72 protein-coding genes, 5 tRNA genes and 1 pseudogene (1 of these 78 running past the window's edge) are annotated in these 83,375 nt (G+C 68.1%); 63 read left to right on the forward strand and 15 right to left on the reverse strand.

What is annotated here, in order from left to right; genetic code table 11:
• From KGA65_RS05975 to KGA65_RS06030, 12 genes are all read left to right on the forward strand, one after another.
• Window positions 1-1,292, forward strand: partial view of a hydantoinase B/oxoprolinase family protein gene (locus KGA65_RS05975; protein ID WP_225862242.1) — the 3' portion only. The gene continues 1,033 nt to the left of window position 1, outside the view; only the last 1,292 of its 2,325 coding nucleotides appear in the window; the start codon falls outside the window, past its left edge; it ends in the stop codon at window positions 1,290-1,292.
• Between the two features lie 42 nt (window positions 1,293-1,334).
• Complete coding sequence (locus KGA65_RS05980; RefSeq protein ID WP_225862243.1) at window positions 1,335-1,841, forward strand: acetone carboxylase subunit gamma; 507 nt, start codon at window positions 1,335-1,337, stop codon at window positions 1,839-1,841.
• Window positions 1,842-1,997: 156 nt separating this feature from the next.
• Window positions 1,998-3,035, forward strand: coding sequence for a zinc-dependent alcohol dehydrogenase family protein (locus tag KGA65_RS05985; RefSeq protein WP_225862244.1), 1,038 nt, complete (start codon window positions 1,998-2,000; stop codon window positions 3,033-3,035).
• Window position 3,036: 1 nt separating this feature from the next.
• The gene (locus tag KGA65_RS05990) at window positions 3,037-4,545 is read left to right on the forward strand and encodes an AMP-binding protein (RefSeq protein WP_225862245.1); all 1,509 of its coding nucleotides are present in this window, start codon (window positions 3,037-3,039) and stop codon (window positions 4,543-4,545) included.
• A gap of 158 nt (window positions 4,546-4,703) precedes the next feature.
• Complete coding sequence (locus tag KGA65_RS05995) at window positions 4,704-6,668, forward strand: sigma-54-dependent Fis family transcriptional regulator (protein WP_225862246.1); 1,965 nt, start codon at window positions 4,704-4,706, stop codon at window positions 6,666-6,668.
• 94 nt (window positions 6,669-6,762) lie between these two features.
• Entirely contained in the window at window positions 6,763-7,653 is an 891-nt protein-coding gene (locus tag KGA65_RS06000; protein WP_225862247.1) for a UDP-2,3-diacylglucosamine diphosphatase, read from the forward strand.
• Between the two features lie 90 nt (window positions 7,654-7,743).
• Entirely contained in the window at window positions 7,744-9,852 is a 2,109-nt protein-coding gene (gene ppk1, locus KGA65_RS06005) for a polyphosphate kinase 1 (protein WP_225862248.1), read from the forward strand.
• A 4-nt stretch (window positions 9,853-9,856) separates the two neighbouring features.
• The gene (locus tag KGA65_RS06010) at window positions 9,857-10,342 is read left to right on the forward strand and encodes a SixA phosphatase family protein (RefSeq protein ID WP_225862249.1); all 486 of its coding nucleotides are present in this window, start codon (window positions 9,857-9,859) and stop codon (window positions 10,340-10,342) included.
• Between the two features lie 76 nt (window positions 10,343-10,418).
• A complete protein-coding gene (gene pstS / locus KGA65_RS06015) occupies window positions 10,419-11,495 on the forward strand; it encodes a phosphate ABC transporter substrate-binding protein PstS (RefSeq protein ID WP_225862250.1) in 1,077 nt (358 codons plus the stop codon).
• A gap of 40 nt (window positions 11,496-11,535) precedes the next feature.
• Window positions 11,536-13,305, forward strand: a complete 1,770-nt coding sequence (locus KGA65_RS06020) for a phosphatase PAP2 family protein (protein ID WP_225862251.1) — start codon at window positions 11,536-11,538, stop codon at window positions 13,303-13,305.
• Window positions 13,302-14,327, forward strand: coding sequence for a glycosyltransferase family 2 protein (locus KGA65_RS06025; RefSeq protein WP_225862252.1), 1,026 nt, complete (start codon window positions 13,302-13,304; stop codon window positions 14,325-14,327). The genes KGA65_RS06020 and KGA65_RS06025 overlap by 4 nt, the downstream gene beginning before the upstream one ends.
• The gene (locus KGA65_RS06030; protein WP_225862645.1) at window positions 14,324-15,988 is read left to right on the forward strand and encodes an ArnT family glycosyltransferase; all 1,665 of its coding nucleotides are present in this window, start codon (window positions 14,324-14,326) and stop codon (window positions 15,986-15,988) included. The genes KGA65_RS06025 and KGA65_RS06030 overlap by 4 nt, the downstream gene beginning before the upstream one ends.
• A 52-nt stretch (window positions 15,989-16,040) precedes the next feature.
• On the opposite strand, the gene KGA65_RS06035 is transcribed toward KGA65_RS06030, so the two are convergent.
• Window positions 16,041-16,685, reverse strand: a complete 645-nt coding sequence (locus KGA65_RS06035; RefSeq protein ID WP_225862253.1) for an acyloxyacyl hydrolase — start codon at window positions 16,683-16,685, stop codon at window positions 16,041-16,043.
• Window positions 16,686-16,904: 219 nt separating this feature from the next.
• Here KGA65_RS06035 and KGA65_RS06040 point away from each other — a divergent pair, with 219 nt between their 5' ends.
• From KGA65_RS06040 to KGA65_RS06055, 4 genes are all read left to right on the forward strand, one after another.
• Window positions 16,905-17,903 (forward strand): CE1 family esterase, encoded by a 999-nt coding sequence (locus KGA65_RS06040; protein WP_225862254.1) that lies wholly within the window; start codon window positions 16,905-16,907, stop codon window positions 17,901-17,903.
• 89 nt (window positions 17,904-17,992) lie between these two features.
• The gene (locus KGA65_RS06045; RefSeq protein ID WP_225862255.1) at window positions 17,993-18,700 is read left to right on the forward strand and encodes a riboflavin synthase subunit alpha; all 708 of its coding nucleotides are present in this window, start codon (window positions 17,993-17,995) and stop codon (window positions 18,698-18,700) included.
• 273 nt (window positions 18,701-18,973) lie between these two features.
• A complete protein-coding gene (exaC, locus tag KGA65_RS06050; RefSeq protein ID WP_225862256.1) occupies window positions 18,974-20,494 on the forward strand; it encodes an acetaldehyde dehydrogenase ExaC in 1,521 nt (506 codons plus the stop codon).
• Between the two features lie 70 nt (window positions 20,495-20,564).
• Window positions 20,565-20,957, forward strand: coding sequence for a DUF779 domain-containing protein (locus KGA65_RS06055; protein WP_225862257.1), 393 nt, complete (start codon window positions 20,565-20,567; stop codon window positions 20,955-20,957).
• A gap of 13 nt (window positions 20,958-20,970) precedes the next feature.
• Here KGA65_RS06055 and KGA65_RS06060 read toward each other — a convergent pair whose 3' ends face one another.
• A complete protein-coding gene (locus KGA65_RS06060; RefSeq protein WP_225862258.1) occupies window positions 20,971-22,500 on the reverse strand; it encodes a methyl-accepting chemotaxis protein in 1,530 nt (509 codons plus the stop codon).
• A gap of 214 nt (window positions 22,501-22,714) precedes the next feature.
• Between KGA65_RS06060 and KGA65_RS06065 the strand changes: the two genes are divergently transcribed.
• From KGA65_RS06065 to KGA65_RS06090, 6 genes are all read left to right on the forward strand, one after another.
• Entirely contained in the window at window positions 22,715-23,584 is an 870-nt protein-coding gene (locus KGA65_RS06065; protein WP_225862259.1) for a DNA ligase, read from the forward strand.
• A gap of 37 nt (window positions 23,585-23,621) precedes the next feature.
• The gene (sbcB, locus tag KGA65_RS06070) at window positions 23,622-25,067 is read left to right on the forward strand and encodes an exodeoxyribonuclease I (protein ID WP_225862260.1); all 1,446 of its coding nucleotides are present in this window, start codon (window positions 23,622-23,624) and stop codon (window positions 25,065-25,067) included.
• Between the two features lie 105 nt (window positions 25,068-25,172).
• Window positions 25,173-26,294, forward strand: coding sequence for a beta-ketoacyl-ACP synthase III (locus tag KGA65_RS06075; RefSeq protein WP_225862261.1), 1,122 nt, complete (start codon window positions 25,173-25,175; stop codon window positions 26,292-26,294).
• A 98-nt stretch (window positions 26,295-26,392) separates the two neighbouring features.
• Window positions 26,393-27,076, forward strand: a complete 684-nt coding sequence (locus KGA65_RS06080) for a hypothetical protein (protein ID WP_225862262.1) — start codon at window positions 26,393-26,395, stop codon at window positions 27,074-27,076.
• 102 nt (window positions 27,077-27,178) lie between these two features.
• Window positions 27,179-28,498 carry a prephenate-dependent tRNA uridine(34) hydroxylase TrhP gene (gene trhP / locus KGA65_RS06085; RefSeq protein ID WP_375142613.1) on the forward strand — a complete coding sequence of 440 codons (1,320 nt, stop codon included), beginning with the start codon at window positions 27,179-27,181 and terminating at the stop codon, window positions 28,496-28,498.
• 163 nt (window positions 28,499-28,661) lie between these two features.
• Window positions 28,662-29,066, forward strand: a complete 405-nt coding sequence (locus KGA65_RS06090; RefSeq protein ID WP_225862264.1) for a VOC family protein — start codon at window positions 28,662-28,664, stop codon at window positions 29,064-29,066.
• A 93-nt stretch (window positions 29,067-29,159) separates the two neighbouring features.
• Here the strand turns inward: KGA65_RS06090 and acnB are convergent, their stop codons facing one another.
• From acnB to KGA65_RS06120, 6 genes are all read right to left on the reverse strand, one after another.
• Window positions 29,160-31,745 (reverse strand): bifunctional aconitate hydratase 2/2-methylisocitrate dehydratase, encoded by a 2,586-nt coding sequence (gene acnB / locus KGA65_RS06095; protein WP_225862265.1) that lies wholly within the window; start codon window positions 31,743-31,745, stop codon window positions 29,160-29,162.
• A gap of 35 nt (window positions 31,746-31,780) precedes the next feature.
• Entirely contained in the window at window positions 31,781-32,185 is a 405-nt protein-coding gene (locus KGA65_RS06100) for a type II toxin-antitoxin system VapC family toxin (protein WP_225862266.1), read from the reverse strand.
• A gap of 6 nt (window positions 32,186-32,191) precedes the next feature.
• Window positions 32,192-32,437, reverse strand: a complete 246-nt coding sequence (locus KGA65_RS06105) for an AbrB/MazE/SpoVT family DNA-binding domain-containing protein (RefSeq protein WP_225862267.1) — start codon at window positions 32,435-32,437, stop codon at window positions 32,192-32,194.
• A gap of 160 nt (window positions 32,438-32,597) precedes the next feature.
• Window positions 32,598-33,134, reverse strand: coding sequence for a hypothetical protein (locus KGA65_RS06110; protein WP_225862268.1), 537 nt, complete (start codon window positions 33,132-33,134; stop codon window positions 32,598-32,600).
• A gap of 84 nt (window positions 33,135-33,218) precedes the next feature.
• Window positions 33,219-34,259 (reverse strand): HpcH/HpaI aldolase/citrate lyase family protein, encoded by a 1,041-nt coding sequence (locus KGA65_RS06115; protein ID WP_225862269.1) that lies wholly within the window; start codon window positions 34,257-34,259, stop codon window positions 33,219-33,221.
• Between the two features lie 104 nt (window positions 34,260-34,363).
• The gene (locus tag KGA65_RS06120) at window positions 34,364-35,350 is read right to left on the reverse strand and encodes a malate dehydrogenase (protein ID WP_225862270.1); all 987 of its coding nucleotides are present in this window, start codon (window positions 35,348-35,350) and stop codon (window positions 34,364-34,366) included.
• 244 nt (window positions 35,351-35,594) lie between these two features.
• Here KGA65_RS06120 and KGA65_RS06125 point away from each other — a divergent pair, with 244 nt between their 5' ends.
• The 7 genes from KGA65_RS06125 (at window position 35,595) to gltA (ending at window position 41,535) form a co-directional block, all read left to right on the forward strand.
• Complete coding sequence (locus KGA65_RS06125; protein WP_225862271.1) at window positions 35,595-36,368, forward strand: GntR family transcriptional regulator; 774 nt, start codon at window positions 35,595-35,597, stop codon at window positions 36,366-36,368.
• A 173-nt stretch (window positions 36,369-36,541) separates the two neighbouring features.
• Window positions 36,542-36,970, forward strand: coding sequence for a succinate dehydrogenase, cytochrome b556 subunit (sdhC, locus tag KGA65_RS06130; RefSeq protein WP_225862272.1), 429 nt, complete (start codon window positions 36,542-36,544; stop codon window positions 36,968-36,970).
• A gap of 16 nt (window positions 36,971-36,986) precedes the next feature.
• Window positions 36,987-37,349: a succinate dehydrogenase, hydrophobic membrane anchor protein gene (gene sdhD / locus KGA65_RS06135; protein WP_225862273.1), complete on the forward strand. Its 363-nt coding sequence runs from the start codon at window positions 36,987-36,989 to the stop codon at window positions 37,347-37,349.
• Window positions 37,350-37,352: 3 nt separating this feature from the next.
• Window positions 37,353-39,164: a succinate dehydrogenase flavoprotein subunit gene (gene sdhA, locus KGA65_RS06140; protein WP_225862274.1), complete on the forward strand. Its 1,812-nt coding sequence runs from the start codon at window positions 37,353-37,355 to the stop codon at window positions 39,162-39,164.
• 22 nt (window positions 39,165-39,186) lie between these two features.
• Window positions 39,187-39,891 (forward strand): succinate dehydrogenase iron-sulfur subunit, encoded by a 705-nt coding sequence (locus KGA65_RS06145; protein WP_225862275.1) that lies wholly within the window; start codon window positions 39,187-39,189, stop codon window positions 39,889-39,891.
• Window positions 39,892-39,924: 33 nt separating this feature from the next.
• Entirely contained in the window at window positions 39,925-40,197 is a 273-nt protein-coding gene (locus KGA65_RS06150) for an FAD assembly factor SdhE (RefSeq protein WP_225862276.1), read from the forward strand.
• Between the two features lie 27 nt (window positions 40,198-40,224).
• On the forward strand, window positions 40,225-41,535 hold the full coding sequence (gltA, locus tag KGA65_RS06155; protein ID WP_225862277.1) for a citrate synthase: 1,311 nt from the start codon (window positions 40,225-40,227) through the stop codon (window positions 41,533-41,535).
• An 85-nt stretch (window positions 41,536-41,620) separates the two neighbouring features.
• On the opposite strand, the gene bla is transcribed toward gltA, so the two are convergent.
• Window positions 41,621-42,514, reverse strand: coding sequence for a class A beta-lactamase (gene bla / locus KGA65_RS06160; protein WP_225862278.1), 894 nt, complete (start codon window positions 42,512-42,514; stop codon window positions 41,621-41,623).
• Window positions 42,515-42,614: 100 nt separating this feature from the next.
• Between bla and KGA65_RS06165 the strand changes: the two are divergent.
• Window positions 42,615-43,160: pseudogene (locus KGA65_RS06165) on the forward strand (LysR family transcriptional regulator); the annotation flags it as partial.
• 64 nt (window positions 43,161-43,224) lie between these two features.
• On the opposite strand, the gene KGA65_RS06170 reads toward KGA65_RS06165, so the two are convergent.
• On the reverse strand, window positions 43,225-43,872 hold the full coding sequence (locus KGA65_RS06170) for a GntR family transcriptional regulator (RefSeq protein WP_225862279.1): 648 nt from the start codon (window positions 43,870-43,872) through the stop codon (window positions 43,225-43,227).
• Window positions 43,873-44,000: 128 nt separating this feature from the next.
• Between KGA65_RS06170 and scpA the strand changes: the two genes are divergently transcribed.
• The 10 genes from scpA (at window position 44,001) to bufB (ending at window position 58,184) form a co-directional block, all read left to right on the forward strand.
• Window positions 44,001-46,154 carry a methylmalonyl-CoA mutase gene (gene scpA / locus KGA65_RS06175; RefSeq protein ID WP_225862280.1) on the forward strand — a complete coding sequence of 718 codons (2,154 nt, stop codon included), beginning with the start codon at window positions 44,001-44,003 and terminating at the stop codon, window positions 46,152-46,154.
• Between the two features lie 26 nt (window positions 46,155-46,180).
• A complete protein-coding gene (locus KGA65_RS06180) occupies window positions 46,181-46,663 on the forward strand; it encodes a GNAT family N-acetyltransferase (protein ID WP_225862281.1) in 483 nt (160 codons plus the stop codon).
• Window positions 46,664-46,670: 7 nt separating this feature from the next.
• Entirely contained in the window at window positions 46,671-47,732 is a 1,062-nt protein-coding gene (gene meaB, locus KGA65_RS06185) for a methylmalonyl Co-A mutase-associated GTPase MeaB (RefSeq protein ID WP_225862282.1), read from the forward strand.
• A 40-nt stretch (window positions 47,733-47,772) separates the two neighbouring features.
• The gene (locus tag KGA65_RS06190) at window positions 47,773-49,305 is read left to right on the forward strand and encodes an acyl-CoA carboxylase subunit beta (RefSeq protein ID WP_225862283.1); all 1,533 of its coding nucleotides are present in this window, start codon (window positions 47,773-47,775) and stop codon (window positions 49,303-49,305) included.
• A 24-nt stretch (window positions 49,306-49,329) separates the two neighbouring features.
• Window positions 49,330-51,405 (forward strand): acetyl-CoA carboxylase biotin carboxylase subunit, encoded by a 2,076-nt coding sequence (locus tag KGA65_RS06195; protein WP_225862284.1) that lies wholly within the window; start codon window positions 49,330-49,332, stop codon window positions 51,403-51,405.
• A gap of 9 nt (window positions 51,406-51,414) precedes the next feature.
• Entirely contained in the window at window positions 51,415-51,879 is a 465-nt protein-coding gene (locus KGA65_RS06200; protein ID WP_225862285.1) for a VOC family protein, read from the forward strand.
• Between the two features lie 164 nt (window positions 51,880-52,043).
• Window positions 52,044-53,972, forward strand: a complete 1,929-nt coding sequence (locus KGA65_RS06205) for a DUF1631 family protein (RefSeq protein WP_225862286.1) — start codon at window positions 52,044-52,046, stop codon at window positions 53,970-53,972.
• Between the two features lie 117 nt (window positions 53,973-54,089).
• Window positions 54,090-56,000, forward strand: coding sequence for a propionate--CoA ligase (locus KGA65_RS06210; RefSeq protein WP_225862287.1), 1,911 nt, complete (start codon window positions 54,090-54,092; stop codon window positions 55,998-56,000).
• A gap of 166 nt (window positions 56,001-56,166) precedes the next feature.
• Complete coding sequence (gene bufA2, locus KGA65_RS06215) at window positions 56,167-56,451, forward strand: BufA2 family periplasmic bufferin-type metallophore (RefSeq protein WP_225862288.1); 285 nt, start codon at window positions 56,167-56,169, stop codon at window positions 56,449-56,451.
• A gap of 44 nt (window positions 56,452-56,495) precedes the next feature.
• A complete protein-coding gene (gene bufB / locus KGA65_RS06220; protein WP_225862289.1) occupies window positions 56,496-58,184 on the forward strand; it encodes an MNIO family bufferin maturase in 1,689 nt (562 codons plus the stop codon).
• On the opposite strand, the gene KGA65_RS06225 is transcribed toward bufB, so the two are convergent.
• The 5 genes from KGA65_RS06225 to KGA65_RS06245 all read right to left on the reverse strand — a co-directional run bounded on the left by KGA65_RS06225 (window position 58,181) and on the right by KGA65_RS06245 (window position 62,395).
• A complete protein-coding gene (locus KGA65_RS06225; protein ID WP_225862290.1) occupies window positions 58,181-58,771 on the reverse strand; it encodes a CBS domain-containing protein in 591 nt (196 codons plus the stop codon). The two genes, bufB and KGA65_RS06225, sit on opposite strands and share 4 nt — an antisense overlap.
• A gap of 87 nt (window positions 58,772-58,858) precedes the next feature.
• Window positions 58,859-59,470 (reverse strand): PqiC family protein, encoded by a 612-nt coding sequence (locus KGA65_RS06230; RefSeq protein ID WP_225862291.1) that lies wholly within the window; start codon window positions 59,468-59,470, stop codon window positions 58,859-58,861.
• Window positions 59,471-59,493: 23 nt separating this feature from the next.
• Window positions 59,494-60,501 (reverse strand): MlaD family protein, encoded by a 1,008-nt coding sequence (locus KGA65_RS06235; RefSeq protein ID WP_225862292.1) that lies wholly within the window; start codon window positions 60,499-60,501, stop codon window positions 59,494-59,496.
• Window positions 60,498-61,271 (reverse strand): ABC transporter ATP-binding protein, encoded by a 774-nt coding sequence (locus tag KGA65_RS06240; protein ID WP_225862293.1) that lies wholly within the window; start codon window positions 61,269-61,271, stop codon window positions 60,498-60,500. Before KGA65_RS06240 ends, KGA65_RS06235 begins: the two co-directional genes overlap by 4 nt.
• Before the next feature lie 5 nt (window positions 61,272-61,276).
• Window positions 61,277-62,395 (reverse strand): ABC transporter permease, encoded by a 1,119-nt coding sequence (locus tag KGA65_RS06245; protein ID WP_225862294.1) that lies wholly within the window; start codon window positions 62,393-62,395, stop codon window positions 61,277-61,279.
• Window positions 62,396-62,590: 195 nt separating this feature from the next.
• Here KGA65_RS06245 and KGA65_RS06250 point away from each other — a divergent pair, with 195 nt between their 5' ends.
• From KGA65_RS06250 to KGA65_RS06360, 23 genes are all read left to right on the forward strand, one after another.
• Window positions 62,591-63,490: a LysR family transcriptional regulator gene (locus KGA65_RS06250; protein WP_225862295.1), complete on the forward strand. Its 900-nt coding sequence runs from the start codon at window positions 62,591-62,593 to the stop codon at window positions 63,488-63,490.
• A gap of 61 nt (window positions 63,491-63,551) precedes the next feature.
• Window positions 63,552-64,964, forward strand: coding sequence for a 3-isopropylmalate dehydratase large subunit (leuC, locus tag KGA65_RS06255; protein WP_225862296.1), 1,413 nt, complete (start codon window positions 63,552-63,554; stop codon window positions 64,962-64,964).
• A gap of 11 nt (window positions 64,965-64,975) precedes the next feature.
• Window positions 64,976-65,119: a hypothetical protein gene (locus KGA65_RS21220; protein WP_445666953.1), complete on the forward strand. Its 144-nt coding sequence runs from the start codon at window positions 64,976-64,978 to the stop codon at window positions 65,117-65,119.
• A gap of 1 nt (window position 65,120) precedes the next feature.
• Window positions 65,121-65,771, forward strand: a complete 651-nt coding sequence (gene leuD / locus KGA65_RS06265) for a 3-isopropylmalate dehydratase small subunit (RefSeq protein WP_225862297.1) — start codon at window positions 65,121-65,123, stop codon at window positions 65,769-65,771.
• Window positions 65,772-65,811: 40 nt separating this feature from the next.
• Complete coding sequence (leuB, locus tag KGA65_RS06270) at window positions 65,812-66,903, forward strand: 3-isopropylmalate dehydrogenase (RefSeq protein WP_225862647.1); 1,092 nt, start codon at window positions 65,812-65,814, stop codon at window positions 66,901-66,903.
• Between the two features lie 96 nt (window positions 66,904-66,999).
• On the forward strand, window positions 67,000-68,127 hold the full coding sequence (asd, locus tag KGA65_RS06275; RefSeq protein WP_225862298.1) for an aspartate-semialdehyde dehydrogenase: 1,128 nt from the start codon (window positions 67,000-67,002) through the stop codon (window positions 68,125-68,127).
• 404 nt (window positions 68,128-68,531) lie between these two features.
• Window positions 68,532-71,123, forward strand: a complete 2,592-nt coding sequence (locus KGA65_RS06280; protein WP_225862299.1) for a FimV/HubP family polar landmark protein — start codon at window positions 68,532-68,534, stop codon at window positions 71,121-71,123.
• Window positions 71,110-71,949 carry a tRNA pseudouridine(38-40) synthase TruA gene (truA, locus tag KGA65_RS06285; RefSeq protein WP_225862300.1) on the forward strand — a complete coding sequence of 280 codons (840 nt, stop codon included), beginning with the start codon at window positions 71,110-71,112 and terminating at the stop codon, window positions 71,947-71,949. The genes KGA65_RS06280 and truA overlap by 14 nt, the downstream gene beginning before the upstream one ends.
• A gap of 18 nt (window positions 71,950-71,967) precedes the next feature.
• Window positions 71,968-72,627 carry a phosphoribosylanthranilate isomerase gene (locus KGA65_RS06290; RefSeq protein WP_225862301.1) on the forward strand — a complete coding sequence of 220 codons (660 nt, stop codon included), beginning with the start codon at window positions 71,968-71,970 and terminating at the stop codon, window positions 72,625-72,627.
• A 20-nt stretch (window positions 72,628-72,647) separates the two neighbouring features.
• A complete protein-coding gene (gene trpB / locus KGA65_RS06295; protein ID WP_225862302.1) occupies window positions 72,648-73,859 on the forward strand; it encodes a tryptophan synthase subunit beta in 1,212 nt (403 codons plus the stop codon).
• Entirely contained in the window at window positions 73,856-74,668 is an 813-nt protein-coding gene (gene trpA, locus KGA65_RS06300) for a tryptophan synthase subunit alpha (RefSeq protein ID WP_225862303.1), read from the forward strand. The genes trpB and trpA overlap by 4 nt, the downstream gene beginning before the upstream one ends.
• 31 nt (window positions 74,669-74,699) lie before the next feature.
• Window positions 74,700-75,572 (forward strand): acetyl-CoA carboxylase, carboxyltransferase subunit beta, encoded by an 873-nt coding sequence (accD, locus tag KGA65_RS06305; RefSeq protein ID WP_225862304.1) that lies wholly within the window; start codon window positions 74,700-74,702, stop codon window positions 75,570-75,572.
• A gap of 74 nt (window positions 75,573-75,646) precedes the next feature.
• Window positions 75,647-76,939 (forward strand): bifunctional tetrahydrofolate synthase/dihydrofolate synthase, encoded by a 1,293-nt coding sequence (folC, locus tag KGA65_RS06310; protein ID WP_225862305.1) that lies wholly within the window; start codon window positions 75,647-75,649, stop codon window positions 76,937-76,939.
• A gap of 75 nt (window positions 76,940-77,014) precedes the next feature.
• On the forward strand, window positions 77,015-77,986 hold the full coding sequence (locus tag KGA65_RS06315) for an SPOR domain-containing protein (protein ID WP_225862306.1): 972 nt from the start codon (window positions 77,015-77,017) through the stop codon (window positions 77,984-77,986).
• 7 nt (window positions 77,987-77,993) lie between these two features.
• Window positions 77,994-78,527 (forward strand): CvpA family protein, encoded by a 534-nt coding sequence (locus tag KGA65_RS06320; protein WP_225862307.1) that lies wholly within the window; start codon window positions 77,994-77,996, stop codon window positions 78,525-78,527.
• 13 nt (window positions 78,528-78,540) lie between these two features.
• On the forward strand, window positions 78,541-80,064 hold the full coding sequence (gene purF, locus KGA65_RS06325) for an amidophosphoribosyltransferase (protein ID WP_225862308.1): 1,524 nt from the start codon (window positions 78,541-78,543) through the stop codon (window positions 80,062-80,064).
• Entirely contained in the window at window positions 80,061-81,290 is a 1,230-nt protein-coding gene (locus tag KGA65_RS06330; protein WP_225862309.1) for an O-succinylhomoserine sulfhydrylase, read from the forward strand. Before purF ends, KGA65_RS06330 begins: the two co-directional genes overlap by 4 nt.
• A gap of 8 nt (window positions 81,291-81,298) precedes the next feature.
• Window positions 81,299-82,693: a glutamate--tRNA ligase gene (gene gltX, locus KGA65_RS06335; RefSeq protein ID WP_225862310.1), complete on the forward strand. Its 1,395-nt coding sequence runs from the start codon at window positions 81,299-81,301 to the stop codon at window positions 82,691-82,693.
• Window positions 82,694-82,778: 85 nt separating this feature from the next.
• A tRNA-Ala gene (locus KGA65_RS06340) sits at window positions 82,779-82,854 on the forward strand.
• Window positions 82,855-82,885: 31 nt separating this feature from the next.
• Window positions 82,886-82,961 (forward strand) — tRNA-Glu (locus KGA65_RS06345).
• A 67-nt stretch (window positions 82,962-83,028) separates the two neighbouring features.
• Window positions 83,029-83,105 (forward strand) — tRNA-Asp (locus KGA65_RS06350).
• 69 nt (window positions 83,106-83,174) lie between these two features.
• Window positions 83,175-83,250: transfer RNA gene (locus KGA65_RS06355), tRNA-Ala, on the forward strand.
• 25 nt (window positions 83,251-83,275) lie between these two features.
• Window positions 83,276-83,351, forward strand: a tRNA-Glu gene (locus KGA65_RS06360).
• Window positions 83,352-83,375: the final 24 nt, after the last annotated feature.

Raw genomic sequence — 83,375 nt, forward strand, 5'->3', positions numbered from 1 at the left:
ACCAGGTGGCCTTCACCAGCGGCATCTGGGTGATGATGACCCAGACCCTGGTGCCCACCCAGCGCATCAACGACGGCGCCTACTACGGCACCGAGTTCCACATGCCCAAGGGCGGCTGGAACAACCCGGATGACCGACGCACCGGCCATGCCTATGCCTGGCACTTCCTGGTCAGCGCCTGGACGACGATGTGGCGCGGTCTGTCGCAGGCCTACTTCAGCCGCGGCTACCTGGAGGAGGTCAACGCGGGCAATGCCAACACCAGCAACTGGCTGCAGGGCGGCGGCATCAACCAGGACGGCGAGGTGCACGCGGTCAACAGCTTCGAGGCCAGCTCCTGCGGCACCGGCGCGGGCGCCATCAAGGACGGTTTGAACCACGCCGCCGCGATCTGGAACCCCGAAGGCGACATGGGCGACATCGAGATCTGGGAGATGGCCGAGCCGCTGCTCTACCTGGGTCGCAACGTCAAGGCCAACTCGGGCGGCTACGGCCAGTACCGCGGCGGCAACGGCTTCGAGACCCTGCGCATGGTCTGGAAGGCCCAGGACTGGACCATGTTCTTCATGGGCAACGGCTACATGAACAGCGACTGGGGCCTGATGGGCGGCTACCCCTCGGCCACCGGCTACCGCTTCGAGGCCCACCACACCGGGCTGATGGAGCGCATCGCCCGCGGCGAAAGCCTGCCGCTGGGCGGCGACGCCAACCCGGACGTGCCCGACTACGAGAACCACCTGGGCCCGCAGGCCACGGTCAAGCGCGACCACCAGTGCATGACCACCGAGGACTGCTACGCCAACGGCGACCTGTACCTGAACTACCTGCGCGGCGGCCCGGGCTTCGGCGACCCGCTGGACCGCGAGGTCAAGGCCATCATCGACGACCTGGACAACGGCTTCCTGCTGCCCGAGTACGCCCGTCGCGTTCACGGCGTGGTGGCCACCCGCAACCCCGATGGCCAGTGGCAGGTCGACGAGAAGGCCACGGCGCTGGAGCGGCTCAACATCCGCCAGCAACGCAAGGCCCGCTCCGTCCCCACCCAGGAATGGATGAAGCGCGAGCGCGAGCGCATCCTGGCCAAGCAGGCCTCGCCGCAGGTGCAGCACATGTTCGCCACCAGCTTCGGCCTGTCCCCCAAATTCACGCAGCAGTTCCGTGAATTCTGGGACCTGCCGGCCAGTTGGACGCTGACGGAAGACGAGCTCAGCGTGCCGTCCTATGGCGCCAACTGCCGCATGGACCTCTCGGCCATGCCCGACGTGCGCGTCGTCACCCTGGTGCAGGAGTGAGCCCGGCTCACCCTTCGATCCGAACCACAGGAGAAATCACCCATGTCCACCTACACCCCGGAACAGGTCCGCAAGCTGGTCGACGGCAAGCTCGACTGGGACACCGTGCTGCGCATGTTGTCCATGCCCAAGGACGGCGAGCGCTTCGAGCTCTACCTGAAAGCCCTGCAGGACAAGCTCGGCTGGAGCGACCGCATCGTGCTGCCGCTGGGCCCACATCTGCACGTCGTGCAGCGGGCCCAGGACCAGCGCTGGCTCATCCAGTGCGACTGCGGCCATGCCTTCTGCGACTGGAACCAGAACTGGAAGCTGCATGCCAATCTCTATGTGCGTGACACCGAGGCCGCCATGACCGAGGTCTACCCCCAGCTGATGGCACCGGACACCGCCTGGCAGGTCTACCGTGAGTACACCTGCCCGCAGTGCGGTACGCTGCACGATGTGGAGGCACCGACGCCGTGGTACCCGGTGATCCACGATTTCGAGCCCGACATTGATGCGTTCTATCAGGAGTGGGTCAAGCTGCCCCTGCCAGCACGCTCCAACTGAGCGTGAGTGCCCGCCGCGGCCCGGCCAGACACGGCCGGACCGCGGCGGTCCACCACACGGTGCCACCGGATCACAGAGGTCCCCATGTGCAAGGTGTGCGAATCAGGGGTTTGGATGGGCTTCTTCCCACGCCGTGAAGGGGACATGGAGAACACGATGAAAGCATTGGTCTATGGCGGTCCCGGCCAGAAGGCGCTCACCGAAGTGCCCAAGCCGACGCTGCAACAGCCGGGCGATGCGCTGGTGCGCATCACCCACACGACGATCTGCGGCACCGACCTGCACATCCTCAAGGGCGACGTGCCCACCTGCCTGCCTGGCACCACGTTGGGCCACGAGGGTGTGGGCGTGATCGAGGCGGTGGGCAGTGCGGTGAGCAATTTCCACGTGGGCGACCACGTGCTCATCTCCTGCATCAGCAGCTGCGGCAAGTGCGCGTTCTGCCGCAAGGGCATGTACTCGCACTGCACCACCGGTGGCTGGATCCTGGGCAACACCATCAACGGTACCCAGGCCGAGTACGTGCGCATCCCGCACGCCGACACCAGCCTGTACGCCATCCCGCCGGAGGCCAGCGAGGAGGCGCTGGTGATGCTCAGCGACATCCTGCCCACCGGCTTCGAGTGCGGTGTGCTCAATGGCAAGGTGGCGCCGGGCGGCACGGTGGCCATCGTCGGCGCCGGGCCGATCGGCCTGGCGGCGCTGCTGACCGCGCAGTTCTACTCGCCCTCGCGCATCATCATGATCGACCTGGACGACAACCGACTCCAGGTGGCGCTGGGCTTCGGTGCGACCGATGCTGTCAACAGTGGCAAGGGCTCGGCGGTGGACGCCGTGATGGCGCTGACGGACGGCCTGGGCGTGGACACCGCCATCGAGGCGGTGGGCATCGCCCCGACCTTCGAGCTCTGCCAGGGCATCGTGGCTGCGGGCGGGACGATCGCCAACGTCGGCGTGCACGGCCACAAGGTGGATCTGCACCTGGAGACGCTGTGGGCGCGCAACATCGCCATCACCACCCGGCTGGTGGATACCGCCAGCACCGACATGCTGCTCAAGACCGTGGTGTCCAAGAAGCTCGACCCGGCCCGGCTCATCACCCACCGCTTCACGCTGGACGACGTGATGGCCGCTTACGAGACCTTCGGTCAGGCGGCGCAGTCCAAGGCGCTGAAGGTCATCATTTCGCCCTGAGATGAACCTCGCTCTGCTGCTCCAACGCGCTGCGGCGCAAACCCCCGAGGCGCCTGCCGTGCTGCTGGGGCCGACCGTGCGCTGGCGCTATGGCGAATGGGCCGAGCGCTGCGCCCGCTTGGCCGGCGGCCTGCGCGCGCAGGGCCTGCAGCCGGGCGACCGGTTGGCCGTCTGGATGCACAACCACCCGGACGGGTTGAGCCTGATGTGGGCCGCCTGGTGGGCCGGCCTGGTGCTGGTCCCCCTCAATCCCAAGCTGCATCCGCGCGAGGCCGAGTGGATCCTGCAGCACAGCGGGGCCCGTCTGGTGGTGACGGATGCCGAGAACGGCGCGGATCTGCGGGCCCCCTGCGCGCACTGGACGCTGGAGGGGCCGGCCTGGCAGCAGGCCCTGCAGGCGCCTGCGCTGCCGCTGGCGGCGCGCGATGGCGACGATCTGGCCTGGCTGTTCTACACCAGCGGCACCACCGGCCGGCCCAAGGGGGCGATGCTGGGCCACCGGCAGCTGCGCAGCATGGCGCTGGGCTACACCGCGGACGTGGACGGCATCGACCCGCAGGACGCCTGCGTCTATGCCGCCCCCTTGTCGCACGGGGCCGGGCTGTACGCGGTGCCGCAGGTGATGGCCGGGGCGCGCCATGTGCTGCCGGCCAGCGGCGGCTTCGACGAGGCCGAGCTGTTCGACCTGGCCCGCAGCGTGGGCCGGCTCAGCCTGTTCGCCGCGCCGACCATGGTGCGGCGGCTGGTGGAGCATGCGCGGGCGAACGGCCTGGATGGCACGGGCTTCAAGACCATCGTCTACGGTGGCGCGCCCATGTACGCGGCCGACATCGAGCGGGCGCTGGCCCAGCTCGGGCCGCGCTTCGTGCAGATCTACGGCCAGGGCGAGAGCCCGATGACCATCACCGTGCTGGGGCGGGGGCCGCTGGGCGACACCGCGCACCCCCGCCGGGCCGAGCGTCTGGCCTCGGTGGGCGTGGCCAATGTGGCGGCGCAGGTGCGGGTGGTCGACGCGCAAGGCCAGGCTTGCCCGGTGGGGCAGGCCGGCGAGGTGCAGGTGCGCGGCGACACGGTGATGCAAGGCTACTGGCAGGACCCCGACGCCACGGCGCGCGCCCTGCGCGATGGCTGGCTGAGCACCGGCGACATCGGGGCCTTCGACGCCGACGGCTTCCTGACCCTGCTCGACCGCAGCAAGGACGTGATCATCAGCGGAGGCTCCAACATCTATCCGCGCGAGGTGGAGGAGGTGCTGCTGCGGGACCCGGGCGTGGCCGAGGTCTCGGTGATCGGCGTGCCCGACGAGGAATGGGGCGAGGCCGTGGCCGCCTTCGTGGCGCCCCGGCCGGGGGCCCGCCTCGACCCGCAGACCCTGGATGCGCTGTGCCTGTCCCAGCTGGCACGCTTCAAGCGGCCGCGGCATTACCGCGTGCTGGAGAGCCTGCCCAAGAACGCTTACGGCAAGGTGTTGAAGACGGCGCTGCGGGCGGCCTGGTCGGGCGCTGCCTGAGCGGCGCCGTTTGGCCGGCCCCGGGGTTGCCGCGCCGGACACTGCGGGTACTCCTGGGGACCACGGACGCCGGCGGGGGCCTAGCATCACGTGCGCGCGTTGGCCGGGGCCTCTCCGCTCTGGCCAGCATTCCTGTCGTTGCCCCGGATCCGGTGTCCATGTTCTCCAACCCTCGCAACGAACTCGTGGTGTCCCAGGCTTGGCAGACCTTGCTGGAGGGGGGCGAGCTGCCCAGCGGCGCGGTGCGGGCCTTGGTCAACCAGTCTTGGCAGCGGTGTGCCCAGGCCCATGTCGATCCGCTGCGGCGGCGCGGCCTGCGCCCGGTGTCCGAGCAGGATCTCTACCTGCTGCAGGAGCGCCAGAAGGACCTGCTGGACGCGGCTTCCCCGGTGATGGCCTGTGCGCGCGACTACCTGGCCGAGACCGGCACGCTGATGGCCCTGAGCGATGCGCACGGCACCATCCTCGTCACCGAGGGGGACCACCCGGCGCTGGACGCGGCCGAGGCGATTGCGCTGGTGCCAGGCGTGAGCTGGAGCGAGCTGGACTGCGGCACCAATGCCATCGGCACCGCGCTGGCGGCGGAGCGGCCGGCCCAGATCCATGCCACGGAGCATTTCTGCGCCGGTATCCAGGGCTGGACCTGTTCGGCCGCGGTGATCCGCCATCCGCTGGATGGCGAGTTGCTGGGCACGCTTGACGTCTCCGGCCTCTCGGGCACCTACCACCGGCAAAGCCTGGCCTTCGTCGTCAACACCGCCAGTCGCATCGAGGCCCGGCTGGCCATGGTGGAGATGGAGCGCCGCTACCGCCTGCTTGAGCATGCCCTGGAGCGCTGGTCGGCCGAGGGGCAGGACGCGATGGTGTTGTTCGACCGGCGGGGCTGCCCGGTCAAGGCCAGCGCCCAGGCCCAGCGGGCGATCGACGCCGCGGGTGGCCTGCTGGACCTGAGTGGGCGGCAGCCCGTGCCGGGGCTGCGGGCGGGCCGTTGGCGGCGCGGCGGCCAGCCGGGGCCTTTGCCCGACTGGCTGCGCGGCGAATGGCTGGAGCCTCTGGTGGTGCGCGGCGAGTACCTGGGCACGTTGCTGGTGCTGCCGGCCGGCGGGCGGCGGCCGGTGCCTCGGCCCAAGGACGTGACCACGGTGGAGCCCAAGGCGCCGGCCGGCTTCGAGCGGGTGCTGACCCGCGATGCCGGCATGCGCGCCCTGATGGACAAGGCCCGGGTGCTGGCCGCCTCGCAGGCCCCGGTGCTGCTGCAGGGCGAAACCGGCGCCGGCAAGGAGGAGTTCGCCCGTGGTCTGCATGGGGACCGCCGCGGCGCCTTCATCGCCCTCAACTGCGGCGGGCTGTCGCGCGAGTTGCTGGCCAGTGAGCTGTTCGGCTACGCCGAGGGCGCCTTCACCGGGGCGCGCAAAGGCGGCATGGTCGGCAAGATCGAGGCCGCCGAAGGCGGCACGCTGTTCCTGGACGAACTGGGCGAGCTGCCGCTGGACATGCAGCCGCAGCTGCTGCGGGTGCTGGAGCAGGGCATGGTCCACCGCCTGGGCGAAACCCAGCCCCGGCAGGTGCGTTTCCGCCTGGTGGCCGCCACCCACCGGGACCTGCGCCAGGAGGTGGCGGCCGGGCGCTTCCGCATGGACCTGTACTACCGCATCGCGGTCACGCGGCTGCACCTGCCGCCGCTGCGCGAGCGGCCGGACGACATTCCATTGTTGGCGGCCCATTTCCTGCAGCGCTTCCGGGCCGAACAAGGGCAGGTGGCCGAAGCCCTGAGCGGCGAGGTGCTGGCGGCCCTGACCGGGTACGCCTGGCCGGGCAATGTGCGCGAGCTGCGCAACGTCATGGAGGCCGCGGTGCTGATGCGGCCGGAGGGCCCGTTGCGGCCTGGCGACCTGGGGTGCGAGACCTGGGACGCGGATGGCGAGGCGGCGGAGGCCGCCGGGGGCCTGGCCCTGGGCGACAGCCTGGCCGAAGGCGAGGAGGCGCAGATCGGCCGTGCCATCGCGGGCTGTGGTGGCAACCTGACACTGGCCGCGCGACGGCTGGGCATCGCCAAGAGCACGCTCTACGCCAAGATGCGGCGCTACGGCCTGAGCCGGGACCGCGGCGGCTCGGCACATTGAGCCCATCTCACGGGCCGAGCGGCCCAAGGGTCGTCATCCGGCCGTCATCCGGCCGTCACCGCGGGGTCACCGCCGGGCTGCAGCATGAGGACTCATGCAGCCCAACGCCTCGCCCCTCCCGCCCGCCGGAACGGCCGATGTCGACCCCGAACCCCAGCGCTACCGGGCGATCTGGATTTCGGACATCCACCTGGGCACCCCCGGCTGCCAGGCCGAGGCGCTGCTGGATTTCCTCAAGCGCACCGAGAGCGACACGCTCTACCTGGTGGGCGACATCATCGACGGCTGGCAGCTGCGCCGCAGCTGGTACTGGCCGCAGGCCCACAACGACGTGGTGCAGAAGATCCTGCGCAAGGTGCGCAAGGGCACGCGGGTGATCTACGTGCCGGGCAACCACGACGAGTTCGCCCGCAAGTACCTGGAACACAGCTTTGGCGGGGTGGAAGTGGCGCACGACTGGGTGCACACCACCGCCGATGGCAAGCGCCTGTGGATCACCCACGGCGACCTGTTCGATGGCGTGATCCAGTGCGCCAAGTGGCTGGCCTATGTCGGGGACTGGGCCTATGAGTTCACGCTCAAGCTCAATGCCTGGCTGAACCGGCTGCGCGGCCGCCTGGGCCTGCCGTACTGGAGCCTGTCCAAGTACCTCAAGCTCAAGGTCAAGCGGGCGGTCAGCTTCATCGGAGACTACGAGGCGGCGGTGGCCCGCGAGGCCCGCAAGCGCGAGGTGCAGGGCGTGGTCTGCGGCCACATCCACCATGCCGAGCTGCGCGAGATCGACGGCCTGCTGTACGCCAACGATGGCGACTGGGTGGAGAGCCTGACGGCCCTGGTCGAGCACCTTGACGGTCGCCTGGCCTTGCTGGACTGGTCCGACCTGGCGCGGCCCTATGGCGCGGCGGCCCCGCTGCCGGGGCGTGCCGAGCTGCCCGACGATGTCGCCACGCCGCTGCCCCTGCCGGTGGCCGCGCGCCGGCTCTGATCCCCAGCAGGAGGGATCGGCCCCGGTTGCTTCTGCGCATCAAGGCCCCGGGGTCATGGTCCTGTCACGAAATTTTCATAGACTGGGCGCATGACAGAAGTCCCCGAGCCCCAGACGGCCGCTGTTGCGATGCCGCCGCTGCTCAACCGCGAATTGGCCATTCTGGCGTTCAACCGCCGGGTGCTGGCCCAGGCCCGGCGCGCCGATGTGCCGCTGTTGGAGCGGCTGCGCTACATCACCATCGTGGCGTCCAACATGGACGAGTTTTTCGAGGTGCGTTTTGCCGATGCGCTGGGGGCCGCCCGGGCCGCCGACAGCGATGCCGCCTGGAAGGACATGGCCACCACCGCCGCGCGGGCCCATGCGCTGCTCGACGAGCAGTACCGCATGTTCAACACCGAGGTCATGCCGGCCTTGCGCCGGCTGGGCATCGAGATCATCAACCACGCCGAGCGCACGCCGGCCCAGAAGGCCTGGGTCGCGCGCTTCTTCGAGCGCGAGGTGCGGCCGCTGCTGATGCCCGTCGGGCTGGACCCGGCGCACCCGTTCCCGCAGGTGCCCAACAAGTCGCTGAACTTCATCGTCCGCCTGGGCGGGCGCGATGTGTTCGGCCGCGAGAGCACGGTGGCCATCGTCAAGGTGCCGCGCGTGCTGCCGCGCGTCATGCGCCTGCCCGACGAGGTCTGTGAGCCGGGGCAGCAGGGCTTCGTGCTGCTCTCCAGCGTCATCCGGGCCCATCTGCAGGCGCTGTTCCCCGGCCGCACCGTCGAGGCCTTCTCGCAGTTCCGCGTCACCCGCGACTCCGACCTGGAGGTGGACGAGGAGGACGTCACCAACCTGCGCCAGGCCCTGCGCCGTGGCCTGACCACGCGCCAGTTCGGCAAGGCCATCCGGCTGGAGGTGGTGGCCAGCTGCCCCGAGGAGCTGTGGTCGCTGCTGCTGGAGCAGTTCGACCTGCCGGCCGCCGCGCTCTACCGCGTGGACGGCCCGGTCAACCTGGCCCGCCTGACCCAGCTGATCGACCGGGTCAGCCCGGTGGACGGCGTGGCGCTGACCTTCCCGCCGTACGAGCCCAGCTGGCCCGAAGACCAACTGCCGCGCGGCCACAACGTGTTCGAGATCCTGCGCGGACGCGACGTGCTGCTGCACCACCCGTTCCAGAGCTTCGACCCGGTGGTCGAGTTCCTGCGCCAGGCGGTGGAGGACCCGGACGTGCTGGCGATCCGCCAGACCATCTACCGCACTGGCGCCAAGTCGGTGCTGATGGACCTGCTGATCGAGGCGGCCCGGCGCGGCAAGGAAGTGATGGCCGTGGTGGAGCTCAAGGCCCGCTTCGACGAAGAGGCCAACATCAACTGGGCCGAGCGGCTGGAGGCCGTCGGGGCACAGGTGGTCTACGGCATCGTCGGCCTGAAGACCCACGCCAAGCTGCTGCTGGTGACCCGGCGCGAGGGCGGCGGCAAGATGGGGCCCAGGCTGCGCCGCTATGTGCACCTGTCCACCGGCAACTACAACCCGCGCACCGCACGGCTCTACACCGACATCGGCTACCTGACGGCCGACCCCGGCATCACCACCGATGCCGAGGCCGTGTTCCAGCAGATCGCCAGCCTGAACCGGGTGCGCCCGCCGCGCCACCTGCTGACGGCGCCCTTCGTGCTGCACCGCCGGCTGGTCCGGCACCTGGCCCAGGTGGCCGAGGCGGCCCGCGCCGGCCAGCCCGCCCGCATCGTGGCCAAGTTCAATGCGCTGACCGACCCCGGGCTGATCAACGCGCTGATCGCCGCCGGCCAGGCCGGGGCCCAGATCGACCTGGTGGTGCGGGGCGCCTGCATGCTGCCGCCGGGCCTGCCGGGGCAGACCGAGAACATCCGGGTGCGTTCGGTGGTCGGGCGCTTCCTGGAACATTCGCGCGTGCTGTACTTCCGCTGGGGCCCGTCGGACGACGACGAGGTGCTGTACCTCTCCAGCGCGGACTGGATGAGCCGCAACATGTTCCGCCGGGTCGAGCTGGCCTGGCCGGTGAACGACCCGGGCCTGCGCCAGCGCGTGATCGACGAGTGCCTGGTGCCCTACCTGTACGACGCCTGCGATGCCTGGCAGCAGCAGCCCGATGGGCGCTACCAGCGCGTGGGCGAGGAGGGCCCGAGTGCGCAGCATGCCCTGATGGCGCGTTTTGCCGATACCGAACGGGACTGAACCCATGGACCTGATCCTGTGGCGACATGCCGAAGCCGAGCAGACCGACGATGGGGTGGACGATCCGGCCCGCGGGCTGACCCCCAAGGGCGAGCGCCAGGCCCGTCGCGTGGCCGAATGGCTCAACCGCTTTCTGCCGGAGACCACCAAGGTGCTGGCCAGCCCGGCCCTGCGGGCCCAGCAGACGGCCGAGGCCCTGGGCCGGCGCATCAAGACCGTCGATGCGCTGAGCCCGGAGGGCACCGTGGAGGGCCTGCTGGCCGCGGCCCGCTGGCCGGATGCGCGTGAGCCGGTGCTGGTGGTGGGGCACCAGCCGACCCTGGGCCTGGCCGCGGCCTACCTGATGACCGGGCCGCGCCTGGCCACCTCGCAGGACGGGCTGCTGCCCTGGACCATCAAGAAGGGCAGCGTCTGGTGGCTGCGCCACCGCCCCCGCCAGGACCGGGGCGAGGTGGTGCTGGTGGCCGTGCGCAGCCCCGAGCAGATCTGAGTCATCATTCCCGCCTTTCCTCGAAGGCCAGCCTCCAGGCTTGGACGCTGGCCGCTTTCTTTTTCAGGCAGTACCGATGACCAACGAGATGCGTGGAGACGCCAGCCGGCGTCATTGGCTGGGGCAGGCCCTGGCCTGTGGAGTGGGGGGGCTCTGGGGCGTCACGGCCCGGGCGGCGGTGACGGTGCAGGGGGCGGGAGCCAGCTTCCCGTCCAAGGTCTATGCCCGCTGGGCGGCCGACTATGGGCGGCAGACCGGGGTGGAGATCCGCTACCGCCCCAGCGGCTCGGGCGACGGCATCGAGCAGGCCACGCGCCGCAGCGTCGATTTCGCGGGCAGCGACGTGCCGCTGGCGCCCGAGGCGCTGGCCCAGAAGAAGCTGGTGCAGATCCCGACCTGCGTCGGCGGCGTGGTGCCGGTGGTCAACGGGTTCGAGGCCGAGAAGCTGCGCCTGACCGGCGAGGTGCTGGCGGCCATCTTCACCGGAGACATTGCGCGCTGGGACGACGCCCGCATCGCGGCGCTCAACCCCGGGCTGAGCCTGCCGGCCCGGCGCATCACGCGGGTGGTGCGGGGCGACAAGTCGGGCAGCACCGAGGGCTTCACCCGCTACCTGGCCGGACGCTCGCCGGCGTTCGCCCAGCAGGTGGGCACCGGCACGCTGCCGGCCTGGCCGGGGCAGCCGCTGCGCGCCGAGGGCAACGACGGCATGTCGACCCTGGTCCGCGCCACGCCCGGGGCGATCGGCTATGTCAGCTACGACCGCGTCGTGGCCGATGGTCTGGCGGGCGTGCGCCTGCGCAACCGCGAGGGGCGCTGGGTGGCCCCGGGCGAGGCCGGTTTCCGCGCCGCCATCCTGCACAGCGCGCTCTACCGTGAAGGCAACGACACCGCCAGCCTGCTGGACGAGCCCGGCACCGACAGCTGGCCGCTGACGATGACGACCTATGTGCTGCTGGACGCGGCGCCGGCCAGCCCGGCCAGCGTCGAGCCGGCGATGCGCTTCCTCTACTGGTGCTTCCAGCGCGGCGACGCGCTGACCCAGGGCACCGGTTTTGCGCCGTTGCCGACGGCGGTGCAGGCCCGGCTGGCCGCCCGCTTCGGTGCGGTGCGGCCGCGCAACGGTCAGCTGCCGCGCTACCTGAGCCTCTGAGCCGAGGCTCCTCCGGGGCTCTGGCATCATGCCGGCCACCATGTCCGATCAGTCTCCTTCGCGGCCCTCGGCCTCCGGGGTCGCGCCGCACGGGTGGGCGCTGACGCTGGCGGTGGCCGCGCTGCTCATCCTGGCCGGTGTCTGGCTGCACGCCCGGCCGGCCTTGAACCAATCCCTGTTCCTGGGGCTCAACCATGCGGCCGGCGGGCCCGAGCGTGCCACCGCCGGGCTGTGGGCCGGCCTGAGCGTGGCCGGGCTGGGGCTGTCGGCGACGATGATGGTGCTGGCGGCCGACCGCACCCGCCGGCTGGCGGTGTCGGCCCTGCTGTGGGGTGTGCCGCTGACCTGGCTGGCCAGCAGCCTGCCCAAGGCCCTGATCCATTCACCACGCCCGGCCGCGGTGCTGGCGTCCGGCACGTTCGAGGTGATCGGCCAGCCGTTGCTCAACGCCGCCTCCATGCCCTCGGGCCATTCCCTGACCGCCTTCGTGGCCGCCACCGTGCTGGCCGGGGCCTTGGGGGGCGCGGCGTGGCGGCGCGGTCTGTTGTTCGTCCTGGCGGCGGCCGTGGCGTTCTCGCGCATCGCGATCGGTGCCCATTGGCCGGCCGACGTCCTGGCGGGCAGCGGGCTGGGCCTGCTGGTTGGGCGGCTGACCCTGGCCCTGGCGCGGCGCTGGCCGGCCCGTTGGCTGAACCGGCCGGCGGCGCAGCGCGGCCTGGCGGTGGTGGAGTTGGGGCTGTCGGTCGCCTTGCTGCTGCAGTCCACCGGCCTGCCGGTGGCGGCACCGGTGCAATGGGCGCTGGCCTTCATGGGGCTGGGCAGCGGGCTGTCTCGCTGGCGCCATGCGAGCGCCGAGCCCGGGGCGGACCAGGCCGTGGCTAAGCTGGTGCTGCCCAGCCTGGGCGCGGGGCTGCTGCTGGCCATGCTGCTGCGCGAGGGCCTGGGCGAGCGCCTGCTGGCGGCGCTGGCGCAGGTGCCGGGCTGGGCCTGGCCGCTGGCCGTGGCCGGGCTGTGGGGCAGCTACGGCCTGCGGGCCGAGCGGCTGCGGCGGGAGTGGGGCACCTGGGGCCGGCAGCACCGGCCACAGGACCGCATGCCCAGCCTGGCCGACAGTGTCGACCTGTTCCTGACCCACAACGCGGCGCTGCTGCTGCTGCCGATGCGGGCCGGGGAGGCCGGCTACCCCTGGCTGCTGCACCGTCGCTTTGGCATCCCGGTGGCCGAGTCGGTGCGCAGCCTGGTCTGGTTGCGCCTGCAGGATGCGCTGGTGCTGGGCCTGCTGGGGCTGCTCGGCCTGGCGCCGGGGCCGTTCGTGCTGCGTCTGGCGGCGGTGGCCGGCATCGTCTTCGCGCTGTGGGCGGTGTTGCCACGCCTGTCGCGCCAGCTGGGACAATGGTGGCCGCGCTGGCAGGCGCTGCAGGGCACGCTGGTCGCGCACCGCGGCGATCTGTCGGGCTGGCTGCTGTGTGTGGGCAACTGGTTGCTCAAGCTGGCCGTGCTGGGCGGCGTGCTGGCGCTGCTGGCCGGGTTGCCGGTCTGGCAGGGCTGGAGCGCGGCGTTGGCTGGTGAGCTGGCCGCGGCCCTGCCGATCCAGGCCCCGGCCGGTCTGGGCAGTTACGAGGCTGCCATCTGGGCTGCGGGACAATGGGTGGGTGCGGCCGTCTCGCCCACCTTGCTGGCGTCCTCGGCCCTGGCCGTCCATGCCCTGGGGTTTGTCACCGCCTTGCTGACACCATTGCTTTACCGCGCCCTGAGTTGGGCGCTGGCCCGCCGGGTTCGGCCCGCGGGCGATTCTTCTGTTGGACCATGAACGCTTCCGAAACCGTCACCCCCGTCGCGCCTGTGCAGGCACCGCCCCACCGTCTGTCGGTCGTGGTGCCGATGTACAACGAGATCGACAACGTCAAGCCGATGATCGATGCGGTGCAGGCGGCGCTGCAGGATTACCCCCATCCCTGGGAACTGGTGATCGTCGATGACGGCAGCCGCGATGGCACCGGCCTGGCGCTGCAACGCCACGCCAAGACGGTGGGCCCGCATGTGCGCGTGGTGCGCCTGCTGCGCAACTTCCGCCAGACGGCGGCCATGCAGGCGGGCATCGACGCCGCGCGCGGCGATGTGATCGTCACCCTCGACGGCGACCTGCAGAACGACCCGCGCGACATCCCGCGCCTGGTGGCCCGGCTGCTCAACGAGGACCTGGACATGGTGGCGGGCTGGCGCAAGAACCGCCAGGACGGCTTCGCGATGCGGCGGCTGCCCTCGATGATCGCCAACCGGCTGATCCGCAAGACCACCCACATGCAGTTCAAGGACCTGGGCTGCAGCCTCAAGGCTTTCCGCGCCTCGGTGCTCAAGCAGGTGCGGCTCTATGGCGAGATGCACCGCTTCATCCCGGCCTGGCTGTCCACCGTGACCTCGCCGGACCGCATGGCCGAGGAGCCGGTCAACCACATGGCCCGCCAGTTCGGTGAGTCCAAGTACGGCATCTCCCGCACCTTCCGCGTCATCATCGACCTGCTGTCGGTCTACTTCTTCATGAACTTCGGCTCGCGCCCGGGGCACTTCTTCGGCGCGGTGGGTCTGGCCGTGGGCAGCCTGGGCACGGCCATCCTGGGCTATCTGGGGGTGCTGAAGCTGCTGGGTGAATCGATCGGCGGACGGCCGCTGCTTTCGCTGGGCTTCTTCTGTGTGATGGGCGGGCTGCAGTTCCTGCTCACCGGCGTGCTGTCCGAACTGCTGATCCGCATCTACTACGACGGCAGCCATGCCCGGCAGTACCACCTGCTGGCCTCGCCCGATCTGCCGGACGCCGAGGGGTGGCACGCATGAGCGTGGCGGGCACGACACCGGCTGGCCGGCTGAGCCGCATCGAGTGGCTGGGCCTGGCCGGGCTGCTGCTGGTGCTGGCGCTGTGGGCGCTGGGCGCCACACCGCTGTTCGATGTGGACGAGGGCGCCTTCAGCGAGGCCACGCGCGAGATGCTCACGCATGGCGACTGGCTGCACACCACGCTCAACGGCGAGCCGCGCTTTGACAAGCCCATCGGCGTGTACTGGCTGCAGGCCCTCAGTGTCAGCCTGTTCGGCGTGCGCGAGTTCGCCTTCCGGCTGCCGTCGGCGCTGTCGGCCTGGGGCTGGTCGCTGGCATTGGTGGCGTTTGCGCTGCCGCGCCTGGGGCGCCAGGTGGCGGTGGGCGCCGGGGTGATCCTGGCCACCTCGCTGGGCGTGCTGGCCATCGGCCGGGCTGCGACGGCCGATGCGCTGCTCAATCTGCTGCTCACCCTGACCGCGCTGGACGCCTGGCGCTGGCTGGAGGCGCAGAACCGCGGTGAGGCGGGCAGGGCGCCGCTGCGCCGGGCCTATGCCTGGATGGGCCTGGGGTTGCTGGTCAAGGGGCCGGTGGCGGTGGTGGTGCCCGGTGCGGCGCTGGTGCTGTGGCTGGCCGTGTCGCTGCCGTGGCGCGAGGCGCTGCGTCGCCTGGGGCGCGCGGCGGGCGATGGCTGGGGCTGGGTGCTGCTGCTGGGCATCGCCGTGCCCTGGTACGCCTATGAACTGCACCGCGACGGCCAGGCCTTCATCGACGGTTTCCTGATCCGTCACAACCTGGCGCGCTACAGCAGCCCGCTGGAGAAGCACGGCGGCAGCCTGGGCTATTACTTCGTGGTGCTGCCGCTGCTGCTGCTGCCCTGGGCGCCGCTGCTGGCCAGCGTGCTGGCGCGGGTGCGCAGCCACTGGGCCGACCCGATGCAGCGCTACATGCTGCTGTGGGGCGGCTTCGTGCTGGTGTTCTTCTCGCTCTCGGGCACCAAGCTGCCGCACTACGTGCTGTATGGCGCCACGCCCTTCGTGCTGCTGATGGCCATGGCCCTGACCCGGGCCGGCACTGGCATGCGGGCGGCCTTGACGGCGTGTCTGTTGCTGCTGCTGGCACTGCTGTGCGGCACCGCCGCCACGCTGCCGCACTGGGCGCCGGGCGTGGTGCAGCACCCGCTCTACCGCGCGCTGTTGGGGGGCCAGCAGGCCTCGCCCTGGCTGGTCTGGATCAGCGGGCTGGCGGCGCTGGCCGTGCTGTTCCTGATGACGCAGGGCAGTTGGCCGCGCTTCACGCTGGCCTGGCGCAGCGGGGCGTCCGCGGTGCTGGTGGCGGCGGTGTGCCTGGGCGTGGCCCTGCCGTGGTGGGGCAACCTGTTGCAAGGGCCGATCCAGCGGGCCGCCGAGGTGGCCCGCCAGCGGCATGAGCCGGCGGTGCAATGGGGGCTGCACCAGCCCAGCTTCGCGGTCTACCGCGAGCAGGAAACGCCGCGCCGGGCCCCGCGCGATGGGGAGCTGGCGCTGGTGCGGATGGACCAGCTGCCCGCCCAGATGGCCCAGGTGGGGGGGCGCTTCAGCCTGCTCTATGTCGAGCGCGGCTACGGGCTGATCCTGTGGCGGGCCACCACCGCACCCGCCGAGCCCTCGGTGGCGCAGGGGCCGTCGACGACGGCGCCCTGAGTCGGCACCTGCGCCGTGGCCGGGAGGCGGCGGCACAGGGCGTTGCGGTCGCTCAGAGCGACCAGGCGAACACCAGGCCGGTGTAGTTCACGCCGTTGTTGGGCTTCTTGATGTCGGCGTTGCTGATGTGGCGCCACTGCAGGCCCACGCGCCACTGGCCGCCACCGTCCACCAGGTTCAGGCCCAGGTGGTCGGAGAACTGGAAGTTGCTGCCCTTCTGGCGGTCGCCGATGTTGACCTCGCTGAGCCAGGCCGGGCCGATGCCGAATTCCACCTCCCACTTGTGGCTGGCGAAGGCCGGGTGCTGCCAGTGCACCAGCGGCACCACGGCCACGTCCCAGGCGGAGGTGGCGCCGCTGACGTCGCCGCGGGTGCTCCAGTGGCCGACCGAGAAGTTGGTCTGGTGGCTCAGCGACCAGCTGCCGGCGTTGAGCATGTGGCAGTCGCCATAGGCGGCGCCGGCCGACACCAGGTTCAGCTCATGGTCGTGGGCCACATTGCCGCGCAGCTGCCAGCGGGCGCCGCTGCAGTCGGTGAACGGAGCGCCTTCCCAGGCCGCATAGGCCCAGGAGGCGAGGGTGCCGCCCACGGCCAGGGCGCGCAGCGCATTCTGGTCCTTGGCTTCGGCATGGGCAGTGCCCAGGCTGCCGATCAGGGCGAGCGCGGCCAGGGCGGTTCGGGAGGCGGTGTGTTTCATGCCGCCCATTCTGCCAGCGCACTGTCGGCCATCCCCTGTTTGCAGGGCATGGCCCGGGCCCCGGCCGGTTTACAACCCTGGGGTTCACCCGGATGGGTCCGGCACGCTGCCCTGTGTGGGCATCGTCCGACACCGGGTCCCGCTGTCGGCCGACAGGGGACCTCCCGCGTTGAATCTAGCATCTGTGTACCCGCCCAACTCTCCCATGGAGCGAAACTCATGAACCGTCGTTTGATCCGATCGCTGGCCGGCGTGGCCCTGCTGGCCACCCTGGCCGCCTGTGGTGGGGGGAGCAGCGACAACAGCCTGACCACTGTCAGCAGCGACACCTTGGTCACCACGCAGGTGGCCGGCTACCCGCATTCGGTGAACATCTATGTGCCGGTTGGCGCCACCCGGGCCATCGTGGTGTTGCACGGTGGCGGCGGGACCAACACCGGCATTTCTCAGCAGTTGGACATGACCACGTCTTCGGTAGCGTCGACCGCGACCGTGAACTGGTCGTGGCTGGAAGCCAACAAGGTGATCCTGGTGTTCCCGCAGGGGCAGCACATCGACGGCGCCACGGCGGGCACCTGGTCCAACTGGGCGATGAAATCCGGCCAGGATGACGTGGGCTTCCTGAAGGCCCTGGCCAGCCAGCTGCGCAGCACCTACGGCATCTCCAACATCGCGCTGATGGGCCACTCGATGGGCGGGGCGATGGCCAACCGGATGTGGTGCGAGCAACCCGACACCTTCAATGCCTACATCGCGCTGGCGGGCCCCGCCTCCGAGCATTTCGATCAGTCCGGTTCGGACGCCTGCAAGCCGACCACCGTCGTTCCGCCCTACCTGAGCATCAGCGGGGACAATGACCCGGTGATGCAGACGGCCAATGGCCACTGGAGTGATTACCACTGGATCATCGATCCCTTGGTCGAATGGGCTGCCGGTAGCAGCGGTGCGTTCCTGGACGGCACGATGCTGGGGGAATGGCCGCAGCAGCAGGTCCGCGTGAGCCAGCGCTGTGGCGAGTCGCTGACGACTTCCAGCGCGGCGCAGGTGTCTGGCAACGTGACGACCTGGTCCAACTGCAGCGGCTCGATGGTCATCAAGAAGATTTCGGGCGCCGTGCACAACGTGGCAGGGCAATCGAACTCGATTTCCGATCAGATGGCCTCCAGCAACCCCACGGTGGTGATGGACGCGGTGATGGACTTCCTGAACGCCCAGTGACGCCCGGGGCGGATTCGCCCCTCCCATCCTCGAAGCCGGCCGGGCTGCTAAGCTCGGCCGGCTTTTTTGCGTTTACAGAGGTTCCTGCCATGTTCACCGGCATCGTCCAAGGCGTGGCCCGTGTGGCGTCGATCATCGACCGCCCCGGCCTGCGCAGCTTTCGTCTGCAGTTTCCGTCCGGCTTCGCCCGCGATCTGGCCATCGGGGCCAGCGTGGCCTGCGATGGCGTCTGCCTGACCGTGACCGCGCTACATGGCGACAACGAAGCCGATTTCGACGTGATGCAGCAGAGCCTGGGCCTGACCACCCTGGGCGGGCTGGTCGCCGGCAGCGCGATCAACGTGGAGCGGGCTGCCAAGGATGGTGCCGAGATCGGCGGGCATCCGCTGTCCGGGCATGTGGACTTCACCGCCACGCTGGCCGAGGTGCGCCAGCCCGAGAACAACCATGTGCTGCGCATCCAGGTGCCCGAGCGCTGGATGCGCTATGTGTTCGCCAAGGGCTACATCGCCATCAACGGCGCCAGCCTGACGGTGGCCGAGGCGGACCGTCAGGCCGGCTGGTTCGAGGTCTGGCTGATTCCCGAGACACTGCGCATGACCACCTTCGGCCAGAAGCAGCCGGGGGACCGGCTCAACATCGAGATTGAGCGTTCGACCCAGGTGTTCGTCGACACCGTGCGCGATGCGCTGGAAGAGCGCCTGGGGCCGCTGATGCCGGCCCTGGAGGCGCTGATGCGCCAGCAGGGCCTGTCGACCGACGCGCTGACCCGGCCGTTGCCCGCCCCTGAGCGCTGACCGGGTTTTCCGCAGAGGGTTGTCCCGGAGGGTGCGGATCAGTGGCAGTGTTCCATGCCGACGCGCCGCCGACGGGGTGTTCCGTTTCGGTACAGGGGGATTCCGGAGGCACGCGCACGGGGCGAGGGGGTGGCCGAGGATTTCCCCTCGGAAACCGCCCGGTGGCGTGGGGGAGGGCGGGGCTGGCACAGGGTGTGCAGTAGCAGGGCCGTGGTGAGCAGCCGCCGCTGCCCGCTCACCCTGTTCCACAAGCACCTACTCTGGAGACATCTCATGCTCTACGCACTGCCTGGTACCGCTGGCGCCCCGGTCCAATACAAGGCCCGCTACGACAACTTCATCGGCGGCAAGTTCGTGCCCCCGGTCAAGGGCCAGTACTTTGATGTCGTCACCCCGATCAACGGTCAGGTCTACACCCAGGCCGCCCGTTCGGACGAATCCGATGTCGAGCGTGCGCTGGATGCCGCTCACGCCGCGGCCGCCCAGTGGGCTGCCACGCCGGTGGCCGAGCGCGCCAACGTCCTGCTGAAGATCGCCGACCGCATCGAGCAGAACCTGGAGAAGCTGGCCTACGCCGAGACGGTGGACAACGGCAAGCCGATGCGTGAGACGCTGAACGCCGACGTGCCGCTGTCGGCCGACCACTTCCGCTACTTCGCCGGTTGCCTGCGCGCCCAGGAAGGCTCGCTCAGCGAGATCGACGAGAACACCATCGCCTACCACTTCCACGAGCCGCTGGGTGTGGTGGGGCAGATCATCCCCTGGAACTTCCCGCTGCTGATGGCCGCCTGGAAGCTGGCCCCCGCGCTGGGTGCGGGCAACTGCGTGGTGCTCAAGCCGGCCGAATCCACCCCGGTCAGCATCCTGGTGCTGGCCGAACTGATCGCCGACCTGCTGCCGCCGGGCGTGCTGAACATCATCAACGGCTATGGCCGCGAAGCCGGCATGCCGCTGGCCACCAGCAAGCGCATCGCCAAGATTGCCTTCACCGGCTCCACCGCCACCGGCCGCGTGATCGCCCAGGCTGCCGCGACCAACCTGATCCCCGCCACGCTGGAGCTGGGCGGCAAGAGCCCCAACATCTTCTTTGAGGATGTGATGGCCCAGGACGACGCCTTCCTGGACAAGGCCATCGAAGGCCTGGTGCTGTTCGCCTTCAACCAGGGCGAGGTCTGCACCTGCCCGTCGCGCGCGCTGATCCAGGAATCGATCTACGACAAGTTCATGGAGCGTGCCCTCAAGCGCGTGGCCGCCATCAAGCAGGGCAGCCCGCTGGACACCGACACCATGATGGGCGCCCAGGCCTCCAGCATGCAGATGGACAAGATCATGTCCTACCTGGAGCTGGGCAAGCAGGAAGGCGCCCAGGTGCTGATCGGTGGCCACAAGGCCGAGTTGGGCGGTGAACTGGCCGGCGGCTACTACATCCAGCCGACCCTGTTCAAGGGCCACAACAAGATGCGCATCTTCCAGGAGGAGATCTTCGGCCCGGTGCTGGCCGTGACCACCTTCAAGGACGAGGCCGAGGCGATGCAGATCGCCAACGACACCCCGTACGGCCTGGGCGCCGGCGTGTGGACCCGTGACGGCAGCCGTGCCTACCGCTTCGGCCGTGGCATCCAGGCGGGCCGTGTGTGGACCAACTGCTACCACGCCTACCCGGCCCATGCGGCCTTCGGCGGCTACAAGGAATCGGGCATCGGCCGCGAGACCCACAAGCAGATGCTGGACCACTACCAGCAGACCAAGAACCTGCTGGTCAGCTACAGCCCGAACAAGCTGGGCTTCTTCTGATCCTTCGTGCGTTCAGGATGGGGCGGCTGCGGCCGCCCTTTTTCACATCCTCAGACTGTCAGGGGGGGCGATGGACACCTTGAGCACACCGGTGGAGCGCGTCGTGGCGTCCCCCGAGGCCCTGGCCCTGCTGGCCCGACTGCGGGACCGGCACGGCGAGGTGATGTTCTACCAGTCGCACGGCTGCTGCGATGGCAGCACGCCGATGTGCCTGCGGGTGGGCGAGATGACGCTGGGGCAGGACGATGTGCGCCTGGGCAGCGTGGGCGGGGTGCCCTTCTGGGTGGGCAGCCGCCAGTTGGCCTATCTGGAGGGCGGGCAGGTGCTGCTGCATGCCAAGCCGGGCGCGCTGGGCACCTTTTCGCTGGAAGATGCCGAGAACATGCATTTCGTCGCCAGCCAGCGGCTGTGGACCGATGCCGAATGGGCCTGGCTGCAGGCCCACCCGTTGCCCGCCGCGTGAGTGGGACGGGGTCTCAGGCCAGCTTGAAGGTGCCCACCAGGTCCACCAGCCGATGGGCCTGACCCCGCAGGCTCTCGGCGGCCGCGCTGGTCTGCTCCACCAGGGCGGCGTTCTGCTGGGTGCCCTGGTCGATGCGGGTGACCGCTTCCCCCACCAGGCCCACGCCGCTGCTCTGCTCCTGGCTGGCCCGGCTGATCTCGCCGATGATGTCGGACACCTTGGCGATCGCCTGCACCACCTCGTCCATGGTCTGCCCGGCCTGGTTCACCTGGGCCGAGCCCTGTTCCACGCGTTCGACGCTGGTCTGGATCAGCTGCTTGATCTCGCGCGCCGCCTCGGCCGAACGACCGGCCAGGCTGCGCACCTCACTGGCCACGACGGCGAAGCCGCGGCCTTGCTCACCCGCTCGGGCCGCTTCCACGGCGGCATTGAGCGCCAGGATGTTGGTCTGGAAGGCGATGCTGTCGATGACGCCGATGATGTCGACGATGCGGTGCGAGGCTTCCTCGATGCCCTTCATCGTGCTCACCACACCGGCCACGGCCTGACCCCCCTGGGCCGCCACGTTGCTGGCGTGACCGGCCAGCGCACTGGCTTCACGGGCGCTCTGGGCGTTGTGGCGCACGGCCGTGTCCAGTTCCTCCATCGAGGAGGCGGTTTCCTGCAGGGAGGCCGCCTGTTGTTCGGTGCGGGTGGCCAGGTCGCTGTTGCCCTGGGCGATCTGGGCGCTGGCGCTGGCCACCTGCTCGGCATTGCCGCGCACGTCATCCACCAGCCGGCGCAATTGGGCCTGCATGGCCGCCAGTGCCGCCAGCAGCCGGCCGGTCTCGTCCTGCCCGCGCACCTCGACCGGGTGACGCAGGTCACCGTTGGCCACCGCACGGGCCGCCGCCATCGCCGACTCGATGGGCCGCACCACGTCGCGGCTGATGCGCATGCCAATGCCCACCCCCGCCACCGCCGCCAGCAGCATGGCGGCCAGGCTCCAGGCCACGGCGCGTTGCCCCTGGGCATAGGCCTGGGCCGACGCATCGGCGCTGCGTTGTGCGATCGCGGCCTTGAGCTCCCGCATCAGCCGGGCCGCCTCGCGGTCGATGCCGCGCACGGCCATGTCACCCACCGAGGGCTCCAGGCCGGCCGCCTGGAACTTCTCCAGACCGGCGCGGTAACCGGCCGCCATCTTCTGGTGCTGCACGATGAAGGCGTCGGCGAGACGGGCCAGGTCGGGGTTCTGTCGCAGGTCGGATTGCAGCCCCTGCGCCAGGGAGCTGACTTCCTTCTCCTCTTTCTGGAACGCCGTCCAGTGCTTGTCCAGCAGGGCGGCATCCGAGCCGCGCAACAGCACGTCCTTCCATTCCTGAACCTGTGTCTTGAAGTGGCTTTCCATGGCCGCGGTGCGCCGTTCCTGCGCCACCTGGGCTTGCACGTCGGTGTGGAAGGTCTGGAGCGCGTGGTGGGCGGTCCAGAGTCCGGCGAAGCCGGCCAGCAAGGTCAGCAGCAGGGTGATCGCGAAGGCCAGGGGCAGTTTGCGGCGCAGGTTCATGGCAGAGGCTCTCGAGGGCTGGGTTCGACATGCAGGCTCCGGCATGTTGCCGCGCTGGGGGCGCACCAAGACAGCAAGGAAACGGGGGAAGAGGGCCTTGTTCGGGTCATTGAGGCCGACGGGTTCCGCCCGACGGGGGATGGGACTCCCCCTGTCGGCGGGATGCGCCGGGCGCATGGCTTCTCTAGCCTGGGGTTTTCGCTGGAGAACGCCTGTGAAATCGCGTCTACCGCTGTCCCAAGCACTGGTCTGGTCCCCGTTGTGGGCCGCGGGGGTCTGGCTGCCCACCGCGGTGCTGGCCGCGCAGGCACCGCCCGATCTGCTGCTGGCACGGGATTGGCCCGCTTCGGCGACACCCGCCGGCTTCCTGGTCAGCGAGAAATTCGACGGGGTGCGCGCCTTGTGGGATGGCCAGCACCTGCGGTTTCGGGGCGGTGGCGTGGTGGCGGCACCGGCCTGGTTCCTGGCCCGCTTGCCCGCCCGGCCCCTGGATGGCGAGCTGTGGCTGGGCTACGGCCGCTTTGACGAGGTCTCGGCCCTGCTGCGGCGGGCCGATCCGGACGACCTGGGCTGGCGGGCCCTGCAGTTCCGGGTGTTCGAGTTGCCGGGCGCTCCCGGCAGCTTCGCCGCGCGGGCGCAGCAGATCGAAGCCCTGGTGGCCGAGACGGCCTGGCCTCAGCTGGTCGCGGTCGCCCAGCAACCGCTGGCCGACCTGACGGCCCTGCGGCAGCGGCTGGCGGCGGTGCTGGCCGCCGGCGGGGAGGGGCTGGTGCTGCACCGGGCGGACGCCCCCTATGTCACCGGCCGGGTCGAGGTGCTCTACAAGCTCAAGCCGGTGCAGGACGGCGAGGCCGTGGTGATCGGCCATCTGCCGGGCCGCGGCAAGTACGAAGGGCTGGTGGGGGCCTTGCGGGTGCGGGACGAGACCGGTCAGGTCTTTCTGCTGGGCAGTGGCCTGAGCGATGCCCAGCGCCGCCAGCCACCGGCCGTGGGCACCCGGGTCACCTACAGCTGGCGGGGCCGGACAGCCACCGGTCTGCCCCGCTTTGCCACGCTGCTGCGGGTGCGCGAGCCGGGGCTTTGACGGTGGCGCCGAGAGCGCCGTGGGGTATCGTGCGGGCATGAGCGATTTCAGCTTCTACTGGCACGATTACGAGACCTTTGGCCGGGTGCCGCGGCGGGACCGGCCTTCGCAGTTCGCCGGCGTCCGCACGGACGCCGAGCTCAACGAGGTGGGCGACCCGCTGATGGTGTACTGCCAGCCGGCACCGGATGCCTTGCCCGACCCCGAGGCCTGCCTGCTCACCGGCATCCTGCCGCAGCAGTGCCTGGCCCAGGGCCTGCCGGAGTACCGCTTCGCCGGGGCCATCGAGGCCGAACTGGCCCGGCCCGGCACGGTGGGTGTGGGCTACAACTCGATCCGTTTCGACGACGAGGTCACGCGCCACCTGTTCTGGCGCAACCTGATGGACCCCTATGCCCGCGAGTACAAGAACGACTGCGGCCGCTGGGATCTGCTGGACACCGTGCGCTGCATGTACGCGCTGCGGCCCGAGGGCATCGAATGGCCCCGGCATGAGGATGGCCGCCCCTCGTTCAAGCTGGAACACCTGAGCGCGGCCAACGGCCTGCTGCACGAGGCGGCGCACGATGCGCTGTCCGACGTGCGCGCCACCATCGCGCTGGCCCGCAAGATCCGCCAGGCCCAGCCGCGCCTGTGGGACTTCTGCCTGCGGCTGCGCAAGAAGGACGCGGTCTGGGCCGAGATCGGGGTGGGGCGGCCGTTCCTGCACATCTCGGGCATGTACGGGCCCGAGCGGGGCTGTCTGGGCGTGGTGTGGCCGCTGGCACCACACCCGACCAACCGCAACGAGCTGATCGTCTGGGACCTGGCGGCCGACCCGGCCGAGCTGTTCACGCTGAACGCCGAGCAGATCCGCCAGCGCCTCTACACCCGCAGCGAGGACCTGCCCGAGGGCATGACCCGGCTGCCGATCAAGACCATCCACGTCAACAAGTCGCCGGTGGTGATCGGCCAGCTGAAGACGCTCTCTCCGGCGATGGCCGAGCGCTGGGGGGTGGACATGGGCCGGGCGATGCAGCATGCCGAGGCCTGTGCCCGCCAGGGGGCCACGATGGCGGGCATCTGGCCGGATGTCTTCACCCGCCCCGCGGGCGAGGGACCGGCCGACGTCGATCAGGACCTCTACGGCGGCTTCCTCGGGCCCCAGGACCGCAGCCGGCTGGACCGCCTGCGTCGGCTCACGCCGGATGATCCGGCCTGGGGACGGGCCAGCTTTGATGACCCGCGCCTGGACGAGCTGGTGTTCCGCTACCGCGCCCGCAACTTCACCGACAGCCTGAATGCCGAGGAGCGCGAGCGTTGGGCCCAGCTGCGTGTGGCGCGGCTGCACGAGGGGCTGGGCGGCGGTCTGACCGTGGCCCAGTTCCTGGAGAAGGTGGACCAACTGGCCGAGGTCGCGGCCGAACAGGACGACGAACGGGCCCAGGGGCTGCTGGAGTCCCTGGTCGATTACGCGGAGCAGGTGGCGCCCTCGCGCGATTGAGCCGGTCAAGGGGGGACGGACCAATCAGGACTTGCCCGGGGGCAAGGCGGCCGGCGCGGGCGCGCGGCTACACTGCGCGCCTTTCGACCCTCCCTCAGGTACCGCATGCCCCGAGCCGTCATCACCGGAACCGGTCTTTATGTTCCGCCCCATGTGATCACCAACGCCGAGCTGGTGGCGTCTTTCAACGCCTATGTCGAGCGCTTCAACGCCGACCATGCGGCGGCCATCGCGGCAGGGACGTCCACGGCCCTGTCGCTGTCCAGCGAAGCCTTCATCGAGAAGGCCTCCGGGATCCAGCGCCGCTATGTGATGGAAAAGAGCGGCGTGCTGGACCCAGCGCGCATGCGCCCCAAGTTGACCGAGCGCCCCGACGACCAGCTGTCGCTGATGGCCGAGATCGCGGTCGATGCCGCCCGCCAGGCCCTGGCCGCGGCCGGGCGACAGGCGGCGGACGTCGACGCGGTGATCTGTGCCGCCTCGAACATGCAGCGCGCCTATCCGGCCATGGCGATCGAGATCCAGCAGGCCCTGGGCGCGGGTGGCTACGGCTTCGACATGAACGTGGCCTGCTCGTCGGCCACCTTCGCGATCGAGCAGGCGGTCAATGCGGTGCGCAGCGGCGCCTCGCGCTGCGTGCTGATCGTGAACCCCGAGATCACTTCCGGTCACCTGGAGTGGAAGGACCGCGACTGCCACTTCATCTTCGGGGATGTCTGCACCGCGGTGCTGGTCGAGGCCGACGAAACGGCGGTGGCCGCCGAGCGCTGGGAGGTGGTGGGCACGCGCCTGGCCACGCAGTTCTCGAACAACATCCGCAACAACGCAGGCTTCCTGAACCGCAGCGAAGACAGCGACCCCAACGCGCGCGACAAGACCTTCCGTCAGGAGGGCCGCAAGGTGTTCAAGGAGGTGGTGCCCATCGCCTCGGCCCACATCGAGACACACCTGCAGGCGCTGGGGATGGCGCCTGCCCAGGTGCGCCGCTACTGGCTGCACCAAGCCAACCTGGGCATGAACCAGCTGATCATCAAGAAACTGGTGGGGCAGGAGGTGGGGCCGGACCTGGCACCGCTGATCCTCGACGAGTTCGCCAACACCGCCTCCGCTGGCTCCATCATCGCCTTCCATCGCCACCGCGAAGGGCTGAAGGCCGGGGACCTGGGGGTGATCTGCTCCTTTGGCGCCGGGTATTCGGTGGGCAGCGTGGTGGTGCGCAAGCACTGAGCGGGTTGACGATGGCCGATGGCATCATCGCCACCCTGATGGCGCCAACCCCGGCGCGACACGGCTGGTCATCGCCGGCCTTTTTTCAAGGAACCTCGATGCAACGTTCTCCTTCCCTGCTCCTGTCCGGCTTGGTGTTGGCCCTGTGTGCCGGTTCGGCGTTGGCTGCCGACGGCAAGATCAGCAGCCTGGGCAAAGCCAACCCCAAGGCCCCCATCCTGAGCAAGAGCGAACTCAAGGCCTGTCTGGCCCAGCAGGCCAAGATCAAGCAGACGGCGGCCGACCTGGACCAGCGTGTCCAGGCGGTGAATGCCGAGGGCGACGACATGGCCAAGCGCCGGGATGCGCTGAAAGGGGAGACCGACGCCTTCCAGAAGAAGAACGACGCGATCAAGGACTTCAATGCCCGTCAGGCCGCGTTCGCCGAGCGTGCCAAGCAGTGGAACGCCGACAAGAAGGCCTTTGATGAGCAGGAGATGTCGGGCTCGGAGCGCAAGAGCCGGGCGCGCGATCTGCAAACCCGCCTGGATGAGCTGCACAAGGATGAGGCCGCGCTGAACACCGAGGGCCAGACCCTGGCCGCCGCCACGCAGAACGAGGGCGCCACGCTGCAGTCGCACCAGGTGGCCTTCAACGAGGCGCTGGATGCCTGGAAGACCAGGCAGTCGGCCCTGCAAAAGGAACGTGACGCCTACGAACTCGACCGCGAGGAGTGGCAGCAGACCTGTGGCAACCGCCGTTTCCGAGAGGATGACGAGACGGCGCTGAAGGCCGGCAAGTGAGCGGGGCAAGGGCCGGCTGAACGCGGGCCTTTGCAAAGCACGGACAATGCGGGGGTGAACACCGCCCCCGAACTCCTGCTGCCGGCCGGCTCGCTGGCCAAGATGCGAGCCGCCTATGACTTTGGCGCCGACGCTGTCTATGCCGGCCAGCCGCGCTACTCGCTGCGCGCCCGCAACAACGAATTCCGCCTGGAGCAGATCGCCCAGGGCATTGCCGAAGCCCATGCGCGCGGCAAGAAGTTCTTCGTCACCAGCAACCTGATTGCGCACAACGACAAGGTGCGCACCTATCTGCGTGACATCGAGCCGGTGATCGCCCTCAAGCCCGACGCGCTGATCATGGCCGACCCCGGGCTCATCATGCAGGTGCACGAGAAGTGGCCCGAGGTGCCCATCCACCTCTCGGTGCAGGCCAACACCACCAACTGGGCCACGGTGAAGTTCTGGCAGAAGATGGGCGTGAGCCGCATCATCCTCTCGCGCGAGCTGAGCCTGGACGAGGTGGAGGGCATCCGCAACGAATGCCCGGACATGGAGTTGGAGGTGTTCGTGCACGGCGCGCTGTGCATCGCCTACTCGGGCCGCTGCCTGCTCTCGGGCTACTTCAACCGGCGCGACCCGAACCAGGGCACCTGCACCAACGCCTGCCGCTGGGAATATGGCACCCAGGCCGCCAGCGAGCACTCGCCCAGCGGCGAGGCGGTGCCGGTGGGCACGCTGGAGCGGGATTTCGACTTTGCCGCAGCCCAGGCGGAAGCCGAGACGAACTTCTCGACCTGCGGCGGCGGTGAGCGTCATCCCGTGGCCGACCGGGTCTACTTCCTCGAGGAGAAGGGCCGGCCGGGTGAGCTGATGCCCATCATGGAAGACGAGCACGGCACCTACATCCTGAACAGCAAGGACCTGCGGGCGGTGGAGCATGTGGCCCGCCTGTGCCAGATCGGTGTCGATTCGCTGAAGATCGAGGGCCGTACCAAGAGCCTGTACTACGTCGCCCGCACGGCCCAGGTCTACCGCCGTGCCATCGACGATGCCATGGCCGGCCGGCCCTTCAACCCGGAGCTGCTGCTGGAGCTGGAGGGCTTGGCCAACCGGGGCTACACCGGTGGCCTGCTGGAGCGCCGCCCCGCACAGGACTACCAGAACTACATCAGCGGCCACAGCGAGCTGCACCGCAGCCACTTCGTCGGCGAGGTGTTGGGCGTGCGCGCCGATGGTTGGGCCGAGGTCGAGACCAAGAACCGCTTTGCGGTGGGCGACCGCATCGAGGTCATTCACCCCGCGGGCAACCGCGTCCTGACGCTGGACGCGATGCAGAACCCGGAGGGCGAGGCCGTCCAGGTGGCCCAGGGCAACCCGATCCGGGTGTTCGTGCCGTTGGGGGGGCCGGTGGAGGGGGCGCTGCTCGCGCGCCTGCTCTGAGGCGCCGGGCGCGGCAGGTCGCCGCGGCGGTGTGGTCCCCGTCCCTTGCATTCGGGGGGGACTCCGGGTTTGCCCGGGCCATCCTTGGGTGTCAGGCGGGCATCCTGGCGGCTGCGGGTCGTCCGCGGCCCGGTCCACGGCACCCCATCCAGGAGGATCCACCATGCCCATTCCCGCCTGCCCTGTCGTCCATTTCGAACTGCCCTACCGGGACGCGGCCCGGGTCTCGGCCTTTTACCAAACGGTGTTCGGCTGGCAGTTGCAGCCCATGGGCCCCGAGATGGGCAACTACATCCTCGCCACCACCTCCACCTGCGACAGCAGCGCGCCGGATGCCCTGCGGGGCTCGGTCAACGGCGGCCTGTTCCCCTTGGTGCCGGAGTCGCCGCTGCAGCAGCCCTCGGTGGTGCTGGGCGTACCCGATGTGCGAGAGGCCATGGCCCGCGTGAGCGCGGCCGGTGGGCAGGTGCTGGGCGAGCCCATGGCCATTCCGGGCGTGGGTGACTATGTCGTTTTTGTCGACCCTGAGGGCAACCGCCTGAGCATGCTGCAGCCCCTGATGGGCTGACCGTTGCTTCGGCCCGCTCACATGCCGGCATGAAAAAAGGCCCGCACAGGGCGGGCCTTTCGGTCAGGGCGCACAGGGCGTCCGTGAGGGACTTCAGACGCTCTTGGCGACGTCGGCGTATTCCTCGATCTGGTCGAAGTTCATGTACTTGTAGATCTGATCGGCCTTGGCCGTGACCACGCCGGTGGCGGCCAGGTACTCCTCGCGGGTGGGCAGCTTGCCCAGCTTGGAGGCCACGGCGGCCAGCTCGGCCGAGCCCAGGAACACATTGGTGTTCTTGCCCAGACGGTTCGGGAAGTTGCGGGTCGAGGTGGAGATCACCGTCGCGCCTTCACGCACCTGCGCCTGGTTGCCCATGCACAGGCTGCAGCCCGGCATCTCGGTGCGGGCACCGGCGGCGCCGAAGGCGGCGTACTGGCCTTCCTTCATCAGCTCGGCAGCATCCATCTTGGTCGGCGGGGCCACCCACAGCTTGACCGGGATGTCACGGGCGCCGCCCAGCACGGTGGCGGCTGCACGGAAGTGACCGATGTTGGTCATGCACGAGCCGATGAAGGCTTCATCGATCTTGGTGCCGGCCACGTCGGACAGGGTCTTGGCGTCGTCCGGGTCGTTCGGGCAGCAGACGATGGGCTCCTTGATGTCGGCCAGATCGATCTCGATCACGGCTGCGTATTCGGCGTCCTTGTCGGCTTCCAGCAGCTCGGGCTTGGCCAGCCAGGCTTCCACCTTCTCGATGCGGCGGGCCAGGGTCTTGGCGTCGTGGTAGCCGTTGGCGATCATGTTCTTCATCAGAACGATGTTCGACTTCAGGTACTCGATCACCGGGGCCTGGTTGAGCTTGATCGTGCAGCCGGCGGCCGAGCGCTCGGCCGAGGCGTCGGACAGCTCGAAGGCCTGTTCCACCTTCAGGTCGGGCAGACCTTCGATCTCCAGGATGCGGCCCGAGAAGATGTTCTTCTTGCCGGCCTTGGCCACGGTCAGCAGACCGGCCTTGATGGCGTACAGCGGGATGGCGTGGACCAGGTCACGCAGGGTGACGCCCGGCTGCATCGTGCCCTTGAAGCGCACCAGCACCGATTCGGGCATGTCCAGCGGCATCACGCCGGTGGCGGCGCCGAAGGCCACCAGACCGGAGCCTGCCGGGAAGGAGATGCCGATCGGGAAGCGGGTGTGGCTGTCGCCGCCGGTGCCGACGGTGTCAGGCAGCAGCAGGCGGTTGAGCCAGCTGTGGATCACGCCGTCGCCCGGGCGCAGGGCCACGCCGCCGCGGCTTTCGATGAAGGGAGGCAGTTCGCGGTGCATCTTGGCGTCCACCGGCTTCGGGTAGGCGGCGGTGTGGCAGAAGGACTGCATCACCAGGTCGGCCGAGAAGCCCAGGCAGGCCAGGTCCTTCAGCTCGTCGCGGGTCATCGGGCCGGTGGTGTCCTGGCTGCCGACGGTGGTCATCTTGGGCTCGCAGTAGGTGCCCGGGCGGATGCCCTGGCCTTCCGGCAGGCCGCAGGCGCGACCGACCATCTTCTGGGCCAGCGTGAAGCCCTTGCCGGTGTCCTTGGGGGCCACGGGCAGGCGGAAGGCGGTGGAGGCCGGCAGGCCCAGGGCCTCGCGGGCCTTGGCGGTCAGCGAGCGGCCGATGATCAGGTTGATGCGGCCGCCGGCGCGCACTTCGTCGAACAGCACGTCGCTCTTGAGCTTGAACTCGGCGACGGTCTCGCCGTTCTTCACGATCTTGCCGTCATAGGGCAGCACGTCGACGACGTCGCCCATCTCCAGCTTGGAGACATCGACCTCGATCGGCAGCGAGCCGGAGTCTTCCTGGGTGTTGAAGAAGATCGGAGCGATCTTGCCGCCCAGGGTCACGCCACCGAAGCGCTTGTTCGGCACGAAGGGGATGTCCTGGCCGGTGGCCCAGATCACCGAGTTGGTGGCCGACTTGCGGCTGGAGCCGGTGCCCACCACGTCGCCCACGTAGGCCACCAGGTGGCCCTTCTTCTTCAGGTCCTCGATGAACTGCATCGGGCCGCGCTTGCCGTCTTCCTCGGGCTTGAAGGCCGCGTCGGGACGGGTGTTTTTCAGCATCGCCAGGTAGTGCAGCGGGATGTCCGGGCGGCTCCAGGCGTCCGGGGCCGGCGACAGGTCGTCGGTGTTGGTTTCGCCCGGCACCTTGAAGACGGTGATGGTGATCTTCTTCTCGACCTCGGGGCGGCTGGTGAACCACTCGGCGTCGGCCCAGCTCTGCACCACTTCCTTGGCCTTGGCGTTGCCGGCCTTGGCCTTGGCGGCCACGTCGTTGAAGTAGTCGAACATCAGCAGGGTCTTCTTCAGACCCGCAGCGGCGACATCGGCCACTTCAGCGTCGTCCAGCAGCTCGATCAGGGGGTGCACGTTGTAGCCGCCCACCATGGTGCCGAGCAACTCGGTGGCCTTGGCCTTGGAGATCAGGCCGACCTTCAGTTCGCCGTGGGCCACGGCCGACAGGAACGAGGCCTTGACCTTGGCGGCGTCATCCACGCCCGGCGGCACGCGGTGGGTGATCAGGTCCAGCAGGAAGGCCTCTTCGCCGGCCGGCGGGTTCTTGATCAGCTCAATCAGCTCGGCCACTTGCTTGGCGTCGAGCGGCAGCGGCGGAATGCCGAGCGCGGCGCGTTCGGCGGCATGTTGGCGGTAGGCTTGCAGCATGGTGTGCTCTCCAGGGGTGAAACGGAAACGGGGTGTCAGGCCGCGTGCGGCACGATGACCTTGAGCCCCTTGAAGTAGTCGCGAAAGAAGGTGTCGTCGCGGGTGATCAGGGCGTCGCACTGCAACAGCGCGTGCGCGCCCACGAGAAAGTCGGGCAGGGTGCGTTCGCGGCGGCCGCCGCGCTGGCGGTAGCGCCGTTGCATCTCGCCGGCGCGGATGGCCGACTTGGATTCGGTGGCCGAGAAGCGCACGCCCATCTCCTCCAGCACGTCCAGCACCTCGGTGCCATTGCGCAGGGCGGTGCAGACCTCGGTCAGGGCCACGTCGCAGACGACGACCGGACCGATGCTGAGCGACTGGCGCAGGCAGGCCTCGGCCGCGTCCGCGGCGGGGCCATTGGCCAGCAGGTCGATCAGCACGGAGGAGTCGATGGCGATCATGGGCGATCAGACGTCCAGGGGGTCACCCGGGGCACGGCCACGGATGCTGCGCATCGCATCGTCGGTGTCGGCAAAACCATCCAGCTTGAAACGGCCACGGGCCTTGGAGATGGCGTCGGAGACATCCTTGCTGAGCACGATGCGTGCGCCTTCAAGCTCCACCTTCAGGATCGTTCCCTTGGTCAGGCCCAGGGCATCCCGCACGGCTTTGGGCAGGGTGATCTGCCCGCGTTCAGCAACTGTCGCTTCCATCCGTCTCTCCGGGGACTCCGAAAATTTCGGTATGCATGAATTCTACATACTTCGTGCATACATGAGACTGACGCAGGGGGATCGGCGGGGTCGGGATGGGCAAGAAAAACGGGCCCTGAGGCCCGTCTGTCGTGAGTGTTGACGCGCGGGCGCCTGAGGCTCACTGCTTGGTTTCGACCTTGGCGGTGTTCGGGTCGACCAGCAGGGCCTGGTGCGGCGTGCCTTCGGCGGCCTTCTTGGCGGCCAGCTGCTTCTCGCTCACGCATTCATCGACCAGACGGCGGCCGGCCTGCGTGTCCATCAGCATGGACTTGTAGGCGATCTGCAGCATCAGGGTCTTGCCCTTCACGTCTTCCAGGCGCACGGCACCGGTGGAGGACAGCACAGGCTTCATCGTGTAGATGCTCTTGCCGAAGATCACATCGACATAGCCGTCGTTCTTCGGGTTGGTCGTGACATTGACCGTCTGGCTGAATTCGCAGTCATAGTGCCCATAGTCGACCAGGGCCGCGGCGGCCGTCTGCTGGCCATCGGCGGGCGGCAGTGGCACATCGGCCACCGGGGTGGCGGCCTTGGCGGTGGACTTCTTGGCATGCGAGCTCTTGCTCGCCTTGGTCTTCGCCGGTTCGGCGGCGTGGGCGACTTGGGCGCCCAGCAGGCCCAGCGACAAGGCGGCGGTCAGGATCGCACGAATCATGCGTATCACTCCTTGGGGGAACGGTGGTGGAAAAAACAGGCGAGATTGTGCGCCTTCATTGGTGAAATTCGGTGACCGCTGGTGTCAGCTGGCCGGCTTTTCACCGAAAAACGCCGTCAGAACCTCTTCGGGCAGCTGCGGCCCGTGGCTGAACGCGGTGCGATGGGCGCGCTGCAGCACCTGCCAGAAGTAGCGGTAGCTGGCGCGGTCATGCAGTTGGTCGCGTCCCCGGTGCTGGTGCCGGATGGGGGCCCAGTCCTTGGCCTGGGCGGCCAGCAGGATCTCGACCGCCTGGTCGATTTCCGCCGCGGTGGGCGAGAAGGCATCGACGATGGGGCGGATCTGGTCCGGGTGGATGCTCCACATGCGGGTGTAGCCCAGCTGCTTGCTGGCCTGCTCGGCCGCCTGCTGCAAAGCGTCACTGTCCTTGAATTCGGTCACCACGCAGTGCGAGGGCACCCTGCCGGCGGCATGGCAGGCGGCCGCGATCTCGAGCTTGGCGCGCAGCACCAGCGGATGCCGGAACTGGCCCTCGACACCCATCGCTGACTGGGGAATGGCGCCGCGATGGGCCGAGACGAAGTCCATCAGCCCGAAGGAGAGCGATTCGATGCGCGGGTGGGCGGCCATGGCGAACACGTCACGCAGCGCACCATGGGTTTCGACCAGGGCGTGCAGCGGCAGCGGGCGTGTCAGCCCATGCTGGGCGGAGATCCGGTCCACCACCGCGGCGGCCTGTTCCAGGTCCTGCAGATGGCGTGGCTTGGGAATCATGAGGTAGGCCAGCCGGTTCCCCGCCTTGGGCAGCAGGACGTCCAGCATCGGCACGAAGGCCGGGTGATCGAAGGGCACCACGCGGGCGCCCACGCGACCGAAGCGGTTGAGGTCCGAGGTGGCCAGCTCGGCCATCAGGTGGGCATGCTCCACCTCGCCACCCACGGGGGCGCCATCCTCCCCATCCAGCGTCACGTCGAACACCGGGCCCAGTTCTGCCTGCAGGGCCAGGCTCTTGCGCATGCGGGCCTCGACACCACAGTAGTGGTCGCAGACGGGCAGGTCGGGCACGGCGTCGCCCTCCTCGAAGAGCACGTCGCGGGGATGGCGGAGCGGGGTGGCAGCGGTCATGGGCGGGGGCAATGGACAAGAAAAAAGCCGGCGGCGCATGGGCGCTCACCGGCTTCGCAGCTTAGCGTGACCTGTCCCGCTTGGGAAAGGCCCGGCTCAGGGCATCACAGCAGGTGCTTGACGCCGTCCTTTTCGCCTTCCAGCTCGGCCAGGGTCTTGTTGATGCATTCTTGCGAGAAGGCATCGATCTCCAGGCCTTCGACGACCTTGTATTCGCCGTTTTCGCAGGTCACCGGGAAGCCGAACATGACGTCCTTGGGGATGCCGTACCAGCCTTGCGACGGGATGCCCATCGTGACCCACTTGCCGTTGGTGCCCAGGGCCCAGTCGTGCATGTGGTCGATGGCGGCGTTGGCAGCCGAGGCCGCCGACGACAGGCCGCGGGCGGCGATGATGGCGGCACCACGCTTGCCCACGGTCGGCAGGAACACGTCCTTGTTCCAGACCTGGTCATTGATGGTGTCCTTGACCGACTTGCCGTTCACGGTGGCGAAGCGGTAGTCGGCGTACATGGTGGGCGAGTGGTTGCCCCACACGGCCAGCTTCTCGATGTCGCCGACGGCGCAGCCAATCTTGGAGGCGATTTGCGAGGCGGCACGGTTGTGGTCCAGGCGCAGCATGGCGGTGAAGTTGCCCGGCTTCAGGTCCGGGGCCGACTTCATGGCGATGTAGGCGTTGGTGTTGGCGGGGTTGCCGACGACCAGCACCTTCACGTTGCGCGAGGCCACGGCGTTCAGGGCCTTGCCCTGGGCGGTGAAGATCTGGGCGTTGGCGGCCAGCAGGTCGGCACGCTCCATGCCGGGGCCACGGGGGCGGGCGCCGACCAGCAGGGCGTAGTCGGTGTCCTTGAAGGCGGTCATCGGATCGGCGTGGGCTTCGATGCCGGCCAGCAGCGGGAAGGCGCAGTCTTCCAGCTCCATGATCACGCCCTTCAGTGCGTTCTGGGCCTTCTCGTCCGGGATCTCCAGCAGTTGCAGGATGACGGGCTGGTCCTTGCCCAGCATTTCACCGGAAGCGATGCGGAACAGCAGGGCGTAACCGATCTGGCCTGCGGCGCCGGTCACGGCCACGCGCACGGGTTTCTTGCTCATGTGGAAATCTCCGAGGAAGGGTAGGGGAGCGAATTGGGTCGCATGGCGGGGCCTTCCGGCTGCGCGGACTGGGCTCATCACCACCGGCTCAGGGGATGGCGGACACCCGAAGTGAACGCCACACGCAAGTGTAGCCCGCGAGTCTAGGGGGGGTGAAACATCTGGTCAAGAATCTTATGTCTTATATAAGACAAATGCTGAATTGGGTGGACGACCTCCCCGCCGTGTGCTGCAATGCCGTCCCATGCCTGCCTTGCCATCGTCCGATATTCCGGAAGCCCCTGCCGTGGCCGCCGCGTCGGGCCCGGCTTTCAGTCCGCTCTATCGGCAGATCAAGGCGCTGTTGGTCCAGAGCCTGAACGGCGGTGAATGGAAGCCCGGTGAGCTGATTCCCAGCGAGCAGGACCTGGCCGCACGCTTTGGCGTCAGCCAGGGCACGGTGCGCAAGGCCATCGACGAGCTGGCGATGGAGAACCTGCTGATGCGTCGGCAGGGGCGTGGCACCTTCGTGGCCACCCACGCCGAACAGAACATCCAGTACCGCTTTCTGCGCCTGATGCCCGACAAGGGGCCTGCGGGAGGCATGGAGCGGCGTTTCATCGATTGCCGGCGCATGCGCGCGCCCGCCGAGGTGGCCCGTGCGCTGGAGCTCAAGCCGGGTGACAGCGTGCTGCAGATCCACCGCACCCTCTCGCGCGATGGGCGGCCCGTGGTGTTCGACGAAATCTGGCTGCCAGCCGTGCCGTTCAAGGGCTTGACGGCCGATCGCCTGGCGCAATACGCGGGCCCGATGTATGGGCTGTTTGAGACCGAGTTCGGCGTGCGGATGATCCGCGCCGAGGAAAAGATCCGTGCCGTCGCAGCCGATGAATGGAGTGCGCAGGTGCTGCAGGTGCCTGTGGGCACCCCGCTGCTGAGCGTGGCCCGGCTGTCGCATACCTACCACGACAAGCCGGTGGAACTGCGGCGCGGCTGGTATGACACCAGCGCGCACTACTACAGGAATGAACTGAATTGAACCCCTGTTGCCCCACCTGTTCGTCTGGAAAGGCCCCTGAAAGCCTGGTGCGTTGCAATAAAATCAGTCGGTTTCGCTGAGGTTACAAGCTCCTCAACGTTCCGTTCGTTCCTTCGTTCTCCCGGCTTCGGGAGACCCATACAACCAGGACTGACACAACCAGGACAGACGCCATGGCAGATACGCTCAAGCAACGTCCGGAGTTCCGAAACATCCATGTGACGGAACTCCGCAACTACCGGCTACCCCCAGCCGGCATCGTTTCCATCTTGCACCGCGTCAGCGGCGCCATGCTGTTCTTGCTGCTGCCCTTCGTGGTCTGGCTGTTTGATGTCAGCGTGACCTCGGAAGTTTCCTTCGAGAGCTTCCGCAGTGCATTCATCGCTGGCATCGGCTTCGTGCCGGGCTGGTTTGTCAAGCTCGTGTGCCTGGCGCTGATCTGGGGCTATCTGCACCACTTCACCGCCGGCGTGCGTCACCTGTGGATGGATGCCACCCACAGCGTGACCAAGCAGCAAGGCCGCTCCTCGGCGATCGTCACGCTGGTGTTCAGCCTGGCGCTGACCGTGCTGCTGGGCGCCAAGCTCTTCGGCCTGTACTGAGCGGAGATTCGACCAAATGGCAATCAACTACGGAAGCAAGCGCCTCGTCGTGGGCGCGCACTATGGTCTGCGTGACTGGCTGGCCCAGCGCATCACCGCGGTGCTGATGGCATTGTTCACGGTGGTCCTGCTGGTGCAGGTACTCCTGCCCGGTGAAATGGGCTACGACAAGTGGGCCGGCATCTTCGCCGCCCAATGGATGAAGTTCCTGACCTTCACGGTCATCGTCGCACTGGCCTACCACGCCTGGGTGGGTGTGCGCGATATCTGGATGGACTACATCAAGCCGGTGGGTCTGCGCCTGGCGCTGCAGGTCTTCTCCATCGTCTGGCTGGTGGGCTGTGCCGGCTGGGCTGTTCAAGTGCTCTGGAGGCTGTAAGCAATGGCACAGACCAACAACAACATCACCAAGCGCAAGTTCGATGTCGTGATCATCGGTGCCGGCGGTTCCGGCATGCGCGCCTCGCTGCAACTGGCCAAGGCTGGCCTGAACGTGGCGGTTCTGTCCAAGGTGTTCCCGACCCGCTCGCACACGGTGGCGGCGCAGGGCGGCATCGGTGCCTCGCTGGGCAACATGTCCGAGGACAACTGGCACTACCACTTCTACGACACCATCAAGGGCTCCGATTGGCTGGGTGACCAGGATGCCATCGAGTTCATGTGCCGTGAGGCCCCGAAGGTGGTCTACGAGCTGGAACACTTCGGCATGCCGTTCGACCGCAATGCCGACGGCACCATCTACCAGCGTCCGTTCGGCGGCCACACCGCCAACTACGGCGAGAAGCCCGTGCAGCGCGCCTGCGCAGCGGCCGACCGGACCGGTCACGCGCTGCTGCACACCCTGTACCAGCAGAACGTCAAGGCCCACACCAACTTCTTCGTTGAATGGATGGCGCTGGACCTGATCCGCGATGCCGACGGCGACGTGGTGGGCGTGACCGCGCTGGAACTGGAAACCGGCGACATCCACATCCTCGAAGCCAAGATCGTGCTGCTGGCCACCGGTGGTGCCGGCCGCATCTTCCAGGCCTCGACCAACGCCTTCATCAACACCGGTGACGGCCTGGGCATGGCGGCGCGCGCCGGCATCCCGCTGCAGGACATGGAGTTCTGGCAGTTCCACCCGACTGGCGTGGCCGGCGCGGGCGTGCTGCTGACCGAAGGTTGCCGCGGCGAAGGCGCCATCCTGCGCAACGCCAATGGCGAGCGCTTCATGGAGCGCTATGCCCCGACGCTGAAGGATCTGGCGCCGCGTGACTTCGTCTCGCGTTGCATGGACCAGGAAATCAAGGAAGGCCGTGGCTGTGGTCCGCACAAGGACTACGTCGTGCTGGACATGACGCACCTGGGCGCCGAGACCATCCTGAAGCGTCTGCCTTCGGTGTTCGAAATCGGCCACAACTTCGCCAACGTCGACATCACCAAGGAACCGATTCCGGTGGTCCCGACCATCCACTACCAGATGGGCGGCATCCCGACCAACATCCATGGTCAGGTCTCGGTGCCCAAGGGTGACGAATACCGCAGCCCGATCGGCGGTCTGTACGCGGTGGGCGAGTGCTCCTGCGTGTCGGTGCACGGCGCCAACCGCCTGGGCACCAACTCGCTGCTGGACCTGGTGGTGTTCGGCCGTGCGGCCGGCAACCACATCGTCGAGTCGCTCAAGAGCGCGCCCAAGGCCCACAAGCCGCTGCCGGCCGATGCCGCCGACAAGACGCTGGCCCGTCTGGCCCGTCTGGACGCGAGCACCTCGGGCGAATATGCCCAGGACGTGGCCAACGACATGCGTGCCTGCATGCAGTCGCACGCTGGCGTGTTCCGCACCCAGGCCCTGATGGATGAAGGCGTGCAACGCATCGCCGAAGTCCGCGAGCGCGTGAAGAACATCACCCTCAAGGACAAGTCCAAGGTCTGGAACACCGCGCGCATGGAAGCGCTGGAAGTCGACAACCTGATCGAGGCCGCCCAGGCCACGATGGTGTCGGCCGCCGCGCGCAAGGAATGCCGTGGCGCCCACACCGTGAACGACTACGAGCGTGGTGCGGACGACGCCGAGTTCCCGCTGGGCCGCAACGACAAGGAATGGCTCAAGCACACCCTGTGGGACAGCGCCACCAACAGCCTGTCCTACAAGCCGGTGAACCTGAAGCCGCTCACCGTCGACAGCGTGCCGCCCAAGGTCCGTACCTTCTGAGCGTGCCCAAGGAGTAATTCACATGACCAAGCGCACCTTTCAGATCTACCGCTACGACCCCGACAAGGATGCCAAGCCCTACATGCAGACCATCGAGCTGGAGCTCGTGGGCAACGAACGCATGCTGCTGGACGCCCTGTTGAAGCTCAAGGCGGTCGATCCCTCCATCGCGTTCCGCCGCTCCTGCCGCGAAGGCGTCTGCGGCTCCGACGCGATGAACATCAACGGCAAGAACGGTCTGGCCTGCCTGACCAACCTGCGCTCGCTGCCCGAGACCATCGTGCTGCGTCCGCTGCCGGGTCTGCCCGTGATCCGCGACCTGATCGTGGACATGACGCAGTTCTTCAAGCAGTACCACTCGATCAAGCCGTACCTGGTCAACGAGTCGCCCGCGCCCGAAAAGGAACGTCTGCAGACGCCTGAAGAGCGTGAAGAGCTCAACGGCCTGTACGAGTGCATCCTGTGCGCGAGCTGCTCGACCAGCTGCCCGAGCTTCTGGTGGAACCCCGACAAGTTCGTCGGTCCGGCGGGCCTGCTGCAGGCCTACCGCTTCATCGCGGACAGCCGCGACGAAGCCACCACCGAGCGTCTGGACAACCTGGAAGACCCCTACCGTCTGTTCCGTTGCCACACCATCATGAACTGTGTCGATGTGTGCCCCAAGGGTCTGAACCCGACCAAGGCCATCGGCAAGATCAAGGAATTGATGGTGCGTCGCGCCGTCTGAGCACGCACTTTGGTCAGCGTGGAGCAAGCCCCTATGGATGACACCACCCGCGTGGAGCCTTCCGTCGTCAGCCGCCTGAAATGGAGCTGCCGACGGGGCTTGCTTGAAAACGACCTGTTCATGGAACGGTTCTTCCGCCGCTACGAAGAGACATTGACGGCGCGGCAGGTGGAAGGACTTCAATTGCTGATGGACTTGGCGGACAACGACCTGCTGGACCTGCTGCTTGCGCGCAAGGATCCCGAAGGTCCCCTGGACATTCCCGCTGTGCGGGACGTTCTGGTGCAGTTGCGCCAATCCGCTTGATGGTTTTGAGTGAGAAAGGACCCGACGATGACTCCCTCCGACGTGAAAGCCACCCTGTCTTTTTCGGATGGCAGCCCCAGCATGGAATTGCCGATCTACAAGGGCACGATCGGGCCCGACGTGATCGACATCCGCAAGCTGTACGGCCAGACTGGCAAGTTCACCTATGACCCCGGCTTCCTGTCGACGGCGTCGTGCAACTCGTCCATCACCTATATCGACGGTGACAAGGGCGAGCTGCTGTACCGCGGCTACCCGATCGAGCAACTGGCCGTGAACTGCGACTACCTGGAAACCTGCTACCTGCTGCTGAACGGCGAACTGCCGAACGCAACGCAGAAGGCCGACTTCCAAGCCAGCGTGACCAACCACACGATGGTCAACGAGCAGATGCAGTTCTTCCTGCGTGGCTTCCGCCGTGATGCGCACCCGATGGCCGTGATGACCGGCCTGGTGGGGGCTCTGTCGGCCTTCTACCACGACAGCACCGACATCAATAACCCTGAGCACCGCGAAATCGCGGCGATCCGTCTGATCGCCAAGATGCCGACGCTGGTGGCCATGGCCTACAAGTACACCGTCGGCCAGCCCTACATCTATCCGAAGAACGACCTGTCCTATGCGGGCAACTTCCTGCGGATGATGTTCGCCACCCCGTGCGAAGAGTACAAGGTGAGCCCGGTCATCGAGCGGGCCCTGGACCGCATCTTCATCCTGCACGCCGACCACGAGCAAAACGCCTCCACCTCCACCGTGCGCCTGTGCGGTTCTTCGGGCACCAACCCGTTTGCCGCCATCGCGGCCGGCGTGGCCTGCCTGTGGGGCCCGGCCCACGGCGGCGCCAACGAAGCCTGTCTGAACATGCTGGAAGACATCCAGGCCATGGGCGGCGTGGCCAAGGTGGGCGAGTTCATGAACCAGGTGAAGGACAAGAACTCGGGCGTGCGCCTGATGGGCTTCGGTCACCGCGTCTACAAGAACTACGACCCGCGCGCCAAGCTGATGCAGGAAACCTGCAAGGAAGTGCTGCAGGAGCTGGGTCTGGAAAACGACCCGCTGTTCAAGCTGGCCATGGCTCTGGAGAAGATCGCGCTGGAAGACGATTACTTCGTCGCCCGCAAGCTGTACCCGAACGTGGACTTCTACTCGGGCATCGTGCAGCGCGCCATCGGCATCCCCGTGCCGCTGTTCACCGCCATCTTCGCGCTGGCGCGCACGGTGGGCTGGATTGCCCAGCTCAACGAGATGATCGCTGACCCCGAGTACAAGATCGGTCGTCCGCGTCAGCTCTTCGTGGGTTCGGCCAAGCGCGACGTCAAGCCGCTGGCACAACGCTGATACCCCGGGGGCACGGGACGATGCAGACGCCGTCCCGTCCGCCGCGCACATCCAAGGCCCTTCGGGGCCTTTTTTCATGTCCTGGTCAGGCCTTTTGCCAGCGCGGCAGCAGGCGTCCGACGTCGGCCAGGCAAGCCTGTTGCACCTCCCGTGGGCTGCGGCAGTCGCTCAGCAGGGCCACCACCACCCAAGGAGCGGTCTGCTCGGGCGGCCAGACGATGGCCACATCGTTGGCGATGCCGTCGCCCGTGCCGGTCTTGTCGCCAATCTGCCAGCCCCGGGGCAGGCCTGCACGCAGGCGCTGGGCGCCTGTGGTGCTGGCCCTCATCCAAGTCAGCAGTTGAGCCTGCGCCTTGGCCGGCAGACCTGGGCCCAGGCACAGGCGTCGCACAGTGTCGGCCATCGCGGCTGGGGTGGTGGTGTCCCATTCCCCGGTCGGATCGGCCACGTTGAGATCCGGTTCGCTGCGATCCAGGCGTGTTTGGGTGTCGCCATGTGCGCGCAGCCAGCGGGTCAGGCCGGCCGGGCCGCCTTGCGTCTTGAGCAGCAGCAGGGCGGCGGTGTTGTCGCTGGTGGTCATGGTGGCCTCGCACAGTTGGGCCACGCTCAGGCGGCCGCGCCCCACCGCCTTCTTCGTCACAGGAGACCACTCGACCAGATCGCTGCGGCGGAATGAGAGTTGCCGGTCCAGCCGCTCCTCGCCGCGGGCGGCCCGATCCAGCACCTGGGCGCACAGCAGCAGCTTGAACGTGCTGCACAGCAGGAAGCGCTCGTCGGCGCGATGGGTCCAGCGGCGGCCACTGCCGGCGTCCAGCACGGTCAAGCCAAGACGCCCCCTGGCGCGCGATTCAATGTCCTGCAAGGCCCTCTGGATGTCGGCGGGTGGCATCGAGTTTTCCTGGGCCTCCAAGGGGGAGGCCAGCACGGAGGGCAGGCAGCTCAGACCCAGCAAGTGGGTCAGAAAGGCGCGTTTTTGCATGGTTCTCTCGTTGGTGAAGGTGAGTGGACGGTAGGGGCTGAAGAAGAAGGCGACAAATGGGAAGAATGCAGCGGAGACCATCAATTTTCAGAGGTCAACCTTGGATCTGCCCCTCAACGCCCTGTGGGCCTTCGCGGTGTCCGCCCGCCACCTGAACTTCGCTCACGCCGCCAATGAACTGCACCTGAGTCCCACCGCCGTCAGCCAGCACGTGAAGAACCTGGAGGCGCGTTATGGGGTGCGGCTGTTTCACCGTCTGCCGCGGGGGCTGGCCCTGACCGATGAAGGGCGGGCCATCCTCCCCGCGGTGCCGGCCTCATTTGATCGGCTGGCCGAGAGCCTGCAGCAACTGCGCGACGGGCGCCCTCGCGAAACCCTGACACTGGGCGTGGTGGCTACCTACGCGGTGGGTTGGTTGCTGCCGCGCCTGGCGGCGTTCCAGATGGCTTGCCCGCATGTGGATCTGCGCCTGCATCATGCACAAGACCTGATGGACGTGCCGCTGCTGCGCTCTTACCGCGTCGACGAGTGGGACCGCTGGTGCACCGTGGCCGGCGTGCCGGTGCCGCCCCTGCGAGGCATGGTGTTCGACAGCTCGCTGGCCCTGGCCGAGGCGGCTGCGCTGGGCGCAGGGGTGGCGTTGCTGCCCACAGTGCTGTTCCAGCGGGATCTGGCGCATGGCCGTCTGGTCCGGCCCTGGTCGTTGACCTTCAGGCCGTCTGAGCGGCACTCAAGCCATTGTCGAAGTGGGCCCGCATCAGCCGCGCGGCCACCTCGGGGGCGCGCTGCTCCAGCGCATTCAGCAGGGCGCGGTGTTCGGCCAGGGATTCCTCAATCCGGCCTTGCCGGAACAGGGAATGGTGGCGGTTGAGCTTCATCACCTTGCGCAGGTCGTTGACGATCTGCTCACGCCATCGGTTGTGGGCCATCGCCAGCAGCCGCATGTGGAAGCGCTCATTGGTGCGGAAGAAGTCGTCGCGTTGCTCGACCTGTGCTTCCAGCTGCTCATGCAGCTGGTGCAGCTCGGCCAATTCGGCGCTGCTGGCGGTCTCGGCCACCTGGGCCGCGGCATCGCTCTCAAGCAAGGCCAGCAGCCGGTAGACCTGGGTCACATCCTGGGCCGACATCTCGGTGACGTAGGCGCCGCGACGCACCTTCATCGTCACCAGGCCCTCGACGGCCAGCACCTTCAGCGCCTCGCGCAGCGGGGTGCGGCTGATGCCGTACTCCGCGGTCAGCTTCTGCTCGTCGATCCAACTGCCGGGCTCCAGCTCCCGGCGGAAAATCTGCTCCCGAAGCCGTTCCGCCACCTGTTGGTATAGGGCGCGGGGGGCCAGGATCGTGTCGTTGTCAGGCACGGTTCAGTGAGCTGTGTCAAGATGGATTCATAATTATGCATCATGTATCATTAGCGACAAGCCTTGGGGCGCAAGGGGTTTGCTCAAGGCAATCTCCGGCACAAGCGCCTGGGCGCTGAGGAGATTCCATGTCCAACCCCAACGAATTCCAAGCCGCTTCCCTGGAGCAATGGGCCAAGGCGGCCGAGAAGTCCGCCGGCGGTGATCTGGCCAAGCTGACGTGGCGCACGCCCGAAGGCATTGCCGTCAAGCCGCTGTACACCGCGGAAGACACCGCCAGGCTGCCTTACGCCAACACCCTGCCGGGGTTCGAGCCGTTCATCCGTGGCCCGCAGGCGACGATGTACGCGGTGCGTCCCTGGACCATCCGCCAGTATGCCGGCTTCTCCACCGCGGAAGAGTCCAACGCCTTCTACCGCAAGGCCTTGGCGGCGGGCGGGCAAGGCGTGTCGGTGGCCTTTGACCTGGCCACGCACCGGGGTTACGACTCCGACCATCCGCGTGTCACGGGGGATGTGGGCAAGGCCGGTGTGGCCATCGATTCGGTCGAGGACATGAAGATCCTGTTCGACGGCATTCCGCTCGACAAGATCTCGGTGTCGATGACCATGAACGGCGCCGTGCTGCCGGTGCTGGCCGGCTACGTGATTGCGGCCGAGGAGCAGGGCGTTTCGCAGGACAAGCTGTCCGGGACCATCCAGAACGACATCCTCAAGGAGTTCATGGTCCGCAACACGTACATCTACCCGCCCGAGCCGTCGATGAAGATCATCGGCGACATCATCGAGTACACGAGTCAGAACATGCCCAAGTTCAACTCGATCTCGATCTCGGGCTACCACATCCAGGAAGCCGGCGCGAACCAGGCCCTGGAACTGGCCTTCACGCTGGCCGATGGCAAGGAGTACGTGAAGACCGCGCTGGCCAAGGGCATGGACGTGGATGACTTCGCGGGCCGGCTGTCCTTCTTCTGGGCGGTCGGGATGAACTTCTATCTCGAGATCGCCAAGATGCGCGCCGCGCGTCTGCTGTGGTGCCGCATCATGAAGGGCTTCGGCGCGAAAAAGCCGAAGAGCATGATGCTGCGCACGCACAGCCAGACTTCGGGCTGGTCGCTGACCGAGCAGGATCCCTACAACAACGTGGTGCGCACCACGATCGAGGCCATGGCCGCGGTCTTCGGCGGCACCCAGTCGCTGCACACCAACTCGCTGGACGAGGCCATCGCGCTGCCCACCGAGTTCTCGGCCCGCATCGCCCGCAACACGCAGCTGATCATCCAGGAAGAGACCCACATCACCAACGTGGTCGACCCCTGGGCCGGCTCCTACCTGATGGAGTCGCTGACGCAGGAGATGGCGGACAAGGCCTGGGCCATCATCGAGGAAGTTGAGGCCATGGGCGGCATGACCAAGGCAGTTGATTCCGGCTGGGCCAAGCTCAAGATCGAGGCCAGCGCGGCCGAGAAGCAGGCCCGCATCGACTCCGGCAAGGATGTGATCGTCGGCGTCAACAAGTACAAGCTGGCCAAGGAAGATCCGGTCGAGATCCTGGAAGTGGACAATGTCAAGGTGCGCGATGCCCAAATTGCCCGCTTGAACCAGATCAAGGCCACGCGCGACAATGCCAAGGTCCAGGCTGCGCTGGATGCGCTGACCGAGTGCGCCCGCACGGGTCAGGGCAACCTGCTCGACCTGTCGATCCAGGCCGTCCGCCTGCGCGCCACGGTGGGCGAGGTGAGCGATGCGCTGGAGAAGGTGTTCGGCCGCCACCGTGCGGACATCCAGAAGGTGACCGGTGTGTACGCTGCTGCCTACGATTCCGCCGAAGGCTGGGAAAAGCTCAAGAGCGAGGTCGATGCCTTTGCCGAGCAGGCCGGTCGTCGCCCGCGGGTGATGATCGCCAAGCTGGGGCAGGACGGTCACGACCGTGGGGCCAAGGTGGTGGCCACCGCCTTCGCCGACCTGGGCTTCGACGTTGACATGGGCCCGCTGTTCCAGACGCCGGAGGAGTGTGCCCGCCAGGCCATCGAGAACGACGTGCACGCGGTGGGCATCTCCACGCTGGCCGCCGGTCACAAGACGCTGGTGCCGGCCATCATCGCCGAGTTGAAGAAGCAGGGCGCGGACGACATCATCGTCTTCGTCGGCGGCGTGATCCCCGCCCAGGACTACGACTATCTGTACCAGGCGGGCGTGAAGGGCATTTACGGCCCGGGCACGCCGATCCCTGCCAGCGCGAAGGACGTGCTGGAGCAGATTCGTTCAGCCCAGCACGCCTGACCTTCGCCCCCACGCCGGTGCCCACCATGCCGCCTGAGTCGACCCCGCCCGCGCTGTCTCTGACACCCGCGGGTGATGGCGACTTCGAGGCCTTGCTGATGCTGCGGCTGGCGGCGATGCGCGAGAGCCTGGAGAAGGTCGGTCACTTCGACCCGCAGCGCGCCCGCGAACGCCTCTCCCGCGGGTTCCAGCCGAAGTTCACCCGCAACATCCTGATGGATAGCCAGCTGGTGGGCTTCGTGGTGGTGGTGCCGCTGGATGAGCATGAATGGCTGCTGGATCACCTCTACATCCATCCCGGTGCCCAGAAGCTGGGCATTGGCTCCTGGGTGATGTCGCAGGTGCTGGCCGAGGCCGACCGGCACCACAAGGCGGTGCGGGTCACCGCCTTGCGTCACAGCGATGCCAACCGTTTCTACCAGCGGCATGGCTTTGTGCTGCAGGCCGAAGGCGAGTGGGACCTGTACTACCTGCGCCCCGCGCACTCGGACGACCCGGCCAACCCCTGATTTCCCGATGACTTCCTTGACCGACGACGCGACTGCGGCGCCGCCGTCAGCCGATGTGCTGGACAGCGGGGAACAACGTCTGTGCGACCAGGTGCTGGGGGCGGACCCGGCCCTGCGGCGACGGGCGATCGCCAAGACGATCACACTGCTGGAATCGACCCGCCCGGACCACCGGCTGCGTGCCGATGCACTGCTGAACGCCTTGCTGCCGCATGGCGGCAAGTCCTTCCGGCTCGGCATTTCCGGCGTGCCTGGCGTGGGCAAGAGCACCTTCATTGAGGCGCTGGGCCTGCACCTGATCGCCCAGGGGCACCGGGTGGCGGTGCTGGCGGTGGACCCGTCCTCCAGCGTCTCGGGGGGCTCCATCCTGGGTGACAAGACCCGCATGGAGCAGCTGTCTGTGCAGGAGGCCGCCTACATCCGGCCCAGTCCGTCCGGCGGCACGCTGGGCGGCGTGGCCGAGCGCACCCGCGAGGCCATGATCGTCTGCGAGGCGGCCGGCTATGACGTGGTGATCGTCGAGACGGTGGGCGTGGGCCAGAGCGAGACGGCCGTGCATGGCATGACCGACATGTTCTGCCTGCTGCAGCTGCCCAATGCCGGCGACGACCTGCAGGCCATCAAGAAGGGCGTGATGGAGCTGGCCGACCTGGTGGTGATCAACAAGGCGGACATCGATGTTCACGCCGCCACCCGGGCCCGGGCCCAGATCACCAGCGCGATGCGCCTGCTGGGCCAGCACGGCAACCCCGAACACGCCCAACACCTCGACACCCAGTGGCACCCCGAGGTGCTGCAGATCAGTGCCTTGAAGAACACCGGCGTGCCGGAGTTCTGGCAGACCGTGAGCCGTTACCGCCAGCTGCAGACCGACAGCGGCCGGCTGGCGGCGCGTCGCCGCATGCAGGACGAAGCCTGGATGTGGGAGCGCATCGACGCCGGCCTGAAAGCCCGTTTCCGCGCCCATCCGCAGGTGCGCGAAGCCCTGAGCGGACTCACCGGCGATGTGCGTGCCGGACGTGTGGCCGCCTCCGTGGCCGCGCGGCGCCTGCTCGACCTGTTTCATTGACCATTCCAAGTACCCCCGAGAGACCGAGGAGCAATCCATCATGCATGACATTCAGCAGATGCTCGAAGAAAAGCGTGCCAAGGCACGCCTGGGCGGTGGCGAGAAGCGCATCGCCTCGCAGCACAAGAAGGGCAAGCTGACCGCCCGCGAACGGCTGGAACTGCTGTTCGACGAAGGCACCTTCGAAGAATGGGACATGTTCGTCGAGCATCGCTGCACCGACTTCGGCATGGACAACAACAAGATCCCGGGCGACGGGGTCGTGACCGGCTACGGCATGATCAACGGCCGTCTGGCCTTCGCCTTCAGCCAGGACTTCACCGTGTTCGGCGGGGCGCTGTCCGAGGCGCATGCCGAGAAGATCTGCAAGGTGATGGACCAGGCCATGAAGGTCGGGGCGCCGGTCATCGGTCTGAACGACTCGGGCGGTGCCCGCATCCAGGAAGGCGTGGCCTCGCTGGGGGGCTATGCCGATGTGTTCCAGAAGAACGTGATGGCCTCGGGCGTGATCCCGCAGATCTCGATGATCATGGGCCCCTGCGCCGGCGGCGCGGTGTACTCGCCCTCGATGACCGACTTCATCTTCATGGTGAAGGACAGCTCGTACATGTTCGTGACGGGCCCCGAGGTCGTGAAGACCGTGACCCACGAAGAGGTCACTGCCGAGGAACTGGGCGGCGCCAGCACCCACACCAGCAAGAGCGGTGTGGCCGACCTGGCCTTCGAGAACGACGTGGAAGCGCTGCTGATGCTGCGCCGCTTCTTCAACTACCTGCCGCTGAACAATCGCGAGAGGGCGCCGGTGCGCCCCAGCGGCGACCCGGTCACGCGCCTGGATCACTCGCTCGACACCCTGGTGCCGGAGAACCCGAACAAGCCCTATGACATCAAGGAACTGATCCTGAAGGTCGTGGACGATGGCGATTTCTTCGAGCTGCAGCCCGACTATGCGGCCAACATCGTGATCGGCCTGGCCCGCATGGAAGGTCAGACCGTCGGCATCGTGGCCAACAACCCGCTGGTGCTGGCCGGCTGCCTGGACATCAAGAGCTCGATCAAGGCCGCGCGCTTCGTGCGCTTCTGCGATGCCTTCAACATCCCGGTGATCACCTTCGTCGACGTGCCCGGCTTCATGCCCGGCACGGCGCAGGAGTACGGCGGCATCATCAAGCACGGCGCCAAGCTGCTCTACGCCTATGCCGAGTGCACCGTGCCCAAGGTCACGGTCATCACCCGCAAGGCCTACGGCGGCGCCTATGACGTGATGGCCTCCAAGCATCTGCGCGGCGACGTGAACTTCGCCTGGCCCAACGCCGAGATCGCGGTGATGGGCGCCAAGGGCGCGGTGGAGATCATCTTCCGCGAAGACAAGGGCGACCCCGAGAAGCTGGCGGCCAAGGAGGCCGAATACAAGGCCCGCTTTGCCAACCCGTTCGTGGCCGGCGCCCGCGGCTTCATCGACGACGTCATCCAGCCGCACGAGACGCGCAAGCGCATCTGCCGCTCGCTGATGATGCTCAAGGACAAGAAGCTGGACAACCCGTGGCGCAAGCACGGGAACATCCCCCTGTAAGTCCAGCCGCGGAGATTCAACACCATGTTCAAGAAAATTCTGATTGCGAACCGCGGCGAGATTGCCTGCCGCGTGATCAAGACCGCCCGCAAGATGGGCATCCAGACGGTGGCCGTCTACTCGGAAGCCGACAAGGACGCCCGCCACGTCGAACTGGCCGACGAGGCCGTGCTGCTGGGCCCGGCGCCCTCGCGCGAGTCCTACCTGGTGGCCGACAAGATCATCGCCGCCTGCAAGGCCACCGGCGCCGAGGCGCTGCACCCGGGCTACGGCTTCCTGTCGGAGAACGAGGACTTCGCCAAGCGCTGTGAGGAAGAAGGCATTGTCTTCATCGGCCCGAAGCACTACAGCATCGCGGCCATGGGCGACAAGATCGCCTCGAAGAAGCTGGCCGGCGAGGCCCAGGTCAGCACCATCCCGGGCCACAACCAGCCCATCCTCTCGCCCGAGGAAGCCGTGGGCATCGCCCAGAAGATCGGCTACCCGGTGATGATCAAGGCTTCGGCCGGCGGCGGTGGCAAGGGCCTGCGCGTGGCCTACAACGACAAGGAGTGCTTCGAAGGCTTCTCGTCCTGCCGCAACGAGGCGCGCAACAGCTTCGGTGACGACCGCGTCTTCATGGAGAAGTACGTCCAGGAGCCGCGCCACATCGAGATCCAGATCCTGGGCGACAGCCATGGCAACGTGGTCTACCTGCACGAGCGCGAATGCTCGATCCAGCGCCGCCACCAGAAGGTGATCGAAGAGGCACCGTCGCCCTTCATCAGCGATGCGACCCGCAAGGCCATGGGCGAGCAAGCCGTGGCCCTGGCCAAGGCGGTGAAGTACCAGTCGGCTGGCACGGTGGAGTTCGTGGTCGGCAAGGACCAGGACTTCTACTTCCTGGAGATGAACACCCGCCTGCAGGTGGAACACCCGGTCACCGAGTGCATCACCGGCCTGGACCTGGTCGAGCAGATGATCCGCGTGGCGGCCGGCGAGAAGCTGGGCTTCAAGCAGGAAGACATCAAGAAGGAAGGCTGGGCCATCGAGTGCCGCATCAACGCGGAAGACCCGTTCCGCAACTTCCTGCCTTCGACCGGTCGTCTGGTGAAGTACCAGCCGCCGGCGGCCAATCTGGAGCAGGGCACCGAGACGCTGCAGGGCCCGGCTTATGCGGGCGGCCAATTCGGTGGCGTGCGCGTGGACACCGGTGTCTACGAGGGTGGCGAGATCCCGATGTTCTACGACTCGATGATCGCCAAGCTCATCGTGCACGGCAGTGACCGCAACGACGCCATCGCCAAGATGCGCGCCGCGCTGAACGCCTTCGTGATCCGCGGCATCAACAGCAACATCCCGTTCCAGGCGGCGCTGCTGGCCCACCCGAAGTTCGTTTCCGGCCAATTCAACACCGGCTTCATCGCCGAGCACTACAGCCAAGGCTTCAAGGCCGAGGACGTGCCGCACGATGACCCGATGTTCCTGGTCGCGCTGGCGGCCTTCATCCGTCGCAAGGCCCGCACCCGTGCCGCGGCGATGAGTGGTCAGTTGCCGGGCCACGAGGTGAGCTACATGGACCACCCGGTGGTGGTCGTGCTGGGCGCCGAAGGCCAGAACAGCTACCACGAGACCCGGCTGGGCGCCTATGACGCCGAGACCGGTTCGCTGGAGGTGACGGTGGGCCACAAGACCTACCTGATCCAGAGCCAGACCGGCCTGGGCGAGATCCTGGTCACCGGCACGGTCAATGGCCAGCCCTTCTCGGCCCAGGTCGAGCGTGGCATGGCCAAGAAGCCGCTGGCCCTGCGCATCGCCCACAACGGCACGGCGATCGACGCCATGGTGCTGCTGCCGCGTGCGGCCGAACTGCACAAGCTGATGCCCTACAAGGCACCGCCCGACCTGTCCAAGTTCCTGCTCTCGCCGATGCCGGGCCTGCTGGTCGACGTGGCCGTCAAGGTGGGGCAGAAGGTGTTGGCCGGCGAGAAGCTGGCGGTCATCGAGGCCATGAAGATGGAAAACATCCTCGTGGCGACGCAGGACTGCGTGGTGAAGGAAGTCCGCGCGCAGAAGGGCGAAAGCCTCAGCGTGGACCAGGCCATCATCGCCTTCGAGTAAGGAGCCGCCATGAGCGCCAAGCCCTTCAAGATCCTGGGCATCCAGCAGATCGCCATCGGTGGGTCGGACAAGACCCGGCTCAAGTCGCTGTGGGTCGACATGTTCGGCCTGTCGGTCAAGAGCACCTTCGTCTCCGAGCGTGAGAACGTGGACGAGGACATCTGCGCGCTGGGCACCGGCCCGACCGCGGTCGAGGTCGACCTGATGCAGCCGCTGGACCCCGAGAAGAAGCCGGCCGTGCACACCACGCCGCTCAACCACGTCGGCCTGTGGGTGGATGACCTGCCCAAGGCGGTCGAGTGGATGACGGCCCACGGCGTGCGCTTTGCGCCGGGCGGCATCCGCAAGGGGGCGGCCGGCTACGACATCTGTTTCATCCATCCCAAGGGCAACGAGGAGTTCCCGGTGGGCGGTGAAGGGGTGTTGATCGAGCTGGTGCAGGCCCCGCCGGAGGTGGTGGCAGCGCTGGGCTGAGCGCCCACGGATGGCGCATCGCCCTCCGCCTTCCAGGCCCGCCCATGGCGGGCCTTTTTGTTTCCGGGGCTTCACACGGCGCTTGCGTGGCGCGCATCGGCGCACGGCGAGGAGAGCATAAACTGCGCTCTTTCCTGATGCCGCTTGAGGACCTCGTTCGCGCCATGACCCGCAGTCTGAATTTCTCGACACTGTGGCAGCACCTGGTGACAGGCCTGCCGCAATGGGCTGGTTTGATTGAGCGGGAGACGCGGGATGCCCTGCGCGACAGCCTGTCCAATCCCTGGGCGCAGGGAGGGGCGCGGGCCCAGTCCAGCGAGGCGCTGAGCTGGCTCAAGGCCCGCAGCGGGGTGGTGGCGCAGGCCTATGTGCGCGCGTTGGCCCAGCGGGTCAAGGAGGAGCTGGCGCCCCCCGCGGCGCCGGACCTGCAGATGCGGGAGTTCCTGCTGGACTCGGCGCCCATGTTGTCGCTGATGGACGAGGGCTCGATGCAGGAAGGCATCGAGACAGGGCGGCTGGCCCGCGAGGTCGAGCAGCTGACCGAGGGGACCTTGCGCGAGTTGCGCTCGCTGTGCCTGGGCCTGCCCGGGCGGCCGATGCACGAACCGGAGCTGGCCTACCCGCTCACGCCGACGATCGTGGCCGAAGCCTTCAGCCAGACCCTGGCCGATCTGGGTTGCGAGCCCGAGCTGCGGCTGCCCATCCTGCGGGCTTGCACCACCGTGCTGGGCCGTGAGACGCTGCGCATGTTCGAGCAGCACCTGCAGTGGTTGCGCGACCAGGGACTGCGCCCCTTGGCCACCCGGCTGCGCCCGGCCACGGCACCCGGCGGTTCCGCCTACATCGGCATCGACCGGCTGTTCTCTGCACCGGCCGGCGAGACACTGGGGGCCAGCGCGGTCGGCTCGGTGGCCACCCAGGCCGGGCTGGCACCGCCGCTGGTGCGCAAGCTCGAGCAGTTGACCCGGACGCTGGCGCGCCAGACCCGCGCCGGTGCGGCCATGGATGCGGTGTGGCAGCGTCTGCAGGCCCAGGTGGAGCGGCTCAGCCCGCACGAGCTCTCTGCACTGCAGCAGCCCGAACACCCGTTCTGGCGCCTGATCGACCGGCTGGCGGCCCTCAGCGCCGTCCAGTCGCCGGGGGACCCGGAGATGCGCGAACTGGCCGGCCGGCTGGCACCGATGCTGGCCGAGCTGGAGCGTCCCCAGGAGCTGTCGACCGAGGCCTTCGACAGCGCGCTCAGCGAGCTGGACAGCGTGCCCGGCGATTTCGGCATGACCCGGCCGGCAGGGCTGGAGTCGTCGCTGGACCAGGAGACGCGCCGCCGCGAAGTGGAACCCACGGTGCGGGCTCAGCTGCAGGAGCAGCTGCGGCAGACCCCGGTGCCCGACGCGCTGCGCCGCTTCCTGCTGGGGCCCTGGGTGCAGGTCCTCACCCATGCGTTGGTGCAGGAAGGGCCGGGTGCGCCGAACACCCTGCGCTACATGAACCTGGTGCCGGACCTGTTGACCACACTGAACCGGCTGCAGCGCGGGCGTGTGCCCACGGTCTTGGAGCGCCAAGCGCTGCTGGATGGCGCGCGGGACGGCATGCAGGCGGCGGCGCTGCCGTCGCATGTCGTCGATGGGCACCTGGGCGACCTCGCGCAGCTGCTGTCCGGCATCGGCAAGCTGGCGCTGAATCTGGCGACGCCGGCGCAGGTGGTGGTGCCGAGTTCGCCTTCGGTGGCCGAGGTGCCGGGCTGGCCAGCCTTGGCCGGCGAGGAATGGGCCGGCCATGCCGAGCTGGCCACGGTGCCGATGCGGCTGGAGGACAACGATCATGCGCGGGCCGAGCGCAGCGCCTGGATCGACGGTCTGGCGGTGGGCGACCTGTGCCGGCTGATGCTGCAGGGGCGCTGGGTCACAGCGCTGCTGACCTGGCGCAGTGACAACGGCCAGTTCTTCATGTTCAAGAGCCGGCGCGGCAGCGGCACCCAGACTGTCACGCGACGGGGCCTGGACCGCCTGCGGGCCGAGGGGCTGGCCACGCAGGTTGAAGCCGGCCAGATGCTGGCCCGGGCCCTGGACACCATGCTCCCGCCGGATCAGTGACCCAGGTCAAGTGCGGGTTGTGCCCCTGACAGCGCGCTGTCAGGCTCTGTGCGTTCAATCGGTGGCTTGTCCACAGTCAGGACAACACCAAGACCGCACCGAGCGAGGAGACATCCCATGAGCCTGACCTATTCGTCCTACGAGGACTTCCACCGCGCTTCCATCGAACACCGCGACAGCTTCTGGGCCGAGCAGGCGAAGCTGATCGACTGGCACCAGCCCTACGAACAGGTGTGCGACTACAGCCACCCGCCGTTCGCCAAGTGGTTCGCCGGCGGCCAGACCAACCTCTGCCACAACGCGGTGGATCGCCACCTGAAGGACCGGGCCGATCAGAACGCACTGATCTTCGTCTCCACCGAGACGGACACCGAGAAGACCTACAGCTTCCGCGAGCTGCACGCCGAGGTGCAGCGCATGGCCGCCATCCTGAAGGCCCAGGGTGTGGGCAAGGGCGACCGGGTGCTGATCTACATGCCGATGATCGCCGAGGCCTGTTTTGCGATGCTGGCCTGCGCGCGCATCGGCGCCATCCACTCGGTGGTGTTCGGCGGCTTCGCCAGCCACTCGCTGGCCACCCGCATCGACGATGCCCAGCCCAAGCTCATCGTCAGCGCCGATGCCGGCATGCGCGGTGGCAAGGTGGTGCCCTACAAGCACCTGTTGGACGAGGCGATTCAGCTCTCCAGCCACAAGCCCACGGCCGTGCTGATGGTCAACCGCGGCCTGGCCGAATTCGCCCAGGTGGCGGGGCGCGACCTCGACTACGCCAGCCAGCGCGAACAGCATCTGAACGCCGAGGTGCCCTGCGAGTGGGTGGAGTCCACCCACCCCAGCTACATCCTCTACACCAGTGGCACCACCGGCAAGCCCAAGGGCGTGCAGCGTGACACCGCCGGCTATGCGGTGGCGTTGGCCGCGTCGATGAAGCACATCTACCTGGGTGAGCCGGGCGAAACCTTCTTCTCCACCAGCGACATCGGCTGGGTGGTGGGCCACAGCTACATCATCTACGGCCCGCTGATCAACGGCATGGCCACCATCATGTACGAGGGCCTGCCCATCCGTCCGGACGCCGGCATCTGGTGGAGCCTGGTCGAGAAGTACAAGGTCTCGGTGATGTTCTCGGCGCCCACCGCGGCCCGCGTGCTGAAGAAGCAGGACCCGGCCTACCTGACCAAGTACGACCTTTCCAGCCTGAAGGCCCTGTTCCTGGCCGGCGAGCCGCTGGACGAGCCCACGGCCACCTGGATGGCCGACGCGATCAAGAAGCCCATCATCGACAACTACTGGCAGACCGAGACCGGCTGGCCCATCATGGCCATCTGCAACGGGGTCGAGAAGGCGCCCACCAAGTTCGGCTCACCGGGCAAGGCCGTCTACGGCTACGACATCAAGCTGATCGACGAGGCCACCGGCGAGGAAATCACCGAGCCGCAGAAGAAGGGCGTGATTGCCGTGGAAGGACCGCTGCCCCCGGGCTGCCTGCAGACCATCTGGGGCGACGACGCCCGCTTCGTCAAGACCTACTGGTCCAGCATCCACAACCGGGTCATGTACAGCACCTTCGACTGGGGCGTGCGCGATGCGGACGGCTACTACTACATCCTGGGCCGCACCGACGACGTGATCAACGTGGCCGGCCACCGCCTGGGCACGCGCGAGATCGAGGAAAGCATCTCCAGTCACCCGAACGTGGCCGAGGTGGCCGTGGTGGGCGTGGCCGACCAGCTCAAGGGCCAGGTGGCGGTGGCCTTTGCCGTGCTGAAGGATGTCAGCAAGGCGGCCACGCCGGAAGCTGCGAAGGCCCAGGAGGCGGCGATCATGAAGGTCGTCGACGAGCAGCTGGGCGCCGTCGCCCGGCCGGCCATGGTCAAGTTCGTCAATGTGCTGCCCAAGACCCGCAGCGGCAAGCTGCTGCGCCGTGCCATCCAGGCGGTGTGCGAGGGCCGCGACCCGGGCGACCTGACCACCATGGAAGACCCGGCCGCGCTGCAGCAGGTGAAGGACCTGGTCACGCCGCAGTGACCCTCCCCGGTGCCCATGCACAGAGGCCGCCTTCGGGCGGCTTTTTTGCGGTCCGCTGTAAGGAAGCGGGTTCGGTCCACGACACAGGGAAGTCGGCAGCCTGGGCCCGCATGGGGCGGGTCCGGAGCGGCAGGACGCATCTCCCTTCATTTCAAGGAACCGAACCATGAACACCCCCTTTCCCCGTCTGTCTTCCGTTCTGCTGGGGGCCAGCACCCTGGCCTTGTCGAGCCTGGCGGCGGCGGCCGGCACGCCTGCCGGGGCCACCGGCGCAGCTGTCGGCGCCGCGGACACGGTGCACTGCTACCAAGTCAACAGCTGCAAGGGCATGGCCGACTGCAAGACCACCGAGCATGCCTGCAAGGGGCAGAACAGCTGCAAGGGTCAGGGCTTCAAGGCCCTGGATGCCAAGAGCTGTCTGGTGCAGGGCGGCGTGATCAGCGACCTCTGATGCCGATCCGGGGCTGCTGCGGCGGCCCCGGCACTGCACACGCCATGCCGTCGCATTCCCACGCCTCGCCGGGCTTCGGCCTGGGCTTGAGGACCCCGCATTACGCCGATTTCCTGGCCGGTCCCCAGCGGGTGGACTGGTTGGAGATCATCACCGACAACTTCCTTGGCGCCGGCGGCAAGCCGCTGACCTGCCTGGAACGCTTCCGGGCCGACTATCCGATCGCCATGCATGGCGTGGCCCTGTCGCTGGGGGGGACCGATCCGTTGGACCGGGACTATCTGCGCCGCGTGCGCCAGCTGGCCGACCGGCTGCAGCCGCTGTGGGTGTCCGAGCACCTGTGCTGGACCGGGCAGGGCGGGGCCGTGCTGCACGACCTCTACCCCTTGCCCTACACCGAGGCCTGCGCGCGCCATGTCGTGCAGCGCATCCGCCGGGCGCAGGACCTGCTGGGGCGCCGGCTGGTGCTGGAGAACGTCTCCAGCTATGTCCGCTACCGTTCGTCGGAGGCGACCGAATGGGACTTCCTGGCCCATGTGGCCGAGGAGGCCGACTGCGAGCTGCTGGTGGACGTGAACAACATCCACGTCAGCAGCGTGAACCACGGCTTTGAGGCCGCACGCTATCTGGCGGCCCTGCCGGCGTCGCGGGTGCGCCAGATCCACCTGGCCGGCCACTCGCGCCAGGATCATTTCCTGATCGACACGCACGACCATCCCGTGGCGCCGGAGGTCTGGGCCTTGTATGGGCAGGCCTGCGAGCGGTTTGGCGCGGTGGCCACGATGATCGAGCGCGACGACCACGTCCCCCCGCTGGCCGTGCTGCTGCAGGAGCTGGACCAGGCGCGCGCCGTGGCCACCGCGCACGGCACCTCGCCATGGGGCACGGACTCATCCCATGCGGCGACAGATGAGCGCCGTGCGCCAGCGCTGGTCGTTTCATCCTGTCGGCCGCCTGAGTTGGCCCCGCTGCAGCAGGGCTTTGCCGCGATGGTGCTGGCCCCTGACGCGCCGCGGGCGACGCCGGTGATGCTCGACCCCGCCGGGCCGCTGGCCGGGCTGCGTGGGGCGCAGGTCTACCACCACGCCTACCGGGCCCGGTTGCAGGAGGCCCTGGCCGACAGCTATCCCCTCTTGCAGCGCTATCTGGGCGAGGCCCAGTTCGGCGAGCTGGCGCAGGCGCTGGCGCAGGAAGCGCCGCCCCGTGAGCGCAGCCTGGCGTCCTGGGGGCGCGAATGGCCGGCACGGCTGGCGCAACGCTTTCCCGCTCACCCTGAGGTGGCGGAGCTGGCCGCGCTGGAGTGGGCGCTGCGCAGCGTGTTCGATGCGGCCGATGCACCCGCCTGGACCGTGAGCGAGATCGAGGCCCTGGGCGCGCAGACCTGTCTGGCGCAGTGGCCGGTGCTGCACCCGACCTGGCAGCTGCTGTGGCAGCGGACTTCGGCGGTGGTTTTGTGGCAGGCACTGCAGGCGGGCGAGGTGCCGGCGCCGGTCCAGCACTGGGAAGCACCTCGCCCGGTGGCGGTCTGGCGCAAGGGGCTCCAGCCTCACTTCATGAGCCTGGACGACCCGGCCGAGGTTGCCTGGTTGCAGGCGCTGGCAAGGCCGGGGCAGTCGATCGCCCAGGTGTGGGAGGCCGCCGAGGCCCTGGGCCATGCGCCTGACCCGGCCACCCTGGGCCAATGGCTGGCCCGCTGGTGGAGCCAGGGCTGGCTGCTCAGGCGCGCGGCTTAGAAGTGCGGTTCCGGCATGCCCGGCGTGCCCCAGGGCTTGAACACCACACGGGGCGGCCGCGGGGCCGGCGCGGGGGCGGCCGGCGGCGCGGCCGCGGCCGCGGCCGAGCTGTCGACCGGGGCCGGCGCTTGCAGCGCGGCGCGCTGCTGGCTTTCGCGCAGCAGGCCGCTGCGCAGGGCCTGGGCCAGCTCGGTCAGCTCGGCGGCCATGGCTTCCAGCAGGTCATCGGCCGAGACCAGGCCCACCAGGGCCTGTTCGTCGTTGATGACCAGCAGGCGCCGCACACCCGCCTCGCGCATGGTCTTGGCCGCCTCGCCAAGGCTGGCCGAGCCGGGCACCGTCACTGGGTCCCCCTGGACCAGCAGGCCCACCTGCACGTGCGGGGCGGGCAGCTCACGCGCCAGCACCTCCACCGCCAGGTCACGGTCGGACACCAGGCCCAGCACATGGGGGTGCGTGCCCTCCTCGCGGTGGACCACCACCAGAGCGCCGACGTGTTCGGCGCGCATCAGGCGGGCGGCTTCGGCCAGGCTGGCCGTGTCGTCGACCGAGACCAGCGGATGACGGCAGAGATGGGTGAGGCTCATGGCAGGGTGGGAAGAGCAGAAAACACCCATTCGACCACCTCGGCGGTGGGATCTGAATTGACCTTGCTCAAGTTGGGCGGGATCCCGTCAGGGGTGATCCCCCTGCGTGGCGATGGCCTGGGCCAGGGCCCAGAGCGCGGCCCGGTGGGCCTGCACCAGGGCATCGGCCGAGCTGCCCGCCAAGGGTTCCCGCCGCTCGAACAGCCGCACCTGGGTGGGGGCTTGGCCTTCGGGATCGGTCAGCCACCAGCGGGCGGCCAGCACCAGGGTTTGGCCGTCGGGCTGTACCTCGTAGGTCTGGATCTCGACCTTCAGCACGCGATCGGCCTTCAGCCCGGTCGGCATGGGCGCTGCCCAGACCCGGTCGGCGCCGCGCAGCCGGGCCAGGTCACCACGCAGCACGCGGGGCACCGCGTCCCGCAAGGGCTCGGCCCAGCGCTGACCCGGCAGGGCCTTCAGCCCCGTCTCGCCACTGGGCCAGAGGATGGCGTCACGGTCCAGGTAGTCTGGCAGGCGCACGCTGCCCAGCATCCAGCGGGTCGGGGCGACGGCGGCGGCCGCCGCCGCGGCGGGCGGATCGGCCCGCAGACGGTACAGCGACACCGGCGGCGAACTGCCGCAGGCGCTCAGGGCCAGCAGCAGCCCGGCCAGCACGGCCGGGCGAGCAAGGCGGGCAGGGCAGGGAAGAGGAAGGCGCATGGCAGTCTTTCGGCAAAAGGGGCTCAGCGGCGGCCCTTGAGCACCGATTCCGGCTGCTCATCCAGGGTGTTGGCCAGTTCACGCAGTTCGCGGGCTGCCTGCGAGACATCGTGCAGCGCACGCTGCAGGTTCTGGTTCGTCGGCGAGTCTTCGCCGGCCGCCTCGCGCAGGGCGGTTGCGCTGCGTGAGAGTTCGTCGGCCGAGCGGCGCAGGCTCTGCATCAGCGGGGCGTCCGGGCCAAAGTTGGTGCCGACGCGCTGGGCCGAGACCTTCACGCTGCTGGCCGCATCGCCCACGCGCTGCATGCTCAGCCGGGTGGTGGCCAGGGTGTCCTGGGCCGAATCCAGCAGCGGGTTGAGCCGTTTGTCCATCGTGTCGCTGACCTGGCGCAGGTTGGCGCTGGCCACTTCCAGGTTTTTCAGCACGTGGTTGGCCTCGGGGCCGCTGACCATGCGGCGGGTGGAACTGGCGATCGCCGAGACATCGTCCACCAGCCGGCGCAGGTCCAGGTTGTCGACCTGGTTGCGCAACTCCTGAAACGCGGTGGCAATGGTCGGGATCTCGCTGCGCGGGTCGTCGCTCACCAGCTTGGCTGGTTTCTCGGGGCGGAAGTCCAGGTCCACATAGAGCTGGCCGGTCAGCAGGCTCTGGGTGGCCAGCTGGGCTCGCAGGCCGCGCTGCACCAGGCTGGGCAGGGCATTGGGGTCGGGGCTGCCAGGCCTGTCGCCGCTGATGCTGGCCATCATCTCCCGGTCGAGCTCGGCCGTGACCGGGATCGTCACGTTGCGCGTGTCGGCGTCATAGGCCACGCCGATGGCGCTGACGCTGCCCAGCCGCACGCCGCGGAACACCACCGGGGCACCCACCTGCAGGCCGTAGACCGAGCCGGCGTAGTGCATCACCACCTTTTGCTTGTGCACCAGCAGCCGCCCGCCCGCCAAGGCGACGACGGCGACGAACAGCACGATCAGGCCCGCCACGACGAACAGGCCCAGCACGGCGGGGTGGGACTTGCGGTGGGGGGCGTTCATGGCCGGTTCCCCCGGCGCAGGAACTGGCGCACCGGCTCGGGGCCGTGCGCCAGCAGCGCGCGTGGCGCGTCCAGTGCGGTCATCGTCTTCTCCTTGGCATCCAGGAACAGGGCGCGGTCGGCCACGGCAAAGATGCTGTCGAGTTCATGGGTCACCATCACGATGGTGGTGCCCAGGTGGTCGCGCAGGCTGAGGATCAGCTCGTCCAGCCGCGCCGAGGTGAGGGGGTCCAGCCCGGCCGAGGGCTCGTCCAGGTAGAGCAGAGGGGCGTCCAGCGCCATCGCGCGGGCGATGGCGGCGCGCTTCTTCATGCCGCCCGACAGCGCGGCCGGCGAGGCATCGAAGGCACCGTCCAACCCGACCAGGGCCAGCTTGAAGCGGGCCAGCGTCTCGATCTGGGTCTCGTTCAGGTCGGTGTACTCGCGCAGCGGCAGCATCACGTTCTCGCCCACCGTCATGCTGCTCCACAGGGCGCCAGCCTGGAACATCACACCGAAACGGCGGCGGATGTCGTCGAGCTGGTCCTCGCTGGCCGTGGCCAGGTCCACGTCGCCGTAGTGGATCTCGCCGGCGGCAGGCGTCTGCAGCCCGATCAGATGCCGCAGCAGGGTGCTCTTGCCGCAGCCGCTGCCACCCATCAGCACCAGGATCTCCCCGGGGCGCACCTCGAAGCTGAGGTCACGCTGCACCACCTTCTCGCCAAAAGCCATGGTCAGCTTGCGCACCAGGACCAGAGGGGCCGGCGTGGCCGGGGCTGCCGCAGCATCCATTGCGCTCACCATCCCAACCGCTGGAACATGATGGTCAGCACCGAGGCCGCGATCACCATCCAGATGATGGCCTGCACCACCGCGGCGGTGGTGGCGTCGCCCACGGCCTGGGCGCTGCGGCCGGCGTTCAGACCCTGGCGGCAGCCGGCCAGCGCAACCAGCAGCGCATAGACCGTCCCCTTGAGCAGGCCGATGCTCAGGTGGGTCAGGGTCAGCGCCTGGAAGCTGCGCACCAGGTATTCGGCCGGTTCCACCCGGTAGATGCCGACCGCCACCAGCCAGCCGGCGGCCACGCCGACGATGGCGGCGTACAGGGTCAGCAGCGGGGCCATCAACAGCATGGCCAGCACGCGGGGCAGCACCAGGTGTTCGACCGGCGTCAGCCCCAGCGAGGCCAGTGCGTCGATCTCTTCGTTGGCCTGCATGCTGCCCAGCTGGGCCGCGAAGGCCGCGCCCACCCGGCCGGCCAGGATGATGCCGGTCATCAGCGCCGCGATCTCCCGCACCACGCCGATCGTGACCAGGTCGGCGATGTAGATCTGCGCCCCCAGGCGTTGCAACTGGGCCGCGCCCATGTAGGCCACGATCAGGCCGACCAGAAAGCTCACCAGCGAGACGATGGGCAGGCTGGCCGGGCCGGTGGCGTGCAACTGGAACAGCAGGTCCTCGCTGCGCATCGCGGTGCGGCCGCGCAGGGCCCGGAACACCGCCAGCAGCACCTCGCCGATGAAACCCAGCGTCACCTCCAGGCGCTGCAGGGCCTGCGACAGCCCCTGGCCCACGCGGGCCAGCCAGCCGGCTGGCGGCGGTGGTGCGCTGGCCGGGGTGTCGGCGGCGCCGGCCAGGGCCAGCACCTCGCTCAGCCCGGGGGGCAGGGCTTGCCAGCGCAGCCGCGGGCCGGCTTCGCGGGCCAGTGTCCACAGCTGGGCTGCCAGCAGGCTGTCAAAGTGGGTGACAGCGCCCGCATCCACCAGCAGCGCCCCTTCGGCGGGCGCGGGCGGCAGCGGCACACGGCCCTCCCGGCAGTCTCCGCTCAGCGTGAGCCGGACGGTGTCATCCTGGCGCTGCCATTGCGGCAGGGACTCCGGCGGGAGAGGCTGGGGGGCGGAAGAAGACGCGGTCATGCCAAGAAGAAGGGACAGGGGGTCGACTTTAGTCGCACTGGGCCATGCCCCTCTCGGCCGAGCGCCCGGAAGCACGGTGGACGGGGTTGAAGCATTCGTGGAATGCGAAGTCTCATTTGAAAACACCTGTAAGCACAAGGTGGAGCCTTCGTGCATCATGGCGACTGGATCGCTTGTCTCCGGTCCGCATTGTTCATGCGCTTCGACCTCGTCACGCTCAACCTGGTGCTCGCCATCGCCGAGACCCGCAACATCACGCGGGCGGCGGAGCGCGAGCACCTGGCGCTGGCGGCGGCCAGCAAGCGCCTGAAGGATCTGGAAACCCGGCTCGGCGTGCAGCTCTTCGAGCGCCGGGCCCGGGGGGTGGAACCCACCGAGGCCGGCCGGGCGCTGGTGCGGCACATCCGCAGCCTGAACGCTTCGCTGCACGCGCTGGAAAGCGAAGTGGTCGAGTTCAGCCGCGGCATCAAGGGCCATCTGCGGGTGGCGGCCAATGCGGCGGCGATCGCCGAATCGCTGCCGGCCGATCTGGCGGCCTTCTCGCGCGAGCATCCGCAGATCCGCATCAGCCTGGAAGACCTGACCAGCGCCGAGGTGCAGGCCGCCGTGGCCGATGGCCGTGCCGACGTGGGCATCTTCGTCGGCCCCGCCACCGATGGCCGCCTGAGCACCTGGCCCTACCGCGCCGGCGATCTGGCGGTGGCCCTGCCGCGTGGCCATGTGCTGGCCGCCTCGGGCCAGGCGCTGAACTTTGACCAGCTGCTCGATTTCGACATCGTCGGCCTGCCCAGCGGGGCGTCCGTGCACCAACGCATGCTGCAGCGCGCCCTGGAGGCTGGCCGCACCCTGAACGCCCGGCTGCAGGTGCGGGGCTTCGATGCCATCGCCCAGCTGGTCGACGCCGGCCTGGGGGTGGCGGTGCTGCCCGCCGCCGTGGCCCAACGTTTTGCCCGCTTGTTCGCCATCGAGGTCCGTCCGCTGGACGAACCCTGGGCGCACCGGCGTTACCTGCTGGCGGCGCGCAGCCAGCCCGTGCTGCCCACCGTTGTGCAGCGCTTCATCGATGCCCTGGTGGCCCGTGCCGCCGAGACCTGAATCCCCGACAATTCCGCCCTTGGCGTTTCGCCAATCTGTTTCAGCCAACCCCGCCTCTGCCATGACCGCACGCACCCTCTACGACAAGCTGTGGGACGACCATGTCGTCCACACCGAGGACGACGGCACCGCCGTGCTCTACATCGACCGCCAGCTGCTGCATGAAGTGACCAGCCCGCAGGCCTTCGAAGGCCTGGACCTGGCCGGCCGCAAGGTCTGGCGTCTGTCGGCCAACCTGGCGGTGAGCGACCACAACGTGCCGACCACCGACCGCAGCCAGGGCATCGCCGACCCGGTCTCCAAGCTGCAGGTGGACACGCTGGACGCCAACTGCGACCGCAACGGCATCACCCAGTTCAAGATGGGCGATGTGCGCCAGGGCATCGTGCACGTGATCGGGCCGGAGCAGGGCGCCACGCTGCCCGGCATGACGGTGGTCTGCGGTGACAGCCACACCTCCACCCATGGCGCCTTCGGCGCGCTGGCGCACGGTATCGGCACCTCCGAAGTGGAGCACGTGCTAGCCACCCAGACCCTGCTGGCCAAGAAGGCCAAGAACATGCTGGTCAAGGTGGAAGGTCAGGTGGCCAAGGGCGTTGGCGCCAAGGACATCGTGCTGGCCATCATCGGCAAGATCGGCACGGCCGGCGGCACCGGCTACACCATCGAGTTCGCCGGCTCGGCCATCCGGGCCCTGAGCATGGAAGGCCGCATGACGGTGTGCAACATGGCCATCGAGGCCGGCGCCCGCGCCGGCCTGGTGGCGGTGGACGACACCACCCTCCGTTACGTCCAGGGCCGTCCCTTCAGCCCCAGCGGCGTGGAGCTTGAGCAGGCCATCGCCTACTGGCGCACGCTGCACTCCGACCCGGGCGCCCACTTCGACAAGGTGGTGGAGCTGGACGCCGCGCAGATCCGTCCGCAGGTCACCTGGGGCACCTCGCCCGAGATGGTGCTGTCCATCGAGGACCGCGTGCCCGATCCCGACAAGGAAAAGGACGCTGTCAAGCGCGACGCCATGGAACGCGCGCTGACCTACATGGGCCTGGAACCCAACAAGGCGTTGGCCGACGTGCGCATCGACAAGGTCTTCATCGGCTCCTGCACCAACAGCCGCATCGAGGACATGCGCGAGGCCGCCGCGGTGGTCAAGCGCGTGGGGGGCCGCATCGCCGCCAACGTCAAGCTGGCGCTGGTGGTGCCAGGCTCGGGCCTGGTGAAGGCACAGGCCGAGGCCGAGGGCCTGGACCAGGTCTTCAAGGCCGCGGGCTTCGAGTGGCGCGAGCCGGGCTGCAGCATGTGCCTGGCGATGAATGCCGACCGGCTGGAGCCGGGTGAGCGCTGCGCCTCCACCAGCAACCGCAACTTCGAAGGCCGTCAGGGCGCCGGTGGCCGCACCCACCTGGTGAGCCCGGCCATGGCCGCTGCCGCCGCGATGGCCGGCCATTTCGTCGATGTGCGCCGCATCGCCTGAAGGAGTTTGCCGTGATCAAGAAGCTGCTGTTCGTGCTGGCTGGTCTGTCGGTGGTGCTGCTGACCGCCTGCAACACCATGCGAGGGCATGGGCAAGGACATCCAGAAGGCCGGCGAGAGCATCGAAGGCGCGGCCAAGAAGAAGTGAGGCACTGACATGGACCAATTCACCGTGCACAAGGGCCTGGTGGCCCCGATGGACCGCGAGAACGTCGACACCGACGCGATCATCCCCAAGCAATTCCTGAAGTCGATCAAGCGGACTGGTTTCGGTCCCAACCTGTTCGACGAGTGGCGCTACCTGGACCACGGCGAGCCGGGGCAGGACCCGTCCACGCGCAAGCCGAACCCGGATTTCGTGCTGAACCAGCCGCGCTACCAGGGCGCTTCGGTGCTGCTGGCTCGGGCCAACTTCGGCTGCGGTTCCAGCCGCGAGCACGCGCCCTGGGCGCTGCAGCAGTATGGCTTTCGTGCCATCCTGGCGCCCAGCTTTGCCGACATCTTCTTCAACAACTGCTTCAAGAACGGCGTGCTGCCCATCGTGCTGCCGGCGTCGCAGATCGCCCGCCTGTTCGACGAGGTGGCGGCCTTCCCGGGCTACCAGCTGACCATTGACCTGCCGCGCCAGGTGGTGGTGAAGGCCGATGGCACGGAGCTGCCCTTCGAGGTCCAGCCCTTCCGCAAGTACTGTCTGGTCAACGGCTTTGACGACATCGGCCTGACCTTGCGCCACGCCGACAAGATCAAGGCCTACGAGGCCGAGCGCCTGGCCAAGATGCCCTGGCTGAACCACCGCCTGCCGGGCTGAGCGCACTGAACCGAAGAACCCCCAAGGAATTCCCATGAGCATGAAGATCGCCGTGTTGCCGGGTGACGGCATCGGCACCGAAATCGTCGCCGAGGCCATCAAGGTCCTGAAGGTGCTGGACCTGCCCTTCGAGATGGAAGAGGCCAAGGTGGGCGGTGCCGCCTACGAGGCCCACGGCCACCCGCTGCCCGAGAGCACGCTGGCCCTGGCCGAGTCGGCCGACGCCATCCTGTTCGGCGCGGTGGGCGACTGGAAGTACGACACCCTGGACCGCCCGCTGCGTCCCGAGCAGGCCATCCTGGGCCTGCGCAAGCACCTGGGCCTGTTCGCCAACTTCCGCCCGGCCCTGTGCTACGAGCAGCTGACCCACGCCTCGAGCCTCAAGCCCGAGCTGGTGGCCGGCCTGGACATCCTGATCATCCGCGAGCTGACCGGCGACATCTACTTCGGGCAGCCGCGCGGCCGCCGCACCGCGGTGGACGGGCACTTCCCCGGCGCCGAAGAGGCCTTCGACACCATGCGCTACTCGCGCCCGGAGATCGAGCGCATCGCCCACGTCGCCTTCCAGGCCGCCCGCAAGCGTGGCAAGAAGGTCACCAGCGTCGACAAGGCCAATGTGCTGGAGACCTTCCAGTTCTGGAAGGACGTGGTCACCGAGGTCCACAAGGACTACCCGGACGTCGAGCTCGAGCACATGTACGTGGACAACGCGGCCATGCAACTGGTGCGCGCGCCCAAGAAGTTCGACGTGGTGGTGACCGGCAACATGTTCGGCGACATCCTCTCGGACGAGGCCGCGATGCTGACCGGCTCCATCGGCATGCTGCCCTCAGCCTCGCTCAATGCCGAGAACCGCGGCCTGTACGAACCCAGCCATGGCAGTGCGCCGGACATTGCCGGCAAGGGGATTGCCAACCCTTTGGCTACAATTCTGTCCGCTGCCATGATGCTCCGTTTTTCCCTCCAACAGCCTGAGGCCGCCGACCGGATCGAGTCGGCTGTGCGCGCTGTGCTGGCCGCGGGCTATCGCACCGTGGACATCTGGAGCGAGGGCACCCAGAAGGTGGGCACGCGTGAGATGGGTGATGCGGTCGTGGCCGCGATCACCGGCAAAACCATTACCAAGAGCTGACAGCTCGGTTTCGTCTCGCCCCCACACCCTGGACCCCGGCGAACGAGCCGGGGGAGTCAGGGGTCCGGGACAACACGCTTCACAAGGAAACTGGAAATGGCACTCGTAGGTTTGGTCGGCTGGCGCGGCATGGTCGGCTCGGTCCTGATGGACCGCATGCAGGCGGAGAACGACTTCGCCCACTTCGAACCCCTGTTCTTCTCGACCTCCAACGCCGGCGGCCAGGCCCCGGCCCAGGCCAAGAACGAAACCAAGCTGCAGGACGCCTTCGACATCGACGCGCTCAAGCGCTGCGACATCATCGTCACCTGCCAGGGCGGCGACTACACCACCGAGGTCTTCCCCAAGCTGCGCGCCGCGGGCTGGGCCGGTCACTGGATCGACGCCGCCTCGACGCTGCGCATGAAGGACGACGCCATCATCGTCCTGGACCCGGTCAACCTGCCGGTGATCAAGGATTCGATCGCCAAGGGCGGCAAGAACTGGATCGGCGGCAATTGCACCGTCTCCTGCATGCTGATGGGGGTGGGCGCGCTCTACAAGGCCGGCCTGGTCGAGTGGATGTCCACCCAGACCTACCAGGCCGCCTCCGGTGGCGGTGCCCAGCACATGCGCGAACTGCTGACCCAGTTCGGCACGCTGAACGCCGAGGTCAAGGCCCTGCTGGACGACCCCAAGAGCGCCATCCTCGAGATCGACCGCAAGGTCATCGCCAGGCAGCGCAGCCTGTCGGCCGCTGAAACCGCCAACTTCGGCGTGCCGCTGGGCGGTTCGCTGATTCCCTGGATCGACAAGGACCTGGGCAACGGCGTCAGCCGCGAAGAGTGGAAGGGCATGGCCGAGACCAACAAGATCCTCGGCCAGGGCGAGGGTTTCGGCACCGCCGCGGTGCCGGTGGACGGCTTCTGCGTGCGCGTGGGGGCCATGCGCTGCCACAGCCAGGCCCTGACCTTCAAACTCAAGAAGGACGTGCCGGTGGCTGACCTGGAAGCCATGATCGCCGCCGACAACGCGTGGGTGAAGGTGGTGCCCAACACCCGGGAAGCCACCATGAAGGACCTGACGCCAGTGGCCACCACCGGCACGCTCACGATTCCCGTGGGCCGCATCCGCAAGATGGCGATGGGCCCGGAGTACGTGGGCGCCTTCACCATCGGCGACCAGCTCCTGTGGGGGGCGGCCGAACCGCTGCGCCGCATGCTGCGCATCCTGCTGGAAGCTTGATGTCGATCGCTTCGGAGACCGACCGGGCCGGATAGGCTGGCGTCGGTGCTTCGATCCTTCGACTGGGTTGGATCGGGCGTTGCCGCAGGGCAACGCCCGTTTCTTTGCCTGTTACGAAATGCGACGGGGAGCGGAAAGTCAGGCCTGCTTAGGGATTAGATGAGTTTGGCAAGCTATATGCTTGATACATTGCGGTTTTCCTGCCGCCTGCTGCTGCCTGTGGCGCTGTGGTCGGCCTGCCCACGTCGTTGAGGTCAAGTCTCCTCACAGCTTTGACGGATTGCGATTTCGGAGACGCTTTGAAGAATTCCACTCTCCCTGTCCGCGGCTATCTGCTCAGCGCCGTTGGCGCGGCGGCTCTGCTGCTTTGCCATACCTCGGCCTTGGCCTTCAGTCTGGGGCGCATGACGGTTCAATCGGCCTTGGGTGAGAACCTGCGTGCCGAGATCGACGTCAGCAACCTGACGCCCGAGGAAGCTGCGACGCTGCACAGCGCGATCGCTTCTCCGGAGGCCTTCCGGGCCGCCGGGGTGGATTTCAACCCCGCCCTGAGTGGTGCGGAGGCCTCGCTGCAAAAGCGCAGCGATGGCCGCGCCGTCATCCGGATCGTCGGCTCGCGGGCGGTGTCCGAGCCTTTCGTCGACCTGATCCTGAACCTCAACTGGTCGGGTGGGCGCCTGCAGCGCTCCTACACCTTGCTGATCGACCCGCCGGTCACCAGGTCACCTTCGGCGCCGCCGGCGCCCTCGACGTCCACGGTGCTGTCGCCCGTTCCCAGCCGTGCGCCGGCGCCGTCCCGGGCGGGGGCCGAGCCGGCACCCAAGCCCGTGGCAGCGGCGCCGCGGCCGGCCCCGGAGCGTGCTCCCGCGGCGGCGCCCAAGTCCGAGACCGGTGGCGGCGAGTCCTACCGTGTGCGCAACGGCGATACCTTGTCGTCGATCGCGGGCCGGCACACCCCGTCTGGCGTGTCGCTGGACCAGATGCTGGTCAGCCTGTACCGCGGCAACCCGCAGGCCTTCGCCGGCAAGAACATGAACCGCCTGAAGGCGGGGGCCACGCTGGCCTTGCCCGACGCGCAGACGGCGGGCGGCATTTCGCGCGAAGAGGCGCGCCAGGTCATCCAGGCCCAGAGTGCCGATTTCGCAGCCTTCCGCCAGCGGCTTGCCCAGGGGGCGCCGGCCGTCAAGTCGGCCGAGCCGGAGCGTCAGGCCAGTGGCAAGGTCGAGGCGGCGGTGCAGGACCGCAAGGCAGCGGCCTCGGCCACGGCCGACCAGTTGACCCTGTCCCGTTCGGCCGTCAAACCCGGCGCAGAGGCCAAGGTGTCCAAGGACACCGAACGCAAGGCCGCCGAGGCGCGCGTGGCGGAGTTGTCGCGCAATGTCGAGGAGCTGAAGAAGCTCTCGGCCGGGACGGCGGTGGCCGGGGGCGGCGCCTCTGCGCCGCAGAAGCCGGGGGTGGCGGTGGCCGCCAACACGGCGTCGACGCCAGCCTCGGCGGCGGTGGCGCCCAGCGCCGTGGCGCCGGCCAGTGCCGCCGCTTCGATGCCGTCCAGCGTCGCCTCTGCCGTGGCGCAGACCGCGTCGCTGCCGGCCTCGACGCCCGCCAAGCGCAAGGCGCCGCCGGTGGCCCCCCCGGCCCCGGTGCAGGAGGAAGGCTTCCTGGCCTCGCTGATGGACAACCCGATCGTGCCGGTCGCGGGCATCAGCATCGTGGCGCTGCTGGCGGGGCTGGGGGTGACCCGGCTGCTGCGGCGTCGCAAGCAGAGTGGTGGCAGCGAAACCTCGTTCGTCGAGAGCAAGATGCAGCCGGACTCCTTCTTCGGCGTCAGCGGCGGGCAGCGGGTGGACACCCGCGACGGAGCCAACAGCTCGTCCTCCTCGCTGAGCTATTCGCTGAGCCAGCTGGACGCCATCGGTGACGTGGATCCGGTGGCCGAGGCCGATGTGTACCTGGCCTATGGCCGCGACCTGCAGGCCGAAGAGATCCTGAAGGAAGCACTGCGGGCTGATCCGGGCCGCGTGGCCATCCGTGTCAAGCTGCTGGAGGTCTACGCCAAGCGGGCCGATCCCAAGAGCTTCGAGATCCAGGCGCGCCAAGTGCAAGAGATGGTCGGCGGTGTGGGCGAAGAATGGGAGAAGGCCAAGGAACTGGGCCGCCAGGTGGACCCGGCCAACCCGCTGTACGCCCAGGTGGGGCCGATCACCGAAGTCGACATCGACACCTCGTCCGAGCCGCCGCCCGATCTGCGGGGGGATCCCGAACCCGCGCCGTTCGCCGCCTCGCTGGCAGCGGCCTTGCCGGCCGCCCCGGTGGCGTCGTCTGCGGACGTCCAGGACACCCAGCCTTCGGTGCTGCCGCCGCTGGATCTGGACATCGATCTGGAATCGGCGTCCAAGCTGACCGGCCTGGAGAGCACACAGCCGCTGGCGACCGCCTCGGGGGAACTGCCCGATCTGCCTTCGCTGGAGCCGCATGGGCTGGCCGAGACGGCACCTGAGCCGGCCGCTGATCTGTCCCTGGCCGATGACCTCGGCGCGCTGCCTTCTTTCGAGGCCATGCCGGAAGAGCCTGCGTTGGCCGTGGCGCCCGCGACCGAAGAGGAAGCCCTGCCGCAGCCGGAGGTGGAAGCGGTGAGCGACAGCAAGGCCATGGATTTCGATTTCGGGGATCTGTCGCTGGACCTGGGGGGCGCCGCACCGGCCGCTGCCTCGGACGAGGTGACCACGGCCTCGCCGCCTTCGCTGGACCTGCCGGACGCCGCGCCGGCACCGGCCCAGCCGGCCGCGGGCGAGACCGAGGCAGACTTCACCGATTCGATCGCTTTCGACCTGGAAGGCGACCAGTCGGATCCGCTGCAGCGCAAGGTCGAACTGGCGGATGAGTTCCGTCGGATCGGCGATGTGGAAGGGGCGCGGGATCTGCTGGAGGAGGTGGTCAGCAAGGCCGCCGAACCGCTGCGCAGCAAGGCGCAGGCCATGCTGGATGAGCTTGGCTGATACCGCAGTGGCTGGCGTGCCACCGCACGCCGGCCCGGCGGCGCGGCGCATCGCCCTGGGCGTCGCCTACCGGGGCGATGCCTACCACGGCTGGCAGAGCCAGCCCAGTGGCCGCACAGTGCAGGATCATCTGGAAAAGGCCTTGTCGCGGTTCGCGGCCATGCCAGTGCAGACCGTGTGCGCCGGGCGCACCGACACCGGGGTGCACGGCCTCAACCAGGTGGTGCACCTGGACACGCCGCTGCACCGGGAGCCGTTTTCCTGGGTGCGCGGCACCAACCGCTATCTGCCGTCGGACATCGCGGTGCAGTGGGCCCAGGAGGTTCCCAGGAGCTTCCATGCCCGCAACAGCGCCCGAGGGCGGCGCTACTGCTACCTGGTGCTGGAGTCCCCGGTGCGTCCCGCCATCGAGCGGGGCGGGGTGGGCTGGGTGTTCCGTCCCCTGGACGGCGAGGCGATGCGGGCCGCAGCGGCCAGCCTGATCGGCGAGCACGACTTCAGTTCCTTCCGCTCGGCCGAATGTCAGGCGCTGTCGCCCGTCAAGCGCATGGACCGGATCGGCATCGAGCGGCGCGGGGCCTACTGGCGCTTCGAGTTCGAGGCGGTGGCCTTTTTGCACCACATGGTGCGCAACCTGATGGGCTGTCTGGTGGCCATCGGCACCGGCACCCGGCCGCCTGGCTGGATGGCCGAGGTGCTGGCGGCCCGATCCCGCGACGCCGCGGCACCCACCTTTGCGCCAGACGGGCTTTACTTTCTGGGGCCGAATTACGATGCGGAACTGGATCTGCCGCGGCACACGCCCGCGATGGACTGGCTGCCTTGAACCTGCCCAAACACTGACATGCGTCCTGCTGCTGGAACCCCGACCCGCATCAAGATCTGCGGCCTGACCCGCGAGGCGGATGTCGCAGCCGCGGTGGCCGCCGGCGCCGACGCCATCGGCTTCGTGCTCTACCCACGCAGCCCGCGGGCCGTCACTGCCGAGCGGGCCGGCGTGCTGGCCCGTCTGCTGCCGCCATTCGTCACCCCGGTGCTGCTGTTCGTGAATGCGACGGACGAGGAGATCGCTCAGGGTGTGGCGGCGGTGCCCCAGGCCTTGCTGCAGTTCCACGGCGATGAGGCGCCTGGGGACTGTGACCGCGCCGGCCGGCCTTACCTGCGTGCGGCGCGGATGGCGCCCGGATTCGATTTGTTAAACTTCGCCGCTCTCTACCCCCGTGCCAGCGGATTGCTGCTGGATGCCCATGTCGACGGCTACGGGGGCGGTGGAAAGGCATTTGATTGGTCGCTCATTCCCGCCAACGTTCCCTCTCCGGTCGTTTTGTCTGGTGGGTTGAATCCTGCAAACGTGATCGATGGGGTGATGCACGTCCGGCCCTGGGCCGTTGACGTCAGCAGCGGCGTGGAAGCGGCCAAGGGCATCAAGGATGCCGGGCTGATGCGCCGGTTCTGCGAGGCGGTGCGCGAGGCCGATGCCCGCATCGCCGATGCACTCACCTGATTGCCAAGGATTCTTTGACCATGTTCGAGTACCACCAGCCCGATGCGTCGGGCCACTTCGGGCCGTATGGCGGCCGCTTCGTTTCCGAGACGCTGACCCATGCGCTCGACGAGTTGCAGGCTGCCTACGAGCACTATCGTCAGGACCCGGAGTTCCAGCGCGAGTACGCCTACGAGCTCAAGCACTTCGTCGGCCGGCCCAGCCCGATCTACCACGCCGCGCGCCTGTCGCGCGAGGTGGGGGGCGCGCAGATCTACCTCAAGCGTGAGGACCTGAACCACACCGGCGCCCACAAGGTGAACAACACCATCGGCCAGGCCCTGCTGGCCCGCCGCATGGGCAAGCCGCGCGTCATCGCCGAAACCGGTGCCGGCCAGCACGGCGTGGCCACGGCCACCGTCTGCGCCCGCTACGGCATGGAGTGCGTGGTCTACATGGGCTCCGAAGACGTCAAGCGCCAGAGCCCCAATGTCTACCGCATGCACCTGCTGGGCGCCAAGGTGGTGCCGGTGGAGAGCGGCAGCAAGACGCTGAAGGACGCGCTCAACGAGGCGCTGCGCGACTGGGTCACCAACGTCGAGAACACCTTCTACATCATCGGCACGGTGGCCGGCCCGGCCCCGTACCCGGCGATGGTGCGCGACTTCCAGCGCATCATCGGCGATGAGTGTCTGGTGCAGATGCCTGAGATGCTGGGCGGCGACCGCCAGCCCGATGTCGTCGTGGCGGCGGTGGGCGGTGGCAGCAATGCCATGGGCATCTTCTACCCCTACATCCCGTATGAGAACGTGCGCCTGATTGGTGTCGAGGCGGCGGGGCTGGGCCTGGAGAGCGGCAAGCACGCGGCCAGCATCTCTGCCGGTACGCCGGGTGTGCTGCACGGCAACCGCACCTATCTGATGCAGGACGACAATGGCCAGATCATCGAGACGCACTCGGTCTCGGCCGGCCTGGACTATCCCGGCGTCGGCCCCGAACACGCTTATCTGCACGACATCGGCCGGGCCGAATATGTGGGCTGCACCGACGACGAGGCGCTGACCGCCTTCCACCGTCTGTGCCGCACCGAAGGCATCATCCCGGCGCTGGAATCCAGCCACGCCGTGGCCTACGCCATGAAGCTGGCCGCCACCATGCGACCGGACCAGCATGTGCTGGTCAACCTCTCCGGCCGGGGCGACAAGGACATCAACACCGTCGCGAAGCTGGCGGGCCTGGAGGGCATCGCATGAGCCGCATTGCCATCACCTTCGAGAAGCTCGGCGCGTCCGGGCGCAAGGCGCTGATTCCCTACATCTGTGCGGGCGACCCGTTCGCCGATGGGACCGTGGAGTTGATGCATGCCCTGGCCGCCGGCGGCGCTGACGTGATCGAGTTGGGCGTGCCCTTCTCGGACCCGATGGCCGACGGCCCGGTGATCCAGAAGGCCGCCGAGCGTGCGCTGGCCAAGGGCATCGGCATGGTGCAGGTGCTGGACATGGTCCGCAGCTTTCGCCAGAAGGATGCCACCACGCCCGTCGTGCTGATGGGCTATGCCAACCCGGTGGAGCGCTACGACCAGAAGCACGGCGCCGACGCCTTTGTGAAGGACGCCGCCGCAGCCGGGGTCGATGGCGTGCTGATCGTGGACTACCCGCCCGAGGAATGCGCCGAATTCGCGGCCAAGCTAAAGGCACAGGGCCTGGACCTGATTTTCCTGCTGGCGCCCACCTCGACCGAGGCCCGCATGGCCCAGGTCGGCCAGATCGCCACCGGTTATGTCTACTACGTCTCGCTCAAGGGCGTGACGGGGGCCGGGAACCTCGACACCGCCGCGGTGGCCGAGGCCGTGCCGCGCATCCGCCGGCATGTCAAGGTGCCGGTGGGCGTGGGCTTCGGCATCCGGGATGCCGCTTCGGCCCAGGCCGTGGGCCGGGTGTCGGACGGCGTGGTCATCGGGTCGCGCCTGATTCAGCTGATTGAACACGAGTCTGCGGACCGCGTGCCTGCCGTTGCGACGGCTTTCGTGCGGGATATCCGCCATGCACTGGATGCGCTATAAACGCGCGTCGTTTTGAAAGGAGCCTTGATCCATGAGCTGGCTTGAAAAACTGCTGCCACCGAAAATCCAGCACACTGACCCGAGCGAACGCCGCTCGGTCCCGGAAGGCCTGTGGATCAAGTGCCCCTCCTGCGAGTCGGTGCTCTACAAGACCGACCTGGAAGGCAACCAGAACGTCTGCCCCAAGTGCAGCCACCACCACCGCATCGGGGCACGGGCGCGTCTGGATGCCTTTCTGGATGCCGAGGGCCGTTACGAGATCGGTCAGGAAGTGCTGCCGATCGATGCCCTGAAGTTCAAGGACAGCAAGAAGTACCCGGACCGGCTGAAGGCGGCGCTCGAATCCACCGGGGAGACCGATGCCCTGATCGTGATGGGTGGCGCCGTGATGAGCGTGCCGGTGGTCACGGCCTGCTTCGAGTTCGACTTCCTGGGCGGCTCGATGGGCTCGGTCGTGGGCGAGCGCTTCGTGCGCGGCGTGGAGGCCGCCATCGAGCAGAAGGTGCCCTTCATCAGCTTTGCCGCCAGCGGTGGTGCCCGCATGCAGGAAGGCCTGCTGAGCCTGATGCAGATGGCCAAGACCAATGCGGCGCTGACCTACCTGGCCAAGGCCAAGTTGCCCTACATCAGCGTGCTGACCGACCCGACCATGGGCGGGGTCTCGGCCAGCTTTGCCTTTGTGGGCGACGTGGTGATCGCCGAGCCCAAGGCCTTGATCGGCTTTGCCGGCCCGCGCGTGATCGAGAACACCGTGCGCGAGAAGCTGCCGGAGGGCTTCCAGCGCGCCGAGTTCCTGGTCACCAAGGGCGCGATCGACATGATCGTCGACCGCCGGCAACTGCGCCAAACCATTGCTCAGCAACTGGCCATGTTGCAGCGCCAGAGCGCCGACGCCGTCGCCTGAGTATCCTGTCGCCTTTCGATGCGCCCCGGTCCGCGCGCAGCGGCCCGGGGCGTTGCATTTGAAGAGTCCCTGACGTGTCCCTGCCTGCTACTCTCGACGACTGGCTCGCCCACTGCGAGCGCCTGCACCCCAAGACCATCGACATGACGCTGGACCGCGTGAAGGCGGTCAAGGAGCGTCTGGGTCTGCACTTCGACTGCCCGGTGATCGCCGTGGCGGGCACCAATGGCAAGGGCTCCACCTGCGCCATGATCGACAGCGTTGCCCGGGCGGCGGGCTGGCGGGTGGGGCTCTACAGCAAGCCGCATCTGGTGCACTTCGAGGAGCGCTGCCGCATCAATGGCGAGCAGATCGCCGCCGAGGCGTTGGTGCCCCATTTCGCGGCCGTGGAAGCGGCCCGCGGCGACATCACGCTGACCTATTTTGAATTCACCTTGCTGGCGATTGCCCGGGCACTGGCGGCCGCCCAGCTGGATCTGGTGATCCTGGAGGTGGGCATGGGCGGCCGACTGGACGCCGTCAATGCCTTTGACGCCGATTGCAGCGTGATCACCAGCGTGGACATTGACCACGTCGAATACCTGGGGCCGGACCGCGAGAGCATTGGTCGGGAGAAGGCCGGCATCCTGCGCGCCGGCCGGCCCGCCATCATCGCGGACCCGGTGCCGCCCGCCAGTGTGATCGCTGCCGGTGAAGCCCTGGGCGCGGATCTTTGGCTGGCCGGGCGAGATTTCAACCAGCAGGGCGACCGCCAGCAGTGGTCCTGGAGCGGGCGAGGGCGGCGCTACCACGCGCTGTCCTACCCGGCGCTGCGGGGGGCCAACCAGTTGCTCAATGCGGCAGGGGCTCTGGCGGCCCTGGAAGCCTTGCGTGACCGGGTGCCGGTGACGGCCCAGGCCGTGCGCGTCGGCCTGGCCACGGTTGAGTTGCCTGGGCGTTTCCAGATCGTGCCGGGCCAGCCTGCGCTGGTGCTTGATGTCGCGCACAACGCCCAGTCCGTGGGGGCGCTGGCGCTGAATCTGGACCAGATGGGCTTCTTCCCGCGCACCATCGCGGTGTTGGGGGCCATGCACGACAAGGACCTGCACAGCCTGGTGGCCCGGATGGCGCCCCTGGTGGACGTGTGGCATGTGACGGATCTGCCGCTGCCCCGGGCCGCCACGGCACAGGAGCTGGCGGCCATCGTGGCGGAGGCCGCGCCCAGCGCGCCGCCGGCCCAATGTCACGAGGCGCCCGCCGAGGCCCTGGCCTCGGCCCTGAAGGCGGCAGACCCGGCTGATAGAATTGTGGTCTTCGGCTCGTTCTACACCGTGGGCGGCGTGCTGAAGGCGGGGCTGCCCCGACTCGGCGCACCGCACCAGGCGTGACGGCCAGCCGTCGCGCGTGAGGATCTGACTGCTCCACCCCAGCCCCGTCTGCCCGAACGCACGCAGCTGCCACGCATGGGATTGCTCTCCAAGTTCAAGATTCGCCGCACCGACCCGTCTGCCGCCCCGCGCGGAGGCGCCGTCGACCCTGTCGAGCAGGTGCGTGAGGCCCGCCTGAAGGCGCGCCGCCGTCTGATCGGCGTCACGCTGCTGCTGGTGGCCGGCATCATCGGCTTTCCCCTGCTGTTCGAGACCCAGCCGCGGCCGATTCCTGTCGACATCCCGATCGAGATTCCTTCCCGGGAGGCGGCTGCGCCGCTGCAGGCGGCGGCCAAGCCGGTGCCGGCTCCCGCCTCGGCTGCGGTACCTGCCCCCACCGAACCTTCACCCAGCGAGGTGCCACAGGAGGTGGTGGAGCCGACCGTGCATCCATCTGCGCCGCCGGCACCTGTTGTGCTGCCACCTGCGCCAGTGAAGGCACCGATGGTGGCCCCGGAGACCCCGCCGAAGAAGGCCGAGGCAACGGCCCACAAGGACAAGGCTGCTGCGGAACCGAAACCGGCTGACAGCAAGGCGCCCCATGCCGGCAAGGAGGCCAAGGACAGCAAGGCCAAGGACGCGAAGGGCACGGATGGCAAGAGCGCCGATCTGAAGCCGGTCAAAGACAGCAAGACCACCGAGACCAAGACCGCCAAGGACGTCAAGGCGACAGACAGCAAGGGTGCCAAGACCGACAGCAAGCCGGTGCCGGCCAAGGCCGATGCGCCGAGCAATGCCAAGACGGCAGACGTCAAAACCCCGGACACCCAGTCGGACGAGGGGCGTTTCGTCGTCCAGATCGGCGCCTTCGCCGAAGCCAACAGCGCCCGTGATGCGCGTGGCAAGGTCGAGCTGCTGGGCCTGTCCACCTACACCCAGGTGATCGAATCTGCCAGCGGGCGGCGCATCCGGGTGCGGGTGGGGCCGTTCGCCACCAAGGCCGATGCCGACAAGGCGGCTGCGCGGATCAAGTCGGCCGGCCTGCAGGCGGCGGTGCTCAAGCTCTGAGGCTGGCATGACGCTGACGAACAGCCTGTCCCCGCTGGATGCGGTGCTGTTGGTGCTGGTGCTGCTGTCCGTCGCGGTCGGCCTCTGGCGGGGGCTGGTCTTCGAGGTGATGTCGCTGGCCGGCTGGGTGGTGGCCTGGTGGGTGGCCAGCCACGGGGCCGAGGCCGCTGGGCACTGGGTGCCGCTGGGCGAGGAGGGCGGTGCGCTGCGCCTCGGGGGCGGTTTCCTGCTGGCCTTTGCGGTCACGCTGCTGGCCTGGGGTCTGGCGAGCCGCCTCGTCAAGCTGCTGATCACCGCCACGCCGCTGACCGTGCCGGACCGGGTGCTGGGCGGGGGCTTCGGGCTGCTGCGCGGAGTGCTGCTGCTGCTGGTGCTGGTCACGGTGGTGGGCTGGACCCCCCTGGCCGGCTCGGATGGCTGGCGTGCCTCCCGGGTGGTGGGCTGGACCCTGGTCCTGCACCAGGCGGTCGAACCCTGGCTGCCCCAACCGTCGCAGGCGGCTTCGCCCGCGGCGCACTTTCTGAATCTTTCCTCCTCTTGAACGGATCCTCCCCATGTGCGGCATCGTCGGCGTGATTTCCAACCAGCCGGTCAACCAACTCATCTACGACGCACTGCTGCTGCTGCAGCACCGCGGCCAGGATGCGGCCGGTATCGTCACCATGCAGGACACCAAGTGCTACATGCACAAGGCTCGCGGCATGGTGCGTGACGTCTTCCGCACCCGCAACATGCGGGCGCTGCCGGGCAATGTCGGCCTGGGGCAGGTGCGGTACCCGACCGCCGGCAATGCCTACAGCGAGGAAGAGGCGCAGCCCTTCTACGTCAATGCTCCGTTCGGCATCGTGCTGGTGCACAACGGCAACCTGACCAATGCCCACGCACTGAAGACGGAGCTGTTCGACATCGACCGCCGCCACATCAACACCGAGAGCGACACCGAGGTGCTGATCAACATCCTGGCGCACGAGTTGGAACAGAAAGCCCGTGACCTGCCGCTGACGCCCGAGCAGGTGTTCAAAGCGGTCGAGGGGGTGCACAAGCGCATCAAGGGCTCGTACGCGGTGATCGCGCTGATCGCCGGCTACGGCCTGCTGGCCTTCCGCGACCCGTTCGGCATCCGCCCGCTGTGCCTGGGCACCATCGACACCCCCGAAGGCCAGGAGGTGATGGTGGCCAGCGAGTCGGTCACGCTGGAGGGCACAGGCCACAAGATCCTGCGCGACGTGGCGCCGGGCGAGGCCATCTTCGTCGACATGCAGGGCCAGATCCACGCCCGCCAGTGTGCGGAGAACCCGACGCTCAACCCCTGCATGTTCGAGTTCGTCTACCTGGCCCGTCCCGACTCGGTGATGGACGGCGTCTCGGTCTACCAGGCCCGCCTGAACATGGGCGAGACGCTGGCGCAGCGCCTGATCTCGACGATGCCACCCTCCGAGATCGACGTGGTGATTCCCATCCCGGAATCCAGCCGTCCGTCGGCGATGCAACTGGCCCAGAAGATCGGCAAGCCCTACCGCGAGGGTTTCGTGAAGAACCGCTACGTGGGCCGTACCTTCATCATGCCGGGTCAGTCGGTGCGCAAGAAAAGCGTGCGCCAGAAGCTCAACGCCATCGGCGTGGAGTTCAAGGGGCGCAACGTGCTGCTGGTGGACGATTCGATCGTGCGGGGCACCACGTCCAAGGAGATCGTGCAGATGGCCCGGGAGGCCGGTGCCAACAAGGTCTACATGGCCTCGGCCGCGCCGCCGGTGCGCTATCCGAACGTCTACGGCATCGACATGCCGACGCAGGAAGAACTGGTGGCCCACGGTCGCACGATTGAGGAGATCCGCCAGTTCATCGGCGCCGATGCGCTGATCTACCAGGATGTGGATGCGATGAAGCGCGTGGTGCATGCGCTCAATCCGTCGCTCCGGGGCTTCGAGGCCTCGTGCTTTGATGGCCACTACGTCACCGGTGATGTGTCGGTGGAAGATTTCGCGACGATGAAGGCGCAGCGCGCCTCCCAGCCCGAAGAAGAAGAAGGACCGGCACGCACCCGCCTGGCCCTGCAAAGCGGAGAAAGTGCGCAATGAGCGAGAAGAAACGTCTGCCCCATGTCGAGCTGCCCGAGGGAGTGGGTCTGTCCACCCGGGCCTTGCGCGAGGGTCTGCCGCCGTCGCAGTGGGGTGAGAACTCCGAGGCGCTGTACCTGACCAGCAGCTTCGTCTACCCGGATGCGGCCACGGCGGCGCGCCGCTTCGCCGACGAGGAAGAGGCCTTCACCTACAGCCGCTTCACCAACCCGACGGTGATGATGATGGAACGCCGTCTGGCGGCGCTGGAAGGCACGACCGGCTGCATGGCCACCAGCAGCGGCATGGGCGCCATCACGCTGCTGGCGATGGGCCTGCTGAAGGCGGGGGACCATGTGGTCTGCTCGCGCAGCGTGTTCGGCTCAACGATCAAGTTGCTGGGCGACATCTTCGGCCGTTTTGGCGTCGAGTCGACCTTTGTCTCGCAGACCGATGTGGCCGAGTGGCGCGCCGCGCTGCGGCCCACCACGCGCCTGCTGTTTGCCGAATCGCCGACCAATCCGCTGACCGAGGTCTGCGACATCGCCGCACTGGCCGAGCTGGCCCATGGCGCCGGGGCGTGGCTCGCGGTGGACAACTGCTTCTGCTCGCCGGCGCTGCAACAGCCCGCCAAGTGGGGGGCGGACTTCATCATCCACTCCGGCACCAAGTACCTGGACGGGCAGGGGCGGGTGATCGCCGGAGCCGTCTGCGGGCCCGAAGAGTTGCTGCATGCCAAGCTGCTGCCGGTGCAGCGCTCGGCCGGCCTGACGCTCTCGCCCTTCAACGCCTGGGTGGTGCTCAAGGGCATGGAGACCCTGGTGGTGCGCATGAAGGCCCAAAGCGCCAATGCGCTGGCCGTGGCCCAATGGCTGGAAGCCCAGCCGGCCGTGGCGCGGGTGTACTACCCAGGGCTGCCGTCGCACCCGCAGCATGCGCTGGCGATGAAGCAGCAGTCCGGCCTGGGCGCGGCCGTGGTGTCCTTCGAGGTCAAGGGCGACAGCCCTGAGCAGTTGCGCCAGAACGCCTTTGCCGTGCTGGACGCGGCCCGAGTGTGCTCGCGCACGACCAACCTGGGTGACACCAAGACCACCATCAGCCACCCGGCGACCACCTCGCATGGCCGCCTCACCGAGGCCCAGCGGCAAGCCGCCGGCATTGGTCAGGGCCTGATCCGCCTGGCGGTCGGCCTGGACGACGTGCCCGACATCACGACCGACCTGGCGCGCGGCCTCGACACGATTTGAAGCTTTCCATGACTCAGAAGATCCGTACCCGCATCGCCCCGTCGCCGACGGGCTTCCTCCACCTGGGCACTGCCCGCACGGCCCTGTTCTCGTGGGCCTTCGCGCGCCACTTTGGCGGCGAGTTCGTGCTGCGCATCGAAGACACTGACGTCGCCCGTTCGACCCAGGCCTCGGTCGAGCAGATCCTGGAAGCGATGCAGTGGCTGGGCCTGGACTATGACGAGGGCCCGTTCTACCAGATGCAGCGCCTGGAGCGTTACCAGGCGATCGCCGAGCAGCTGGTGGCCGACGGCAAGGCCTACCGCTGCTATTGCACGCCCGAGGAGCTGGACGCCATGCGCGAGGCCCAGAAGGCCCGCGGCGAAAAGACCGGCTATGACGGCCGCTGGCGCCCCGAGCCGGGCAAGGTGCTGCCGCCGATCCCGGACGGGGTGAAGCCGGTGATCCGCTTCCGCAACCCGGCCGATGGCGACGTCACCTGGAACGACCTGGTCAAGGGCCCGATCTCGATCAGCAACCGTGAGATCGACGACCTGATCATCGTGCGCCCGGACGGGGTGCCAACCTACAACTTCGCCGTGGTGGTCGACGACTGGGACATGGACATCACCCATGTGTTCCGGGGCGACGAGCACGTCAACAACACGCCCTGGCAGATCAACATCTTCCGTGCCCTGGGCGCGCCGCTGCCGCAGTTCGGCCATGTGCCGGTGATCCTCGGCGACGACGGCCTGAAGCTGTCCAAGCGCCGCGGTGCCGTCAGCGTGACCGCCTACGAGGAAATGGGCTACCTGCCCGAGGCGATGCTGAACTACCTGGCCCGTCTGGGCTGGAGCCATGGGGACGACGAGCTGTTCACCCGTGAGCAGCTGGTGGCCTGGTTCGATGGCGAGCACCTGTCCAAGAGCCCGGCCCAGTGGGACGCGGCCAAGCTGGCCTGGGTCAATGCCCAGTACATGAAGCACGCCGACGATGCGCGGCTGGCGGGTCTGGCGGCCGGGCAGCTGCGCCGCAAGGGTCTGGTGGTCGAGGATGGCCAGGTGAGCCCTGCGATGACGGCGCTGTTCAAGGACCGTTGCACGACGACCGTGGACCTGGCCGACTGGCTGGCGATGTACTTCGGGCCGGTGGCCGCCTCTGAAGAGGACCGTGCCCACCACCTGACCGAGGCGGTGAAGCCGGCGCTGGCCGCGTTGGCGGCCCGGCTGGCCGAGGTGGCGTGGGAGAAGACGGCGATCAACCAGGCCATCAAGGACACCATCCACGAGCACGGTCTGAAGATGCCGCAACTGGCCATTCCGGTGCGGGTGCTGGTGTGCGGGCGGGCGCAAACGCCGTCGGTGGATGCTGTGTTGTCGTTGTTCGATCGCGCAACTGTCATCGAACGCTTGCAATCTTTTTGAAATTGCGCATATACTTTCAGTCTTGCTTGAACGGCGAAACCGAATTCAGCAATGCTCCTGAAGCGTTTCGGGAGTGGCGCGAAGAGGGGGTATAGCTCAGCTGGGAGAGCGCTTGCATGGCATGCAAGAGGTCAGCGGTTCGATCCCGCTTACCTCCACCAACACCGGTGGCGTCGTTAAAGCAGGTTCTTGGCGCCCTTCGTCTAGAGGCCTAGGACACAACCCTTTCACGGTTGGTACAGGGGTTCGAATCCCCTAGGGCGTACCAGTTCACTGGTCAGGTTCGTTGAAGCCTGGAGCTGTCGGCAACGCAGCTTGAAGTTCAGCACCACTGCGGAGTGGTAGTTCAGTTGGTTAGAATACCGGCCTGTCACGCCGGGGGTCGCGGGTTCGAGTCCCGTCCACTCCGCCACCGAACAGCAGCGCCTGCTGGAAGCAATTCCCGCAGGCGTTTCAGATTCGATGTTGTCATCGACCCGTTGGGGGTATAGCTCAGCTGGGAGAGCGCTTGCATGGCATGCAAGAGGTCAGCGGTTCGATCCCGCTTACCTCCACCATCCGGCGATGACGGCAACGGACCTTGCGCCCTTCGTCTAGAGGCCTAGGACACAACCCTTTCACGGTTGGTACAGGGGTTCGAATCCCCTAGGGCGTACCAGTTTGGACTGGTCAGGTGGCTGAC

This window comes from Ideonella benzenivorans, from assembly GCF_020387415.1.
Taxonomy (GTDB): domain Bacteria; phylum Pseudomonadota; class Gammaproteobacteria; order Burkholderiales; family Burkholderiaceae_C; genus Ideonella; species Ideonella benzenivorans.

Coding starts and splice junctions, on each gene's coding strand:
- KGA65_RS05980 (WP_225862243.1), top strand. CDS start 1,335: ATGTCCACCTACACCCCGGAACAGGTCCGCAAGCTGGTCGACGGCAAG.
- KGA65_RS05985 (WP_225862244.1), top strand. CDS start 1,998: ATGAAAGCATTGGTCTATGGCGGTCCCGGCCAGAAGGCGCTCACCGAA.
- KGA65_RS05990 (WP_225862245.1), top strand. CDS start 3,037: ATGAACCTCGCTCTGCTGCTCCAACGCGCTGCGGCGCAAACCCCCGAG.
- KGA65_RS05995 (WP_225862246.1), top strand. CDS start 4,704: ATGTTCTCCAACCCTCGCAACGAACTCGTGGTGTCCCAGGCTTGGCAG.
- KGA65_RS06000 (WP_225862247.1), top strand. CDS start 6,763: ATGCAGCCCAACGCCTCGCCCCTCCCGCCCGCCGGAACGGCCGATGTC.
- ppk1 (WP_225862248.1), top strand. CDS start 7,744: ATGACAGAAGTCCCCGAGCCCCAGACGGCCGCTGTTGCGATGCCGCCG.
- KGA65_RS06010 (WP_225862249.1), top strand. CDS start 9,857: ATGGACCTGATCCTGTGGCGACATGCCGAAGCCGAGCAGACCGACGAT.
- pstS (WP_225862250.1), top strand. CDS start 10,419: ATGACCAACGAGATGCGTGGAGACGCCAGCCGGCGTCATTGGCTGGGG.
- KGA65_RS06020 (WP_225862251.1), top strand. CDS start 11,536: ATGTCCGATCAGTCTCCTTCGCGGCCCTCGGCCTCCGGGGTCGCGCCG.
- KGA65_RS06025 (WP_225862252.1), top strand. CDS start 13,302: ATGAACGCTTCCGAAACCGTCACCCCCGTCGCGCCTGTGCAGGCACCG.
- KGA65_RS06030 (WP_225862645.1), top strand. CDS start 14,324: ATGAGCGTGGCGGGCACGACACCGGCTGGCCGGCTGAGCCGCATCGAG.
- KGA65_RS06035 (WP_225862253.1), bottom strand. CDS start 16,685: ATGAAACACACCGCCTCCCGAACCGCCCTGGCCGCGCTCGCCCTGATC.
- KGA65_RS06040 (WP_225862254.1), top strand. CDS start 16,905: ATGAACCGTCGTTTGATCCGATCGCTGGCCGGCGTGGCCCTGCTGGCC.
- KGA65_RS06045 (WP_225862255.1), top strand. CDS start 17,993: ATGTTCACCGGCATCGTCCAAGGCGTGGCCCGTGTGGCGTCGATCATC.
- exaC (WP_225862256.1), top strand. CDS start 18,974: ATGCTCTACGCACTGCCTGGTACCGCTGGCGCCCCGGTCCAATACAAG.
- KGA65_RS06055 (WP_225862257.1), top strand. CDS start 20,565: ATGGACACCTTGAGCACACCGGTGGAGCGCGTCGTGGCGTCCCCCGAG.
- KGA65_RS06060 (WP_225862258.1), bottom strand. CDS start 22,500: ATGAACCTGCGCCGCAAACTGCCCCTGGCCTTCGCGATCACCCTGCTG.
- sbcB (WP_225862260.1), top strand. CDS start 23,622: ATGAGCGATTTCAGCTTCTACTGGCACGATTACGAGACCTTTGGCCGG.
- KGA65_RS06075 (WP_225862261.1), top strand. CDS start 25,173: ATGCCCCGAGCCGTCATCACCGGAACCGGTCTTTATGTTCCGCCCCAT.
- KGA65_RS06080 (WP_225862262.1), top strand. CDS start 26,393: ATGCAACGTTCTCCTTCCCTGCTCCTGTCCGGCTTGGTGTTGGCCCTG.
- trhP (WP_375142613.1), top strand. CDS start 27,179: ATGCGAGCCGCCTATGACTTTGGCGCCGACGCTGTCTATGCCGGCCAG.
- KGA65_RS06090 (WP_225862264.1), top strand. CDS start 28,662: ATGCCCATTCCCGCCTGCCCTGTCGTCCATTTCGAACTGCCCTACCGG.
- acnB (WP_225862265.1), bottom strand. CDS start 31,745: ATGCTGCAAGCCTACCGCCAACATGCCGCCGAACGCGCCGCGCTCGGC.
- KGA65_RS06100 (WP_225862266.1), bottom strand. CDS start 32,185: ATGATCGCCATCGACTCCTCCGTGCTGATCGACCTGCTGGCCAATGGC.
- KGA65_RS06105 (WP_225862267.1), bottom strand. CDS start 32,437: ATGGAAGCGACAGTTGCTGAACGCGGGCAGATCACCCTGCCCAAAGCC.
- KGA65_RS06110 (WP_225862268.1), bottom strand. CDS start 33,134: ATGATTCGTGCGATCCTGACCGCCGCCTTGTCGCTGGGCCTGCTGGGC.
- KGA65_RS06115 (WP_225862269.1), bottom strand. CDS start 34,259: ATGACCGCTGCCACCCCGCTCCGCCATCCCCGCGACGTGCTCTTCGAG.
- KGA65_RS06120 (WP_225862270.1), bottom strand. CDS start 35,350: ATGAGCAAGAAACCCGTGCGCGTGGCCGTGACCGGCGCCGCAGGCCAG.
- KGA65_RS06125 (WP_225862271.1), top strand. CDS start 35,595: ATGCCTGCCTTGCCATCGTCCGATATTCCGGAAGCCCCTGCCGTGGCC.
- sdhC (WP_225862272.1), top strand. CDS start 36,542: ATGGCAGATACGCTCAAGCAACGTCCGGAGTTCCGAAACATCCATGTG.
- sdhD (WP_225862273.1), top strand. CDS start 36,987: ATGGCAATCAACTACGGAAGCAAGCGCCTCGTCGTGGGCGCGCACTAT.
- sdhA (WP_225862274.1), top strand. CDS start 37,353: ATGGCACAGACCAACAACAACATCACCAAGCGCAAGTTCGATGTCGTG.
- KGA65_RS06145 (WP_225862275.1), top strand. CDS start 39,187: ATGACCAAGCGCACCTTTCAGATCTACCGCTACGACCCCGACAAGGAT.
- KGA65_RS06150 (WP_225862276.1), top strand. CDS start 39,925: ATGGATGACACCACCCGCGTGGAGCCTTCCGTCGTCAGCCGCCTGAAA.
- gltA (WP_225862277.1), top strand. CDS start 40,225: ATGACTCCCTCCGACGTGAAAGCCACCCTGTCTTTTTCGGATGGCAGC.
- bla (WP_225862278.1), bottom strand. CDS start 42,514: ATGCAAAAACGCGCCTTTCTGACCCACTTGCTGGGTCTGAGCTGCCTG.
- scpA (WP_225862280.1), top strand. CDS start 44,001: ATGTCCAACCCCAACGAATTCCAAGCCGCTTCCCTGGAGCAATGGGCC.
- KGA65_RS06180 (WP_225862281.1), top strand. CDS start 46,181: ATGCCGCCTGAGTCGACCCCGCCCGCGCTGTCTCTGACACCCGCGGGT.
- meaB (WP_225862282.1), top strand. CDS start 46,671: ATGACTTCCTTGACCGACGACGCGACTGCGGCGCCGCCGTCAGCCGAT.
- KGA65_RS06190 (WP_225862283.1), top strand. CDS start 47,773: ATGCATGACATTCAGCAGATGCTCGAAGAAAAGCGTGCCAAGGCACGC.
- KGA65_RS06195 (WP_225862284.1), top strand. CDS start 49,330: ATGTTCAAGAAAATTCTGATTGCGAACCGCGGCGAGATTGCCTGCCGC.
- KGA65_RS06200 (WP_225862285.1), top strand. CDS start 51,415: ATGAGCGCCAAGCCCTTCAAGATCCTGGGCATCCAGCAGATCGCCATC.
- KGA65_RS06205 (WP_225862286.1), top strand. CDS start 52,044: ATGACCCGCAGTCTGAATTTCTCGACACTGTGGCAGCACCTGGTGACA.
- KGA65_RS06210 (WP_225862287.1), top strand. CDS start 54,090: ATGAGCCTGACCTATTCGTCCTACGAGGACTTCCACCGCGCTTCCATC.
- bufA2 (WP_225862288.1), top strand. CDS start 56,167: ATGAACACCCCCTTTCCCCGTCTGTCTTCCGTTCTGCTGGGGGCCAGC.
- bufB (WP_225862289.1), top strand. CDS start 56,496: ATGCCGTCGCATTCCCACGCCTCGCCGGGCTTCGGCCTGGGCTTGAGG.
- KGA65_RS06225 (WP_225862290.1), bottom strand. CDS start 58,771: ATGAGCCTCACCCATCTCTGCCGTCATCCGCTGGTCTCGGTCGACGAC.
- KGA65_RS06230 (WP_225862291.1), bottom strand. CDS start 59,470: ATGCGCCTTCCTCTTCCCTGCCCTGCCCGCCTTGCTCGCCCGGCCGTG.
- KGA65_RS06235 (WP_225862292.1), bottom strand. CDS start 60,501: ATGAACGCCCCCCACCGCAAGTCCCACCCCGCCGTGCTGGGCCTGTTC.
- KGA65_RS06240 (WP_225862293.1), bottom strand. CDS start 61,271: ATGGATGCTGCGGCAGCCCCGGCCACGCCGGCCCCTCTGGTCCTGGTG.
- KGA65_RS06245 (WP_225862294.1), bottom strand. CDS start 62,395: ATGACCGCGTCTTCTTCCGCCCCCCAGCCTCTCCCGCCGGAGTCCCTG.
- KGA65_RS06250 (WP_225862295.1), top strand. CDS start 62,591: ATGCGCTTCGACCTCGTCACGCTCAACCTGGTGCTCGCCATCGCCGAG.
- leuC (WP_225862296.1), top strand. CDS start 63,552: ATGACCGCACGCACCCTCTACGACAAGCTGTGGGACGACCATGTCGTC.
- leuD (WP_225862297.1), top strand. CDS start 65,121: ATGGACCAATTCACCGTGCACAAGGGCCTGGTGGCCCCGATGGACCGC.
- leuB (WP_225862647.1), top strand. CDS start 65,812: ATGAAGATCGCCGTGTTGCCGGGTGACGGCATCGGCACCGAAATCGTC.
- asd (WP_225862298.1), top strand. CDS start 67,000: ATGGCACTCGTAGGTTTGGTCGGCTGGCGCGGCATGGTCGGCTCGGTC.
- KGA65_RS06280 (WP_225862299.1), top strand. CDS start 68,532: ATGACGGTTCAATCGGCCTTGGGTGAGAACCTGCGTGCCGAGATCGAC.
- truA (WP_225862300.1), top strand. CDS start 71,110: ATGAGCTTGGCTGATACCGCAGTGGCTGGCGTGCCACCGCACGCCGGC.
- KGA65_RS06290 (WP_225862301.1), top strand. CDS start 71,968: ATGCGTCCTGCTGCTGGAACCCCGACCCGCATCAAGATCTGCGGCCTG.
- trpB (WP_225862302.1), top strand. CDS start 72,648: ATGTTCGAGTACCACCAGCCCGATGCGTCGGGCCACTTCGGGCCGTAT.
- trpA (WP_225862303.1), top strand. CDS start 73,856: ATGAGCCGCATTGCCATCACCTTCGAGAAGCTCGGCGCGTCCGGGCGC.
- accD (WP_225862304.1), top strand. CDS start 74,700: ATGAGCTGGCTTGAAAAACTGCTGCCACCGAAAATCCAGCACACTGAC.
- KGA65_RS06315 (WP_225862306.1), top strand. CDS start 77,015: ATGGGATTGCTCTCCAAGTTCAAGATTCGCCGCACCGACCCGTCTGCC.
- KGA65_RS06320 (WP_225862307.1), top strand. CDS start 77,994: ATGACGCTGACGAACAGCCTGTCCCCGCTGGATGCGGTGCTGTTGGTG.
- purF (WP_225862308.1), top strand. CDS start 78,541: ATGTGCGGCATCGTCGGCGTGATTTCCAACCAGCCGGTCAACCAACTC.
- KGA65_RS06330 (WP_225862309.1), top strand. CDS start 80,061: ATGAGCGAGAAGAAACGTCTGCCCCATGTCGAGCTGCCCGAGGGAGTG.
- gltX (WP_225862310.1), top strand. CDS start 81,299: ATGACTCAGAAGATCCGTACCCGCATCGCCCCGTCGCCGACGGGCTTC.